At 70.4% G+C, this 110,769-nt stretch carries 117 protein-coding genes (2 of these 117 cut by a window edge); 89 read left to right on the top strand and 28 right to left on the bottom strand.

Translation table 11 applies throughout. The annotated features are described in order from the left end of the window. Positions 1–111, top strand: partial view of a 3-hexulose-6-phosphate synthase gene (hxlA, locus tag DEJ03_RS01690; RefSeq protein WP_071406215.1) — the end only. Its footprint begins 513 nt before the window's first position; only the last 111 of its 624 coding nucleotides appear in the window; its start codon lies off the left edge, out of view; it ends in the stop codon at positions 109–111. A gap of 123 nt (positions 112–234) precedes the next feature. Further along, a complete protein-coding gene (locus DEJ03_RS01685; RefSeq protein ID WP_110863264.1) occupies positions 235–957 on the top strand; it encodes an alpha/beta hydrolase in 723 nt (240 codons plus the stop codon). 71 nt (positions 958–1,028) lie between these two features. On the opposite strand, the gene DEJ03_RS01680 is transcribed toward DEJ03_RS01685, so the two are convergent. After that, entirely contained in the window at positions 1,029–2,384 is a 1,356-nt protein-coding gene (locus tag DEJ03_RS01680) for an APC family permease (protein ID WP_110863263.1), read from the bottom strand. Positions 2,385–2,585: 201 nt separating this feature from the next. Between DEJ03_RS01680 and DEJ03_RS01675 the strand changes: the two genes are divergently transcribed. The 3 genes from DEJ03_RS01675 (at position 2,586) to DEJ03_RS01665 (ending at position 6,907) form a co-directional block, all read left to right on the top strand. Continuing rightward, positions 2,586–3,353, top strand: a complete 768-nt coding sequence (locus DEJ03_RS01675) for an HAD family phosphatase (RefSeq protein ID WP_110863262.1) — start codon at positions 2,586–2,588, stop codon at positions 3,351–3,353. A gap of 73 nt (positions 3,354–3,426) precedes the next feature. Next, on the top strand, positions 3,427–5,937 hold the full coding sequence (locus DEJ03_RS01670; protein ID WP_071406211.1) for a glycoside hydrolase family 65 protein: 2,511 nt from the start codon (positions 3,427–3,429) through the stop codon (positions 5,935–5,937). 202 nt (positions 5,938–6,139) lie between these two features. Next, on the top strand, positions 6,140–6,907 hold the full coding sequence (locus DEJ03_RS01665; RefSeq protein ID WP_110863261.1) for an SDR family NAD(P)-dependent oxidoreductase: 768 nt from the start codon (positions 6,140–6,142) through the stop codon (positions 6,905–6,907). Between the two features lie 23 nt (positions 6,908–6,930). On the opposite strand, the gene DEJ03_RS01660 is transcribed toward DEJ03_RS01665, so the two are convergent. Genes DEJ03_RS01660 through DEJ03_RS01650 form a run of 3 tightly spaced genes read right to left on the bottom strand, consistent with a single transcriptional unit; the run spans position 6,931 to position 8,122 of the window. Then, the gene (locus tag DEJ03_RS01660; protein ID WP_110863260.1) at positions 6,931–7,317 is read right to left on the bottom strand and encodes a VOC family protein; all 387 of its coding nucleotides are present in this window, start codon (positions 7,315–7,317) and stop codon (positions 6,931–6,933) included. Next, the gene (locus tag DEJ03_RS01655; protein ID WP_110863303.1) at positions 7,314–7,829 is read right to left on the bottom strand and encodes a DUF1697 domain-containing protein; all 516 of its coding nucleotides are present in this window, start codon (positions 7,827–7,829) and stop codon (positions 7,314–7,316) included. Before DEJ03_RS01655 ends, DEJ03_RS01660 begins: the two co-directional genes overlap by 4 nt. A gap of 26 nt (positions 7,830–7,855) precedes the next feature. Next, positions 7,856–8,122 carry a hypothetical protein gene (locus tag DEJ03_RS01650; protein ID WP_035809269.1) on the bottom strand — a complete coding sequence of 89 codons (267 nt, stop codon included), beginning with the start codon at positions 8,120–8,122 and terminating at the stop codon, positions 7,856–7,858. A 100-nt stretch (positions 8,123–8,222) separates the two neighbouring features. On the opposite strand from DEJ03_RS01650, the gene DEJ03_RS01645 reads away from it, so the two are divergent. The 3 genes from DEJ03_RS01645 to DEJ03_RS01635 are packed head-to-tail and all read left to right on the top strand — an operon-like array spanning position 8,223 to position 9,528. Beyond that, complete coding sequence (locus DEJ03_RS01645; RefSeq protein WP_110863259.1) at positions 8,223–8,687, top strand: prevent-host-death protein; 465 nt, start codon at positions 8,223–8,225, stop codon at positions 8,685–8,687. 4 nt (positions 8,688–8,691) lie between these two features. Further along, positions 8,692–9,036 (top strand): hypothetical protein, encoded by a 345-nt coding sequence (locus DEJ03_RS01640; RefSeq protein WP_027466784.1) that lies wholly within the window; start codon positions 8,692–8,694, stop codon positions 9,034–9,036. 39 nt (positions 9,037–9,075) lie between these two features. Beyond that, complete coding sequence (locus tag DEJ03_RS01635; RefSeq protein WP_110863258.1) at positions 9,076–9,528, top strand: hypothetical protein; 453 nt, start codon at positions 9,076–9,078, stop codon at positions 9,526–9,528. Between the two features lie 156 nt (positions 9,529–9,684). Here DEJ03_RS01635 and DEJ03_RS01630 read toward each other — a convergent pair whose 3' ends face one another. Next, a complete protein-coding gene (locus DEJ03_RS01630; RefSeq protein WP_110863257.1) occupies positions 9,685–11,160 on the bottom strand; it encodes an NCS2 family permease in 1,476 nt (491 codons plus the stop codon). Between the two features lie 157 nt (positions 11,161–11,317). On the opposite strand from DEJ03_RS01630, the gene folE reads away from it, so the two are divergent. The 5 genes from folE (at position 11,318) to DEJ03_RS01605 (ending at position 15,340) form a co-directional block, all read left to right on the top strand. Then, on the top strand, positions 11,318–11,929 hold the full coding sequence (folE, locus tag DEJ03_RS01625; RefSeq protein WP_110863256.1) for a GTP cyclohydrolase I: 612 nt from the start codon (positions 11,318–11,320) through the stop codon (positions 11,927–11,929). Then, positions 11,926–12,876, top strand: a complete 951-nt coding sequence (gene folP, locus DEJ03_RS01620; protein WP_258370443.1) for a dihydropteroate synthase — start codon at positions 11,926–11,928, stop codon at positions 12,874–12,876. Before folE ends, folP begins: the two co-directional genes overlap by 4 nt. Further along, positions 12,873–13,622, top strand: coding sequence for a pyrimidine reductase family protein (locus DEJ03_RS01615; protein ID WP_258370442.1), 750 nt, complete (start codon positions 12,873–12,875; stop codon positions 13,620–13,622). The genes folP and DEJ03_RS01615 overlap by 4 nt, the downstream gene beginning before the upstream one ends. A gap of 78 nt (positions 13,623–13,700) precedes the next feature. Continuing rightward, positions 13,701–14,354 (top strand): HAD-IA family hydrolase, encoded by a 654-nt coding sequence (locus DEJ03_RS01610; RefSeq protein WP_110863254.1) that lies wholly within the window; start codon positions 13,701–13,703, stop codon positions 14,352–14,354. A gap of 443 nt (positions 14,355–14,797) precedes the next feature. Beyond that, positions 14,798–15,340 (top strand): type 1 glutamine amidotransferase domain-containing protein, encoded by a 543-nt coding sequence (locus DEJ03_RS01605; RefSeq protein ID WP_110863253.1) that lies wholly within the window; start codon positions 14,798–14,800, stop codon positions 15,338–15,340. 39 nt (positions 15,341–15,379) lie between these two features. Here DEJ03_RS01605 and DEJ03_RS01600 read toward each other — a convergent pair whose 3' ends face one another. Next, entirely contained in the window at positions 15,380–15,964 is a 585-nt protein-coding gene (locus tag DEJ03_RS01600) for a molybdenum cofactor biosysynthesis protein (RefSeq protein WP_258370441.1), read from the bottom strand. Between the two features lie 89 nt (positions 15,965–16,053). On the opposite strand from DEJ03_RS01600, the gene DEJ03_RS01595 reads away from it, so the two are divergent. From DEJ03_RS01595 to DEJ03_RS01580, 4 genes are read left to right on the top strand one after another with little or no spacing between them, the layout of a single operon-like run. Beyond that, entirely contained in the window at positions 16,054–17,646 is a 1,593-nt protein-coding gene (locus DEJ03_RS01595; protein WP_110863251.1) for an AlkA N-terminal domain-containing protein, read from the top strand. Continuing rightward, positions 17,643–18,155, top strand: a complete 513-nt coding sequence (locus DEJ03_RS01590) for a methylated-DNA--[protein]-cysteine S-methyltransferase (protein ID WP_071245560.1) — start codon at positions 17,643–17,645, stop codon at positions 18,153–18,155. Before DEJ03_RS01595 ends, DEJ03_RS01590 begins: the two co-directional genes overlap by 4 nt. A gap of 28 nt (positions 18,156–18,183) precedes the next feature. Then, complete coding sequence (locus tag DEJ03_RS01585) at positions 18,184–18,444, top strand: type II toxin-antitoxin system prevent-host-death family antitoxin (protein WP_071250100.1); 261 nt, start codon at positions 18,184–18,186, stop codon at positions 18,442–18,444. Further along, positions 18,441–18,701: a type II toxin-antitoxin system RelE/ParE family toxin gene (locus tag DEJ03_RS01580; RefSeq protein WP_071250103.1), complete on the top strand. Its 261-nt coding sequence runs from the start codon at positions 18,441–18,443 to the stop codon at positions 18,699–18,701. Before DEJ03_RS01585 ends, DEJ03_RS01580 begins: the two co-directional genes overlap by 4 nt. Before the next feature lie 4 nt (positions 18,702–18,705). Here the strand turns inward: DEJ03_RS01580 and DEJ03_RS01575 are convergent, their stop codons facing one another. Both DEJ03_RS01575 and DEJ03_RS01570 read right to left on the bottom strand, forming a co-directional pair. Continuing rightward, positions 18,706–19,299, bottom strand: a complete 594-nt coding sequence (locus DEJ03_RS01575) for a TetR/AcrR family transcriptional regulator (protein WP_110863250.1) — start codon at positions 19,297–19,299, stop codon at positions 18,706–18,708. 9 nt (positions 19,300–19,308) lie between these two features. Then, positions 19,309–19,875: a hypothetical protein gene (locus tag DEJ03_RS01570; protein ID WP_110863249.1), complete on the bottom strand. Its 567-nt coding sequence runs from the start codon at positions 19,873–19,875 to the stop codon at positions 19,309–19,311. 211 nt (positions 19,876–20,086) lie between these two features. Between DEJ03_RS01570 and DEJ03_RS01565 the strand changes: the two genes are divergently transcribed. The 3 genes from DEJ03_RS01565 (at position 20,087) to DEJ03_RS01555 (ending at position 23,501) form a co-directional block, all read left to right on the top strand. After that, complete coding sequence (locus DEJ03_RS01565; RefSeq protein ID WP_110863248.1) at positions 20,087–20,908, top strand: alpha/beta fold hydrolase; 822 nt, start codon at positions 20,087–20,089, stop codon at positions 20,906–20,908. An 18-nt stretch (positions 20,909–20,926) separates the two neighbouring features. Beyond that, the gene (locus DEJ03_RS01560) at positions 20,927–21,799 is read left to right on the top strand and encodes a hypothetical protein (protein WP_110859458.1); all 873 of its coding nucleotides are present in this window, start codon (positions 20,927–20,929) and stop codon (positions 21,797–21,799) included. Positions 21,800–22,025: 226 nt separating this feature from the next. Beyond that, the gene (locus DEJ03_RS01555) at positions 22,026–23,501 is read left to right on the top strand and encodes an APC family permease (RefSeq protein ID WP_110863247.1); all 1,476 of its coding nucleotides are present in this window, start codon (positions 22,026–22,028) and stop codon (positions 23,499–23,501) included. Positions 23,502–23,593: 92 nt separating this feature from the next. Here DEJ03_RS01555 and DEJ03_RS01550 read toward each other — a convergent pair whose 3' ends face one another. Then, positions 23,594–24,325 (bottom strand): LysE/ArgO family amino acid transporter, encoded by a 732-nt coding sequence (locus tag DEJ03_RS01550; protein ID WP_220034095.1) that lies wholly within the window; start codon positions 24,323–24,325, stop codon positions 23,594–23,596. Between the two features lie 69 nt (positions 24,326–24,394). Between DEJ03_RS01550 and DEJ03_RS01545 the strand changes: the two genes are divergently transcribed. Beyond that, positions 24,395–25,315 carry a LysR family transcriptional regulator ArgP gene (locus tag DEJ03_RS01545; protein WP_110863245.1) on the top strand — a complete coding sequence of 307 codons (921 nt, stop codon included), beginning with the start codon at positions 24,395–24,397 and terminating at the stop codon, positions 25,313–25,315. Here the strand turns inward: DEJ03_RS01545 and DEJ03_RS01540 are convergent. Both DEJ03_RS01540 and DEJ03_RS01535 read right to left on the bottom strand, forming a co-directional pair. Then, a complete protein-coding gene (locus tag DEJ03_RS01540; RefSeq protein WP_110863244.1) occupies positions 25,306–26,085 on the bottom strand; it encodes an Fpg/Nei family DNA glycosylase in 780 nt (259 codons plus the stop codon). The two genes, DEJ03_RS01545 and DEJ03_RS01540, sit on opposite strands and share 10 nt — an antisense overlap. A 92-nt stretch (positions 26,086–26,177) precedes the next feature. Then, on the bottom strand, positions 26,178–30,935 hold the full coding sequence (locus tag DEJ03_RS01535; RefSeq protein ID WP_110863243.1) for a DEAD/DEAH box helicase: 4,758 nt from the start codon (positions 30,933–30,935) through the stop codon (positions 26,178–26,180). A gap of 160 nt (positions 30,936–31,095) precedes the next feature. Between DEJ03_RS01535 and DEJ03_RS01530 the strand changes: the two genes are divergently transcribed. Next, positions 31,096–31,770, top strand: coding sequence for a PadR family transcriptional regulator (locus tag DEJ03_RS01530; RefSeq protein ID WP_110863242.1), 675 nt, complete (start codon positions 31,096–31,098; stop codon positions 31,768–31,770). A 139-nt stretch (positions 31,771–31,909) separates the two neighbouring features. On the opposite strand, the gene DEJ03_RS01525 is transcribed toward DEJ03_RS01530, so the two are convergent. Beyond that, positions 31,910–32,530, bottom strand: coding sequence for an alpha/beta hydrolase (locus DEJ03_RS01525; protein WP_110863241.1), 621 nt, complete (start codon positions 32,528–32,530; stop codon positions 31,910–31,912). A gap of 73 nt (positions 32,531–32,603) precedes the next feature. Here DEJ03_RS01525 and DEJ03_RS01520 point away from each other — a divergent pair, with 73 nt between their 5' ends. After that, positions 32,604–33,146: an NUDIX hydrolase family protein gene (locus DEJ03_RS01520; protein WP_071406188.1), complete on the top strand. Its 543-nt coding sequence runs from the start codon at positions 32,604–32,606 to the stop codon at positions 33,144–33,146. 88 nt (positions 33,147–33,234) lie between these two features. On the opposite strand, the gene DEJ03_RS01515 is transcribed toward DEJ03_RS01520, so the two are convergent. Together DEJ03_RS01515 and DEJ03_RS01510 are read right to left on the bottom strand one after the other, a co-directional pair. Continuing rightward, positions 33,235–33,438, bottom strand: a complete 204-nt coding sequence (locus tag DEJ03_RS01515) for a CsbD family protein (RefSeq protein WP_027466762.1) — start codon at positions 33,436–33,438, stop codon at positions 33,235–33,237. A gap of 237 nt (positions 33,439–33,675) precedes the next feature. After that, entirely contained in the window at positions 33,676–35,286 is a 1,611-nt protein-coding gene (locus tag DEJ03_RS01510; RefSeq protein WP_110863240.1) for a DEAD/DEAH box helicase, read from the bottom strand. A 294-nt stretch (positions 35,287–35,580) separates the two neighbouring features. Between DEJ03_RS01510 and DEJ03_RS01505 the strand changes: the two genes are divergently transcribed. Next, positions 35,581–36,408, top strand: a complete 828-nt coding sequence (locus DEJ03_RS01505; protein ID WP_258370447.1) for an endo alpha-1,4 polygalactosaminidase — start codon at positions 35,581–35,583, stop codon at positions 36,406–36,408. A gap of 172 nt (positions 36,409–36,580) precedes the next feature. Here the strand turns inward: DEJ03_RS01505 and DEJ03_RS01500 are convergent, their stop codons facing one another. From DEJ03_RS01500 to DEJ03_RS01485, 4 genes are all read right to left on the bottom strand, one after another. Further along, entirely contained in the window at positions 36,581–36,940 is a 360-nt protein-coding gene (locus DEJ03_RS01500; RefSeq protein ID WP_110863301.1) for a GntR family transcriptional regulator, read from the bottom strand. A 10-nt stretch (positions 36,941–36,950) separates the two neighbouring features. Further along, complete coding sequence (locus DEJ03_RS01495; protein WP_051597091.1) at positions 36,951–37,523, bottom strand: DUF1684 domain-containing protein; 573 nt, start codon at positions 37,521–37,523, stop codon at positions 36,951–36,953. Positions 37,524–37,655: 132 nt separating this feature from the next. Further along, positions 37,656–38,138: a hypothetical protein gene (locus tag DEJ03_RS01490; RefSeq protein ID WP_110863238.1), complete on the bottom strand. Its 483-nt coding sequence runs from the start codon at positions 38,136–38,138 to the stop codon at positions 37,656–37,658. Between the two features lie 71 nt (positions 38,139–38,209). Beyond that, complete coding sequence (locus tag DEJ03_RS01485) at positions 38,210–38,848, bottom strand: GNAT family N-acetyltransferase (protein WP_071406184.1); 639 nt, start codon at positions 38,846–38,848, stop codon at positions 38,210–38,212. Positions 38,849–38,939: 91 nt separating this feature from the next. Between DEJ03_RS01485 and DEJ03_RS01480 the strand changes: the two genes are divergently transcribed. Beyond that, positions 38,940–39,545 (top strand): hypothetical protein, encoded by a 606-nt coding sequence (locus tag DEJ03_RS01480; RefSeq protein WP_258370440.1) that lies wholly within the window; start codon positions 38,940–38,942, stop codon positions 39,543–39,545. A 42-nt stretch (positions 39,546–39,587) separates the two neighbouring features. Then, positions 39,588–39,890, top strand: a complete 303-nt coding sequence (locus tag DEJ03_RS01475; protein WP_027466755.1) for a DUF427 domain-containing protein — start codon at positions 39,588–39,590, stop codon at positions 39,888–39,890. Between the two features lie 30 nt (positions 39,891–39,920). Here DEJ03_RS01475 and DEJ03_RS01470 read toward each other — a convergent pair whose 3' ends face one another. The 6 genes from DEJ03_RS01470 to DEJ03_RS01445 all read right to left on the bottom strand — a co-directional run bounded on the left by DEJ03_RS01470 (position 39,921) and on the right by DEJ03_RS01445 (position 45,271). Next, positions 39,921–41,180 (bottom strand): Nramp family divalent metal transporter, encoded by a 1,260-nt coding sequence (locus DEJ03_RS01470; protein ID WP_110863237.1) that lies wholly within the window; start codon positions 41,178–41,180, stop codon positions 39,921–39,923. Between the two features lie 192 nt (positions 41,181–41,372). Continuing rightward, positions 41,373–42,068: a CGNR zinc finger domain-containing protein gene (locus DEJ03_RS01465; RefSeq protein WP_027466753.1), complete on the bottom strand. Its 696-nt coding sequence runs from the start codon at positions 42,066–42,068 to the stop codon at positions 41,373–41,375. A 47-nt stretch (positions 42,069–42,115) separates the two neighbouring features. Next, a complete protein-coding gene (locus DEJ03_RS01460; RefSeq protein WP_071406182.1) occupies positions 42,116–42,607 on the bottom strand; it encodes a SprT-like domain-containing protein in 492 nt (163 codons plus the stop codon). After that, a complete protein-coding gene (locus DEJ03_RS01455) occupies positions 42,604–43,434 on the bottom strand; it encodes a hypothetical protein (RefSeq protein WP_071406181.1) in 831 nt (276 codons plus the stop codon). Before DEJ03_RS01455 ends, DEJ03_RS01460 begins: the two co-directional genes overlap by 4 nt. Before the next feature lie 141 nt (positions 43,435–43,575). Further along, positions 43,576–44,322: a DUF4064 domain-containing protein gene (locus DEJ03_RS01450; protein WP_110863236.1), complete on the bottom strand. Its 747-nt coding sequence runs from the start codon at positions 44,320–44,322 to the stop codon at positions 43,576–43,578. Positions 44,323–44,428: 106 nt separating this feature from the next. Continuing rightward, the gene (locus DEJ03_RS01445) at positions 44,429–45,271 is read right to left on the bottom strand and encodes a spermidine synthase (protein ID WP_110863235.1); all 843 of its coding nucleotides are present in this window, start codon (positions 45,269–45,271) and stop codon (positions 44,429–44,431) included. 131 nt (positions 45,272–45,402) lie between these two features. Between DEJ03_RS01445 and DEJ03_RS01440 the strand changes: the two genes are divergently transcribed. The 6 genes from DEJ03_RS01440 (at position 45,403) to rpoC (ending at position 56,648) form a co-directional block, all read left to right on the top strand. Further along, positions 45,403–45,924, top strand: a complete 522-nt coding sequence (locus DEJ03_RS01440; RefSeq protein ID WP_110863234.1) for a hypothetical protein — start codon at positions 45,403–45,405, stop codon at positions 45,922–45,924. Beyond that, positions 45,921–47,135 carry a sensor histidine kinase gene (locus DEJ03_RS01435; RefSeq protein ID WP_110863233.1) on the top strand — a complete coding sequence of 405 codons (1,215 nt, stop codon included), beginning with the start codon at positions 45,921–45,923 and terminating at the stop codon, positions 47,133–47,135. The genes DEJ03_RS01440 and DEJ03_RS01435 overlap by 4 nt, the downstream gene beginning before the upstream one ends. Further along, a complete protein-coding gene (locus DEJ03_RS01430; protein ID WP_110863232.1) occupies positions 47,132–47,815 on the top strand; it encodes a response regulator transcription factor in 684 nt (227 codons plus the stop codon). The genes DEJ03_RS01435 and DEJ03_RS01430 overlap by 4 nt, the downstream gene beginning before the upstream one ends. A 330-nt stretch (positions 47,816–48,145) precedes the next feature. Beyond that, positions 48,146–48,781, top strand: coding sequence for a hypothetical protein (locus DEJ03_RS01425; protein ID WP_110863231.1), 636 nt, complete (start codon positions 48,146–48,148; stop codon positions 48,779–48,781). 452 nt (positions 48,782–49,233) lie between these two features. Then, complete coding sequence (gene rpoB, locus DEJ03_RS01420) at positions 49,234–52,722, top strand: DNA-directed RNA polymerase subunit beta (RefSeq protein WP_071406174.1); 3,489 nt, start codon at positions 49,234–49,236, stop codon at positions 52,720–52,722. Positions 52,723–52,766: 44 nt separating this feature from the next. Further along, positions 52,767–56,648: a DNA-directed RNA polymerase subunit beta' gene (rpoC, locus tag DEJ03_RS01415; RefSeq protein WP_110863230.1), complete on the top strand. Its 3,882-nt coding sequence runs from the start codon at positions 52,767–52,769 to the stop codon at positions 56,646–56,648. Between the two features lie 129 nt (positions 56,649–56,777). On the opposite strand, the gene DEJ03_RS01410 is transcribed toward rpoC, so the two are convergent. After that, a complete protein-coding gene (locus DEJ03_RS01410) occupies positions 56,778–57,173 on the bottom strand; it encodes a VOC family protein (RefSeq protein ID WP_071245506.1) in 396 nt (131 codons plus the stop codon). 85 nt (positions 57,174–57,258) lie between these two features. On the opposite strand from DEJ03_RS01410, the gene DEJ03_RS01405 reads away from it, so the two are divergent. The 44 genes from DEJ03_RS01405 (at position 57,259) to map (ending at position 93,272) form a co-directional block, all read left to right on the top strand. Further along, a complete protein-coding gene (locus DEJ03_RS01405; protein WP_146237627.1) occupies positions 57,259–58,287 on the top strand; it encodes a GNAT family N-acetyltransferase in 1,029 nt (342 codons plus the stop codon). Between the two features lie 178 nt (positions 58,288–58,465). After that, a complete protein-coding gene (locus DEJ03_RS01400) occupies positions 58,466–60,133 on the top strand; it encodes a GspE/PulE family protein (protein WP_110863227.1) in 1,668 nt (555 codons plus the stop codon). A gap of 20 nt (positions 60,134–60,153) precedes the next feature. Beyond that, positions 60,154–61,752, top strand: coding sequence for a type IV pilus twitching motility protein PilT (locus DEJ03_RS01395; RefSeq protein WP_309146865.1), 1,599 nt, complete (start codon positions 60,154–60,156; stop codon positions 61,750–61,752). Beyond that, on the top strand, positions 61,752–62,975 hold the full coding sequence (locus DEJ03_RS01390; protein WP_110863226.1) for a type II secretion system F family protein: 1,224 nt from the start codon (positions 61,752–61,754) through the stop codon (positions 62,973–62,975). The genes DEJ03_RS01395 and DEJ03_RS01390 overlap by 1 nt, the downstream gene beginning before the upstream one ends. A 183-nt stretch (positions 62,976–63,158) precedes the next feature. Continuing rightward, positions 63,159–63,581: a type II secretion system protein gene (locus tag DEJ03_RS18315; RefSeq protein ID WP_110863225.1), complete on the top strand. Its 423-nt coding sequence runs from the start codon at positions 63,159–63,161 to the stop codon at positions 63,579–63,581. Positions 63,582–63,657: 76 nt separating this feature from the next. Beyond that, a complete protein-coding gene (locus tag DEJ03_RS01380) occupies positions 63,658–65,109 on the top strand; it encodes a prepilin-type N-terminal cleavage/methylation domain-containing protein (protein WP_146237626.1) in 1,452 nt (483 codons plus the stop codon). Beyond that, entirely contained in the window at positions 65,109–65,813 is a 705-nt protein-coding gene (locus DEJ03_RS01375; protein ID WP_110863223.1) for a PilW family protein, read from the top strand. The genes DEJ03_RS01380 and DEJ03_RS01375 overlap by 1 nt, the downstream gene beginning before the upstream one ends. Beyond that, complete coding sequence (locus tag DEJ03_RS01370) at positions 65,810–67,705, top strand: hypothetical protein (RefSeq protein ID WP_110863222.1); 1,896 nt, start codon at positions 65,810–65,812, stop codon at positions 67,703–67,705. The genes DEJ03_RS01375 and DEJ03_RS01370 overlap by 4 nt, the downstream gene beginning before the upstream one ends. Continuing rightward, complete coding sequence (locus DEJ03_RS01365) at positions 67,702–68,544, top strand: A24 family peptidase (RefSeq protein WP_110863298.1); 843 nt, start codon at positions 67,702–67,704, stop codon at positions 68,542–68,544. Before DEJ03_RS01370 ends, DEJ03_RS01365 begins: the two co-directional genes overlap by 4 nt. Positions 68,545–68,579: 35 nt before the next feature. Then, complete coding sequence (gene pilM / locus DEJ03_RS01360; protein WP_110859490.1) at positions 68,580–69,632, top strand: type IV pilus assembly protein PilM; 1,053 nt, start codon at positions 68,580–68,582, stop codon at positions 69,630–69,632. Beyond that, positions 69,629–70,357 (top strand): hypothetical protein, encoded by a 729-nt coding sequence (locus DEJ03_RS01355; RefSeq protein WP_110863221.1) that lies wholly within the window; start codon positions 69,629–69,631, stop codon positions 70,355–70,357. The genes pilM and DEJ03_RS01355 overlap by 4 nt, the downstream gene beginning before the upstream one ends. After that, the gene (locus DEJ03_RS01350) at positions 70,354–71,031 is read left to right on the top strand and encodes a type 4a pilus biogenesis protein PilO (RefSeq protein WP_110863220.1); all 678 of its coding nucleotides are present in this window, start codon (positions 70,354–70,356) and stop codon (positions 71,029–71,031) included. Before DEJ03_RS01355 ends, DEJ03_RS01350 begins: the two co-directional genes overlap by 4 nt. Positions 71,032–71,255: 224 nt before the next feature. Beyond that, positions 71,256–71,774, top strand: a complete 519-nt coding sequence (locus DEJ03_RS01345) for a hypothetical protein (RefSeq protein WP_110863219.1) — start codon at positions 71,256–71,258, stop codon at positions 71,772–71,774. Between the two features lie 27 nt (positions 71,775–71,801). Beyond that, complete coding sequence (locus DEJ03_RS01340; protein WP_110863218.1) at positions 71,802–72,314, top strand: DUF6121 family protein; 513 nt, start codon at positions 71,802–71,804, stop codon at positions 72,312–72,314. A 37-nt stretch (positions 72,315–72,351) separates the two neighbouring features. Continuing rightward, positions 72,352–73,524, top strand: a complete 1,173-nt coding sequence (locus DEJ03_RS01335; protein WP_110863217.1) for a hypothetical protein — start codon at positions 72,352–72,354, stop codon at positions 73,522–73,524. A 228-nt stretch (positions 73,525–73,752) separates the two neighbouring features. After that, positions 73,753–74,121 carry a 30S ribosomal protein S12 gene (gene rpsL / locus DEJ03_RS01330; protein WP_017885540.1) on the top strand — a complete coding sequence of 123 codons (369 nt, stop codon included), beginning with the start codon at positions 73,753–73,755 and terminating at the stop codon, positions 74,119–74,121. A 5-nt stretch (positions 74,122–74,126) separates the two neighbouring features. Then, positions 74,127–74,597, top strand: coding sequence for a 30S ribosomal protein S7 (rpsG, locus tag DEJ03_RS01325; RefSeq protein ID WP_017885539.1), 471 nt, complete (start codon positions 74,127–74,129; stop codon positions 74,595–74,597). Positions 74,598–74,684: 87 nt separating this feature from the next. Continuing rightward, a complete protein-coding gene (gene fusA, locus DEJ03_RS01320; protein ID WP_027466735.1) occupies positions 74,685–76,802 on the top strand; it encodes an elongation factor G in 2,118 nt (705 codons plus the stop codon). A 147-nt stretch (positions 76,803–76,949) separates the two neighbouring features. Next, positions 76,950–78,137 (top strand): elongation factor Tu, encoded by a 1,188-nt coding sequence (gene tuf, locus DEJ03_RS01315; protein ID WP_027466734.1) that lies wholly within the window; start codon positions 76,950–76,952, stop codon positions 78,135–78,137. Positions 78,138–78,310: 173 nt separating this feature from the next. Then, the gene (locus DEJ03_RS01310) at positions 78,311–79,288 is read left to right on the top strand and encodes a DNA topoisomerase IB (protein WP_027466733.1); all 978 of its coding nucleotides are present in this window, start codon (positions 78,311–78,313) and stop codon (positions 79,286–79,288) included. 80 nt (positions 79,289–79,368) lie between these two features. After that, the gene (locus tag DEJ03_RS01305; protein ID WP_084741336.1) at positions 79,369–80,196 is read left to right on the top strand and encodes a DarT ssDNA thymidine ADP-ribosyltransferase family protein; all 828 of its coding nucleotides are present in this window, start codon (positions 79,369–79,371) and stop codon (positions 80,194–80,196) included. A 521-nt stretch (positions 80,197–80,717) separates the two neighbouring features. Next, positions 80,718–81,026: a 30S ribosomal protein S10 gene (rpsJ, locus tag DEJ03_RS01300; RefSeq protein WP_017885534.1), complete on the top strand. Its 309-nt coding sequence runs from the start codon at positions 80,718–80,720 to the stop codon at positions 81,024–81,026. A gap of 12 nt (positions 81,027–81,038) precedes the next feature. Then, on the top strand, positions 81,039–81,695 hold the full coding sequence (gene rplC, locus DEJ03_RS01295) for a 50S ribosomal protein L3 (protein ID WP_027466731.1): 657 nt from the start codon (positions 81,039–81,041) through the stop codon (positions 81,693–81,695). Between the two features lie 2 nt (positions 81,696–81,697). Next, positions 81,698–82,357: a 50S ribosomal protein L4 gene (gene rplD, locus DEJ03_RS01290; RefSeq protein ID WP_027466730.1), complete on the top strand. Its 660-nt coding sequence runs from the start codon at positions 81,698–81,700 to the stop codon at positions 82,355–82,357. Further along, a complete protein-coding gene (rplW, locus tag DEJ03_RS01285; RefSeq protein WP_027466729.1) occupies positions 82,354–82,653 on the top strand; it encodes a 50S ribosomal protein L23 in 300 nt (99 codons plus the stop codon). Before rplD ends, rplW begins: the two co-directional genes overlap by 4 nt. Before the next feature lie 18 nt (positions 82,654–82,671). After that, positions 82,672–83,511, top strand: a complete 840-nt coding sequence (rplB, locus tag DEJ03_RS01280) for a 50S ribosomal protein L2 (RefSeq protein WP_027466728.1) — start codon at positions 82,672–82,674, stop codon at positions 83,509–83,511. An 11-nt stretch (positions 83,512–83,522) separates the two neighbouring features. Next, positions 83,523–83,804: a 30S ribosomal protein S19 gene (gene rpsS / locus DEJ03_RS01275; protein WP_017885529.1), complete on the top strand. Its 282-nt coding sequence runs from the start codon at positions 83,523–83,525 to the stop codon at positions 83,802–83,804. A gap of 25 nt (positions 83,805–83,829) precedes the next feature. Then, positions 83,830–84,222 (top strand): 50S ribosomal protein L22, encoded by a 393-nt coding sequence (rplV, locus tag DEJ03_RS01270; protein WP_035809257.1) that lies wholly within the window; start codon positions 83,830–83,832, stop codon positions 84,220–84,222. Further along, positions 84,222–85,034 carry a 30S ribosomal protein S3 gene (gene rpsC, locus DEJ03_RS01265; protein ID WP_017885527.1) on the top strand — a complete coding sequence of 271 codons (813 nt, stop codon included), beginning with the start codon at positions 84,222–84,224 and terminating at the stop codon, positions 85,032–85,034. Before rplV ends, rpsC begins: the two co-directional genes overlap by 1 nt. A 2-nt stretch (positions 85,035–85,036) precedes the next feature. Beyond that, a complete protein-coding gene (gene rplP, locus DEJ03_RS01260) occupies positions 85,037–85,456 on the top strand; it encodes a 50S ribosomal protein L16 (protein WP_017885526.1) in 420 nt (139 codons plus the stop codon). Next, the gene (rpmC, locus tag DEJ03_RS01255; protein WP_017885525.1) at positions 85,456–85,776 is read left to right on the top strand and encodes a 50S ribosomal protein L29; all 321 of its coding nucleotides are present in this window, start codon (positions 85,456–85,458) and stop codon (positions 85,774–85,776) included. Before rplP ends, rpmC begins: the two co-directional genes overlap by 1 nt. Then, the gene (rpsQ, locus tag DEJ03_RS01250; protein WP_017885524.1) at positions 85,776–86,060 is read left to right on the top strand and encodes a 30S ribosomal protein S17; all 285 of its coding nucleotides are present in this window, start codon (positions 85,776–85,778) and stop codon (positions 86,058–86,060) included. Before rpmC ends, rpsQ begins: the two co-directional genes overlap by 1 nt. Before the next feature lie 31 nt (positions 86,061–86,091). After that, positions 86,092–86,460, top strand: a complete 369-nt coding sequence (rplN, locus tag DEJ03_RS01245; RefSeq protein WP_017885523.1) for a 50S ribosomal protein L14 — start codon at positions 86,092–86,094, stop codon at positions 86,458–86,460. Positions 86,461–86,463: 3 nt separating this feature from the next. Beyond that, a complete protein-coding gene (rplX, locus tag DEJ03_RS01240) occupies positions 86,464–86,823 on the top strand; it encodes a 50S ribosomal protein L24 (protein ID WP_017885522.1) in 360 nt (119 codons plus the stop codon). After that, positions 86,823–87,413, top strand: coding sequence for a 50S ribosomal protein L5 (gene rplE, locus DEJ03_RS01235; RefSeq protein ID WP_042537502.1), 591 nt, complete (start codon positions 86,823–86,825; stop codon positions 87,411–87,413). Before rplX ends, rplE begins: the two co-directional genes overlap by 1 nt. Before the next feature lie 153 nt (positions 87,414–87,566). Then, a complete protein-coding gene (rpsH, locus tag DEJ03_RS01230; RefSeq protein ID WP_017885519.1) occupies positions 87,567–87,965 on the top strand; it encodes a 30S ribosomal protein S8 in 399 nt (132 codons plus the stop codon). Positions 87,966–87,971: 6 nt separating this feature from the next. After that, positions 87,972–88,508, top strand: a complete 537-nt coding sequence (gene rplF / locus DEJ03_RS01225) for a 50S ribosomal protein L6 (protein ID WP_017885518.1) — start codon at positions 87,972–87,974, stop codon at positions 88,506–88,508. Positions 88,509–88,510: 2 nt separating this feature from the next. Further along, positions 88,511–88,885, top strand: a complete 375-nt coding sequence (gene rplR / locus DEJ03_RS01220) for a 50S ribosomal protein L18 (RefSeq protein ID WP_027466725.1) — start codon at positions 88,511–88,513, stop codon at positions 88,883–88,885. Then, positions 88,882–89,730, top strand: a complete 849-nt coding sequence (gene rpsE, locus DEJ03_RS01215; protein ID WP_071406161.1) for a 30S ribosomal protein S5 — start codon at positions 88,882–88,884, stop codon at positions 89,728–89,730. The genes rplR and rpsE overlap by 4 nt, the downstream gene beginning before the upstream one ends. Further along, entirely contained in the window at positions 89,730–89,915 is a 186-nt protein-coding gene (rpmD, locus tag DEJ03_RS01210) for a 50S ribosomal protein L30 (RefSeq protein WP_017885515.1), read from the top strand. The genes rpsE and rpmD overlap by 1 nt, the downstream gene beginning before the upstream one ends. Further along, positions 89,912–90,376 carry a 50S ribosomal protein L15 gene (gene rplO, locus DEJ03_RS01205; RefSeq protein WP_110863216.1) on the top strand — a complete coding sequence of 155 codons (465 nt, stop codon included), beginning with the start codon at positions 89,912–89,914 and terminating at the stop codon, positions 90,374–90,376. Before rpmD ends, rplO begins: the two co-directional genes overlap by 4 nt. A gap of 147 nt (positions 90,377–90,523) precedes the next feature. Further along, positions 90,524–91,846, top strand: a complete 1,323-nt coding sequence (gene secY, locus DEJ03_RS01200) for a preprotein translocase subunit SecY (RefSeq protein ID WP_027466722.1) — start codon at positions 90,524–90,526, stop codon at positions 91,844–91,846. Then, positions 91,843–92,433: an adenylate kinase gene (locus DEJ03_RS01195; protein WP_110863215.1), complete on the top strand. Its 591-nt coding sequence runs from the start codon at positions 91,843–91,845 to the stop codon at positions 92,431–92,433. Before secY ends, DEJ03_RS01195 begins: the two co-directional genes overlap by 4 nt. A gap of 59 nt (positions 92,434–92,492) precedes the next feature. Continuing rightward, positions 92,493–93,272: a type I methionyl aminopeptidase gene (gene map / locus DEJ03_RS01190; protein WP_375342288.1), complete on the top strand. Its 780-nt coding sequence runs from the start codon at positions 92,493–92,495 to the stop codon at positions 93,270–93,272. Positions 93,273–93,417: 145 nt separating this feature from the next. Here the strand turns inward: map and DEJ03_RS01185 are convergent, their stop codons facing one another. Further along, positions 93,418–94,713, bottom strand: a complete 1,296-nt coding sequence (locus tag DEJ03_RS01185; RefSeq protein ID WP_110863214.1) for an LCP family protein — start codon at positions 94,711–94,713, stop codon at positions 93,418–93,420. A 294-nt stretch (positions 94,714–95,007) separates the two neighbouring features. Here DEJ03_RS01185 and infA point away from each other — a divergent pair, with 294 nt between their 5' ends. From infA to DEJ03_RS01145, 8 genes are all read left to right on the top strand, one after another. Continuing rightward, positions 95,008–95,229, top strand: a complete 222-nt coding sequence (gene infA, locus DEJ03_RS01180; protein ID WP_017885509.1) for a translation initiation factor IF-1 — start codon at positions 95,008–95,010, stop codon at positions 95,227–95,229. A gap of 70 nt (positions 95,230–95,299) precedes the next feature. Further along, on the top strand, positions 95,300–95,416 hold the full coding sequence (gene rpmJ / locus DEJ03_RS01175) for a 50S ribosomal protein L36 (RefSeq protein WP_022903266.1): 117 nt from the start codon (positions 95,300–95,302) through the stop codon (positions 95,414–95,416). A gap of 186 nt (positions 95,417–95,602) precedes the next feature. Then, positions 95,603–95,977, top strand: coding sequence for a 30S ribosomal protein S13 (gene rpsM / locus DEJ03_RS01170; protein WP_017885508.1), 375 nt, complete (start codon positions 95,603–95,605; stop codon positions 95,975–95,977). A 9-nt stretch (positions 95,978–95,986) separates the two neighbouring features. After that, a complete protein-coding gene (rpsK, locus tag DEJ03_RS01165; RefSeq protein ID WP_017885507.1) occupies positions 95,987–96,385 on the top strand; it encodes a 30S ribosomal protein S11 in 399 nt (132 codons plus the stop codon). Between the two features lie 205 nt (positions 96,386–96,590). After that, the gene (locus tag DEJ03_RS01160; RefSeq protein WP_017885506.1) at positions 96,591–97,586 is read left to right on the top strand and encodes a DNA-directed RNA polymerase subunit alpha; all 996 of its coding nucleotides are present in this window, start codon (positions 96,591–96,593) and stop codon (positions 97,584–97,586) included. A 63-nt stretch (positions 97,587–97,649) separates the two neighbouring features. Continuing rightward, positions 97,650–98,228: a 50S ribosomal protein L17 gene (gene rplQ, locus DEJ03_RS01155; protein ID WP_071245471.1), complete on the top strand. Its 579-nt coding sequence runs from the start codon at positions 97,650–97,652 to the stop codon at positions 98,226–98,228. Positions 98,229–98,385: 157 nt separating this feature from the next. Further along, positions 98,386–99,504, top strand: a complete 1,119-nt coding sequence (locus DEJ03_RS01150) for an aromatic acid exporter family protein (RefSeq protein WP_110863213.1) — start codon at positions 98,386–98,388, stop codon at positions 99,502–99,504. Positions 99,505–99,543: 39 nt separating this feature from the next. Next, positions 99,544–102,750 (top strand): BTAD domain-containing putative transcriptional regulator, encoded by a 3,207-nt coding sequence (locus tag DEJ03_RS01145; protein WP_110863212.1) that lies wholly within the window; start codon positions 99,544–99,546, stop codon positions 102,748–102,750. Positions 102,751–102,759: 9 nt separating this feature from the next. Here DEJ03_RS01145 and DEJ03_RS01140 read toward each other — a convergent pair whose 3' ends face one another. After that, positions 102,760–103,593 carry an ABC transporter permease gene (locus DEJ03_RS01140; RefSeq protein WP_110863211.1) on the bottom strand — a complete coding sequence of 278 codons (834 nt, stop codon included), beginning with the start codon at positions 103,591–103,593 and terminating at the stop codon, positions 102,760–102,762. Then, positions 103,590–104,570: an ATP-binding cassette domain-containing protein gene (locus DEJ03_RS01135; protein ID WP_110863210.1), complete on the bottom strand. Its 981-nt coding sequence runs from the start codon at positions 104,568–104,570 to the stop codon at positions 103,590–103,592. The genes DEJ03_RS01140 and DEJ03_RS01135 overlap by 4 nt, the downstream gene beginning before the upstream one ends. A gap of 90 nt (positions 104,571–104,660) precedes the next feature. Between DEJ03_RS01135 and truA the strand changes: the two genes are divergently transcribed. From truA to rpsI, 5 genes are all read left to right on the top strand, one after another. Beyond that, positions 104,661–105,536, top strand: a complete 876-nt coding sequence (gene truA / locus DEJ03_RS01130) for a tRNA pseudouridine(38-40) synthase TruA (protein ID WP_110863209.1) — start codon at positions 104,661–104,663, stop codon at positions 105,534–105,536. Next, positions 105,533–106,276 (top strand): MBL fold metallo-hydrolase, encoded by a 744-nt coding sequence (locus DEJ03_RS01125; RefSeq protein WP_110863208.1) that lies wholly within the window; start codon positions 105,533–105,535, stop codon positions 106,274–106,276. Before truA ends, DEJ03_RS01125 begins: the two co-directional genes overlap by 4 nt. Before the next feature lie 125 nt (positions 106,277–106,401). Next, positions 106,402–109,521: an ExeM/NucH family extracellular endonuclease gene (locus tag DEJ03_RS01120; RefSeq protein WP_146237625.1), complete on the top strand. Its 3,120-nt coding sequence runs from the start codon at positions 106,402–106,404 to the stop codon at positions 109,519–109,521. 330 nt (positions 109,522–109,851) lie between these two features. Then, positions 109,852–110,298 carry a 50S ribosomal protein L13 gene (gene rplM, locus DEJ03_RS01115; protein WP_027466717.1) on the top strand — a complete coding sequence of 149 codons (447 nt, stop codon included), beginning with the start codon at positions 109,852–109,854 and terminating at the stop codon, positions 110,296–110,298. Positions 110,299–110,334: 36 nt separating this feature from the next. Next, positions 110,335–110,769: the 5' portion of a 30S ribosomal protein S9 gene (rpsI, locus tag DEJ03_RS01110; protein ID WP_017885499.1), read on the top strand. It continues 51 nt past the right edge of the window; only the first 435 of its 486 coding nucleotides appear in the window; the start codon lies at positions 110,335–110,337; the stop codon falls past the right edge of the window.

The following is a 110,769-nucleotide window of genomic DNA, read 5'->3' as shown; positions in this document are numbered from 1 at the left end:
GTCGCCTCGGTGCAGGAGGCCGGTGCCCGCATCGCCGTCGCCGGCAGCGCGATCTACAGCGCGTCGGACGTCGGCGCAGCAGCCGCCGAGATCCGCGCCGCCATCAAGTAGCGCGTCTCGGTCGCCCTTCCCGGGCGACATCGTGAGCAGGAATGGTCGGGTGTGCAGGTCGCACCCGACCATTCCTGCTCACGAAGCGAACGCCGCCGTCCGGATGCGCCGTACGGTGGCCACATGAACCGAGCGCTGCGCTGGACCACCTGGATCGTCGCCGTCGTCGTGCTGATCGCCGTGGTGTTCCTCGTCTGGGCGCACATCGTCATGCAGGGCACCCGCAGCGCCGCCCTGCAGGTCTGGCGCGACGACCGGATCGCGGTCCGGGACGCCGGCGACTCGGTGGTGATGACCCCGACCGGCCAGGCCGACGGGGTCGGGATCGTCTTCATCCCCGGTGCGAAGGTCGACCCGTACGCCTACATGGCCACGTTCCGGCAGGTGGTCGCCAACGGCACGACGGTGGTCATCACGAAGCCGACGCTGAACCTCGCGTTCTTCGACACCCGGCCGCTCACCACGTTCGAGGCCCACGCGCCCTCCGTCACCCGCTGGGCGGTCGGCGGGCACTCCCTCGGCGGGGTCCGCGCGTGCCAGCTCGCCCAGGACGCGGACGGCCTGCTGCTGCTCGGCAGCTACTGCGCGAACGACATCAGCCGCTCCTACATCGACGTGCTGAGCGTCTCCGGTTCGCGTGACGGTCTGTCGACCCCGGCCAAGGTCGACGCCGCGCGGGACAAGCTGCCGTCGACCGCCACCATGACCGAGATCCAGGGGTCGAACCACGCCGACTTCGGCGCCTACGGCGACCAGCCGGGCGACCGCACGGCGACCATCAGCCGTGCTGATGCCCGCCAGCAGATCTCGGACGCGGTCGAGGCCTGGGTGCGCGACCTGCGCTGATCACGCGGGCGGACCGGCGGACGCACCACGGGCCTCCAGACGGTCTGCCTGGAGGCCCGTGGTGCGCAGCGTCAGTGGATCCGGCCCGCCTCGTGGTCGCGTCCGGAACGGCGCCCGGTGAACCGGGCGACGAAGTACAGGACCACGCCGACGGCGAGCAGGATCGCGGCGTAGAGCCAGACCTGACCGCTCTGCTGCGTCAGCAGCAGGATGCACGACAGCACCCCGAGCACCGGGACGAACGTCCAGACCCGGAAGTGGTCGTGCTCGACGTGGTCGCGGCGGAGCACCAGGACGGCGACGTTCGTGCTGATGAACACGAAGAGGAGCAGGAGCACGACGGTCTCGGCCAGCACGCCCACGTCGCCCACCAGGGTCAGGAGCATCGCGACGACGGTGGTGGCGATGATCGCGGTCCACGGGGTCTTCCGGTTCGGCAGGACCTTCGCGAGCAGGGCGGGCAGGAGCCGCTGCTCGGCCATGCCGTAGGTCACGCGGCTCGACATGATCATCGTGAGCAGCGCGCCGTTCGCGACGGCGACCAGGGCGATGAGGCTGAAGACCCAGTCGGGGATCGGGACGCCGGTGGCGGAGACGACCGCGAGCAGCGGGCCGCTGGACTCGGACAGCTCCGACGCGGGCAGGGCGATCGCACTGGCGAGGGCGACGAGGACGTAGACGACGCCGGCCGTGGCGAGGGCGCCGAACAGGGCCTTCGGGTAGACGCGGCGGGGGTCGCGGACCTCCTCCGCGATGTTGGCGGACGTCTCGAAGCCGACGAACGAGTAGTAGGCGACGATCGCGGCGCTCAGGGTCGCGAGTGCCGGGTTCGCCTCGGACGGGAACGCACCGATCCGGGAGACGTCACCGCCGCCACCGCCGAGCATCACGGCCACGACGACGATCACGATGACGAGACCGGAGACCTCGATGATCGTCATCACGACGTTGCTCTTGAGCGAGTCGGAGATGCCGCGGGCGTTCAGGCAGGCGATCAGGGCGAGGAAGACGATCGCGGTGGGCACGGGCGGCAGGTCGACGAACGTGCCGAGGTAGTCGCCGGCGAAGGCGAGCGACAGGCCGGCGGCGCTCGTGACACCGGCGGCGAGCATGCTGAACCCGACCAGGAACGAGACGATCGGCGCCTTGTAGGCGCGTTCGGCGAAGACCGCGGCACCGCCGGCCTTCGGGTACTTCGTCACGAGTTCGGCGTAGGAGCCCGCCGTGAGCAGGGCCAGCAGGAGCGCGAGCACCAGCGGTGCCCAGAGCGCACCGCCGACGTCCTTCGCCAGCGTCCCCATCAGGGCGTAGATGCCGGCGCCGAGCACGTCGCCGAGGATGAAGAGGAACAGCAGCGGGCCGGTGATCGCCTGGCGGAGCTTCGACTGCGTGCCGTCGTGGGGTGCGGCCGTGGTGTCGCTGGTCATGGTGGTGCCTTTCGTCCGGGTCAGCGTGCCGGGGCGTGTCTCGGAGGCCTCACAGGTGCACCGTGGCGGGGGTCCTCCCTGCGCGGCGGAGCGGCCGGTGAACTCGCTCCACAGGGCGCGGCGCGTCGGAACGTCCGGACTGGAGCGGTCCTAGACTCGTCGGGAGCCACACGTCCACCACCAGTCCCCGGAGGACCGCAGATGACGACGCAGGACCAGCGCACGCCCGCGCGACTCAGTGACCAGCGCGCGCTCCTGTTCGACCTCGACGGCGTGCTCACCCCCACCGCCGACGTGCACATGCGCGCGTGGAGCCGACTCTTCACGCCGTACCTCGAAGCGCACGGGGTCGCGCCGTACACCGAGCAGGACTACTTCACCTACATCGACGGCAAGCCCCGCTACGACGGCGTGCGCTCGTTGCTCGAGTCGCGCGGCATCGACCTGCCGCAGGGCACCCCCGACGACGCGCCCGACACCGACACGGTGTGCGGGCTCGGCAACCGGAAGAACGCGGAGTTCACCGCCGAGCTCGACGAGCACGGCGTCGAGCCCTACCCGGGTTCGCTCCGGTTCCTGACCGCCGCGATCGCCGCCGGCCTGTCCGTCGCGGTCGTCTCGAGCTCGGCGAACGCCACCTCGGTGCTCAGGACGGCGGGCATCCTCGACCGGTTCCCGGTCGTCGTCGACGGGCTCGTCGCGCGCCAGGACGGCCTGACCGGCAAGCCGGCGCCCGACACCTACCTCGACGCGGCGACCCGGTTCGGGCTCACCGCCGCCGAGTGCGTCGTGGTCGAGGACGCCACGAGCGGGGTCGAAGCCGGCCGCAACGGGTCGTTCGGTCTCGTCGTCGGTGTCGACCGCGGCGCCGGGGCGGACGCCCTGCGCGAGCACGGTGCCGACGTCGTCGTGTCCGACCTCGACGAACTCATCGACCAGCTGCCCGCACCGGCCACCAGCACGACGTAGGCCACCCGGCCGGACGCTCCCTGGCTGCCGGCCGCACCGACGCACCCATCTCCCTCCCTTCCCACGGAGCAGCATGAACCCCATCACCTCGGACCCCCTCGACCGCGTCCGCTACCCGATCGACGAGTGGGCCCTCGTCGAGACCGAGTACACCCCCGACGAGCAGGGCGTCGCCGAGACGAACTTCGCCGTCGGCAACGGGTACCTCGGCCTGCGCGGGAACCTCGACGAAGGCCGTGGCGGCGTGCAGTACGGCACGTACATCAACGGGTTCCACGAGACCTGGCCGATCCGGCACGCGGAAGACGCCTTCGGGTTCGCGAAGACCGGGCAGACGATCATCAACGCGCCCGACGCCAAGGTCATCCGCCTGTACGTCGACGACGAGCCGCTCGTGCTGGCCGAGGCCGACATCCTCCGACACACCCGCCGGCTGGAGTTCCGCGGCGGGTACCTGTTCCGCGAGACCGAGTGGTCGACGCCGTCCGGCAAGCGGGTGCTCATCCGGGCACGTCGACTCGTGTCGTTCACCGACCGGCACCTCGCCGTCATCGACTACGAGGTCACCGTGCTCGACGCGGACGCCTCGATCCTGCTGTCGAGCCAGATCCTCAACCGCCAGGACGTGCAGGACGAGTACCACGCCGGCATGCGGGCCGCGGCGAACGCCTTCGACCCCCGCAAGGCCGAGTCGTTCACCGAGCGGGTGCTCGTGCCGAAGCTCAAGCGCAGCACCGGCGGCCGTTCGGTCCTCGGGTACCAGGCGTCCAGCTCCGGCATGACGATCTGCGTCGGCGTCGAGCACCACATCGAGACCGAGAACAGCTGGGACGAGTCGTCGTCGATCGAGGACGACCTGGCGAAGCACGTCTACCGGGTGCAGGCCCGCGCCGGGCAGCCCATCCGGCTCGTGAAGCACGTGGTCTACCACACCTCCCGCGGGGTGCCCGTGCGCGAGCTCGCCGACCGGTGCGACCGCACGCTCGACCGCGCGCACGCCGAGAACGTCGACGAGACCTTCGCGAAGCAGCGCGACTGGCTCGACGACTACTGGGCCCGCAGTGACGTCGAGATCGCCGGTCAGCCCGCGATCCAGCAGGCCGTCCGCTGGAACCTCTTCCAGCTCGCGCAGGCCACCGCCCGCACCGACGGCCACGGCATCGCCGCGAAGGGCGTCACCGGCTCCGGCTACGGCGGCCACTACTTCTGGGACATGGAGATCTACGTCCTGCCGTTCCTGTCGTACACGGCGCCGATCGTCGCCCGGAACGCCCTGCGCTTCCGCTACAACATGCTCGACGCGGCTCGGGCTCGGGCCCGCGAGCTGAACCAGCGCGGCGCCCTGTTCCCGTGGCGGACGATCAACGGTGAAGAGTCCAGTGCGTACTACGCCGCCGGCACCGCGCAGTACCACATCGACGCCGACATCTCGCATGCGCTCATGCAGTACGTGCGGGCCTCGGGCGACCGCGAGTTCCTGAAGCGCGGCGCCATCGACGTGCTCGTGGAGACCGCCCGGCTCTGGGCCGACCTCGGGTTCTGGCGGTCCAACGGCGACAAGAAGTTCCACATCGACGGCGTCACCGGGCCGGACGAGTACACGACGGTCGTCGACGACAACCTCTACACGAACGTCATGGCGCGGGCGAACCTGTGGTTCGCCGTCAACGCCTGCCGCGAGCTCGCCGCCGACGACGCCGAAGAGTACGACCGCATGGTGCGCCGGACCGGTCTGCAGCCGGACGAGCTCGTCGAGTGGGAGCACGCTGCGGAGTCGATGGAGATCCCCTTCGACCCGCACCGCGGCATCCACCCGCAGGACGCCCAGTTCCTCGACAAGGAACTCTGGGACCTCGAGAACACCCCCGAGTCCAAGCGTCCGCTGCTGCTCCACTACCACCCGCTGGTGATCTACCGGTTCCAGGTGCTGAAGCAGGCCGACGTCGTGCTCGCACTGTTCCTGCAGGGGCACGAGTTCACGGCGGCCGAGAAGCGTCGCGACTTCGACTACTACGACGCACTCACCACCGGTGACTCGACGCTGTCCGCGGTCGTGCAGTCGATCATGGCGGCTGAGGTCGGGTACCACGACCTCGCCGACCAGTACTTCCAGACCGCGCTCTACGTCGACCTGGCGGACCTGCACGGCAACACCTCGGACGGCGTGCACATCGCGTCGACCGGTGGCATCTGGGGCGCCCTCGTCAACGGCTTCGGTGGCATGCGCGACCACGGCGGGCGGATGAGCTTCAACCCGCGGCTGCCGAAGCACTGGGACCGTCTGTCCTACCGTCTGACGGTGCGCGGATCGCGGGTCCGGGTCGACCTCGAGCAGGAAGCCATGACGCTCACGGTCGAGACCGGTTCGGGCTTCACGGTGTGGGTGCACAACCAGCAGTGGGACATCGAGGCGGGGGAGCCCACCGTGGTGCCGCTGCCGCACCACGGGCCGCGCATGTCCGGGCACGCCCCGACCACGAGCGACATCCAGGGCACGCTGCGTGCGGACGGCTCGGTCATCACCGCGTCGATCCCGACGATCTCCCTGGAGCGCGACTTCGACCTCGACGACTCGACCGGCTGACGCCAGTTCCTGCGCTGCACTGCCCTGCGCCGCAGTCGCACGTCGCCCCGGTTCCGCCTCGCGGAGCCGGGGCGACCTGTGTTCCCGGGACGTTGCCGGCGCCTCCGAACGCGTCCAGTCGGCCCGGGGCACCGTGGTCTGCCGTGCCCCTCGGGTCGATGGCGTCTCCCCGGGCACGGTTCGTGCAACGAGAGGAGACATCATGGGCAACCGGTTCGAGGGCAAGGTCGCGATCGTCACGGGCGCAGGGTCCGGCATCGGTGAGGCGACGGTGCGGGCGTTCATCGACGAGGGTGCGTCGGTCGTGCTGACCGACAGCGTCGAGGAGAAGGTCCGCGCGGTGGGTGACTCCCTACCGACGCACCGGGTCGTCGCCCTGCACGCCGACGTGGCGAGCCCCGACGACTGGCAGACCGTCGTCGACGCGGCGATCGACCGGTTCGACCGGGTCGACGTCCTGGTGAACAACGCCGGCACCTTCAGCTCGGGCGACATCACCGACATCAGCACGGCCGAGTGGCGCCGGGTCATCGAGACCGACCTGTCCGGTGTGTTCTACGGCACCCGGGCGGCCCTGCCGTTCCTGCGCGAGACGAAGGGGTCGATCGTCAACACCTCGTCGGTCTCCGGTGAGGACGCCGACTGGCGGATGAGCCCCTACAACGCGGCGAAGGGTGGCGTGACGAACTTCACCAAGGCCGCTGCCCTCGACAACGGGCAGTTCGGCGTGCGCGTGAACGCCGTCGCTCCGGGACTCATCTGGACCGACCTGACCCAGGAGCAGGCGGAGGACGAGGCCCTGCAGTCGAAGTTCACCGAGCGCATCGCCCTCGGCCGCGGGGGTCGCTCTGCCGAGGTCGCCGAGGCGATCCTGTTCCTGGCCAGCGACGCGGCCTCGTTCATCACGGGTGCGGTCCTGCCGGTGGACGGCGGCACCATGGCGAGCAACGGGCAGCCGCCGCAGGCCTGAGCCACCCCGTCCCGGCGGCACCGTCAGCTGGCGACGAGCTCGACCTTGAACCGCTCGGCGTCCTCGAGGAAGGCCGCGTGGTGCTCCGGGCCACCGGCGAACGGGTGTCGGTCCTCGTACAGGCGTGCCCAGCCGTGACCGGGAGCATCGGCCCAGAGTCGCTCCACCGTCTCGGCAGTACCGGCGTGGAACGCCAGGTGGCTGAGCCCCGGTCGGCGGCGGTCGTGATCGCCGTCCAGCGGCGCCGATTCGAGGACGACGTACAACGGGCCGAGCCGCCAGCTCCGGCCGTGCTCCCAGCGCTGGAACGGCTCGTAGCCGAGTTCGCCGAGCAGCCAGCCCCAGGACCCGGCGGCGGTGTCGAGGTCGGCGGTGCGGAGCTCGACGTGGTGCAGCGTGCCGAGCGTCACAGGAGCTTCCGCAGGGTGTTCGTGTTGCGGGTCGTCGTCGTGCGCTTGAAGCGTGCGGCGCCGGCCCGCTTGGCGAACACGGTGTCGGTGCTCGACCCCTTCGGACACGACCAGTAGACGACCCCGTTCCCGCGGGCGACCTGCTCGACCGAGTCGTCGAGTTCGAGGTCCGTGACCAACGCGTCGAGCGCACCGTCGTCGGACCCGAACACGACGTAGTCGTGCCGTTCGTCGGCACGCGCGAAGGGGAACCCGTCGACCACGGCCGCGAGGGCGTCGTGCCGGACGAGCACGATCCAGGCGTCGTAGCCGAACCGGTCGCGCAGCCCCTGCTCGATCGACGTCTTGAGATGCTCGGCGGGCACGTCGGCGGAGAACACGACGTTGCCCGAGGCGAGCACGGTGCGGACGTCGTCGAACCCGAGCCCTCGGAAGAGCTCCGCGAGCTCAGCGCTCCGGATCGTGATGCCGTTCACGTTGACGCCGCGCAGCAGCGCCACCCACCTGTCCATGTCCGGACGGTAGCGGTCCGGGCCGCTCACGTCCACGTCCGGGCCACGCCCCAGCCGGCGCCCTGCGGCACGATGTCGACCACCAGGGCCTCGCCGTCGTCGTCGCTGGTCGCCTGGAACCGCCAGCCCACGGTGCGCTCGGGCGCATGGGTGATCGCGGTGGGCAGCTCGGCGCGCGTCACGGTCAGTCGGGTGGGGGTGTCGCTCACCCGCCAGCGCCGTCCAGCCCACACGAGCCGCGTCGGCGTGCCCTCGGCCCACCACACCGTGGCCGCCGTGTCGGTGATCATCATCGGGTCTCCTCGTTCGAACGTGTGTTCGAATGGTAGGCGGCAACCACTGACGGAGCAACCGGCCATTGCGTTCAGAACACGTTCTGAATAGGCTCGATCCATGACGCTCGTCGCTCCGCCCCGATCCCGACGGTCGGTGCAGTCCTCTGACCTCTCCCGCCACGCCAAGCAGGTGTTCGCTGCCGCCGAGGAAGCCCCGCTCGAGGTCACCCGTCGAGACGGGAAGCCCCTCGTCCTCACCACGAAGGAACGGTCCGACGACGACGACGCGGTCCTGGACATCGCGGCGCAGCTCATCGCCGCGGTGACGCTCAACGAGCAACTGCCACTCCACGATCGGCTGGCGATCCCGTACCCGTGGATCAAGCTCCTCAGCGCCGCAGACCAGCAGCGCTTCGCCCGGGAGATCGTCGAAGTCGCCCGTGGCTCGTTCTCGCTCCGGCAGCCGCGCAGACTCCTGCTCGAGATGCAGGCGTGGCGCAACAGTGCCGAGGCGATCGCCGCGGGCTGGGACACCGGAGAGCCGGAGATCCTCGCCGAGCCGATCCGCGTCGAGAAGCCCTGACGCGGTGGCGGGCCGGCGCGGCGGGGTCCCCCGGCCGATCCGTTCGACGGAGTACACGATCGTCTTCGGGACACGTGGCGCGGAACAGGGGTGGCGCGACGTGGTGGCGGTGCAGCGGAACGCAGTCGCTGCCGCGTGGGATCGGCTGACCACGGATCCGTTGACCGAGGACCTGTCCTGCCACGCCCTGCGCGGGGAACTCGGTGTGGTTCGACACTCTGGCCGGGAGTGGACGCGTCGTCAGTTCGAGCTGAAGCGCGGCGCCCGGATCTGGTTCACGGTCGACGTGGATGACCGGGTGGTGTGCATCACCGATGTGCACACCCACCACCCCAACCAGACGAAGTGACTGCGCTCGGCCTCGGCAGTCGTCGTGTAGACGGGACCCATGACGAACGACGAACAGGGCCCCGACGCGCAGCACCAGGTTCCCGAGGGGGTGTCCGAGGCCACGGTCGAGGCACTCGGCAGCCTGTCCGCCGCGGTCGAGGTCATCGAGCACGCCCGCGGCCTGCTCTACGGGTTCCACCGCCTGACCGGCACCGCTGACCTGAACCTCGGTGAGGCGGTCGAGCAGCTGCGGAAGGCCGGGCACACCGAACTCGCCGAGCGCATCGACACCGAACTCGTGGGCCGCAACGTCATCGCGGGCCGCTGGACGTTCCAGATCGTCGAGGACTACGACGACGGCTACTACGCCCTCGCCAAGGAGCTCGAGCGCACGGCGCGGGACGAGCTCGTGCAGGGCCGTCGCCACCTGTTCGAGGCGGGCATGAAGGAAGACCGTCGCACCCAGGACCAGCGCCACCACGAGGCCACGCCGAGCGACCTGCCGGACTGACCACGGGCCTCCAGGCCTGCGGAAGACGCCGGCGTCCTGCGGAAGACGCCCCGGAAACGTCGAGACGCCGCCGGATTCGGCGGCGTCTCGATGACACGACGGCGTCTTGTGCCAGGTCCAGCCAGACCCGGATCAGCAAGGCCCAGCCGCAAAGCCTCAGCCGACGCCGAGCAGCGCCTCCAGCGGCCCCCGCGCGAAGTACAGCAGGAAGCCCGCGGCGACGACGTAGAGCAGCCACGAGACCTCACGACCACGGCCGGACAGCAGCTTGATGAGCACCCAGCTGATGAAGCCGGCGCCGATGCCGTTCGCGATCGAGTAGGTCAGCGGCATGACGACGATCGTCAGGAACGCCGGCAGGGCCGAGCCGAAGTCCGACCACGAGATGTCCGCGACCTGCGCGACCATGAGCGCACCGACGACGACGAGCCCGGCGGCGGCGACCTCGAGCGGGACGACCTGGGTGAGCGGCGTGAGGAACATCGACGCCAGGAACAGCAGGCCGGTGACGACCGAGGCCATGCCCGTGCGGGCACCTTCGCCGATGCCGGAGGCCGAGTCGATGAAGACCGTGTTCGACGACACCGACGCGCCACCACCGGCGATCGCGCCGACGCCCTCGACGACGAGCGCCGACTTCAGGCGGGGGAACGTGCCGTCCGGCTTCGCGACACCGGCGGCCTTGGCCAGACCGGTCATGGTGCCCATGGCGTCGAAGAAGTTCGTGAAGACGAGGGTGAAGACGAGCATCGACGCGGCGAGCGGGCCGATGCGGGTGAAGGCACCGAAGACGTCGGCGTGGCCGACGAGCGACAGGTCCGGCACGGCGAACAGTGCGCTCGGCAGGCCGGGGGCGTTGAGGTTCCAACCGGTCTTCGATTCGACCGACGTCGGTACCTGGAAGATCGCCTGCAGGATGATCGCGATGATCGTGGTCGCGACGATGCCGATGAGCAGCGCACCCTTCACCCGGCGGGCCATGAGCGTGCCGATGATGATCAGGCCGATCAGGAACACGATGGTCGGCAGGGCGCCGACGGAGCCGTCCTCGCCGAGCTGCAGCGGCGGCGACGCGAGCCCGGAGGACCGCACGAAGCCGGAGTCGACGAGCCCGATGAACGCGATGAACAGGCCGATGCCGACCGTGATCGCGGCCTTGAGCTGTGCGGGGACGGCGGTGAAGATCATCGTCCGGATGCCGGTCAGCGCGAGGATCACGATGATCACACCGTTGATGACGACCAAGCCCATCGCCTCGGCCCAGGTGACCTGGTGCACGACGCTGACGGCGAGGAACGAGTTGATCCCGAGCCCCGCGGCGATGCCGAACGGCAGGTTCGCGATGATGCCCATCGCGATGGTCATGACGCCGGCGACGAGACCGGTCGCCGCTGCCACCTGAGCGTTCTCGAGCCATCCGCCGCTGACGTCCTTGGCGGCCTGGTCGGCGCTGAACCCGCCGAGGATGAGGGGGTTCAGGATGACGATGTACGCCATCGTCACGAACGAGACGAGGCCACCGCGGACCTCGCGGGGGATCGACGATCCGCGTTGCGTGATGGAGAAGAATCGATCGAGGCCGGTCGCGAAGCGGTTCCGGGGCGTGGTGTCGGTCTGCGGGGCGCTCACCACGAGAGTTTAAAGGACGCTGGGTTTCGGGCGTGTCACACCGGTCTCACAGGTTGTGACAGCCGGGAGGCCCGTTCCACGCGGATCGCGCACCTCGCGCTGGGCGTCTGCCCGCGTTCTCCGGCCAGGGCTGGTGTTGGATGAGCGGGTGACGTCACCCATGGACCGCGCCCGTGTGGAGGCCGCCGTCCGCGAGCTGCTGCTCGCCATCGGCGAGGATCCCGACCGGCCGGAACTCACCCGCACCCCCGCCCGGGTCGCCGACTCGTACGCCGAGTTCTTCTCCGGCATCGGCACCGACGCGGTCGCCATCGCCCGGGACGGCACCGTGCACGCCGAGGACGGCGAACGCGGTCGGCTCGTCATCGTCCGGGACGTGAAGTTCCGCTCCGTCTGCGAGCACCACCTGCTGCCGTTCCTCGGGGTCGCGCACCTGGCGTACGCGCCGGGCGACCGGCTCATCGGGCTCGGCACGCTGGCGCGGGTGCTCGACGCGGTGGCCTCCCGTCCGCAGCTGCAGGAGCGGCTCGGCGAACAGGTCGCCGCGACCATCGCCGAGGGGCTCGGTGCCGAGGGCGTCCTGGTGGTCCTCGACGCGCAGCACCAGTGCGTCACGACGCGTGGGGAGCGCCAGACCGGTTCGACGACCGTGACGGTGGCGGCGACCGGTTCGCTGGCCGACACCGCAGGACGGGCCGAGGCGATCGCGCTCATCGGCGCGGGGCGTGGGACCGAGGCCGGGCACGACGAGCGTGCCGGGGCGGACGCATGACGGGCCTCCTGGATGGCGCGGCCGGACCCGGCGTGGCCGGACCCGGCGCGGCCGGACCCGGCTGGGTCGTGCCGGACCTGCGCCACCCGGTCCGGACGTTCGGCCGCCGCACCATCGACTTCGACCACCGCATCGCCGTGATGGCGATCGTGAACCGCACCCCCGACTCGTTCCACGACCGCGGCGCCACCTTCGAGCTCGACCGGGCCGTCGCCGCCTCGGTCCGCGCAGCCGAACAGGGCGCCGACTGGGTCGACATCGGCGGCGTGAAGTTCGCCCCCGGTCCGGAACTGCCCGCCTCCGACGAGATCGACCGCGTCGTCCCCGTCGTCGAGCAGCTCGCCCAGCAGTCCGACGTCGTCATCAGCGTCGACACCTTCCGCCCGGAGGTCGCCGCGGCGGCGATCACAGCCGGGGTGACCGTCGTCAACGACACCACCGGCCTGTCCGACCCGCGGATGGCCGCCGTGGTCGCCGACTCCGAGGCCACCGTCGTCATCACGCACTCGCTCGCGGAACCCCGTCGTCCGCTGCCCGCACCCCCGCAGTACGGCGACATCGCGGGCGAGGTCGTCGCGTTCCTGCGCGAACGGGTCGACCGAGCGCTCGCCGCGGGCATCCCCGAGTCGCGGATCATCGTCGACCCGGGCCACGACCTGCACAAGAACACCGTGCACACCCTCGAGCTCACCCGTCGGCTGCCCGAGGTCGTCGCGCTCGGCTACCCGGTCCTCGCCGCGGTGTCGAACAAGGACTTCGTGGGGGAGTCGCTCGGCCGCCCCCGCGGGGAACGGCTCTCCGGATCGCTCGCCGTCGCGACCGTGAGCGCGATGCTCGGCGCCCGGATCGTCCGGATGCACGACGTCGCCGAGAGCGTCGACGCGATGCGCATGGTCGAGGCCACGCTCGGATGGCGCACCCCCGTGGAATCGAGGCACAACACGTGAACGTCCTGCCCCCGTCGATCGCGGACCTGTCCGACGACGACCTGCTCGACCTCTACACCGCCGACGCCGGGGCCCCCTGGCTCCGCGTGAACTTCGTCGCGACGCTCGACGGTTCGGCCTCGGCTGCCGGGGTGTCCGGGTCGCTCGGCGGTGACGACGACCTGCGCGTCTTCGACCTGCTCCGGCGGGTGGCCGACGTCGTGCTCGTCGCCGCCGGCACCGTCCGTGACGAGGGCTACGGGCCGATGGTCCTGCACGACGCCGACGTCGCCTGGCGGCGGGCGCACGGCAAGCCGGACCACCCCGTGTTCGCGATCGTCACCGGCTCGCTGTCGCTCGACCCGGGGTCTCGGGTGTTCACCGAGGCGCCGGTGCGCCCGATCGTCCTGACGTCGGAGACGGCGGCAGCGTCGGCGAAGGCGCAGGCGCTCGCCGAGGTCGCCGACGTCGTGCCCTGCAGCGCGGACCACGAGCCGGACTCGGTGGACGCCGGACGGATCCGTGGGCTGTTGGCCGACCGTGGCCTCGGGACGATCCACTGCGAGGGCGGGCCGTCGTTCCTCGGGGCGCTCATCGCCGCGGACGCCGTCGACGAGCTGACCCTGACGATCGACCCGTCGCTCGAGGGCGGGGCGGGGCCGCGCATCGCCCGTGGGTCCTCGCCGGAACTCCGGCGGATGCGACCGGCGCACGTGCTGCTCGGCGCCGGCGGCGTGCTGCTCACCCGGTACGTCCGGGCGCGCTGACACCGGTCGCGCGCGGACCGCGGGACCGCGGGACCGCGGACCGCGGACCGGTCGGGCCCGTGGGCTAGGGTCGGGCGCGTGATCGACATCGTGGCGTCCGGGGTCCTCTTCGACATGGACGGGACGCTCGTCGACTCGACCGCGGTGGTCGAGGCGACCTGGACCCGGTTCGGCCACGCGAACGGCATCGACCCCGACGAGATCCTCGCGTTCTCGCACGGACGGCAGGCGATCGACACCCTGCGGCGCTTCCTCCCCGATCTGCCCCTGGCCGAGCAACAGCGGATCGCGGCCGAGCTCGTCGCCGAGGAGACCGCGAGCACCGAGGGCATCCTCGAGATCCCCGGCGCCGTCGCCTTCGTGCAGCGGCTCGTCGAACTCGGCGTCCCGGTGGCCCTCGTGACGAGCGCCCCGCGTGACCTCGCCGCGGGCCGGATGGCCGCCGCAGGGTTCGCCGTGCCCGAGGCCTTCGTGCCCTCGGAGGACGTCGAGCACGGCAAGCCCCACCCCGACGGCTACCTGCGCGGAGCTGCCCTGCTCGGCGTCGACCCGACCGACTGCGTGGCGTTCGAGGACGCCCCGGCCGGGCTGGAGTCCGCCATCGCCTCCGGCGCCACCACGGTCGTCGTCGGTCCGCTCGAGCACCCGGTGACGGCCGGCCTGCACCGAGTGCACGGGTACGACGGCCTGACCGTCGAGCGTGACGGCGAGGGCTTCCGCATCCGCGGCTGAGCGCGGCGCCCGTCCTGCGCGGCTGGCGGTCTGCCGCCGGTCAGGACACCCCGCCCGGCCTGCGCCGAGTGGTCAGGAACCGTCGGCTGCGCCGCCGCCAGCCGACACTTCGCGACCGCCCGGCGGACGTGAGCGAGGTGTTGCGACCGGCCGAGTGGCGGCCTGGAGGCCCGTGGCGGGCCCGCACCGTGCCTCCAGGCCGACTGTGGGCGCGTCCACGGCGCCTCGCCGGCCGGTCAGGACACCCCGCCCGGCCTGCGCCGAGTGGTCAGGAACCGTCGGTTGCGCCGCCGCCAGCCGACACTTCGTGACCGCTCGGCGGACGTGAGCGGGGGGTTGCGACCGGCCGACCGGACCCCGAGCCGCCCCTGGAGGCCTGCCCAGCCGACCCCGACGACCCTCGGGTGTGCGGCCGGAACGACCGGGCCGCGGAAGGAGCGATCATGGCAACCCTCGACGGCAAGAAGGTCCTCGTCATCACGACGAACTACGGCGTGGAGCAGGACGAGATCGTCGTCCCCACCGAGCAGCTGCGTGAGCGCGGTGCCTCGGTGACCGTGGCGGCGAAGGAGACCGGCACGATCCAGACCCTGGTCGGCGACAAGGACCCCGGGCAGACGCTCGAGCCGGACACCACCATCGCCGGTGTCGACGCGAAGGACTTCGACGCCCTCGTGATCCCCGGCGGCACGATCAACGCCGACACGCTGCGGCAGGAGCCCCGCGCGGCGACGCTCGTGCAGGCCTTCGCCGAGGCGAGCAAGCCGGTCGCGGCGATCTGCCACGGCCCGTGGACCCTCGTCGAGGCGGGCGTGCTGTCCGGCAAGACCGTCACCTCGTTCCCGTCGCTGCAGACGGACCTGCGCAACGCCGGTGCCGAGTGGGTCGACCAGGAGGTCCAGGTCGACGGCGGCTTCATCACCTCCCGCACCCCGGACGACCTGCCGGCGTTCGTCGACGCGATCGAGAGCGCCCTCACCGCCTGAGCGCTGTGCCGCAGGGCGTCTCGCCGCCCGGCGACCGCATCAGCCGAGCGCCACGGGGTGGGCCGTGCGGAGCACCGCGGGTCCGAGGGTGAGCACGCCGTCGGATTCCGGATCGCACCGCACCCCGCCCCGACCCCTCATCGCCCGGAACGCCCCGGGGGCCACCTCGTGGTCCATCCAGGCGCAGGGGTTCGCCGGTCGGTAGCCACGGAAGCGCACGGGACCTTCGCTGCCGCCGGGAGTCACGCTCTCCAGCGAGAACGGCTCACCCCGCAGCGCCTCGACGTCGGCGCCCCGCAGGAACACGTTCCGCCGGGTCGCAGCGGGGTCGACGGTGGCGCCGATTGCCTGACCGACGGCTTCGAGCCCCTCCAGTCCGATCACCGTGACCGAGGCGTGCACGTGCGCCCGGGCCGCGAAGTACCGGTCACCGACGATGCCCAGCCCGGACCGGAGCTCGATCCGGCCGCGTGACTCGTCCGGATCGTCCGCGCCCACCGGCAGCGCGCCGTCGGCCGGGCGTCCCTCGTACCGGTGCCGCGGCGAGACGAGCAGCAGCGCGACCTCGACCTCGGTCCGGAACGGCAGGTCGTCGAGACCGGCCACGTCGTCTGCGGAAGTCACCCGGTCAACGCTAGCCGGGCCTCCCGGCCGTGCGCTGCTCCGTCCGATTCCCGCCAGTCGACGTCGGCGGCGCATGTCAGGCTGAGCCCATGACCAGCCCGGACACCGACGCGCAGCCCGACGCGCTGCACGCCGAACGGCACCGCGCCGTCGCCTCCCGCGACGCGCGCTTCGACGGCCAGTTCGTCACCGCCGTGCACTCCACCGGCATCTACTGCCGGCCCAGCTGCCCGGCCCGCACGCCGAGGGTCTCGGGTGTCACCTTCTATCGCACGAGCGCCGCAGCGCACCTGGCCGGCTTCCGCGCCTGCAAGCGCTGCCTGCCCGAGGCGACCCCCGGCAGCCCCGAGTGGGACCTGCGCGAAGACGTCGCCGGCCGGGCGATGCGGCTCGTCCTCGACGGTGTCGTCGAACGCGACGGCGTCCCCGGGCTCGCCGCGCGCGTGGGCTACTCGGAGCGGCAGCTGAACCGCATCATGACGGCCGAGCTGGGCGCCGGGCCGAAGGCGCTGAGCCGGGCGCACCGGGCGCAGACCGCGCGGACCCTGCTCACCTCGTCCGACCTGACCGTCGCCGACGTCGCGTTCGCCGCGGGGTTCGCCAGCGTCCGACAGTTCAACGACACCGTGCGCGAGGTCTTCGCCGTCACCCCGACCGAACTCCGCGCACGCCGGTCCGGGGGAGTCGACGGTGCCTCAGGCGGCGGTGACGGCGGACTCCACGTCCACTTGCCGGCCCGTGCCCCCTTCGACGCGCAGGGCCTGCTCGACTGGCACGCGCTGCACGCCCTGCCGGGCACGGAGCAGGTGGACACCGACCCCGTCGGTCGGGTCGCGTCGTACGGGCGGCTGGTCGACCTGCCTGGAGGCCCGGGCTGGTTCAGCGCGGCGGCCGCCGTCCCCGACGCGGCCGGGCGGGGCACCGGCATCGACCTGCGCGTGCGGGTGACCGACCTCTCCGACCTGCCGGCACTCGTGGCGCGTGTCCGCGCACTGTTCGACCTCGACGCCGACCCGGTCGCCGTCGATGCGGTCCTCGGAGCCGTGCCCGAGCTCGCCGGACCCGTCGCACGGGTGCCCGGTCTCCGACTCCCCGGCGCGGTGGACGCGCACGAGATCGTGTTCCGCACCCTGATCGGGCAGCAGGTCTCGGTGGCCGCGGCGCGCACCGCGCAGACCCGGCTCGTGGCCGCACTCGGAGCGACGGTGCCGGACGCCATCCGGGCCGCCGGGCTGCTGTTCCCGTCAGCGGCGGTGATCGCCGAACGCGGGCACGAGGTCCTGCGTGGCCCGGCCGCCCGCGTCGACACGATCCTGCGGGTGGCCGCCGCGCTCGCCGACGGGTCCCTGGTGGTGGACGGTGGGCAGTCCCTCGGCGACCTGCGCGACGGACTCCTCGCGGTGAAGGGCATCGGGCCGTGGACCGCCGACTACGTCGCGCTGCGGGTCCGGCACCACCCCGACATCTTCCTCCACAGCGACCTCGCCGTGCGGAACGGTGCACAGGAACTCGGGCTGCCCGGAACGGCGCGTGAGCTCTCCCTATGGTCGGAGCAGGTGGCCCCCTGGCGGAGCTACCTCACGATGCACTGCTGGCGACCGATCATCGACCGCGCGATGACCGCGACCGCCGGCGCCCGTGCAGCCCGTGCCCCCGAGGACCCCCGGAAGGACGACCGATGACCGACGCAACCATCCAGACCCTGGACACCCCCGACGGGCCGTTCACCGTGCTCGAGGACGCCGAGGGCAGGGTCCTCGCCTCCGGGTGGACCGACTCCGTCGAGCGGATCCTCGCCCGCCTGGCCGATCGCCACCGCCCCGACCGCGTGCTCGACGGCGTGGTCGCCTCGGCCGAGGCCGTGGACGCCTTCTACTCGGGCGAGGTCGAGCACGCCATGCAGGTACCGGTCCGGCAGTTCGGCACCGAGCTCTTCACCGAGGGGTGGCGCCAGCTCCGCCGGATCCCCGCCGGCGGCACTCTGACCTACACCGGGTTCGCGGCGGCGATGGGGCGGCCCGACGCGGTGCGGGCGGCGGCGAGCGTGTGCGCCCGGAACGCCCCGGCGCTCTTCGTCCCGTGCCACCGGGTGCTGCGCTCGGACGGCACGCTCGGGGGCTTCGCGTGGGGGCTCGACGTCAAGCGCTCCCTGCTCGAACGGGAGTCGGTCGGCACCACGGCACTCGTCTGACTTGTACAAAACGCTCTAGAATGTACAGGTGAGCGAAGTGTCGATCTCCGAAGCCCGTGGCCGTCTGGCGTCGATCATCGACGACGCCCGACACGAACCCGTCTACCTGACCCGGCGCAACAAGCGCGTCGCGGCCGTGGTCGACGCGGCCGTCCTCGACCGGTTGCTCGAGGCGGCGGAGGACCTGGACGACCTGAAGGCGGTGGAAGAGGCCCGACTCGAGAACGAGCGCATCGGCGGCGAGAACGTCAAGTGGGAGGACCTCAGGCGCGAACTCGGTCTGGGATGACCTACGACATCGAGTTCGAGCCGAGTGCGGGGCGTGCCATCCGCAAACTGCCGCCACATGCCCGACGACTCGTCGAAGGGGTTCTCGCGATCCTGGCTGACGAGCCACGTCCACCCGCGGCTCGTCGACTCGTCAACAGCCCGGAATGGCGTGTCCGGGTCGGTGACTACCGCGTGATCTACCTGATCGACGACGGGCGGCTCGTGGTCGTCGTCGTGCGCGCCGGGCACCGGCGCGAGGTCTACCGGGGTCGCTGAGGCGTCAGGCGATCGCGCCGCGCAGGCTGTCCACGTGCAGCTCGACGAGCGCCAGGACCCGCTCGGGCGCCCGCGCCGCGGGATCCCACGTGTGCTCGACCGCCAGCCCGTCGATCAGCGCGTGCAGCCGGTCGGCTTCGTCGGTCAGGTCGCGACCGTCGCCGAAGCCGCCGTCCTCGCGCAGGATCTCCAGCGCCCGGGTGCACACCCGGCGGACCCCGTCGTTCAGGCGTCGGGCACTCGCAGCCAGGTGGTCGTCGGTGCGCGCGAGCACGCCGAGCTGCACCTGCGCCAGGATCTCGGTCGTGCGCTCGGCATCGAGCGGCAGCACCTGGGCGAGGACGTCCAGTGCGAGCGCACGACCCGTCGAACGCAGAGCGGCGAGCCGAGCGGTGACCCGTTCCTCGATGATCGTCAGGCAGTGCTCGCGCAGGGCGTCCTGCGTGGGGAACACGCGGCGGAGTGATGCCGGAGCGATGCCGGCCTCGTCCGCGACGTTCCGCACCGACAGTGCGCTCAGGCCGTCCCGCTCCAGGATCCGCAGGCAGGCCGCGGCCACCAGGGATCCCCGTTCCTCGAGGTCGACACGGCGGGGCACCGGGTCAGCCTACGGCTGGCTCGATGCTCCGGCCGGGTCCGCGGCTGCGGTGGTGACTCGGCGCGGCCAGATCGTGTAACTGATCGCCCACAGCAGTTCGATGCCCAGGACCACCCCGAGCAGTGCGACCGTGCCCTGCAGCTCGTCCGTGCGCTCCGGGTCGCCGACGACGAGGACGAGCGCACCGATGATCCCGCCGGCGATCAGCACGGCGAGCCCGGTCCGCAGCACGTCGCCCCAGCACCGGGCCGTGTACCGCCGTCCACTCAGGCGTTCCGGTGCGGGACCCCCGGCGAACCGGTGCGTGAACCGGACGTCCGCCCACGCGATCATCCGGTGCCCGTACGCGACCGAGAAGCCGATGTATATCGCCGCGAGTCCGTGGTGCCACGACGCGGTTCCGCCACCGAGCAGGTCGACCGCGACGACCGCGAGCAGCACGAGGTCGATCACGGGTGCCGCGACGAGCATCGCCGCACCCGTGCGCGGCCGTCGCAGCAGGTACCGGGTGGTCAGGCCGCCGAGGATCGCGACCCAGAAGGCGATCTCGCAGGCGACGATGGCGATGAGTGTCATGGTTCCCCGTGGCGGTGGCGGTGTTCGTTTGAGTACAGGTGTACTCAAACAGCATGGCACGGCGACCCCCACGGTGTCGAGCGACCGGGTTCTGCCCCTGGAAGCGGGGGGAGACACGGACTCCCACGCCTGCGACACTCGGAGGACCGGTAATCCGCACGGTCCCCTCCGAGGCCCGACGCATCGCCGTCGACAGCTCGCAAAGGACCCCATGCTCCCTCCAGTCGACCGAACGGTCGTCTCCTCCGACGGCACCACCATCGCCGTCTCCGAGGCAGGGGACGGGCCGGCGGTCGTCGTCGTGGGCGGTGCCTTCGACCACCGGGGGACCCCGTACCTCGACCGTGTGGTCGCCGAGCTCGGCTCGACCCACCGCGTGGTGACCTACGACCGCCGTGGCCGTGGTGCCAGCGGTGACTCCGCGACGTGGGCGATCGAGCGCGAGGTCGACGACCTGCGCGCCGTCGTCGAGAGCATCGGCGCACCGACCACCGCCGTCGGCATCTGCGTCGGCGCCGGCGTCGTCCTGCACGGGCTCGCCACCGGACTGCCCGTCGACGGTGCCGTCCTGTGGGAACCGCCGTACCGCGCCTCGGTCGACCCGCACGCCGACGACGTCGTGTTCGCCGACCTGCTCGACGAACACGTCGGTGCCGGCCGCCGGGCCCAGGCCGTCCGCGGGTTCCTCACCCAGGTGCTCGGGGTCCCGATGGGCCAGGTCACGGCCCTGCGGCTCAAGGGGTCGCTCTGGCGCTCCCTGGTGGTCGACGCCCACGTGCTGAGCCGCGAGGTCCGGGTGCTCAACGGCCTCGCCGTGCCGGAGCGGGTCGCCGCCGCGGTCGGCGTACCGGTGCTCGTCGGCGCCGGTGGCGACGGACTCGAGTGGATGCGACGAGCCGCCCGCGCCCTCGTCGACGCGGTGCCCGGTTCCGAGTACGCCGAGGTGCCCGGGCAGGGACACGTCCCCGCCCCGGCGGCCCTCGGAGCCCTGATCGACCGCGTCCGGAGCCGGATCGTCTCGCCCAGCAGCTGACTGCGAGAGGATGGGCGGGTGAACGCACCCCGCCTCGGTCTCCTGCTCGACGTCGACGGGCCCATCGCCAGCCCGGTCTCCCGCACCATCGCGATCCCGAGCATCGTCGCGGACCTCGTCGCGCTCGCCGCCGAGGGCATCCCGATCGTCTTCAACACCGGCCGCAGCGACGCCTTCATCCGCTCCGAGGTCGTCGGTCCGCTGCTCGCCGGGGGCCTCGCCGAGGGTGGCCGCGTCCACGCCGTCTGCGAGAAGGGTGCCGTGTGGTGCTCGATCGGTCCGCAGTACGACGGCGGCATGGGCGAGCTGACGGTCGCCGAGGACCTCGCGCTGCCGCGGGACTACGCCGACGAGATGCGCGAGCTGGTCCGCGACGAGTACGCCGACCTGGTGTTCTTCGACGAGACGAAGCGCGCCATGGTGTCGATCGAGCAGCGCGTCGAGGTGCCGAACGCCACCTACCTGGCCCGCCAGCCGGAGTTCGACGCGAAGGCCATGGCCGCACTCGAGCGTCGCGGGCTCGGTGTCCGCCGACTCGACGACGTCCGGCCCGATGCCGACGGCGCCGTGCAGTGGCGCATCGACCCGACGATCATCTCGACCGACGTCGAGTCCGACCGCAGCGGCAAGGACCTGGGTGCCGAACGCTCGCTCGAGCTCCTCGGGCAGGACGGCGAGCTCCCGGTCACCTGGCGCACCGTGGGGGACTCCCGCAGCGACTACGCCATGGCGGACTGGCTGCACGCCCACGGCCACGAGGTCGCGCACGTCGACGTCCGTCCCGCCGACGGGGTGCCGGCCACGCCGTACCCGGTGCTCACCGCGCCCGACGGCGTGATCCACGACGAGGCCGGAGCCCGGTTCCTGGCGGACTGGCGCGCCGGCCGCTGACGCGAGCACACCCGCATCCCGCTGACGCGGCCACAACCGCGCCCCGCTGACGCAACCGCAGCCCTGGACGCACCCGTCGGCCGGCCGAGCGCTGCGCGCCGGACCGCCACCGCGCCTCCCGGCCGTCACCGGACCGGCCCACCGTCCGGCCGGACGCTTTGCGTGACACAGTGGTACACCAGTACCCTTCCGAGGTCCGCCGCCAGCCGATGACGGGATCCACCCCATGGCAACGAAGCTCCGCATCAAGTCGATCGAGGCCTCCCTGGCCGACTCCGAGGAGCAGGGCAGGTCCCTGAAACGCTCCCTGAAGACGTTCGACATCGCCGCGATGGGGATCGCGGTCGCCGTCGGCGCCGGCATCTTCTCGGTCGGCGCGAACGCCGCCGCGAACTTCGCCGGGCCCGGCGTCATCATCTCCTTCCTGCTCGCCGCCGTCACCTGCGGCCTGGCGATCATGTGCTACGCCGAGTTCGCGTCGACGATCCCCGTCGCCGGCTCCGCGTACACGTTCACCTACGCCACGATGGGTGAGCTGCTCGCCTGGATCGTGGGCTGGGACCTCATCCTCGAGACCCTCACGGCCAGCGCCGTGATCGCGAAGTACTGGGGCATCTACCTCAGCGAAGCGTTCAAGGTGTTCGGCGTCGACCTGCCCAGCACGATCCAGCTCGGTCCGATCCCGTTCACCTGGGGGCCGGTGCTCATCGTCGGGATCTTCACGGTGCTCCTCGCCTTCGGCACCCGCCTGTCGTCGCGGGTGTCGGCGGTCATCACGGTCATCAAGGTCGCGATCGTCGTGTTCGTCATCGTCGCCGGTGCGTTCTTCGTCAAGGCCGCGAACTTCACCCCGTTCATCCCGCCGGCCGAGCCCGCCAAGGGTGCCGAGGGCAGCGTCTGGACGCAGTCCCTCGTGTCGTGGTTCACCGGTGCGGAGCCCGCCCAGTACGGCGTCTTCGGCCTGCTCGCCGCGGCGTCCCTGGTGTTCTTCGCCTTCATCGGGTTCGACGTCGTCGCCACCAGTGCCGAGGAGACCGAGAACCCGCAGAAGACGCTGCCCCGCGGCATCTTCATCGGCCTCGGCATCGTGACCCTGCTCTACGTCGGCGTCAGCATCGTCATCACCGGCATGGTCTCGTACCAGCGCCTGGCCGAGGAGGACACACCGTCCCTGGCGTCGGCGTTCAACATCGTCGGGCTGCCGTGGGCCGCCGGCATCATCGCAATCGGCTCCCTGATCGGGCTGACCACCGTCGTCATGGTGCTGCTGCTCGGGCTGTCCCGCATCGTCTTCTCGATGAGCCGCGACGGCCTGCTGCCCCGCTGGTTCTCGAAGACCAACCCGAAGACGCAGACCCCGGTGCGCGTGCAGGTCGTCGCCGGTGTCGTCGTGGCGCTGCTGGCAGGGTTCACGGCGGTCGACAAGCTCGAGGGCATGATCAACATCGGCACGCTGTCCGCGTTCGTCCTGGTGTCGATCGGCATCGTCGTGCTGCGTCGTTCGCGCCCCGACGCCCCGCGGGCCTTCCGGGTGCCGTGGTCGCCCGTGCTGCCGATCATCTCGGCGGTGCTGTGCTTCTGGCTGATGCTGAACCTCGAGGTCGAGACCTGGCTCCGGTTCGTCGTCTGGCTGGCCATCGGCTTCGTCATCTACTTCGGCTACAGCCGTCGGCACAGCCGCGTCGGCCAGCGCATGCAGTAGGGCGGTTCCGCCTCGCCGGAACCAGGTTCCGGACACAGCACCACGCGGTCGCGTGGTGCTGTGTCCGTTTCGCGGTGCGCCACGCGCCGCCGCTACGCGCCGACGAGCAGCAGCACGCCGAACGCGAGCATCACGACGGCGACCAGGCCGTCGAACACCCGCCAGGTCAGCGGCTTCTCGAACAGCGGTCGCAGCAGGCGGCCGCCGAACCCGAGCGCACCGAACCACAGGCAGCTCGCTGCGACGGCACCGATCGTCCAGAGCCACCGGTCGTCCGCACCCTGCTGGTTCGCCACCGACCCGAGGAACACCAGCGTGTCCAGGTAGACGTGCGGGTTCGCCCACGTGAAGACGAGCATGGTCAGCACGGCCGTCCGCATGGTCACCACCTGGCCGGGAGGCGCGGTGCGCGTCCGCCCCGCCGCCACCGTCGTTCCGGTGGTCGCGTCCACCCCCGCGCCCGCGTCCGTGCTGGCGCCCACCACACCGTCGTCGGCCGCCTCGTCGGCGACCCGCATCGCGTCCCCTGAGGGCCGCAGCGCACGCCGCGCCGCGAGCACCCCGTACGTGAGCAGGAACGCGGCACCGATGAACCGGATCACCAGGAGCGCCACGGGGAACCGCTCGACCACGGCGCCGATCCCGAGCACCCCGGCGACGATGAGCAGCGCATCCGAGACCGCGCACACCACGACCGCCGCGGCCACCACCCGGAGTCCTGCGCTGACCGCGAGCCGGAGCAGGTACGTGTTCTGCACACCGATCGCGACGATCAGTGCGAGGCCGGTGCCGAGGCCGGAGAGCAGGGGCAGGAGCGAGGTCACGATCCGACGCTAGGGCCGGGTGCCGGTGTAGTACAGCTCACGTTCCTGCAGCCCCGTAAGCTCAGCTGCATGACCCGGTTCCAGCGCGAGCACCTCGAGACGCTGCTCGCCGCCGTCGACCACGGCACGCTCGACGCGGCGGCCCGTGCGCTGGCGATCACCCCGTCGGCGGTCTCGCAGCGGATCAAGTCCATGGAGCAGCAGGTCGGCCGGGTCCTGCTCCAGCGCACCACCCCGGTGCGCCCGACCGCGGACGGCGCAGTCGTGCTCCGGCACGCACGGCAGGTCCGGCTGCTCGACGAGGAGACCTCCCGAGCGCTCGGCGGTGGATCGTCGGTGGTGCCGTCGATCCCGCTGGCCGTGAACGCCGACTCGCTCGGCACGTGGTTCCTCGACGCCCTCGCCCTCGTGCGGGCCGACACCGAGGTGGTCTTCGACCTGCACCGCGAGGACCAGGACCGCACCGCCGAACTGCTCCGCGCCGGCACGGTGATGGGCGCCGTGACGGCCGAGGCGGATCCGGTGCAGGGCTGCTCGTCGGTGCCGCTCGGGATCGACCGATACCGGGCGGTGGCGTCCCCGGCGTTCGTCGCCCGCTACCTCGGCGACACCGGCACCGAGCGGCGGATGCTCCGGCGGCTCGACGAGGTCCCGCTCGTCGACTACGACCGCGACGACGACCTGCAGCAGGGGTACCTGCGACAGGTCCTCGGCCACGCTCCGGGCGGCCCGCGCCACTTCGTCCCGACCTCCGCCGACTTCGCCCGTGCGGTCACGCTCGGGTTCGGGTGGGGACTGCTGCCCGAGGCGCAGTGCCTCGAGGCGATCGACAGCGGTGTCCTGGTCGAGCTGGCCCCGGGTCGGCACGCCGACGTGGCGCTGTGGTGGCAGCGCTGGAACCTGGCGTCACCCCTGCTCGAACGGGTCACCGACGCCGTCCGTGCGACCGCGTCGTCGCGACTGCACCCCGCACGACAGCGTCAAGACTGACAGCGCGGACACCAGTACGTGTCGCGCAGGGTGAGTTCCGAGTCGCCGAGTTCGCCGTGCCGGATCGGGGTCCCGCACCGCAGACACGGCTTGCCGGCACGGCCGTAGACCCAGAACCGTCGCCCGGGGCGGTCGACGCCGGTCGTGACGCGGGCGCTGCGGTCGCGGTTCGCCAGGATCAGCCGGCTCGCGAGCGTGATCGTCCGCGCCGGGTCCGGCACCTGGCCGACCGGACGCGTCGGCAGCACGCCGCGCAGGAAGCAGAGTTCGTTCCGGTACACGTTGCCGAGCCCGGCGAGCACCCGCTGGTCGAGCAGTGCCAGCCCGACCGGGCGCTCGGGGTCCTCGGTCAGGTTGGCGAACGCCAGGTCGGCGTCCCAGTCGGGGCCGAGCAGGTCCGGCCCCAGGTGTCCGACGACCTCGGACTCCTGGTCGCGCGGCACGACCTCGAGCACCCCGAGGGCGAAGCCGACGGTGGAGACCCCCTCGGCGTCCAGGATCACCCGGGCCTGGTGCGCAGGTCGACGCCAGCGGTCACCGGGCGCGTAGACGTCCCACCGGCCCTCCATCTTCAGGTGCGAGTGCACGGTCAGGTCGCCGATGCGGTGCAGCAGGTGCTTGCCGCGGGGGACGACCTCGTCGACGGTGCGGCCGACCAGGTCGAGCGTCGCGAACGCGGGGACGCGGAAGTCGCTCTTCGTCAGCACCTTGCCCGCCAGTGCGGTGTGCAGGCGGCGGGCAGCCCGGTAGACGGTGTCGCCTTCAGGCACGGGTCACCTCCGACGGGTGCGCGCGCGCAGTCCCGATGGCACGGGTCACCTCCGGCACGTGGTCGCTGCACTGCCGGGAGGCGCGGCTCGCCTCACACACGGAGCCGCAGCCCCTGCGGGGTCGCCGTGAACCCCGCGGCCCGGAGCGCGCCGCCGAGCGGCGTCTCGAGCACGAAGTCCCCGTCGACCCGCTCGACCGAGAGCTTCCGCAGCCCGGTCCGGACGATGCCGGCGATCGAGGCGGCCGCGGCAGCGAGGTCGGCGGCGTCGTCGGTGAAGGTCAGCACCGACTTGCCACCGCGCTCCACGTACACGGTGAGCTTGCCGTCGACGGTCGTGACGAGGGCACCCGCCTTGCGCCCGGGCCGGTGGCCCCGAGCGGTCTTCGCGCCGCTGCCGACCGCGGTCTCAGGCGGGGCGGCTCCGCCGTCGTCGGCCACGAGACCGGGGTCGGCGTCGCCCGTCGGCCACGGCAGCGAGGCCCCGAACGGGTTCGCCGGGTCGGTCGCGGCGAGTGTGAGCGCCTCGCGCTTCCGGTCCGGGTCGTCCCGCTCGTCGTCGCCGAGTTCGCGGGCGTAGGTGCGCAGCCGGTCGACGGTCGGGCCGGTGGCGAACTGCGCCGCGCCGAGCCCCTCGACGAAGTACCCGCGACGAGCCCGGCCGGACTCCTCGAACCGCGAGAGCACCCGGTACACCCCGGCGAATCCGCCGCGGACACCTTCGACCTGCACGGCACCGCGGGTGACGACGCCGTAGCGTTCGAGCAGCTGTTCGGCGGTCGCGGCGGCCCGCACGGTCGAGTCGGACTCGGCCAGCGGCAGGAGCGACCAACGACCCCCGACGGACGGCGGCCCGGACTGCGTCGGCATCGTCGGACGCCGACGGCCGCGGTAGGCCCGAGCCCGCGGAGCACTCGAGCTCTTCGCCTTGCCGCCGAGCATCGAGCGCAGCGGGGCGAACGTGTCGTTCGTGATCTGCCCGGCCCACACCAGGTCCCACAGTGCGGTGGTGAGCGCCTGGTCGTCGCTGCTGCCCACGGCCTGCCCCAGCTGCCGGAAGAAGTACGCGCCGCCGCCGGCCAGGGCGCCGAGCACGTCCCGCTGCAGCTCCGTCGTCTCGTCCCCGGAGGGCTCGGCGAGCGTCGTCGCCGCGGTGTCGGCCAGGTGCAGGCGCACCCAGCCGTCGTTGCCGGGCAGGGTGCCCCCGCCGGACCACAGGACCTCGCCGGTGGCGGTGAGTTCGTCGAGCATGCTCGTCGAGTAGTCCGTGACGCGCGACGGCAGCACGAGGGTCTCCCAGGCGCTGGCGGGCAGGGCGACCCCGGCGAGCTGGTCGATCACCTGCAGGACGCCGTCGACGCCACGGAGCCCGCCGCGGGTCCCGGGGGTCTGCACGTGCTGCCAGGCGGGCAGGAACCGGGCGAGGGTGTCCGGCGAGACCGGTTCGACCTCGTGCCGCAGGGCTGCCAGGGACTTCGTGCGGATCCGTCGCAGGACCTCGGCGTCGCACCACTCGGCACCCTGGCGGTCTGGGCGGAACTCGCCCTCCACCACCCGGCGGTCGGCGACGAGCCGGCGCAGGGTGTCCTGCACGACGGCGATGCCCAGCCCGAGGCGACCCGCGGCCTCCTGCGCGGAGAACGGCCCGTGCGACCGGGCGTAGCGGCCGATCAGGTCACCGAGGGGGTCGGCCACGGGTTCGACGAACGCCGTGGGCACACCGATCGGCAGCGGGACCCCGAGGGCGTCGCGCAGGCGGGCGGCGTCCTCGATCACGGCCCAGCGCGTCGCGCCGGCGTGCGAGAACGAGAGCACCCGGCGGTCCCGCTCCAGCACCTGGAGCGTGCTCCGCAGTTCGGCGGTGGCCGCTGGACGGTCGGCGGTGTCGGCGAGCCAGCTCCGGTCGACCGCTTCGTCGAGGTCGAGCGCGCCGACGAGCCGCAGCACGTCCACGAGTCCTTCGGCGTCACGGGCACGGCGGTCCGGCGACAGCCGCTGCAGGTCGCGCTCCACCGAGGTGATGACCGCCGGGTCGAGCAGCTCGCGCAGCTCCGCGCGGCCGAGCAGCTCGCCGAGCAGGGTCGAGTCGAGCGACAGGGCCGCTGCCCGGCGTTCTGCGAGCGGGGTGTCGCCCTCGTACATGAAGGCCGCGACGTACCCGAACAGGATCGACCGGGCGAACGGCGACGGCTGTTCGGTCTCCGTCTCGACCAGGCGGATCCGACGTCCGGCGATGTCGTCGGCGATCCCGAGCAGTGCGGGCACGTCGTAGACGTCCTGCAGCACCTCGCGCACGGTCTCGAGCACGATCGGGAACGTCGGGTACTTCTGCGCGACCTCGAGCAGTTGCGAGGCCCGCTGCCGCTGCTGCCAGAGCGGCGACCGCTGCCCGGGGTTCCGACGGGGCAGCAGCAGGGCGCGCGCCGCACACTCACGGAACCGCGCGGCGAACAGCGCCGAGCCGCCGACCTCGTCGGTGACCAGGGCCTCGAGGTCGTCGCGCTCGAACACGAACAGGTCGGCACCCGGCGGCTCGGCGTCGGTCTCCGGGATGCGGACGACGATGCCGTCGTCGGCCGCCATCGCGTCACCGTCGATGCCGTGCCGCTCGCGCAGCCGTGCGGCGACGGCCAGGGCCCACGGCGCGTGCACCTGCATGCCGTAGGGCGAGTGCAGGATGAGCCGCCAGTCCCCGAGCTCGTCGCGGAACCGCTCGATGACGAGCGTGGTGTCGTTCGGCACGTGACCGGTGGCCGCGCGCTGGTCGCGCAGGAAGGTCAGCAGGTTGGTGATCGCGCGCTCGTCCAGTCCACCGGCGGCGACGCGGGCGCGGGCGTCGTCGTCCGAGGCGCCCTCGACCTCGCGGACGAACGCACCGGTCGCACGGCCGAGCTCGGCGGGCCGGCCGATGCCGTCGCCCTTCCAGAACGGCACGCGTCCGGGCTGCCCGAACGCCGGGCTCACGACGACGCGGTCGTGGGTGATCTCCTCGATCCGCCAGCTCGTCGCACCGAGGGCGAAGACGTCGCCCACGCGCGACTCGTAGACCATCTCCTCGTCGAGCTCGCCGACGCGGGACGCCTTCTCGCCGACCATGAAGACGCCGAACATGCCGCGGTCGGGGATCGTCCCGCCGCTCGTCACCGCGAGTCGCTGCGCACCGGGGCGCCCGGTCAGGGTGCCGTGCACGCGGTCCCAGACCAGCCGTGGCCGGAGTTCGGCGAACTCGTCGCTCGGGTACCGGCCCGTGACCAGGTCGAGGGTCGCCTCGAACGCCGACCGGGGCAGGCCGCTGAACGGGGCGCTCCGCCGCACGAGCTCGAACCAGTGCTCGACGTCGAGGGTGTCGATCGCCCCGGCCGCCACGGTGTGCTGCGCCAGGACGTCGAGCGGGTTCGCCGGCACCGAGATCGACTCGATCTGGCCCGTGACCATCCGCTCGACCGTGACCGCGCTGTTGACCAGGTCGGCCCGGTGCTTCGGGAACAGCACGCCTCGGGAGATCTCGCCCACCTGGTGTCCGGCACGACCGACGCGCTGCAGGCCGCTCGCGACCGAGGGCGGCGCCTCGACCTGGACGACCAGGTCGACCTCGCCCATGTCGATGCCGAGCTCGAGTGAACTCGTCGCGACGACGCACCGCAGCCGACCGGACTTCAGGTCGTCCTCGATGATCGCGCGCTGGTCCTTCGACACCGAGCCGTGGTGCGCGCGGGCGAGCACCGGGACCGAGGCGTCCGAGCCCCCTCCACCCGTCTGCCCGGACCCGCCGATCAGCTGCGCCGGCGGGCGCTTGGCCCCCTGGGGTGCGACGGCGTGCGCCGAGGTGCGGGCCGGTGACTGCGGGCGGTCCCGCGCCACCGGGAGGCCGTCGTCGTCCGGGGACGCCCCCGCCGGCACCAGCACGCCGTCACCGGCGGCGGCGAGCACGCGTTCCTCGTGGATCTCGTTGAGCCGCGCCGTGAGCCGTTCGGCCAGCCGTCGCGAGTTCGCGAACACGATGGTCGAGCGGTGTTCCTCGATCAGGTCGACGACACGTTCTTCGACGTGCGGCCAGATCGACCCGTTCGTCGGCGACTCGGACGCGTCCGCACCGACCGGCGGCGCCCCGAGCTCGGTCATGTCGTCGACGGGCACGACGACCCGCAGGTCGAAGGTCTTCTGCGCGGGCGGCGCGATGATCGTCACCGGGGCGCGGCCGCCGAGGAACCGCGCGACCTCTTCCGGCGGGCGGACGGTCGCGGACAACCCGATGCGCTGCACGGGCTTGTCGAGCAGGTCGTCGAGGCGCTCGAGGGACACGGCCAGGTGTGCGCCGCGCTTGGTCGAGGCGACCGCGTGGACCTCGTCCACGATGACGGTGTCGACGTTCACCAGGGTCTCGCGCGCCTGCGAGGTGAGCATCAGGTAGAGCGACTCGGGCGTGGTGATGAGGATGTCCGGCGGCTGGCGCAGGAGCTTCTGGCGGTCGGACGACGGGGTGTCACCGCTGCGCACCCCGACCGTGACGTCCGGCGGCTCGGTGCCGAGGCGCCGAGCGGTCTGGGTGATGCCGACGAGCGGGCTCCGGAGGTTGCGCTCGACGTCGACGCCGAGGGCCTTGAGCGGCGAGACGTAGAGCACCCGCGTGCGCTGCTTCGCCGGTGGGCGGTCCGTCGCGCTGATGAGCCGGTCGATCGACCACAGGAACGACGCCAGGGTCTTGCCGGAGCCGGTCGGGGCGATCACGAGTGCGTGCTGCCCGGTCGAGATCGCATCCCACGCCCCGGCCTGCGCGGGCGTCGGTGCGTCGAAGGCGCCGCGGAACCACTCGGTGGTCGCGGGGGAGAAGCGCTCGAAGACGTCCGTCATGGTCCGTCCCATCCTGCCCGCCACCACCGACAGCAGGCCGAGCGCACGTTCCCCTTGACAGAGCGATAGTTACCGATCTATCGTAAACACATCGCGATACGACGAAGACGATCAGGTCAGACCGATCGCGAGCCGACTCAGCACGACGAAAGGACTCCTCATGCGCCCCTCGTATGACGACAACAGCAACACGTCCCCCCGCGACCAGCGCGGGTTCGGCCCGCGCGGCCCCCGCTTCGGCGGCGCGCGGCAGCACCACGGCGCCGGCTTCCCCGGCCGTGACCGCGGTGGCCACGACCACGGCGGCCGCGGCTTCGGTGGCCGCGGGTTCGGCCCTGGCTTCGGCCCGGGCATGGGCTTCGGCCCCGGTTTCGGCGGGCCCGGCTTCGGCCGCGAACGCCGTCGCCGCGGTGACGTCCGCCTCGCGATCCTCGGTCTGCTGGCCGAGGGCCCGCAGAACGGGTACGCCGTGATCAAGACCATCGCCGAGCGCACCGGCGGCGCCTGGAAGCCGAGCCCCGGCTCGGTCTACCCGACGCTCCAGCAGCTCGTCGACGAAGACCTCGTGGTCTCGTCGGGCGACGGCCGCAAGACGCTCTTCGAGCTCACCGACGCCGGCAAGGCCGAGACCGAGGCCAAGGCCGACGAGATCGCTGCTGCACTCGACGGGGCACCGGGCATCCCGGACGCCCAGCGCGAGTTCTTCGAGGCGCTCCGGAAGACCATGGGCGTCCTGCAGATGTACCGCAGCACCGCGACCGAGGAACAGGCCAAGGCCGCCACGGCCAAGGTGGACCAGCTCCGCAAGGACCTGCTCCAGATCCTCGCCGACTGACGGACGTCACCCATGACGGACAGGAGGCCCGGTGCCAGCTGGCACCGGGCCTCCTGTCCGTCCGCACATCGTGAGCAGCTGTGGTCGGGTCCGCACGTCGGACCCGACCGTTCGTGCTCACGAAGCGCGCTCCGCAGCGCTACCCCGCGCCGACGAAGGCGGCCACGTCCGCCAGCTCCGCCGTCGACACGGCGTGCGGCAGGCCCGCGTAGGTGCGGTCGGTCACGTCGGTGTGCGCTGCGGCCCACACCTGCGTCCGGGCGGTGGCCTCGGGCGGGATCACCGGGTCGAGGTCACCGTGCCCGAGGAACACCCGAGGTCGCACGGCCGACACGGCCTCGTCGCGGGAGTCCGTGACGCCCGGCACGACGAAGCCCGACAGCGACACCGCGAACGCGAACGCCGCGGGCCGGGCGCGCAGGAGCTGGAGCGCCATCGAGCCGCCCTGCGAGAACCCGAGCAGCCCGATCCGCGGGTGATCGGCGGCGACGGAGTCGATCCAGTCGAGCACCTCGGCGGTCGCGGCGTCCACCGCCTCGGGCGCTGGGGAGCCGGGCGTGCCGAGCGGGTACCAGCTGAAGCCGGGCCCCCACGGCATCGGTGCCCGGAGCGACGCGACCGTCCACGCGGGCGGCAGCGCGGGGGCGAGGCCGAGCAGGTCGTGCTCGTTCGACCCGACCCCGTGCATCGCCACGAGCAGGGGTGTGCCCCGCCGGTCGGAGGTACTCCGGGTCCACTGCACCAGGTCCGCATCGATCATGTGGACAACGCTAACCATCCCCAACTCCCGCGCCTTCCGCCGAACTCGCCGCCGTCCCTGGTAGACACGGTGCATGTCCTCGCTGCGCACCCCCGATCCCGACTCCGGCTGGCTGTCCGACGAGGAGCTCGCGAACGTCCGCCGTCGTCTGCCGATCTGCTACGTCGAGGCGGTCCCTGTCCGCACCGACGGCCTCGGCGTCGTGACCGAGGTCGGCGTGCTGCTGCGGGTCTCCCCGAGCGGTTCGATCGCCCGCACCCTGGTGTCCGGCCGTGTGATGTTCGGCGAGTCGATCCGCACCGCGCTGTTCCGTCACCTCGAGAAGGACCTCGGGCCGATGGCGTTCCCGCAGCTGCCCTCGAGCCCGACGCCGTTCACCGTGGCCGAGTACTTCCCGCTGCCCGGCGCCTCGGTGTACACCGACGAGCGGCAGCACGCGATCTCGCTGGCGTACGTCGTCCCCGTCACGGGGACGTGCGAGCCCCGGCAGGACGCCCTCGAGCTCACGTGGATGACCCCGATGGAAGCCGCGTCCGACGCCGTCGCCGACGAGATGGAAGGCGGCCGTGGCGCACTGCTGCGGGCTGGTCTGGCATCGGTCGGCGCCCTCCACTAGTCCGACCGGGGCGTCCGCGCCCGGCGCACGACGAAGCCCCCGGATCCGATGGGATCCGGGGGCTTCGCAGCGCGGTTGCGAACCGGCTTCAGTGCTTGTCGTCCTTGAAGCTGTCGGCGACGCCGTGCGCGGCGTCCTTGACGTCGGTGACGCCCTGCTTCGCCGAGGCCTTGCCCTGGTCGGTCTGGCCTTCGGCCTTCAAGCGGTCGTTACCGGTCGCGTTGCCGGCGGCTTCCTTGACCTTGCCTGCCGCCTTCTCAGCGGCGTTCTTGATGTCATCGATGCCAGCCATAGGCACTCCTTCCAGAAGCGGACGTGTTCCCCGTCAGCCGCTTGCGCGGCATCCGGTGAAGCAGACCGTACGCCCGGTGGAGTACCCCACCCCCAGCCCCCGCCAAGGTTCGCCAGCACACTCACGCAAAACACCGGTGTTCACGGATCACACCCCGGGATGCGGGGGTTCGAAACGTGAACACCGGTGTCGTGCGGGCATCGACGCGCTCAGGCCGAGCGGGTCAGAGCGCGCAGGTCAGTGGCGGTCGGCAGCGCCGGCCGGACGGGAGGCGCGGCGCGAGCCACCACGACGGTTGCCGCCCGACTCGTTGCCGGACCGACCCGCGGCGTAGCCGCCCTCGGACGACCAGACGGCCGACGAGCCGCCGCGCACGACGTCGCTGCTGCCTGAGCGACGGTTGCCGCCGCTGCGGCGACCACCGGTCGAACCGGCGGCCGCGGCACCGGAGCGCCCGGCGCCCTCGGTCCGTGCGCCACGGGCCGGACGGCCCTGACGGCCCCCGGCCGAAGCGGCGGACTCGCCAGCCGAGCCGGAACGCGCGGGCTGCGCCGCGCCTCCTGACCGACCGCCGCGACCACGGCGACGACCGCCGCCGTCACCGGCGGACTCGGCCGAGCGCTGCTTGGGCTGACGCTGCTGGGTGGGCTGCTCCTCGGCCACGTGGCGGATCGGAGCGACCTCGCCGACGAGCGCGGTGACGGCCGGCGAGGTCGCCGAGACGTGCTGCGGGGTGACCTTGATCGCGGCTGCACGCATCATCTGCGCGACGTCGCGACGCTCGGCGGGCATGGTCACCGTGACGACGTCACCGGACGAACCGGCACGCGCCGTGCGGCCCGAGCGGTGCAGGTACGCCTTGTGCTCGGTGGGCGGGTCGACGTGCACGACGAGCTCGACGTTGTCGACGTGCACACCGCGGGCGGCGACGTCGGTGGCGACGAGCACGAGGGCCTCACCGGAGGAGAACTTCGCGAGGTTGCGCTCACGGGCGCCCTGCGACAGGTTGCCCTGCAGGTCGACGGCCGGGATCCCCTGGCTGCTGAGCTGCTTGGCGAGGCGCTTGGCGTGGTGCTTCGTGCGCATGAAGAGGATGCGGCGACCGTTGCCCGAGGCGAGGGCGCTCACGAGGTGCTTCTTCGCGTCGGCGTCGGCGACCTCGAACAGGTGGTGGGTCATCGCCTCGACGGGGCTGTTGGCCTCGTCGACGGAGTGCATCACCGGGTTGTGCAGGAACTTCTTGACGAGCTTGTCCACGCCGTTGTCGAGCGTGGCGGAGAACAGCAGTCGCTGCCCGTTCTCCGGCGTCGCCTGCATGATCTTGGTCACGCCGGGCAGGAAGCCCATGTCGGCCATGTGGTCGGCCTCGTCGAGGACGGTGACCTCGATGTCGCCCAGGTTCACGTGACCCTGCTGCATGAGGTCGGCGAGGCGACCCGGGCAGGCGACCACGACGTCGACGCCGCCGCGCAGGGCGTCGACCTGACGACCCTGACCGACGCCACCGAAGATGGTCGTGGTGTTGAGGCCCATGGCCTTGGCCAGCGGGGCGAGGGCGACGTCGATCTGCGTCGCGAGCTCACGCGTCGGTGCGAGCACCAGGGCGCGGGGGCGGCCGGCGCGGCGCTTGCGGCCGCTGGCGGCGAGGCGGGCGACGAGCGGGATCGCGAAGGCGATGGTCTTGCCGGAGCCGGTGCGGCCGCGGCCGAGGACGTCCTTGCCCTGCAGGGAGTCCGGGAGGGTGTCCGCCTGGATGGGGAACGCCATGTCCTTGCCCTGGTCGGCGAGGACGGAGACCATCGGCGCGGGGACGCCGAGGTCGGAGAAACGGATGTCTTCGGTGGTCATGGTGACCTTTCGAGCCGGAGCAGTCCGGCTGTGGGCGCGCTCTGAGGCAGCGCGCGGGCGGGATGCGCGCCAACGGATGTGGCTGGCGCAGTCGCCGCAGCAGAGAAGCCTGGGCACCTTCGTGAGGTGCTCGATCATCGACCAGAGTCCGGAGACAGGTGGTCGGGAGTTCGGGGCGTCCGTACGACGCACGAGGCGATCGGCGCCTCGAGTACGACCAGCATAGCGTGCACATCCCCGGAACAGCGAGGGCGGGGTCGTTCGCCGTGCGCGTGCGAGGATTCCGGGGTGCGCATGCGATCCGTCCTGTTGACCACCGCGATGGCCGTGGTGGCCGTCCTCGGCACGGCCGGCTGCGCCGAGGCCGCCACGACCAGCGCGGCCGCGAGCTACCGCAACCTGCCGACCTCGGGTCGGGTGGACTACCAGCTCGGCGGCGGGTACACCCCGCCCTCCGGCGTGACGATCGTCGAGCGCGACAGCACCGACCGCCCGGCGAAGGGCAAGTACAACATCTGCTACGTCAACGGGTTCCAGACGCAGCCCGAGGCCGCCCGCACGTGGAAGAAGTCGTACCCGTCGGCGATCCTCCGCGACCGCGCAGGCAAGCCGGTCTCGGACCCGGGGTGGCCGGACGAGATGCTCCTCGACACCCGGACCGCGGCCAAGCGTGCCCTGATCACGAAGGTGCTCGCGAAGACCGTCGCCCGCTGCGGTGAACGCGGGTTCGACGCGGTGGAGTTCGACAACCTCGACTCGTGGACCCGGAGCGGCAAGCGGCTCACCCGTGCCGGCAACCTGGCGCTCGCGAAGTCGCTCGTCGCCAAGGGGCACCGGCACGGCCTGGCCGTCGGGCAGAAGAACACGCCGCAGCTCGGGGCGTCCGGCCGGAAGCAGACCGGGTTCGACTTCGTCGTCGCCGAGGAGTGCGTGCAGTACCGGGAGTGCGCCGCGTACACGAAGGCCTACGGCGGGCGGGTCATCGACGTGGAGTACTCGGACACCCTCGAGCGCTCGTGGGGTTCGGTGTGCGGGCTGAAGAGCCGTCCGGCCATGACGATCCTGCGCGACCGCGACCTGGTGACCCCGAAGGACGACGCGTACGTGTACGAGCACTGCTGAGCGTTCGGGACGTTCCTTCCCAGAACGTTTGCGATGCCTGGTCGAATCGGGCGTACCGGGTCAGAACTTCCGACCGGGTACGCCCGGAACGACCGGGTACGCCCGGAACGACCGGGTACGCCCGGAAGCGCCAGCCCCGCCAGCCCCGCCAGCCCCGCCAGCCCCGCGCCCGCTACGCCGTCCAGGCCTCCCGCAACGCGGTGGCGGCCTGGTCGGCCGACAGCCCCGCCGAGCGTGCTGCGGCGGCCAGGGCGCGAGCGGCCTCGGCCACGGCGTCCGGTACCTCCGCCGGTCGCACCACCCGGGTACCGGCGCCCCGTGCGGTGTGCACGAGCCCGGCCTCCTCGAGTAGCTGGTAGGCCTTCGCGACGGTGCCCGCGGCGAGCCCGAGCTCGTCCGCCAGCCCACGGACGCTCGGCAGCCGTTCGCCGTCCACCAGGTACCCGGCGGTGATCTGCGCGGCGATCTGCGATCGGACCTGCTCGAACGGCGGCACGCGGCCACCGACGTCGAGGGCGACGAGTCCTGTCATGCGTTCCACCCTAGAAGTCGTACTGCTCGCCGACGGGGATCGGGACCGGCACGGTGTTGCCCGGGGGCGCGAGCGGGCACGCCCACGCCGGGTCGTACGCGCACGACGGGTTGTAGGCGAAGTTGAAGTCGAGCACGAGCGACCCGAGGTCGTCGCCGCCCAGGTCCGAGCCCTTGATGGTGTCGAGCAGGTAGCGCCCGCCACCGTAGGTGCCGCGGGCCTTGCCGGCGCTGGCGTCCTTGACCGGGACGAACACCCCGCCCGCGTAGCCGCCGTGCTTCCAGACGTCGAGGGTGCCGACACCGGGGACCCGCACGAGTCCGAGCCGGTCGAAGTGGACGACGCCGTCGGTGCCGGTCTCGAAGTCGAACTCGGCGGGCTCCGTGGCCTCGATCCGCACCTGGAACCGCCACGCCGGGTCGTAGTCCGGCACCGGCAGGGACTCGAAGTCGCGGGCGTCCTCGTCGAGCAGCGGCGAGGCGGGGTGCTCCGCGAACATCGCGTCACGGGTCTCGCGCCAGAGTGCGTGCGCCGTCTGGGGGTCCGGGGTGGCGCGGACGCGGCGGTACAGGTCGAACGTCATCCGCCGCCAATCCGTCGTCGCCAGCGTGCTGCGCACGCGGTCGTCGGTCGTCGGCTCCTGGGGGCGCGTCTGGCTCACGTGGTCGAGGCTACGCCCGCTCCGCGGTGGACGGGAGGCCCGACCCGCGTCACGTCACTCGCCGTCGGTCCGCCAGGTGGGCGCGAGGGCGCGCATCCGGAACGCCCGCCACTGCCAGATGACCCACATGCCGGGCCACAGGGCGAGCCCGAGGACGGCCGGTCGCATCCGGTAGGTCAGGCGGTCGAGCAGCAGGGTCCGGCCACCCGGTGCGGGGACGACGGCCATCCGGTGCGACATCGTCATCCGCCCGAACAACCCGGACGTGCCGCCGCCGTTGTCGCGCTGCACGGGGACTCCCCGGACCTCGTACAGGTCGAGGTCGACGTGCGTGTCGCCGCTCGGCACCAGTCCGAAGGCGTCCGCGGTGATCGGGTGCGGGTGCCCCGGCTCCCAGCGCTCCGGGAACCCCTGGGGATCACGCGAGCGGTACGCCAGGAACGGTTTCGTCACCGCCACCATCACGGACGGTGACAGCAGAGCATCGCGCACGGCCTCGACCGGCGCGTCGAGGACGATCCGGAGGCCGACGTGCATGGCGGTGACGCTACGCCCGCGGGCTGGACGGCGCGCCGTGGCACGCTGGACGACGACGCAGGCGAGACGCCTCAGGCGTGCCGGGCCGACCGGCGGCGGGACCCCTCGGCGCGGTCGTGCCGCCGGAGCCGCTCGGCCAGCGAGAGCCGCACGGCCGGCCACTCCGACGCGATCACCGAGAACACCACGGTGTCGCGCAGCGTGCCGTCACGGCCGATCGCATGGTTCCGGAGCACGCCGTCCTGCTTGGCGCCGAGGCCCGCGATGGCCGCCCGGGACTGCAGGTTGTGCCAGTGGGTGCGGAACTCGACCGCGATGCACTGCCAGGCCTCGAACGCGTGCGACAGCATGAGCAGCTTCGACTCGGTGTTGATCCCCGAGCGCTGCGCGGACCGGGCCAGGAACGTGCTGCCGATCTCGACGTGGCGGTTGCCCGGGTCGATGTTCATGAAGGTCGTCGCCCCCACCACCCGGCCGGTCGGGCGGTCCCGCACGGCGAAGGGCACCATGCGTCCGGCCTCGTGCTCGGCGAGCCGCCGGTCGATCTCGGCCTCGACCTGTGCCGGGGCGGGCACTGAGGTGTACCAGGTGCGCCACAGATCGCCGTCCGCGACCGCCGCCCGCAGGTCTTCCGCGTGCTCCTGCCCGAGGGGCTCGAGCGTCACACGGTCGCCGGTCAGGGTGGGTACGGGGGCGATCTCCATGACCATGCATCCTAGGGTTGGCGACCCTGGTGGAACCCGGTCGGACGGCGACCCTGTGGAGAAGGACAGCATCGCCCGGGCGGCTATCGTGACGGACGTGGCAGAACGCACCCAGGAGAAGTACCAGGTCCGGTTCGCGTGGGGTCCCGGAGGTGCGGCACGGATCGCCCACGGCACCCACCTGCTCGTCTGGGTCGACGCCCTGCCGCCGACCCCCGACGCCGCAGCACAGCGGCGCGCGCTGCGGAACGTGACCGCCCAGCTGCCGCAGGGGCCGGAGGTCGTGCTCGGCCACCTCGGCAACGCGGTGGCGGTCGCGGAACGCGTGACGGGCCTCCAGGCCGCACGCGGTGACCGGTGCGTCGTCGCGATCGTGGCCGCCGGGCTGCACCACACCGCAGCCCTCGACGACGCGGCCGAGGCGGCGGGGGAGTCCGTCGACGTCGCCGACGCACCCGACTTCGCCGTCGAGGACCTGCTCGCCGCCGGAGCCGTCGTCGACGCGCTCACCGAGGTCGGCATCGACCACACCTCACCCGAGGCCGCTGCGGCCTGCGCGGCGTACACGGGGCTGCGCCGTGCCGTGCGGCACCTGGTCAGCGCGTCCGAGGGAGCCGCCGTCCTGAGCCGCGACGACGTGCACGCGGCGCTCGCCGCGGGGCCGGACCTGCCCGTCCTGCGGGAATCGGGGGAGCGCGCGTAGCGTTCGCCCCGTCACGGAACCAGCGAGCGAAGGAGCAACGCCATGAAGGCAGTCGTCGGCGACACGGTGATCGCGGAGGCCCCCGAAGAGGACCTCATCAAGATCGAGGGCAACTGGTACTTCCCGCCGTCGAGCGTGAAGACCGAGCTCTTCACCGAGAGCCCCACCCAGTACCACTGCCCGTGGAAGGGCGACACCCAGTACTTCACGGTGAACGTCGACGGACAGGCGCTGCAGGACCGCGCGTGGTCGTACCCGACGCCGATCCCGTCGTCGTTCGACCGCGTCGGCAAGGACTACTCGGGCTACGTCGCGTTCTGGAAGGACGTCCAGGTCGTCGAGTGACGACCGCCCGTCACCCTGACCGGCTGCGACTCAGCCGGTCAGGGTGAGCACGACCAGCGCGACGTTGAGCGCCACGATGACCGCCGCGATCACCCACGCCACCACGCGGGTGGTCGCGGCGTTCACGTCGGTCCCCATCACGCTCCGTCGCGAGGTGTAGACCACCAGGGGCACGATCGCGAAGGCGATCCCGAAGCTCAGCACCACCTGGCTGACCACGAGCAGCATCGTCGCGTCGATGTTCACCGCGAGCAGCACGATGGCCGGCACCAGGGTGATCGCGCGCCGGGCCACGAGCGGGATCCGCACGTGCAGCAGGCCCTGCATGATCTCCGCGCCGGCCATGCAGCCCACCGAGGTCGAGGCCAGGCCGGACGCGAGCAGGCCCACGGCGAAGAGCACCCCGACGACCGGGCCGACGTTCTCGGCGATGGCGCGCTGCGCCCCGGGGATGGAGTCGGTGCCCTCGACGCCCGGCAGGGTGGCCGCGGCGAGGACGAGCATCGCGATGTTCACCCCGCCCGCGACGATCAGCGCGAGGCCGACGTCCCACCGGGTCGCGACGAGCACCCGGCGACGCTCCGGCCCGGCGGGGACGTCCCCGTGGCGGTCCCGGGCGAGCGCGGAGTGCAGGTACACCGCGTGCGGCATCACGGTCGCGCCGAGCATCGAGGCCGCCAGCAGCACCGACCCGGAGCCCTCGAACCGCGGCACGAGCCCGGCGACCAGGTCGGCCGGGGACACCCGGGCGAACAGCAGCCCGGCACAGAAGCCCACCGTCAGGATCGCGAGCATCGCCGTCACCACGGTCTCGAACAGTCGCGTGCCCCGGCGGCTGTGCAGGGTCAGCAGGAGCATCGAGACGAGCCCGGTGATGATCCCGCCGACCACGAGCGGCAGGCCGAAGAGCAGGTAGAGCGCCAGCGCGCCGCCGATGACCTCGGCGATGTCGGTCGCGGCGGCGACGATCTCGGCCTGACCCCAGAACAGCAGGCGCGGGGTGCGCCGCATCCGCAGGCCGAGGTGCTCTGGCAACGACTTGCCCGTCACCACCCCGAGCTTGGCGGACAGGTACTGCACCACCACGGCGCTGGCGTTCGCGGCCACGAGCACCCAGAGCAGCAGATACCCGTACTCGGCGCCGGCCGTCAGGTTGGCGGCGACGTTGCCCGGGTCGACGTACGCGATGGCCGCGACGAAGGCCGGTCCGAGCAGGGTGAGCCCGGCTGCGCGGCGACGCGGGGCACCGGATGGGTGCTCGTCGAGCCGGGGGCTGGCAGTGTCGGTCATGCACCGATCCTGCCAGAGAATTCGGCATCCCGAATCTTTTTCTTCGACGGGTCGTGGTGCTCGCCGGTCGCCGCTCGCGGATGCGTGTGTCGGGTGGTCGCGATCGGTCGGCTGGGATACCGCCAGCCGACGGTTGGTGACCGCTCGGCGGAGGTGCGCGGGGTGTCGTGACCGCTCGTGCTCAGCTCGTCGTCACTCTGCGGCGCGGCGGGCGCGGTGCGCCCGGACCTTCGCCCGGTTGCCGCACCGCTGCATCGAGCACCAGCGACGGGTCCCACCGCGTGACGAGTCGTAGAACACCAGGCCGCAGTCCTCGGCCGAGCAGCGGCTCAGCCGCGTCGGCCGGCCGTCGGCCTCGACGTCGTCGAAGCCGACCTCGGTGAAGAGCGCGACGGCGTCGCGCGCGACGCTCGACAGGGCCTGCGCCAGGCGGACCCGGTTCGCTCCGGCACGGCGTCGGCCACCCGGGAGGCTCGGGGGCACGTCCGGCAGGGCGGCGAACAGGTTGACGGTGTCGATGTCGTCGGGCGCGGGGCGCGTGCGGCCGGCCCCGGCACGCAGGCCCGCCGCCACGGCGGTGCGTTCCGCGGCGGTGCTCGCCGGCGCGGGGGCGGCGGCCACGGCGAGCCGGGCGATCGCGGCACGCAGGGCCCGGGCGTCCTGCAGCTCGCGGGCGCTGGCACCGACGTCGATCGGCTCGGTGTGCTCGCTGAGCCACTCGTCCAGGTCGGCCGGGCTCGCGAGCAGCTCCCCGAGCTGCGACCGCGGTCGGCGTCCGGTGGGGTCGTCGGCGAAGCCACCCGTGTGCGCGAAGTCGAGCGCGATCCGTCCGGCGTCGAAGAACCAGGAGGAACCGGCGTCCGTGCGGATGTGCTGCCCCGTGTGCATCCGCCCAGGCTAACGGGTTACCGGCGCGCCTCCGTGCGTCGGGACCCTCATGCGGTAGTCGACGCCATCGTGGCCGCGTCGTCGTCCGCGGTCCGGCGCCGCCAGGTGATGACGTTCCGGGCATCGAACCGCCGGGAACAACGGGCACAGGCCAGGGGACGGGTGGGCGTGCGGTACCGGAAGTGCTCGTGCCCCGCGGGGCAGGTGCCGATCCAGGGGGCGAGTTCGCTTGCGATCGGCCCGTCGTGCAGCCGGGAGCCGGTGTACCCGATCGCCGCGGCCGTGCGCTTCCACTTCGGTCCGTGTGCCGCCCGGGCGCCGGCGAGTGCGTGCGCGACCTCGTGCAGCAGGACCTGCTCGACGTCGTCGTCGGAGAACCGGGCGGCCAGGTGACGGCTCACCGTGATCCGCTTCCGCGCGAAGTCGCACTGCCCGGCGCGGGTCTTGGCGTGGTCGAAGCCGAACGCCCACGTGCCGGCACCGAGGTGTTCGGCGATGAGCGCTTCGGCACGGAGCCGGACGGTCTCGAGCGCGGTCACTGCTCGGCGCGCGGGTCGGCCTGGCCCTTCTTCGCTGCCCGGGCCGCGATCCGGCCCCAGATGTCGTCGGCCTCGGTCCGTGCGGCGTCGGGCGCACCGAGCACGCGGCGGCGGATCGGCGGGACCTGCTTCACCGGCTCGGCGACGCGGGTGGTGGGTTCCTCGTCCTCGGCACGGCGGGCGGCGACCTCGCGGGCGGTCCGTGGCTTGTCGGACGGTTCCGCCGGGTTGGTGATCGAGGCCCGCATGGCGGCTTCGACCGCGGTGCGCAACGCGTCGGTGCGCTCGGACGGCGCGCCGGCCTGTCGGAAGGCCTGGTACGCCCGGGAGAGTGCGGCGCGGGCCTCGTCGAAGCGGTCGTTCTCGAACAGCGACCAGCCCTCGATCTCGGCTGCGGCGCCCTCGAGTTCGGGCCACTCCTCGGTGGCGGCGGTGTCGCGGGCCATGGCGGCCTCGGTGGCGGCGCGGTCGTGCCGCCCGAGGTCGTGCAGGACGTGCGCACGACGGATCCGAGCGGCGACCTTGTCCTGGCGCTCCCCGGTGAACATCGCGAGGCGGAACACCTCTTCCGCGATGACGAGCGACTCGTCCAGACGACCGAGCAGGCGGAGGAGCTCGGCCCGTTCGGCGAGGGCGTCGGTGCTGCGGCTCTGGCCGAGGTCACGGAGCCGCTGGTGCACGGCGTCGACGTCGACCGCGGGTCGCAGGCTGATGGGCGCGAAGGTGCTGCCCGGGCTGACTCCGGCCGTCACGGGAGCCGCGTGGCGCGGTTCGCGGGAACGGTCGGACAGGTCGGGCTGCTGGCGGTCGTCGGGCGGGAGGGACATCGGTTCGAGGGTAGCCGCGGTCTCCCGGGAGCGGTCGGTGCGACGCGCTCAGGTTGCGCGGGTGCGGCCGTCCGCGCGTGCCGCCCGGGACGACGAACGGCCCGCCGTGCCGGAGCACGACGGGCCGTTCCGAGTGGTCGATCAGGAGTTGGCGGCCACCGCGGCGGCAGCGGCCACGCCGACGTAGGTGACCAGCGTCGCGATCGTGGCCACGACGGCCAGGATGATCGCGAAGATGCCCCAGCCGCGACCACGCTTGGTCACGGCGGCGATGATGCCCTGCACGAGCGCCCAGAGCCCGAGGATCGCGGCGACGCCGGCGATCACCGCACCGACACCGATCTGCGAGATCACGGCCGGGTCGTTCATGAGCTGACGCTGCAGCTCCTGCTGGTCCGGGGTCGCACCGCTGCTCGGCACGAGGTTGTTGATCGCGTCGCTGTTGGCGAGCGCCGACCCCATCACGTACCCGCCGATGACGCCGATGACGAGCGCGGCGAGTCCGAGGAAGAACGCCACGACACCGAGGGTCTTCTTCTTGGGCTTCGGCTCGTCGTGGCTCTGCCAGGCCGGGGCACCGGAGTGCGCGGGCGCGGCGGCGTACGGCTGCTGGTCGTGGTGCTGGTCGTGGCGCTGCTGGTCGTTCCAGCTCGGCGTGCTCGACGGCTGGCCGTACTGCTGCTGGCCCTGCCCTGGCTGCTGCCCGTACTGCTGCTGCTGGCCCTGCCCGTACTGCTCGCCGTACTGCGGGGTCGAGGTCGGCGCCGGGTCCACCCGCTCGCCGTACCGCGGGGCCTCGGCGTCGGGCTGCTGCTGCGGGGCGTCGCCCCAGCGCGGCGCCTGGCCGTCGCCCGTCCGGTCCTGGTCGTTCCGGTCGTCGTTCGTCATCAGGGTTCCCATCGCTCGGTCGCGCACCTGCGCGGTCGTTCAGACCATCCTGACAGCCGGACCCGCCGAGTGCCCGAAGTCCGTCCCCGGCGGTGCCGCGCGGGCATCAGCCCCCGAACACGCTCCGGTTCGGCTCCGGCGACGCGACCGCCGTCTGGTCGGTGACGATCGGCGCCCCGGCGATGAACGCCTTGAGCTCCGCACCGTGCACGACCTTCGCCGGCATCGGGTCGGACGAGTACCGCCTCGGCATGTCCGCCACCGGCAGGTCGGTCGGCGACCCGAGCAGCACGATGTTCCCGAACCGCCGGCCCTTGAGCATGCCGGTGTCCGCGACCGCGGCGACCGACGGCAGCACCGACTGCAGCGTCGACGCCTGCCCGCGGGCGAACGCCAACCCGGCGCCGTCGGCCACGTTCACCGCGACGATGCCCGTCGGCGACAGGAACGCTGCGACCTCGCGGTAGAACTCGACGCTCGTCACGTGGGCGGGGATCTGCGAACCGCCGAAGACGTCCACCACCGCCAGGTCCACGGTGCCGCGGAGTCCGGCGGGCAGCTTGCCGAGGACCTCCCGCGCGTCGCCGTACCGCACCCGGATCGAGGCACCGCGGGGGAACGGCAGGGCCTCGCGTACGTGCTCGACCAGGTCGCGCTCGAGCTCGATCACCTGCTGCCGCGAACCCGGACGGGTCACCGCGACGTAGCGGGGCAGGGTGAGGGCGCCGGCGCCCAGGTGCAGTGCCGTGATCGGGCCGTCCGGCAGCAGGTCGATCGCGTGCCCGATCCGCCGGATGTACTCGAACGCCAGGTGGGTCGGGTCCTCGAGGTCCACGTGTGACTGCGGGGTGCCGTCCACCACCAGGGTGAAGGACCCCGGTCGGTGCCGGTCCGGCTCCACCACCGAGTACCCCGCACCGATCCGGAACCCGTCGAACGCATCAGCCATGCCGTCAATGGAACACCACCGCGATCACCACCCGCGTCCCCACCCCTGGTTGGTGTGCCTGCGGAGCGCCCGGAACGAGGCTGATCACACCGGTCGGGAACGCCCCGCCGGACCACCTCGAAAGGCACACCATGTCGGTCCAGCTCCTCGCGAACGTGCTCATCGGCCTCGCCCTCGTCGCCTTCCTGGCGTACCGGCAGGCGACCTGGCGGTCCCTCGACCCGGCGCGCATCTGGCGGGGACCGCTCGTGATGGCGATCGTCGGCGTGGTCGTCCTCGCACAGACCACGGCGACCGTCACCACCACCGACGTCGTGTTCCTCGGCCTCGAGGCCCTGCTCACCGTCGGCGTCGGCCTCGCGATGGGGGCCATGACGCGGTTCCGCACGGTCACGACGCCGGACGCCAAGGGCCGCACGCTGCAGTCCCGCACCGGGTGGCTCGGCGCCGCGCTCTGGATCGTCCTGATCGCCGCCCGCGTCGGGCTCGACGTCCTCGGCGGCCACCTCGGTGCGCACCTGCTCACGTCGACCGGCACGATCCTGCTCGTGCTCGCCCTGAACCGTGCCGCCCGTGCCCTGGTCGTCGACCAGCGCATCCCCCGCGGCGGCGACCGGTCGGCGGCCGCCCGCCGCGGCATGATGGTGCGGTGAGCCTGCCGACCGACCCGGACCGGACCGACCCCGCCGGGGTCCGGTCCGCCTCGGTGCTCTCCTGGGGACTCAACGCCGTCGGGATCGCCGTGGTCGCCTTCTGGTTCGTGCGGAACGGCCTCCTGCTCCACCACCCCGCGTGGGTCTGGGCCGTCGGGGCCGTGGCGCTCGCCGCCTGGGCCGTCCGCGAAGGGGCACGCACGCCCCGCGTCCTCGTCGCCGCAGCCGGCGTGATGATCGCCGCCGGATCGCTCGCCGTGGTGCCGACCGACTCGCTGCTGGTGGTCCCGGTGATCGTCGGGCTCGTCATCCTCGGCGCGGACCTGCGTCTGCCGGTCTGGACGGCCGCGGTCGCCGCGCTCGCCGCCGTCGTGGTGGTGGCCGTCACCGCGACGCTCGCGCAGACGTCGGTGCAGTTCGTCCTCGGCGTGAGCGGCGGGCTGCTGCTCGGCGTGCTCGTCGGCTTCAGTCGTCGGCAGGTCCGGATCACGACGGCGCAGGCCCGCGAGACCGAGCGGCAGCAGCAGCGCGCACGGCTCCTCGCCGACCGGTCGCGGGCGTCCCGGGACATCCACGACGTCCTCGCCCACTCGCTCGGCGGCCTGGTCCTGCAGCTCGACGCGGTCGAGGCCCTGCTCGAGGCCGGCCGCGTCGACGAGGCCACCCGCCGAGCCGGCGACGCTCGCGCGCTGGCCGCGGACGGCCTGGCCGAGGCACGGCGTGCGGTGCACGCGCTCCGCGACGAACCGCAGCCCGGCCAGCCGGAGCCGACCCGTGCCTCCAGTCCGTCCGCCGACCACGCGTCGGGCCTGACGGCCCTGCTCGACGCGCACCGCTCGTTCGGCGGCGAGGCCGTCGTGCAGGGAGACGCGACCCTCGCGGTCCTCGACGACGCCCACCGTGCCGCCGTGGTCCAGGTCGTCCGGGAGGCCCTCAGCAACGCCCGCAGGCACGCTCCCGGCCGCCCCGTGTCCCTGTCCGTGATCCGGGACGGCGACGCCGTGGACGTCGTCGTGGCCAACCCGCTGCCGAGCGGCGGGCAGGGGGTGCTCGGGATGCGCGAGCGGTTCGCGGAACTCGGCAGCGAGGCCACGGTGGAGGCCGAGCGTTCCGACGACGAGTTCGTCGTCGCCATGCACCTGCCTGTCGACGGCACGCGCGACGCGGACACTGCGGACGCTGCGGTCGCCGCGGAGGACGACCGCTCGTGACCATCCGGGTGCTCGTGGTCGACGACCAGGCCATCGTCCGCGACGGCCTGGTGACGGTGCTGTCGCTCGTGCCCGACCTGCAGGTCGTCGGGCAGGCGGCGGACGGCGCCGAGGCGATCGCCGCCGTCGACCGGCACGTGCCCGACGTCGTCCTGATGGACCTGCGGATGCCGGGGGTCGACGGGCCGACCGCCACCGCGCGGATCGTCGCCGAGCACCCCGGGGTCGCGGTCCTGGTGCTGACGACCTACGCCGACGACGACTCCATCACCACCGCGCTGCGGGCGGGAGCCCGCGGCTACCTGACGAAGGACGCCGGACGGGCGGAGATCGCGACCGCGGTGCGGGCGGTGGCCGCCGGGCAGTCGACCTTCGACGCGACCGTGGGGGCGCGGCTGGTGGCGCGCCTCGCCGGCGGTGCTGGTGCCGGTGCCGGTGTCGCTGCTGGTCCCGCGGCGCCTGCCTCACCCGATCCCGGTCCGTCGCTCGGTGCTCGGTTCCCGGACCTCACCCCGCGCGAAGTGGACGTCCTCGAGCGGATCGCGGACGGCCGGACGAACCCGCAGATCGCCGCCGAGCTGTTCCTGACGGTGCCCACCGTGAAGTCGTACGTGAACCAGGTCTTCGCGAAGCTCGGGGTCCGGACCCGCGCCGAGGCCGTCGCCCGCGTCCTGCGCTGACCGTCCGCACCCCGTCGTCGCTGGGCGACGCACTGCGGACACGTGAATGCGTACACATGGACGACCAGCGGACGCCAAGACTCGTTGCGTACCGTTGACGTCTGTCGTCACGACGCCAGAGCGTCGATGCGTGTGTGCCCCCACACTCCACGCGTCCGCCCGGACACCGTGACCACGACGTGCCCGTGAGCGCCCCCACCGCTCGAGCGTGCGCGCCGTCGGCGTGCTGCTGCGCGCCACCCCTCCGGCCACCCGCGCGCGCTGGCCGTCGAACGCACCGCACCCGATGACGAGTGCACCACTGCTGATCCGCCGCAGGAGACCTCCGTCATGACCGCCGACACCATGAGCGTGCCCACCGCACGCCTCACCACCCCGGACACGCGCCGGTCCGGGACCCGACCCACCCGGGTGATCCGGGCCTCCCGGCCGTCCCGCGCCGCCCATCCGTCCCGCGCCTCGCTGCCGTTCCACGCCGACCGCGAGACGGCACCCACCTGGATGCGGGCCGTCGGTACGGCGCTGCTCCTCGGTGGCGCCGGCCTGTCCGCCGCCGTGCTCGGCTGGCCCGGGGACGCGCCGGAGGTCGCCCTGCTGGTGCCGGCCCTGCTCGCCGTCGCCCTCGGGTCGCTGCTCCTGCTCGCCCGGGCCGGGTTCACCGTCACCGAGCGGCACGTGACCCTGCACTTCCGTCCGCTCCCGCCGCGGCGCATCCCGCGCCGGCGGATCACCGACGTCCGCCTGGTCGAGGCGGACGCGGCCACCTACGGCGGTGTCGGCCTGCGGATCCGTCGCGGCGTGCGTGCGCTCATCCTGACGCCGGGGCTCGGGATCGAGCTCACGGACGACCGGGGCCGGGTCACGTTCGTCCGCACGCGTCGACCGGAGGACGCGTTCCGTGCGCTGGCCGGACTGCCGGGCGGGCCGGGAGGCGCGGATGGCGTCGAGCGCGAGCGCCTGGGCTGAGCAGGGACCCGGCTGAGCAGGGGCCCTGCTGAGCACGTACCTCGGCTGAGCGGGACCCGGCTGAGCGCGGGAATGGAAGCGGCGTGTGGCGGCTTATACACGCCACTGCCGAATCCGGTCAAGCCGGGACTGGACAGCGCGCCACGGAGCGAACTATGATGACAGTTCGCGCTCCCTGGCATCCGTGTCGTCATATTGCGGTCGACGCAGAGTCTTCAGAACCACCGAGTTCTGAGATGTACAGACTCATCTCGCCCTGGTGCAGCCGGACCCGTATATGGCGGCGGGTACCGCTCACGGAGATCATCCCACACGTGCACCGACGTTCCGCGTCAGGCACGCGTCGGCGTGGTCGCAGGGCTTGCATCTCAGGGTTCGCCGAGCGATCAATCCACTCACCTACACACTGCTCGTCAGTGTCGGCCCGACGGGGCCTACCGGAGGTCACACCCTTGGCTGCTGCGCCCAACGCATCCACCAACCCCAAGAACGGTCGCAACCACTCGCGACTCTCGTTCGCCAAGATCACGGACACCCTCACGGTTCCTGATCTGCTCGCACTCCAGACGGAGAGCTTCGACTGGCTCGTCGGCAACGACGTCTGGAAGGCCCGCCTCGCCGAAGGGCAGGAGCAGGGTCGCACCGACCTCGCGCTGCACTCGGGGCTCGAGGAGATCTTCGAGGAGATCTCCCCGATCGAGGACCTCGGCGAGACCATGCAGCTCTCGTTCACCGCGCCGGAGCTCGAAGACCCGAAGTACTCGATCGACGACTGCAAGGAGCGCGGCAAGACCTACGCCGCTCCGCTGTACGTCAACGCCGAGTTCATGAACCACATGACGGGTGAGATCAAGACGCAGACGGTCTTCATGGGCGACTTCCCGCTCATGACCGAGCGCGGAACGTTCATCATCAACGGCACCGAGCGCGTCGTCGTGTCGCAGCTCGTCCGTTCGCCCGGCGTGTACTTCGAGCGCCAGCAGGAGAAGACCTCCGACAAGGACATCTACTCGGCGCGGATCATCCCGTCGCGTGGTGCCTGGCTCGAGTTCGAGATCGACAAGCGCGACCAGGTGGGCGTGCGCATCGACCGCAAGCGCAAGCAGTCCGTGACCGTCTTCCTCAAGGCCCTCGGCCTGACGAGCGAAGAGATCATGGACGAGTTCCAGGGCTTCGCGTCGATCGAGTCGACCCTCGAGAAGGACGCCGTCCTCACGAAGGAAGAGGCGCTCAAGGACATCTACCGCAAGCTCCGTCCCGGCGAGCAGGTCGCTGCCGAGGCCGCGCGTGCGCTCCTCGACAACTTCTACTTCAACCCGAAGCGCTACGACCTGGCGAAGGTCGGCCGCTACAAGGTCAACCGCAAGCTCGGCATGGACGCCCCGCTGTCCGACTCGGTGCTCACCGTCAAGGACATCGTCGCGACGATCAAGTACCTGGTGTCGCTGCACGCTGAGCGCACCACGATCGACGGCGTCCGTGACGGCGAGCCGGTGCAGCTGCGCCTCGACGTGGACGACATCGACCACTTCGGCAACCGTCGCATCCGCGCCGTCGGCGAGCTCATCCAGAACCAGGTCCGCACGGGTCTGTCCCGCATGGAGCGCGTCGTCCGCGAGCGCATGACCACGCAGGACATCGAGGCGATCACGCCCCAGACGCTCATCAACGTGCGTCCGGTCGTCGCCGCGATCAAGGAGTTCTTCGGAACGTCCCAGCTGTCGCAGTTCATGGACCAGAACAACCCGCTCGCGGGCCTGACGCACAAGCGTCGTCTCTCGGCCCTCGGCCCGGGTGGTCTGTCCCGTGAGCGTGCCGGCGTCGAGGTCCGTGACGTCCACCCGTCGCACTACGGCCGCATGTGCCCGATCGAGACCCCGGAAGGCCCGAACATCGGCCTGATCGGTTCGCTCGCGTCCTTCGGTCGGATCAACTCCTTCGGCTTCATCGAGACCCCGTACCGTCGCGTCGTCAACGGCGAGGTCACGAAGACCATCGACTACCTCACCGCTTCGGAAGAGGACGACTTCGTCGTCGCGCAGGCCAACGCCCCGCTGACGAACGACTTCCACTTCGCCGACGACAAGGTGCTCGTCCGCAAGAAGGGTGGCGAGGTCGAACTCGTCGCCAAGGACGAGGTCGACTACATGGACGTCTCCCCGCGCCAGATGGTGTCGGTCGCGACGTCGCTCATCCCGTTCCTCGAGCACGACGACGCGAACCGCGCCCTGATGGGTGCGAACATGCAGCGCCAGGCCGTCCCGCTGCTCCGCTCCGAGTCGCCGCTCGTCGGCACCGGTATGGAGGGCTACACGGCCATCGACGCCGGCGACGTCGTCACCGCCGACAAGGCCGGTGTCGTCTCCGAGGTCTCGGCCGACGCCGTCACCCTGCAGCTCGACGAGGGCGGCACGCAGACCTACTACCTGCGCAAGTTCGACCGCTCCAACCAGGGCACGAGCTACAACCACCGCGTCATCGTCTCCGCAGGCGAGCGCGTGGAGCAGGGCGAGGTCATCGCCGACGGTCCCGCGACGGAGAACGGCGAGCTCGCGCTCGGCAAGAACCTCCTCGTCGCGTTCATGCCGTGGGAGGGCTACAACTACGAGGACGCGATGATCCTGTCGCAGAACCTCATCAAGGACGACACGCTCTCCTCGATCCACATCGAGGAGTACGAGGTCGACGCCCGCGACACCAAGCTCGGCAAGGAGGAGATCACCCGTGACCTCCCCAACGTCAGCCCGGACCTGCTGGCCGACCTCGACGAGCGCGGCATCATCCGCATCGGTGCCGAGGTCCGCCCCGGCGACATCCTCGTCGGCAAGGTCACGCCGAAGGGCGAGACCGAGCTGAGCGCCGAGGAGCGTCTGCTCCGTGCCATCTTCAACGAGAAGTCGCGCGAAGTCCGCGACACCTCGCTCAAGGTGCCCCACGGTGAAGAGGGCACGATCATCGGCGTCAAGGTGTTCGACTCGCAGGACGGTGACGACGAACTCGGCTCTGGTGTCAACCAGCGCGTGGTCGTCTACATCGCCCAGAAGCGCAAGATCACCGCGGGTGACAAGCTCGCCGGTCGTCACGGCAACAAGGGCGTCATCTCGACCATCCTCCCGGTCGAGGACATGCCGTTCCTCGCCGACGGCACCCCCGTCGACATCGTCCTTAACCCGCTCGGCGTCCCCGGCCGCATGAACTTCGGCCAGGTGCTCGAGATCCACCTCGGGTGGCTCGCCAAGCAGGGCTGGAACGTCGAGGGCATCCAGGACTGGGCCGAGAACCTGCCGGAGGCAGCGCACAGCGCCGAGCCCGGCACCAAGGTCGCAACCCCGGTGTTCGACGGTGCGTACGAGCGCGAGATCGAGGGCCTCCTCGACTCGACCCTCCCGAACCGCGACGGCGAGCGCCTGATCGGCTCGTCCGGCAAGGCGCAGCTCTTCGACGGCCGCTCCGGCGAGCCGTTCCCGGAGCCCGTCTCGGTCGGCTACATGTACATCCTCAAGCTGCACCACCTGGTCGACGACAAGATCCACGCGCGTTCGACCGGTCCGTACTCGATGATCACGCAGCAGCCGCTGGGTGGTAAGGCGCAGTTCGGTGGACAGCGATTCGGTGAGATGGAGGTGTGGGCGCTCGAAGCGTACGGCGCCGCCTACGCCCTCCAGGAGCTCCTGACGATCAAGTCCGACGACATCCTCGGCCGCGTGAAGGTCTACGAGGCGATCGTCAAGGGCGAGAACATCCAGGAACCCGGCATCCCCGAGTCCTTCAAGGTCCTCATGAAGGAGATGCAGTCGCTCTGCCTGAACGTCGAGGTCCTCTCGGCCGACGGCCAGGCGGTCAGCCTGCGCGACAACGATGACGAGGTCTTCCGCGCTGCGGAGGAGCTGGGCATCAACATCTCCTCGCGGTTCGAGTCGTCCTCCGTCGACGACATCTGATCCCGCCCGTACATCGAAGCCTGAATCAGCAAGAGAGAAGAACATTGCTCGAAGCAACTTCCTTTGACGCCATTCGGATCGGCCTCGCGACCGCCGAGGACATCCGTCAGTGGTCGTACGGCGAGGTCAAGAAGCCGGAGACCATCAACTACCGCACCCTGAAGCCCGAGAAGGACGGTCTGTTCGGCGAGCAGATCTTCGGTCCTTCCCGCGACTGGGAGTGCGCCTGTGGCAAGTACAAGCGTGTCCGGTTCAAGGGCATCGTCTGCGAGCGCTGCGGCGTCGAGGTCACCAAGTCCTCGGTCCGTCGTGAGCGCATGGGCCACATCGAGCTCGCTGCCCCCGTCACGCACATCTGGTACTTCAAGGGCGTCCCGTCGCGCCTCGGGTACCTCCTCGACATGGCGCCGAAGGACCTCGAGAAGGTCATCTACTTCGCGGCGTACATGATCATCGACATCGATGAAGAGGGCCGTCACGCGGACATGCCGGGTCTCGAGAACGAGATGCGTCTCGAGATCAAGACCCTCGAGGGCCAGCGCGACTCGATCATCGCTGACCGCCTCAAGAAGCTCGAGGACGACCTCGCAGCCCTTGAGGAAGAGGGTGCGAAGGCCGACGTCAAGCGCCGCACCAAGGACACCGCCGAGAAGGAGATGTCCCAGGTCCGCAAGTCGTTCGACGAGGACATCACCCGTCTCGAGCGTGTGTGGGAGGACTTCCGCAACCTCAAGGTGGGCGACCTCAAGCCCGAGGACGCCGTCTTCCACGAGCTCCAGGACCGGTTCGGGATCTACTTCGACGCCTACATGGGCGCCGAGGCGATCAAGCTCCGGCTCGAGGCGTTCGACCTGGCCGCCGAGGCCGAGGCACTGCGTCTGCAGATCGCCGAGGGCAAGGGCCAGAAGAAGATCCGCGCGATCAAGCGTCTGCGCGTCGTCAGCTCCTTCCTCGCCACCGGCAACTCGCCGGCCGCGATGGTGCTCGGCGTCGTGCCGGTCATCCCGCCGGAGCTGCGCCCGATGGTGCAGCTCGACGGTGGCCGTTTCGCCACGTCGGACCTCAACGACCTCTACCGTCGTGTGATCAACCGCAACAACCGTCTCCGCCGCCTGCTCGACCTCGGTGCCCCCGAGATCATCGTGAACAACGAGAAGCGCATGCTGCAGGAAGCCGTTGACGCGCTGTTCGACAACGGTCGTCGTGGACGTCCGGTCACGGGTACCGGCAACCGCGCCCTGAAGTCCCTGAGCGACATGCTCAAGGGCAAGCAGGGTCGTTTCCGCCAGAACCTGCTCGGCAAGCGCGTCGACTACTCGGGCCGTTCGGTCATCATCGTCGGCCCGCAGCTGAAGCTGCACCAGTGCGGTCTGCCCAAGCAGATGGCGCTCGAGCTCTTCAAGCCGTTCGTGATCAAGCGCCTCATCGACCTGTCGCACGCGCAGAACATCAAGTCGGCCAAGCGCATGGTCGAGCGTTCGCGTCCGCAGGTGTGGGACGTGCTCGAGGAGATCATCCGCGAGCGCCCCGTGCTGCTGAACCGTGCGCCGACGCTGCACCGTCTGGGCATCCAGGCGTTCGAGCCGCAGCTCGTCGAGGGCAAGGCCATCCAGCTCCACCCGCTCGTGTGTGCTGCGTTCAACGCGGACTTCGACGGTGACCAGATGGCCGTGCACCTGCCGCTGTCCGTCGAGGCCCAGGCCGAGGCCCGCATCCTGATGCTCGCCTCGAACAACATCCTGAAGCCGTCCGACGGCCGTCCGGTGACCCTGCCCGCACAGGACATGATCATCGGTCTGCACCACCTGACGACCGTCCGCGAGGGCGCCGTCGGTGAGGGCCGTGCGTTCTCCTCGGTCGCCGAGGCGATCCTGGCCAACGACCAGCACACGCTGCACCTCAACGCGATGGCGAAGATCCGCATGACGGGTGTCCACTTCGCCGAGGGTGAAGCTCCCGAGGGCTACGAGCAGGGCGACACCGTGCTGCTCGAGACGACCCTGGGCCGTGCGCTCTTCAACGAGACCCTCCCGGCGAACTACCCGTTCGTCCAGAAGGTCACCGACAAGGGTGTGCTCTCCGCGATCGTCAACGACCTCGCCGAGCGCTACTCCAAGACCGAGACGGCCGCTGCGCTGGACCGGATCAAGGACGCCGGCTTCTACTGGGGCACCCGCTCCGGTGTGACCGTCGCCCTGTCGGACGTCGTGACGCCTCCTCGCAAGAAGGAGATCATCGCGGGCTACGAGATCCAGGCCGCCAAGGTGCAGGGCGAGTTCGACAAGGGTCTGATCACCGACTCCGAGCGTCGCGCCGACCTGATCAAGATCTGGACCGAGGCCACGAACGAGATCGCGCAGGAGATGCGCGACAACTTCCCGGTCGACAACACCATCAACCGCATGGTGTCGTCCGGTGCTCGTGGTAACTGGCTCCAGGTCCGAAACATCGCCGGTATGCGTGGTCTGGTGAACAACCCGAAGGGCGAGATCATCGCCCGCCCGATCATCAACTCGTACCGCGAGGGCCTGACCGTGGCGGAGTACTTCATCGCCACCCACGGTGCTCGTAAGGGTCTTGCCGACACCGCGCTCCGTACCGCGGACTCCGGGTACCTCACCCGTCGTCTCGTGGACGTCTCGCAGGACGTCATCATCCGCGAGGACGACTGCGGCACGACGCGTGGCCTCGAGCTGCCGATCGCGACCGTGGACGCCGACGGCAAGCTCGTCCGCGACCCGCGCGTCGAGAACACCGTGTACTCCCGCACCCTGGCCACCGAGGCCGTGGACGCACAGGGCACGGTCGTGGCAGAGGCTCGCGAGGACGTCGGTGACGTGCTCCTCGAGAAGCTGCTGGCAGCCGGTGTCGAGAGCATCAAGGTGCGCTCGGTCCTGACCTGCGAGTCGGCCGTCGGTGTCTGCGCGAAGTGCTACGGCCGTTCGCTCGCCACCGGCAACCTGGTCGACATCGGTGAGGCAGTCGGCATCATCGCCGCGCAGTCCATCGGTGAGCCCGGTACCCAGCTGACGATGCGTACCTTCCACACGGGTGGTTCGGCCTCGGCCGACGACATCACCCAGGGTCTGCCGCGTGTCACGGAGCTCTTCGAGGCGCGTACCCCCAAGGGCGCGTCCCCGATCGCCGAGGCCCCCGGCCGCGTCGTGGTCGAGGACACGGACAAGGGTCGTCGGATCATCCTCACGCCGGACAACGGCGACGAGCCGTTCATCTACCCGGTGCTCAAGCGTGCGACGCTCCTCATCGAGGACAACCAGCACGTCGAGCTCGGCGAGCAGTTCATCGCCGGCACCGTCGATCCGAAGGAAGTCCTCCGGGTCAAGGGTGTCCGAGAGGTCCAGAAGCACCTGGTCAACGGTGTGCAGGACGTCTACGGCTCGCAGGGTGTGCCGATCCACGACAAGCACATCGAGGTCATCGTCCGCCAGATGCTCCGCAAGGTCACCGTCGTCGACCACGGCGACACCGACCTGCTGCCGGGTGAGCTCGTCGACCGGTCGCGCTACAACGCGCTGAACCGTGCGGCGCTGCAGGAGGGTCGCAAGACCGCCTCGGCTCGCCAGGAGGTCATGGGCATCACGAAGGCGTCCCTCGCGACCGAGTCGTGGCTGTCCGCCGCTTCCTTCCAGGAGACCACCCGCGTGCTCACGCAGGCGGCCATGGAGGGCAAGCAGGACCACCTCGTCGGCCTCAAGGAGAACGTCATCATCGGTAAGCTCATCCCCGCCGGGACGGGCCTCAGCCGGTACCGTGACGTGGACGTGAACGCGACCGAAGAGGCGAAGGCGGAGCGGTACCCCAACCGCATCTTCGCTGACGACTCGTCGTTCTCGGACGCCGACCTGAGCTTCGTCGACTTCGACAGCTTCTCGTCGGACGACTTCACGCCGGGCACGTACAACTGAGCCTGATGTGATCTCACGAAGGCCCCGTCTCCGCAAGGAGGCGGGGCCTTCGTCGTGTCGTCACCACGTGACGGCCTGGAGGCGCGGTGCGGGGCCGCCACGGGCCTCCCGTCCGCCGTGGGGTCGCGGCTAGAGCGCGCGGCCCGCGCCGTTGTCGCGGCCGGAACCGCGTCCGGTCTCGTCGACCAGCGAGAACAGGCTCAGCACGTTGCCGTCGGGGTCGCGGACGTCGAACCAGTCGACCGCCCCGTCGACGCACTCGACGGGGCCGATGTCGATGCCGAGCGCGCCGATGCGTGCGTGCTGAGCAGCGACGTCGTCGACGCCGAAGCGGACGCTGACCGGGTTCTCCTCGGCCTGTTCGTCGACGTAGAGCTGGATCCAGATGCCGCCGACCTCGTACTCGGCGACGCCGTCCTCCGGCTCGAGGTCCGGCTCGGTGCGCTCGAAGACCGCGCCGTACCAGAGGCAGGACGCCTCGATGTCGCTGACGGGCAACCCCACGGTCACGCTCGTGATGTCCATGACTCATCATGTGCCCGGGTGGGGGTGCGCGTCGAGGGGGATTCCGCGGTGCCGCGCTGTCCGGCCCGCATGGCAGGGTGGGGTGATGGCAACCCTGCGCGAACGGATCCCCGCCCCGTCCCAGCTCGAGCTGCCGTCACCCGTGAGCGGCATCGTCTTCCGTCCGGGGTCGCGCGACGACCTGGTGGGCATGCACGCGGTCGCAGTCGCTGCCGCTGCACTCGACGATCCTCGTGCCCGTCCCTCCACAGCGGACCTCGACCGCTCGTTGTCCACCGAAGGGCTCATCGTCGATCTGGACACGGTCGTCGGCGTCGATGCTGATGGACGTGTGCAGGCCTACGGCATCGTCATCGACGTCCCTTCGCGGGTCACCGCGGCACGGGCGGTGCTCAGCGGTGCCGTCCACCCCCGGTACCGGAGCAGTGGTGTCGGGCGCCGGCTCCTGGCGTGGCAGGTCGGTCGAGCGCGGCAACGGCTCGCGGCGCTCGACATCGACCTTCCCGCGACCCTCGACATCGGTGGCCGCTCCGGTGCTCCCGTCCTCGCCCTCGCCGAGCGGCTCGGGTTCCGGCCGGTCCGGCACTGGGTCGAGATGGAGCTCGTCTTCGCCGACCATGCCGTCGACGGCCCCCCGATGCCCGTGTTCCCCGATGGTCTGGTCCTCCGTCCAGCGGCCCCGGACGACATCGAGCCGATGCGAGCCGCCAAGAACGACGCCTTCCGCGACCACTGGGGCTCGCAGCCGATGGTCGCGTCCGACTGGCGGGGCTTCCTCACCGCACCGAAGAGTCGGCTCGACCTGTCCCGACTCGTGGTCGATCCCCTGGGCAACGTGCTCGCGTTCGCCGTCGTCGAGGTCGATCCGGACGGGTTCGCCGCACGCGGACGGGCGTTCGGCTCCGTGCACTGGGTGGGGGTCACCCGTTCCGCGCGTGGTCGCGGGTTGGCGCCGCTCGTGCTCGGCGCCGCACTCGCGGCGATGCGAGCGGACGGGCTGTCGGCTGCGGTGCTGGACGTCGACACCGAGAACCCGAGCGGCGCGGCCCGGATCTACGAGCGGCTCGGATTCGTCCGGGGCGAGGTCCACGTCACGGCCGCGGTGTCCCTCTGACCGGGGCCGAACGGGTCGTGGACCCCAGTTCTGGGTGCAGCCAGACCCCCTCCGCCCCCTCTTTCTGGGACTGCGGTCGGCGAGGGCGCCAGAAGTAGCGTGGTCGGGCGCCACATCCCTGGTGGTGCATCACCCGACGACGTCTCGCCGTGCGCGAGTCCAAGGAGGCACGGGACTCATGGCGACCCTGTCCGAGATCCTCATCCTGAACGGCGCGCTTCCGATCGAGCACCTCGATGCGATGACGGGCGACGAGGACCTCGACGAGCGCGCGATCCGGGGCCTGGTCGACCAGGGCGTCGTGAGCGAGGCCCAGTTCATCACGGCGCGGGCCGCGTCGAACAACTCGCGCACCGTGCCGCTCAGCGACTACCCGGTCGACGGCACCGCCGTGTCGATCCTGCCGGCCGCACTCTGCCGTCGCCACGGCGTGCTCGGTGTCGGGTTCGAGGGCGACCTCCTCATCCTCGCGATGGTGAACCCCACGAACGTGCTCGCGATCGACGACGCCCGCACCGCCTCGGGCCGCACGATCAAGCCGCTGCAGGTCGAGGAGCGTGACCTGGTCGCAGCGCTCGACCGCTACCTGCGCGCCGACGACGAACTGAACGACCTCACGTCGTCGCTGGAAGAAGAAGCGTCGGCCACCTCGAACACGCAGGTCGACATCGCCGACGGCGCCCTCGACGACGTCCCGATCGTCCGCTTCGTGAACCTGCTCGTGTCGCAGGCCATCCAGGACCACGCATCCGACATCCACATCGAGCCGGGCGAGCACGAGGTCCGGATCCGGTACCGCATCGACGGCGTGCTGCACGAGATGGCGCCGGCGCCGAAGAACATCCAGAACGGTGTGATCAGCCGTCTGAAGATCATGAGCGACATCGACATCGCCGAACGTCGCAAGCCGCAGGACGGCCGCATGTCGGTGCGGCACGGCGGCCGGCAGATCGACCTCCGCGTCGCGACGCTGCCCACCGTGTGGGGCGAGAAGGTCGTCATGCGGATCCTCGACAACACGAACACCTCGCTGACCCTCAAGGACCTCAACCTCCTCGAGCAGAACTTCCAGGCGTACCAGCGGTCCTACTCGAAGCCGTACGGCATGATCCTGGTCACCGGTCCTACCGGTTCGGGCAAGTCGACGACGCTGTACACGACCCTCAACGCCGTGGCGAAGCCCGAGATCAACGTCATCACGGTGGAGGACCCGGTCGAGTACCGGATGGCCGGCATCAACCAGGTGCAGGTCAACCCGAAGGCCGGCCTGACGTTCGCGTCCGCGCTCCGCTCGATCCTCCGGTCCGACCCCGACGTCGTGCTGCTCGGCGAGATCCGCGACCACGAGACCGCCCAGATCGCGATCGAGGCGTCGCTCACCGGGCACCTCGTGCTCTCGACCCTGCACACCAACGACGCGCCGTCGGCCGTGACCCGCCTGACCGAGATGGACATCGAGCCGTTCCTGGTCGGATCCGCCCTCGACTCCGTCGTCGCCCAGCGACTCGCACGCCGGCTGTGCGACCGGTGCAAGGCGCCAGCCGTGTACGAGATCGAGCAGCTCCAGGCGCTCGGGTTCCTGGCCCCCGGCGACGAGATGCCCGCGTTCTTCGCCCCGGTCGGCTGCGCGGTGTGCTCCAACACCGGGTACCGCGGGCGCATCGCGCTGCACGAGGTCATGACCGTGACCGAGGAGATCGAGCGGCTCACCGTCGGTCGCGCCTCGAGCGCGGAGATCAGTCGCGTCGCCCAGCAGCAGGGCATGCTCACGCTCCGCCAGGACGGCTTCGAGAAGGTCAAGCTCGGCATGACGAGCGTCGACGAGATCCTGCGCGTCGTCGCGTGACCGGGGAACAGGACGAGCAGATGACCGACTCCGTGTACGACATCACCACGCCCGGCGACGAGCCCGTCGCCGGATGGCACCCCGGCACCCCCGGCGCCGAGGTCGGCTCCCGCCGTGCCGCGCGTCTGGCCGCGGCCGCTGCCGCCCCGCCCGAGCAGGTCTACGACCTGACGGACGACTCGGCGCTGTGGCCCGCGCCCACCGGCACGCCCGTGGCCAGCCCGGTCACCGGGCCCGTGGGTGGTCCGGTCGCCGCGCCCGTGGCGCAGTCCGCCACCGCTCCGGCGACGCCGCCCGCCGCGGTGCCGTCGTCGACCGCCACCTACGGGTACGCCGAGCCGACGACCCAGCAGCTGCCGGCCATGGCGTACAGCGGCACCCACCACGCCGCACCGGCGGCACCGGCTCCGGTTCCCGCCCCAGCCGCTGCGTCGGCTGGTGACATCGATTTCGCCCGGCACGCGCGTGAGGTCGCCGACCCCGACCTCATCACCGCACTGGCGCAGGTCGTCTACCAGGGGGCCTCCGACCTGCACGTCACGGCCGACGCCCCGCCCACCGTCCGCGTCGACGGCTCGCTCCGGCCGGCCGTGCCCGGAGGCGCGTGGTCGCGTGGCAAGGTCATCGCGGCACTCAAGACGCTGCTGTCCGTCGAACAGGCCGGGCAGTTCGACCACGACCAGGAGCTCGACTTCGCGTACTCGCTGTCGCCGGAGTACCGCTTCCGTGTGAACTACTACCAGCAGCGCGGCAACTGGGGCGCGGCGTTCCGCATCATCCCCACCAGGATCAAGACGCTCAAGCAGCTCGGCATCCCCGCGCACGTCGGCGACTTCGCCGGCCTGCCCCGTGGCCTGGTCCTCGTCACCGGTCCGACCGGTTCGGGCAAGTCGACCACGCTCGCCGCGCTCATCGACCTGGTCAACGAGAGCCGTGCCGACCACATCGTCACGGTCGAGGACCCGATCGAGTTCATGCACGACCACAAGCGGTCGATCATCAACCAGCGCGAGGTCGGCGCCGACACCCGCTCCTTCGCCTCCGCGCTCAAGCACGTGCTGCGGCAGGACCCCGACGTCATCCTGATCGGTGAGCTCCGCGACCTCGAGACCATCTCCGTCGCGCTCACCGCCGCCGAGACCGGCCACCTGGTGTTCGCCACCCTGCACACGCAGAGCGCACCCGGCACGATCGACCGCGTCATCGACGTCTTCCCGCCGCACCAGCAGGGGCAGATCCGGACCCAGCTCGCCGCCACCCTGCAGGGCGTCGTCTGCCAGACCCTCGTCCCGAAGGCCAACGGCGTCGGCCGGGTCGTCGCCACCGAGATCATGACGATCACCCCGGCCATCGGCAACCTCATCCGCGAGGGCAAGACGTACCAGATCACCTCCGCCATGCAGGCCGGCCGTGACCTCGGCATGCACACCATGGACCAGGACCTCGCCGAACTGGTCAACGTCGGCACCATCTCGCGCAAGGCCGCGATGGAGAAGGTGCACGACGAAGAGGGCTTCGACCGGCTCGTCCAGCGCGTCGAGTCCCCGTCCGACTCCTCGGCCGCCGCGATCGCCGCCAGCGGCATCGACTTCGGCGACAAGTTCTCCGGAGGCTACTGATGTCACTCGCGTTCGACTACCGCGGGCGTGACGGCGCCGGCAAGCTCGTGAAGGGCCGCCTCGATGCCGCGTCCGAAGGGGCCGTCGTCCAGCGTCTCCGGGGGATGGGCGTCTCCCCGATCGCGATCACCGAGGCGAAGGCCGGCACCGGGCTGCAGACCGAGATCAAGATCCCCGGGTTCGAGAAGGGCGTCGGGCTCAAGGACCTCGCGATCATGTCGCGGCAGGCCTCGACGATGCTTACCTCGGGGCTCTCGCTCCTGCGGGCCCTCACGATCCTGTCCGACCAGACCGAGAACAAGAAGCTCAAGGACATCCTCGGCAAGGTCCGCGACGACGTGGAGCGCGGCGTCTCGTTCTCCGACGCCGTCGCGAAGTACCCGGTCGACTTCCCGCCGATCATGATCAACATGATCCGTGCGGGGGAGACCGGCGGGTTCCTCGACCAGGCCATGGACTCCATCGCGACGAACTTCGAGAAGGAGCACAAGCTCCGCTCGACGATCAAGTCGGCGATGACCTACCCGGTGGTCGTGCTGTGCATGTCACTCGCCGCCGTCGTGATCATGCTCATCTTCATCGTCCCGATCTTCCAGGACATGTTCTCGTCGCTCGGCGGTCAGCTGCCGTTGCCGACGCAGGTCCTGGTGACCCTGTCGCACGCGATGCGCTGGCTCGCACCGGTCCTCGCTGTCGCCGTGATCGTCGGCTGGCTGTGGTTCCGGGCGAACAAGAACACGGATCGCTTCCGGAGCTTCCGCGACCCGATCATGCTCCGCCTGCCGGTGTTCGGTGGACTGACCCGCAAGATCGTCATCGCGCGGTTCGCGCGGAACTTCTCGAACATGATCGGCGCTGGCGTCCCCATCCTGCAGGCCTTGTCCATCGTCGGCCAGGTATCGAACAACTTCGTGGTCCAGAAAGCACTCGAGCGCGTTGCGGAAGACGTCCGAAAAGGCGAATCAATTGCCGCGCCGTTGGCCCGGGAAAGCATTTTCCCGGCAATGGTCTCGCAAATGGTCGCCGTCGGCGAGGACGCCGGTTCGCTGGAGATCATGCTCGAGAAGATCGCGGTCTTCTACGACTCCGAAGTCGAGTCGACGACCGAGTCGCTGACTGCCCTGATCGAGCCGCTCCTCATTGCGTTTCTGGGCGTCGTCGTGGGTGGCATGATCATCGCGCTCTACCTGCCGATCTTCCAGATCACGTCGTTGGTGAAGTAAGGGCCGCCCCTCGTGCGGGGGTGGAACGCGAGGGGACGCCCCCGTTACTGGGGGCAATTCGGAGGGCTCGGACCCCCCGTTCTCGGGATTCCGCCTCGAATCTCCGCTGAATACTCTTGTCAGCGGCGGCGGAGCACTCCCCGGCACATTCTCCCATCGCATTCCCCCAAGAACGGAACCACCATGTACTTCGCTCTCATGGGCAAGCTCGACGCTCGCCGCAAGGGTCTCCTCGAGGACAAGGAGAAGGGCTTCACGCTCATCGAGCTCCTCGTCGTCGTCATCATCATCGGCATCCTCGCCGCCATCGCCATCCCGGTGTACCTGAACGTGCAGAACAACGCGAAGGACGCCTCGGTCAAGTCGGACCTCGCGAACGCGAAGACCGCGGTCATCGCCTACCAGACGGACAACAACGGCAAGCTGCCCGCCGCTGCTGACTTCACGCAAGCGACGCTCGGACAGTACGGCTACACCAGCAGCCAGGACAACGCACTGAGCTACAAGGCGACCTCCACGACGGCGTTCTGCATCCAGGGCACCGGCGCCACGAAGACCGACTTCAAGATCACCGACACCCTGGCTGCCGCCAAGGGCACCTGCTGATCCTGATCTGTTCCTGAGGGCGGCCCGTCGGACGACGGGCCGCCCTTCTGCTCCGACACTCCAGGAGGAGGTGACCATGTTCCAGCGACTGCACGACCGGCTGTACCGGCACGACGCCGAAGCCGGCTTCTCCATCATCGAGGTCATGGTCGCCATGATGGTGTTCGCGGTCATGTCGATCGGGATCGCCTACGGCATCGCGAACAGCCTCCAGCTCACGCAGACCAATCGCGGTCGCGAGACCGCGGTCGCCCTCGCCTCGCAGGACATCGACACCCTCCGCCAGACCGCGGCCGCCTCCACCGGGGGGATCTTCCGCGTCCTCAGCAAGGCCGGTCCGGACAACACGAAGACCATCGGAGGCGTCGAGTACGCCATCGACCGGAAGGTCAGCTGGGTGCAGAGCGACGGCGCGACCGGCGCGTGCGGGACGTCGAACGGCAAGCTCGCCTACAAGAGCGTCGTCGAGACCGTGACCTGGCCGAACCCGCGGGGCGGTTCCAGCACCACATCGGTCTCGTCAGCGATCGCGCCGAGCGACGCGGTCACCGATCCCGGGTACGGCACCGTGATCATCTCGGTCACCACCGCTTCGGGAGCGCCCTACGAGGGTGTCGGGATCACGATCACCCCCGTCGGCGGCGGTGGCGGTGCAGCGCTGACGGCGGCGGTCCTCCCGACCGACGCACAGGGCTGCTCGTACGCGGTGAACGTGTCGCAGGGCGACTACGCGGTCTCTGCGAGCGTCACCGGCGGCATCGACACGAACCAGCAGCAGCCGTCCGTGCAGTCGCCGATCTCGGTGACCGCCGGCGCGAGCTCGCCGGTCCCGTTCGTGTACGACCAGTCGAGCCAGCTGACCCTGCAGTACGCAGCCGGCTCCAAGGCCATGATCCCGACCAACATGCCCACGACGCTGTCGAGCACTGCCGGTGGTCTGGACGTCGTCAAGCCGTGGGACCTGGCCAGCACCTCGCTCAACGTCACCTCGAGTTCACAGCCGTCGTTGCCGGTGTTCCCGTTCGCCTCGGGCTACACGGTCTACGCCGGCCCGTACTCCAACAGCACCGGGAGTGCGACGAGCTGCCTCAGTCCCAACCCCTCGTCCTGGTCGACACCGAACGCCGCCAACGCGATCGGTGTGAGCCCGCCGTCGGTCGCCACTGCTCCCGGGAAGCCGTCGTCGGCCTCCGTGATGATGGGCGTCGCGACCGTGACCGGCGTGAAGGACCGGTACATCACTGCCGTCTCGTCGGCGAACCCGGCCGCCGGCGACCCCGGCTGCGCCGCCGGCATGACGATGAGGTTCCCGGTCTCGACCGGGGACACCGCGACCATCGCCCTGCCCTTCGGCACGTGGACGCTCTACTCCGGGACGACGTTCGGGTCGACGACGAAGAACGAGATCGCGTCGAAGGCCTCGAACGTGAAGCCCGTGACCAACGGCATGGTGAACCAGAAGACCGCGCTGGTGCTCATCAACTACGACAACACCCTGACCCTCGACCCTCGCGGGCAGACGTCGTGATGCGGGCCGTCCGACGCCTCCACCGCGAGCAGGCGGGGATCTCGCTGTCCGAACTGCTCGTCGCGGTCAGCGTGTCGATGATCATCCTCGTCGCGGTGGGCGGGTTCTTCACGGCCACCCTGCGCGCGGGGGTGACGAACACGTCCTCCGACCAGAACGCTCGGACGGCATCGATCGCGATGAACTCCATCACGCGCTACGTGCACGCCGCGAGTCTGTTGCCGAAGTCGGACGGCACCTACGCCGCTGCGGTCACCCGGGCGGCCCCGACGCAGGTGGTGTTCTTCGCGTACATCAACCTCGACGGCAACAGCACCGACAAGCCCGTGCAGATCCGCTACTCACTGAACGACGCGAAACGCCTCGTCGTGGACCAGTGGGACGGCACGGCGACGAACGGCTTCTACTCCTTCCCGGCGACGACCCAGACCCCGGCGCGGAGCCTGGTGGTGGGTGGTCCGATCGCCTCGCCGACGAGCGACGGTGTCGCGCTGTTCTCGTACCTCGGAGCCGACGGCAAGACACTCGCGACCCAGCCGGACGGAACACTGGCGACCGCGCAGTTGGGCAACGTGCGAGCCGTCCGCGTGAACCTGGAACTCGGCTCCACCACAGCCGGTGCGAGCGGCAACACCCACGTGCAGAACACCCTGTACCTCTTCAACGTCGTCTACGGCACCAGCATCGGAGCGGGTTCATCATGATCCGTCGCATCAGCGCGGTCCTCGCGCGGGCCCAGCGCGACGAGCGCGGCATGGTCCTCGGCAACGTGCTCATCTTCGGCACCGTCATGATGCTGCTCGTCGCGACGATGATCGCCGTCTCCACCTCGGGCGCGGTCAAGGCCGCGTCGGACCGCAACTTCCAGAACGCGATGGCGGCCGCGTACGCGGGGCTTGCCGACTACCAGTCGAAGCTCTCGAACGACAACGGCTACGCGCTCTACGGCAACGCGAACGCCCAGTTCAGCAAGTCGAGTGGGTCGACCTTCGTCAACGCCGACAAGAACATCGCCTTCACCAACTCCGGTTCGGACTGGGCTCCGGTCGTCGGCTCGAGCGACCAGTGGTTCCGCTACGAGGTCGACAACTCCGACTACTCCGGCAAGGGTGTCCTGCGGGTCCGTGTCACCGGGAAGGCCGGGGGAAGCGTCCGGTCGCTCGTGGCCAACCTCAAGGGCGACGGCTTCATCAACTACCTCTACTTCACCAACTACGAGTCCTCGAACCCCGCGCTCACCGGGACCGGTTGCACAACCGCCTACCAGTGGCAATCGGTCGCGGGGAAGTGCACGGCGGTGCAGTTCGCCGGCACCGACACCCTGAACGGGCCGATCCGGACCAACGACGTGTTCACCTCGGCGTGCTCGACGGTGTTCAACGGGTCGGTCGAGCAGCACGACACGACGGTGCGCCCGTCGAGCGGCACCTGCGCGGGGACGTTCAACGGCGGTGCAGCAACCGCGGTGCCGTACCTCGGTCTGCCCGCGCTGAACACGAACATGTCGCAGGAGACGCGGACCGACCTCCCCACGACGGTTCCGCGGCCCGGCTGCATGTACACCGGACCGACCCGCGTGAAGTTCCTCGGGAACGGCAAGATGACCGTGTGGTCGCCGTGGTCCCGGGCCACGCAGATCAAGGTCAACAGCTCGAGCGGGGCGGTACTCGCCGCGGACGACGCAGCGAAGGCCGCAGCGCTGTGCGGGGCGGTCTCGGATCTGCAGAGTTCCGCCGGTGCCACCATCCCGACCCTCCCCTCGAACCTGATGTACGTGCAGGACATCCCGTCCGCTTCGAACAACGTGAACGCGTGGGGTGCGGCCTTCCCGTCGAAGTACACGAACACGTACTGCACCACCACGGTCACCGTGCGGTCGAACGGTTCGGCGACGAACACGAGCAACCAGCCGTTCAACAACGGACAGGGGTTCCCGGCCGCAGGTGAGTGGATCAACGGGGGATCGTCGGGTTCCTCGTACCAGACGGGTTCGGCGTCCGACACGTACAGCTGCACGGCGGGCGACGTCTTCGTCAGCGGGGCGTTCAGCGGGGCGATGACGATCGCGGCATCCGGGACCGTGTGGGTCACCGACGACATCACCTACGTCAGCGCCACGAACGACGTGCTCGGGCTCGTCGGCCAGAACGCCGTCGAGATCTCCAACCCCGCCCGCTGCACCTCGTACCCGACGACCTACCAGTGGGGTGTCGGGTACGTGGCGGACACCTCGCGCTGCAACAGCTCGGGCGTGGGTCTGCTGAACCGGTCAGCGGGCGAATCGATCACCGTGTCGGCGGCGATCGCGAGCAACGCGGGGACGTTCTGGAACCAGAACTACGACATCGGCTCGAAGCTCGGCACCCTCAAGGTCATCGGTTCGATCGCGCAGAACTGGCGAGGGGCGGTCGCGACGACCGGCAACACCGGGTTCTCGAAGAACTACGTCTACGACCAGCGCCTGCTGACGACGGCACCCCCGAAGTTCCTGCAGCCGGTGTCGACCTCGTACGGGGTCACGACGCAGGTCGAGGTCCAGGCCGCGTACACCGCCGGCGGCTCGTGCGCGACCACGACCGGTGGTGCGTGCCGATGACCGGTCTCCAGGCGCTCGGGCCCGCACTCCCCGGACTTTCCGCCGTGTTCGGACTGCTCATCGGCTCGTTCCTCAACGTCGTGGTGCACCGCGTGCCGGCGGGCCAGTCCGTGGTCTCGCCACCGAGCGCTTGTCCGGCGTGCCGGCACACGATCCGACGCCGCGACAACGTTCCGGTGCTCTCCTGGCTCGTCCTGCGCGGACGGTGCCGTGACTGTTCCGCGCCGATCTCCGCGCGGTACCCCGCCGTCGAACTCGCCACCGCGGTCCTGTTCGGGCTCACCGCCTTCGTGGTCGTGGGCCGCTCTCCTGCGGGGACGGCACAGGACACCGTGGCGCAGGTCGTGATCCTCGTCGCGTTGTTGTACCTGATGGCGATCAGCGTCGCACTCACCCTGATCGACATCGCCACCCACACGCTCCCGAACGCGATCGTCTACCCGTCCGGGATCGTCCTCACGGTGCTCCTCGTCGTCGCGAGTGCTGCCGACGGCGACTGGTCCGCTCTCGGTCGTGCGGCGATCGGTGCCCTCGGTTCCGGTGCCCTCTACCTCGGTCTCGCGCTGGCGGTCCCCGGCGGCATGGGCCTCGGCGACGTCAAACTGGCCGTGGTCCTCGGCCTCGTCCTCGCGTACCTCGGATGGGGACCCCTCGCAGTGGGTGCTTTCGGTGCGTTCCTGGTGGGCGGTACCGTCGCGATCGCGCTCCTCCTCGCCGGCCGTGCACGTTGGCGCGGCGGGCTGCCGTTCGGGCCGTCGATGCTGGTGGGGGCATGGCTCGGGATCGTCTTCGGGGACCTCCTCTGGACCGGGTACCTCCAGGTCCTCGGGGTCGCCTGAGCGACCACCACTCCACCTCCAACGAAAGCAGCATCATGGGCAAGAGCATCGTGGGCCTCGACATCGCGGGGTCGTCGATCCGCGCGGTCGAGGTCGTCGACGCCGACAAGGCACGACCGACGGTGGTGCGCTTCGCGGAGGTCCCCACTCCGCAGGACGCGGTGAGCCGTGGCGAGGTCCTCGAACCGAACACCGTCGCGGCCACCCTCCGCGAGCTGTGGTCGACGGGGCGGTTCCGCTCGAAGAACGTCGTTCTGGGGATGGGGAACCAACGGGTGCTCTCCCGAGACCTCACGGTGCCCCTCGCCCCGATGGCACAGATCCGCGAGAGCCTCCCGTTCCAGGTGCAGGAGATGCTCCCGGTGCCGGTCGGCGACGCGATTCTCGACTTCTACCCCGTGTCCGAGGGGGAGAGCGAGAACGGCCCCGTCGTCCACGGGCTCCTGATCGCAGCCATCAAGGACGCCGTGCTGGCGAACGTCAAGGCGGTGCAGCTCGCCGGACTCAACCCGATCGGGGTCGACATGATCCCGTTCGCGCTCACCCGTGTCCTGCTCGGGCGCCAGGGTGTCCCGGGAACCGCGGCGGTGGTGCAGCTCGGCGCGGACACCACCAGCGTGGTCATCGCGACCGACGGGATCCCGCAGTTCGTCCGGATCATCCCGATGGGGGGCAACGACATCTCCCGCGCGCTGGTCGGGACCCTCGACATCACCTTCGACGAGGCCGAGGCCGTGAAGCGCCACCTCGGGCTCGGCGGATCGGCACGGACTCCGGACGACGCCCGTGCCGTCGCGGTGATCACGGCCTCGGTCCACGAACTCACGACGAGCTTGCGGAACACGATCAACTACTTCGTCAACACCCGGCCGTCGGAACCCGTGACCCGGGTGGTGCTGACCGGTGGCGGGACCCGGCTGCAGGGCATGCGGGAGGCGCTGGCGGAGCAGACGCGCCTACCCGTCACGATGGGCGCCGCGTTCGACGGCGTCGGACTCGCACGGTCGATCCCGGCCGGCGACGTCGCCGACCACGTCGATGCGATCACGGTCGCCTTCGGGTTGGCAGTAGGGAGCAGAGCAGCATGACCGTCACAGAAGCGCGACCCGTCGACGCGGTCGGTGCGGCACGGCCGGAGCGTCCCCGACGGAGCGCTCGCGGCACGCAGGTCTCGATCGCCGGTCGTGAACCCCGCGTCGACCTCCTGCCCTCCGAGGTCCACGTCGACCGTCGTGAGCGGGGCGTCGCGCGTCGTGCGTGGCTCGGTGTCCTCATCACGGCGGCCGCCGCGGCACTCGGCGTCGGCGCAGCGGCGGTCCACCAGCTGGACACCGCATCGTCACTGACCGCGGCGCAAGCCGAGACGGCGTCGTTGCTGCAGCAGCAGCAACGTTTCTCCGACGTCCGGCAGGTCGAACAGGACAGTCAGCTCCTGGAGGCGGCACGAACCGTCGGGGGGTCGACGGAGATCGACTGGAACGGCACGCTGTCCCAGCTCAAGAACGTGCTGCCGGCCGGCGTCGCCATCACCTCGATGACCATCGACTCCGCTGACGTCACCACGGCGTTCGCACAGTCGGCGGTCCCGCTCGAGAAGGCCCGTGTCGCATCGATGCAGCTGACCGTGTCGAGTCCGACCATCCCCTCGGTACCCGACTGGACGGCTCGTCTGTCGCAGCTCAAGGGCTACGCCGACTCGACCATCACGTCGGTCGCGTTGCAGGAGGACTCCGGCGGGTACACCGCGACGGTCCAGGTCCACCTCGGGGAACGGGCGTTCGACGGCAAGTACACCCAGGAGCAGTCGAAGTGAACCGCAACCGCCTCTCGTTCGTCGTCGCGCTCGTCGCGATCGGGGCCGTGCTCGCCGGGGCGTGGTTCCTCGGGGTGCAGCCGCAGCTCGCCCAGGCTGCGGACAACTCCTCGCAGCAGACGGACATCGACGCCACGAACGCCCGGAACCAGGCCGAGCTCGATCGGCTCCAGGAAGCGAGTGATGCACTCGCCGAGACGAAGACGAAACTGGACGCGCTCCGCGTCTCGGTGCCGTCGACGCCGTCGACGGAGGCTCTCCTCCGAGAACTGAACGGTGCAGCGACCACCGCTGGCGTCACGGTGACCTCGATCACCGTCGGAGACGCGAAGGCCTACGAGCCGGCGGCCGGACAAGCCTCCGACGAGCCGGCGGCTCCGGCGAGTGCCACGCCGAGCGCCGAGCCGACCCCGACGGCGCCGACTGCCCGGACCGACGCTGCGATCAACGGATCGAACTTCGTCGTCATCCCGGTGACCGTGGCGGTGCAGGGCTCCTACGACCAGGCGCTCGCCTTCACGAAGGCGGTGCAGTCCGGGCAGCGGTTGCTCCTGGTGACCGGCATCGCCTCGACGAGTTCCGACTCGGGAGCGAGCCCGATGGACGCGCAGGCATGGTCGCTCTCCGGATCGGTGTACGTCCTCGCCGAGTCGGCCACCGCGGCGAAGGGCTGAACGACCCACGGACCGGGGTCGGCCACGCCACGCCGACCCCACTTCCGCGACACCCGTCGTTGTGATTACGATGCACCGGACGCCGTGATCGCGGCTGTTCATCCCCGCTCGAACGGTCGGCTCGAATCGGCCGTTCCTCGTCGTGCCCGGAGTCGCGCGTGTTGGTCGGAATCGTGGAATTCCTCGGTTGGTTCGGTGCCGTAACCGTTCTAGCAGGTTACATCTTGTTCTCCACCGGCAAGATCCCGAACGGTCCGCTCTACCAGCTGCTCAACTTGGTCGGCGGCCTCGCGGTGGCGATCAACGTCGCCGCACACCACGCCGTCCCCTCGACGATCGTCAACGGGATCTGGGCGATCGTCGCCGTCGTGGTCCTGGTGAAGATGGGCCGAGCGCGTCGCGCGGCGAAGCGCGACGGATCCGTGTCCACCGAGCCGCCGGTCCTGCACGCTGAACCGGCCGCGACCACCGGGGTCCTGCCGGTCATCGGCCCGGCGCTGCGTGGCCACGAGCCGGAGGAAACCGCCGAGGCGGACGCCGCCACGGGCCTCCAGTCCGACGACGCGACGGACGCGACGGACGAGAAGACGGCGGATGCTGCGCCCGCCCCCATGACGGAGACCGTCCCGATCATCACGGCGACGATCGCGCTCGCCCTGGTCGCCGCAGCGCAGGAGCAGTCCGACCGGGCGGACCGTCGCGAGCACGCGGGCGACACGGGCCACGCCGAACCCGATCGCTGACCAGCCGGTCGGCGATACGATCGGCCCATGTCCCGGTGGTTGATCGCGACGATGACGTCCGTCCTCTTCATCGCGCTCGTGATCGCCGTCACGGGCTTCGAAGCCCTGCTCGCCGACGTCGAGGTCATCTCGCAGCCCGACGCCACCCCGTACCTCGGGCCCGCGATGGTGGTCGGCGCCGCGGTGGTGGTCTTCCTCGCGACCGTGGCGGGTGCCCGGGACGGCAACCCCGGCGTGACGGCCCTGGTGGCCGCGGCGACGGTCTACCTGGTCATGCTCGGCGTCGGGGCCGTGGGCTACGCGCTCGTCCGCTCGGACGCGACGGAGCTCCTCGTCTTCCCCGCGGGGTACGCCCTCGGGCCGTTCGTGGTCGGGTCGGTCGTGGTGGCGCTCCTGTCGGTGCTGGGCGGGATCACGATGGCTCGACACCAGGCGCGGACCGCCGGCGGCTCAAGCGCTGCCGCGACGCGTCCGGACGGGGCTGACGCGCGCTCCGGGCACGACCGCACGAACGCGGGCGAGGAACCCGCCGGACGGTAGTGTTCGCAGGGCACGACGCACACGCAACGGGGGAACGATGAGCGACCAGCACGCGCAGGATCCGGACCAGCACGGCGGCTGGGGCGCCGTCCCGCCGGTGGACTCGATCCGTGGCGCCGAAGGAACATCCGCCGCAGGAGCCCCCGGATTCGCCGGGATGCCCGCACCGGTGCCGCAGCGTCCTCGCCGGAAGCTCCGTCGCGGCCAGCTCATCGGCATCATCTCGGGCGGCACAGCGGTCGTCCTGCTGCTCGTCGCCGGTGTCGTCGGCTACTCGGTCGGTTCCTCCTCGCACTCGGCGGACCGCCCGGTGCGGGCGTTCCTCGACGACCTGACGGCCGGACGCGTGGCCGATGCCCTCGACGACGCGGGCATCGAACGCGAGAAGACCGACGTGCTGCTCGGTGAAGCCGCCTACGCGAAGGCATCGGACAAGGTCACCGGCTACCGCGTCGCCGCGACGCGGACGGACGGCGACACCGCGACGGTCCGCGCGTACCTGCGCCAGGGCGGGCAGGACGTCGCTGCGACCTTCACGCTGGACAAGACCGGGACGGACTGGGGTGTGTTCCCCATCTGGGAGCTGCAGGCCCCCGAGCTCGGGTCGGTCGCCGTCGCCGTGCGGGGGCCGTCCGGTGCGGCGGTCACCGTCGCCGGCCGGAACGTGAAGACCGCGAAGGACGGCACGGTGAGCCTCCGTGCACTGCCCGGCACGTACGACGTCGCCTTCGACGGTGGCAAGTGGACCACGGCGCGTGGGGGATCGGCGAGCGTCAGCGGGTTCGGTCGGTCGACCTCGACCCCGGTGCAGATGACCACTACCCTGACCACCGCCGGGCAGCAGGCCGCCAAGCGGGCTGTGGACGACTGGGTGGACGGCTGCATCGCCTCCACCGACGCCGCCCCCGCCGGGTGCAGTTTCTACGCGTACGGGCAGAACCCCGCGTACACGTACTCGAACCAGAAGTGGACGCTCGAGACGCGGCCGACGGTCCGGGTCGGCAGCTGGACGACGAACGGCTGGTTGATCACGACGACGGCGCCCGGCCGGGCGAAGTACACGGCCGACATCTCGGGTGCTGCCGGCACCGGGACGGCCTCCGCGGGGCCGCTCAACGTGAACGCGAGCGGGTACGTCACGGGCTTCTCGAGCGACGGCGCCACGTTCCGCTCGGCGGTGGGCAACGGGTCGTCCGACACCGGCTCATGACGGTGTCGGTTCCCGGAGTGACCCGGATTGATTTCGTCCCGTTACGCGGGTAGTCTCTACCGGGTGTGCGCCCTCGGGCGCGCCCGAAAAGTCCGGCGAGCGGGATCGCCCAGCCGGACCACTCCGTCCCCCACTCGAACACCCGCCGTCCGGCGGTGCTCAGCGTGGGACGAGGAAGCCGGCGGAACGCGCCGGCCAGAGAGCACGAGCGAAGAACCAGGAGAACAGTTGCCTACTATTCAGCAGCTGGTTCGCAAGGGTCGTACGCCGAAGGTCACCAAGACCAAGGCGCCCGCCCTGAAGGCGAACCCCCAGCAGCGTGGTGTGTGCACCCGCGTCTACACCACCACCCCCAAGAAGCCGAACTCGGCACTGCGCAAGGTCGCTCGTGTCAAGCTCTCGAACGGCACCGAGGTCACGGCCTACATCCCCGGTGAGGGCCACAACCTCCAGGAGCACTCGATGGTGCTCGTCCGCGGCGGTCGTGTGAAGGACCTCCCGGGTGTGCGGTACAAGATCATCCGTGGCGCCCTGGACACCCAGGCAGTCAAGAACCGTAAGCAGGCTCGTAGCCGCTACGGCGCGAAGAAGGGTTGAGTTAGATGCCTCGTAAGGGTCCCGCCCCCAAGCGTCCCGTCGTCGCCGACCCGGTCTACGGTGCGCCGATCGTCAGCCAGCTCGTCAACAAGATCCTGCTCGACGGCAAGAAGGGCCTCGCCGAGCGCATCGTCTACGGTGCACTCGAGGGCGTTTCCGCCAAGAACCAGCAGGACGCCGTCGTGACGCTGAAGAAGGCGCTCGACAACGTCCGTCCGACTCTCGAGGTCCGTAGCCGCCGCGTCGGTGGCTCGACCTACCAGGTCCCGGTCGAGGTCAAGCCGCACCGCGCGAACACCCTCGCGCTCCGTTGGCTCACCTCGTACGCCAAGGCCCGTCGCGAGAAGACGATGACCGAGCGTCTCATGAACGAGATCCTCGACGCGTCGAACGGTCTCGGTGCCGCGGTCAAGCGCCGCGAGGACACGCACAAGATGGCCGAGTCGAACAAGGCCTTCGCCCACTACCGCTGGTAGTCCCGGCACCGTCCGGGCGCCGGTGGTCAAGAACCCCGGCGCCCGGACGGCCGCCAACCTCTCCTACAACTCTTCCGGAGGAACCCTGTGGCACAGGACGTGCTCACCGACCTGAACAAGGTCCGCAACATCGGCATCATGGCGCACATCGATGCCGGCAAGACCACGACGACCGAGCGCATCCTGTTCTACACGGGCATCACGCACAAGATCGGTGAGGTCCACGACGGCGCTGCCACGATGGACTGGATGGCGCAGGAGCAGGAGCGCGGCATCACGATCACGTCGGCCGCGACGACCTGCTTCTGGGACAACAACCAGATCAACATCATCGACACCCCCGGTCACGTGGACTTCACGGTCGAGGTGGAGCGTTCGCTCCGCGTCCTCGACGGTGCGGTCGCCGTCTTCGACGGCAAGGAGGGCGTCGAGCCCCAGTCCGAGACCGTCTGGCGTCAGGCCGACAAGTACGACGTCCCGCGCATCTGCTTCGTCAACAAGATGGACAAGCTGGGCGCCGACTTCTACTACACCGTCGACACCATCGTGAACCGCCTCGGCGCGGAGCCCCTCGTGCTCCAGCTGCCGATCGGCTCCGAGAGCTCGTTCGAAGGCGTCGTCGACCTCGTCCAGATGCGTGCACTCACCTGGCGCGGCGACGCCAAGGGTGACGTCGCGATGGGCGCGAAGTACGAGATCGAAGAGATCCCGGCCGACCTGCAGGACCGCGCCGCCGAGTACCGCGAGAAGCTCATCGAGCGCGTGGCCGAGGCGGACGACGTCCTCATGGAGCGCTACCTCGAGGGCGACACCGACTTCTCGGTCGCCGAGATCAAGGCAGCCATCCGTGCCCTCACGGTGAGCAGCACGCTCTACCCGGTCCTCTGCGGTTCCGCGTTCAAGAACCGTGGTGTCCAGCCGATGCTCGACGCCGTCATCGACTACCTCCCGTCCCCGCTCGACGTGCCGCCGATGATCGGCCACGACGTCAAGGACGAGGAGAAGGAGATCATCCGCAAGCCCGACGCGTCGGAGCCGTTCTCGGCCCTCGCGTTCAAGGTCGCGGTGCACCCGTTCTTCGGTCGTCTGACCTACGTGCGCGTCTACTCCGGCTCGATCGAGTCCGGTGCCCAGGTCATCAACTCGACCAAGGGCAAGAAGGAGCGCATCGGCAAGATCTTCCAGATGCACTCCAACAAGGAGAACCCGGTCGCCAACGTGACCGCTGGCCACATCTACGCGGTCATCGGCCTCAAGGACACCACCACCGGTGACACCCTGTGCGACCCGACCAACCAGGTCGTCCTCGAGTCGATGACGTTCCCGGAGCCGGTCATCGAGGTCGCCATCGAGCCGAACACGAAGGCCGACCAGGAGAAGCTCTCCACGGCCATCCAGAAGCTCGCCGAAGAGGACCCGACGTTCCGCGTCGAGCTCAACGCCGAGACCGGTCAGACGACGATCAAGGGCATGGGCGAGCTCCACCTCGACATCCTCGTCGACCGCATGAAGCGTGAGTTCCACGTCGAGGCGAGCGTCGGCAAGCCCCAGGTGGCTTACCGCGAGACGCTCACCAAGATCGTCGAGCGCTACGACTACACCCACAAGAAGCAGACCGGTGGTTCCGGCCAGTTCGCGAAGGTGCAGATCGCGCTCGAGCCGATGGAGGTCACGAGCGAGAAGGTCTACGAGTTCGTCAACGCGACCTCCGGTGGCCGTGTCCCGCGCGAGTACATCCCGTCGGTCGACGCCGGTATCCAGGACGCCATGCAGGTCGGCATCCTCGCGGGCTACCCGACGGTCGGCGTGAAGGCCATCCTCAAGGACGGCGCGGCGCACGACGTCGACTCGTCCGAGATGGCGTTCAAGATCGCCGGCTCGATCGCCTACAAGGAAGCGGCTCGCAAGGCCGGTCCGGCGATCCTCGAGCCGATCATGGCCGTCGAGGTCCGTACTCCTGAGGAGTACATGGGCGACGTCATCGGTGACCTGAACTCCCGTCGTGGCCAGATCGCCTCGATGGAGGACGCCTCGGGCGTCAAGGTGGTCCGCGCGAGCGTGCCGCTGTCCGAGATGTTCGGCTACGTCGGCGACCTGCGGTCGAAGACCTCTGGTCGTGCGGTCTACTCGATGACCTTCGAGACCTACAGCCAGGTCCCGGCCAAGGTCGCCGAGGAGATCATCGCGAAGAACGCGGGGGAGTAGCGCTCAGCGCTTCTCCACAGGCGGGGGCGCCCGGCGACGGGCCCCTCGCCACCAAGTAAAGTACAGACACACACCGCGCACCAACGGTCCCGAGCCCATCCAGGGCCGGCCGGGGGTGACGCTTCCGAGTCCTGAGGAGGACCCACAGTGGCCAAGGCCAAGTTCGAGCGCACCAAGCCGCACGTCAACATCGGAACCATCGGTCACGTCGACCACGGCAAGACCACGCTCACGGCGGCGATCACCAAGGTTCTGCACGACCAGTACCCGGACCTCAACGAGGCCCGCGACTTCGCGCAGATCGACAACGCTCCCGAGGAGCGCCAGCGCGGCATCACGATCAACATCTCGCACGTCGAGTACCAGACCGAGAAGCGTCACTACGCGCACGTCGACGCCCCCGGTCACGCCGACTACGTGAAGAACATGATCACGGGTGCGGCACAGATGGACGGCGCGATCCTCGTGGTCGCCGCCACCGACGGCCCGATGCCCCAGACGCGTGAGCACGTCCTGCTCGCCCGCCAGGTCGGCGTCCCCTACATCGTCGTCGCACTGAACAAGTCCGACATGGTGGACGACGAGGAGATCCTGGAGCTCGTCGAGCTCGAGGTCCGCGAGCTCCTCGGCTCGCAGCAGTTCGACGAGGACGCCCCCGTCGTGCAGGTCTCGGCGCTCAAGGCGCTCGAGGGCGACGAGAAGTGGGTCAAGTCGGTCCAGGACCTCATGGCCCAGGTCGACGAGCACGTGCCGGACCCGGTGCGCGCCACCGACCAGCCGTTCCTGATGCCGATCGAGGACGTCTTCACGATCACCGGTCGTGGCACGGTCGTCACCGGTCGCGTCGAGCGTGGCACGCTCAACCTGAACGCCGAGGTCGAGATCGTCGGCATCCGCGCGACGCAGAAGACCACCGTCACGGGCATCGAGATGTTCCGCAAGCTGCTCGACCAGGCGGTCGCCGGTGACAACACCGGTCTGCTCATCCGTGGCCTCAAGCGCGAGGACGTGGAGCGCGGCCAGGTCGTCGTGAAGCCGGGTTCGGTCACGCCGCACACCGAGTTCCAGGCGAACGCGTACATTCTGACCAAGGACGAGGGTGGGCGTCACAACCCGTTCTACGCGAACTACCGCCCGCAGTTCTACTTCCGCACCACGGACGTCACCGGCGTCATCACGCTGCCCGAGGGCACCGAGATGGTCATGCCCGGTGACACCGTCGCCATGACGGTCGAGCTGATCCAGCCGATCGCCATGGAAGAGGGCCTCCGTTTCGCCATCCGTGAGGGTGGTCGTACGGTCGGTGCCGGTACGGTCGAGAAGATCATCAAGTAGCTCCGGTTCCTTGCGACAGCGGGGTCGGGCCTTCGGGCCCGGCCCCGCTTCGCCGTACGGCGCCACTGGCGGGCCGTACAGGGCGCCGGACAGGAGGCCCGGGGCGGGGCCCGCCACGGGCCTCCTGTCCGCCCCGTGACCCGTCACAGGCGTCACGGAGTTGGCTCGATCGCGTGACCCGTCTCCGCAGATCCGCGACCTCCGGTCGCGGCTACCACCGCGTCCGTTCCGGACGCGGTTTCTCGTTCCGCGATCCCGACGGCAACACCGTGACGGACCCGGACGAACGCCGTCGGCTCGAGGAGTTCGTGATCCCGCCGGCGTGGGACGACGTCTGGATCTCCCCGTACGAGAACGGCCACATCCTGGCGACGGGCACGGACGGTGCGGGGCGCCGCCAGTACATGTACCACCCGTCCTGGCGTGAACGGATGGACCGGATCAAGTACGACCGTGCGCTGGCACTGGCCGAGTCGTTGCCGGTCGCCCGCCGCGGTGTCACGCAGGACCTCCGTCGCCCCGAGCCGGACCGCCGCCGTGCGCTGGCCGCAGCGTTCCGCATGCTCGATCAGGGGTCCCTCCGGGTCGGGTCCGAGCGGTACGCCACCGAGCATGGCAGTCGGGGGCTGTCCACGCTGCTGTGCGCGCACGCCCACGTGTCGGGCGACGACATCGAGCTCGACTTCCCCGGCAAGAGCGGGCAGGAGTGGTCGTCGTCGATCCACGACCACGACCTCGCGCGGGTCATCGCCGGCATGAAGCGTCGCGGGCCCAACGCGCGGTTGCTCTCGTTCCGCGAGCGTCGCGGTGCGGAGTGGGAGCCGCTCTCCGCCGAGGACATCAACGCCTACGTGAAGGAACGTGCGGGCGACGAGTTCACCGCGAAGGACTTCCGGACCCTGCACGGCACGGTCGCGGCCGCGGTCGACCTGGCGAAGACCGGACCGCAGTCGTCCCAGGCCAAGCGGAAGAAGGCCGTCTCGCACGCCGTGAAGGCCGCCAGCGACGAGCTCGGCAACACCCCGACGGTGTGCCGACAGAGCTACATCGACCCCCGGTTGCTCGACGCGTACGACCACGGGGAGACCATCGATCCGAACCGCCTGGCGTCCGCCGAGGCCGAGGTCCGGGCGCTGCTCTACCGACAATGACCCGGGGGCCGTCCGGATGACGTAGCGTTGGTCGACGTGCCGGACCACCCCCACACGGCACGGAAGGACCCACAACAGTCGTGACCGACGAGTGCATCCACGGATTCCCCACCGAGCTCTGCGACATCTGCGCACCCCGGCAGCGCGAGGCGTCGGAAATCCCAGCCACCCCGGCACCCCGCCGGACCCGCATCACCACCAACCTGCGCGTCGACCCGCCGGCCTCCGGGCCCGGGACGTCGCTCCGGTCGCCGACGTCGCTCCGTTCGTCGTCCGCCGACCTGCCCGAAGCACGTGAGTTCGCAGCGCTCCGCGCCCACCACGTCACCCACATCGACAACCTCGACGGCATCGTCGGCGCCGGCGCGATCCTGGCGTCCGACCAGGCCGAGCCGGTCGTGGACGTCAGTTCCGCCGACACCCGCGCCGCCCGCGCCGAGGCCGAGGCGCCCGACGGCTCCTCGATCGCCGGCCACGTGCCGTTCACGCTGTCGCCCGACGCCACCCGCTGGGACGAGCTCCGTACGGGCGCCGAGGGCGAGCGCTGGTCGGACGCCGCCCGCCGCACCCGGGCGATCGACTACGTCGTGCTCGTCGTGCCGGTCTCCGCGTTCGGTGCCTCGGTGATCGTCGCCGACCAGGACGCCGACGCCGACGACGTCCGGTTCGCCGTCGGTCCCGACGCCGGCACGAACCTGATCCGTCGCACCGACTTCACGGACCCGGAGATGCACGGCCTCGAGCTGCTCGCCGGTCCGAGTGTGCCGTTCACGTCGGTCGCGGTCATCGGCGTGCCGAACGACAAGGCCCGGCAGACCGTCCGCGCCGTGCTCGCCGACCACGGTGGACACGCTCCGCGAGTGGCCGTCTTCCCGCCGTGGTTCGTGCCCCCGGTGACCGCCGAGTGACGGTCTCCTGACCCGTGTCGACGCACCCTCCGGACCCCGTCCGGAGGGTGCGTCGCGTTGCGGGGCCGAGCCGGGCCTCCAGGCCGTCCGATCCGCGTGGATCCGGGCAAGCGAGCCCGCGGGACACGCCCGGTAATTCGCGACACGCCCGGGTTGCACGTGGGCCGGGGCTATGCGAGACTTGTCCGGTTCCGAATTCCCCGTGGGTGTACGCCCACAGGATCACTGCTCTGGCAGTGCACAACCCCCTTGTTCAGCAGGGCTGGGTTGGGCCGCAGGCAGCAGAACACGACTCCCCGAAGGGTGACGGACGCGGTGTACCACTGCTGCGCCCGGAGCACGAGGCAGTCGATTGCCCACGCTGGACGGCCACGGTCGCCCGCGAGGTTGACAGGTGAACAGCGGTCATCCCCAGTGGATGCGGCCGGTTGGTTCAGGAAAACAGCACGGTCCGCAGGAATGCGGAACCGAGCGGCGTCAGGCGGCCAGAGGGTGCGCGGCGCAGAGAGGACAAGAGACACATGGCGGGACAGAAGATCCGCATCCGGCTCAAGTCGTATGACCACGAGGTCATCGACACGTCGGCCCGGAAGATCGTCGACACGGTGACCCGTGCCGGTGCAACCGTGGTCGGCCCGGTGCCGCTCCCCACCGAGAAGAACGTGATCGCAGTGATCCGTTCCCCTCACAAGTACAAGGACTCGCGCGAGCACTTCGAGAAGCGCACGCACAAGCGGGTCATCGACATCGTCGACCCGACGCCGAAGGCCGTGGACTCGCTCATGCGACTCGACCTGCCGGCAGACGTCAACATCGAGATCAAGCTGTAAGGGGGCTGACCAATGGCGAACTCAACCAAGACCGTCAAGGGCCTCCTCGGCAAGAAGCTCGGGATGACCCAGGTGTGGGACGAGAACAACAAGTTCATCCCCGTCACCGTCATCGAGGTCGGCCCGAACGTGGTCACCCAGATCCGCAACGCTGAGCGCGACGGCTACGAGGCGATCCAGATCGCCGCCGGTGCCATCGACCCGCGCAAGGTCAACAAGCCGGCCGCTGGCCACTTCGAGGCCGCTGGCGTGACCCCGCGTCGCACCCTCACCGAGATCCGTACCAACGACTCCGCTGAGTACACGCTCGGCCAGGAGCTCACCGTGGACGGCACGTTCACGGCGGGCCAGAAGGTCGACGTCGTCGGTACCTCCAAGGGCAAGGGCTTCGCCGGTGTCATGAAGCGCCACGGCTTCCACGGCGTCGGCGCCTCGCACGGTGCGCACCGCAACCACCGCAAGCCCGGCTCGATCGGTGCTTCCTCGACCCCGTCGCGCGTCTTCAAGGGCATGCGCATGGCTGGTCGTATGGGTGGCGACCGCGTGACCGTCCTCAACCTCACGGTGCACGCCGTCGACGCCGAGAAGGGTCTGCTGCTCGTCAAGGGCGCCGTCCCCGGTGCTCGTGGCCGCTCCGTCTTCGTCCGCACCGCCGTGAAGGGTAAGTGATCATGGCCACCACGACCGCAACCACGATCGACGTCCTCGACGCATCGGGTGCCAAGTCCGGCACCGTCGAGCTCCCCGCAGCTCTCTTCGACGTCGAGACCAACGTCCCGCTGATCCACCAGGTCGTCACCGCGCAGCTCGCAGCCGCGCGTCAGGGCACCCACAAGACCAAGAACCGTGGCGAAGTCCGCGGTGCCGGTCGCAAGCCGTTCAAGCAGAAGGGCACCGGCCGCGCCCGTCAGGGTTCCGTCCGTGCTCCGGAGCACACCGGCGGTGGCGTCGTCCACGGACCGACCCCGCGCGACTACTCGCAGCGCACCCCGAAGAAGATGATCGCCGCTGCTCTGCTCGGCTCGCTCTCGGACCGCGCCCGCGGTGGCCGCATCTCCGCTGTGGAGGGCTTCGTCGCGGCTGAACTGCCGTCGACCAAGACCGCCCGCACGCTCCTCGAGAAGGTCGCGCCCGTCAAGAACGTGCTCGTCGTGCTCGAGACGGACGACGAGCTGACGCTCAAGTCGATCCGCAACCTGTCGAACGTCCACGCGCTCTCGTACGGCCAGCTCAACGCCTACGACGTGCTGCGTTCGGACGCCGTCGTCTTCAGCAAGAGCGCCCTCGACGCCTTCATCGCGTCGAAGACCGCGAAGGAGATCACCGCATGAGCGGCTTCAACAAGGACCCGCGCGACGTCATCATCTCGCCGGTCGTCTCGGAGAAGAGCTACGCGCTCATCGACCAGGGCAAGTACACGTTCATCGTGGACCCCCGCTCGAACAAGACCGAGATCAAGCTCGCCATCGAGAAGATCTTCGACGTCAAGGTCGCGAGCATCAACACGCTGAACCGCCCGGGCAAGACCCGTCGCACCAAGTTCGGTCTCGGCAAGCGCAAGGACACCAAGCGCGCCATCGTGACGCTCAAGTCCGGTTCGATCGACATCTTCACGGCTGTCGGCTGAGGACCAGAGGGATAAATCATGGCTATTCGTAACTACAAGCCGACGACCCCCGGTCGTCGCGGCTCGTCGGTCGCCGACTTCGCTGAGATCACCCGTTCGACTCCGGAGAAGTCACTGCTTCGTCCGCTGCCGAAGACCGGTGGTCGCAACAGCTCCGGCCGTATCACCACGCGTCACATCGGTGGTGGCCACAAGCGCCAGTACCGCGTGATCGACTTCCGTCGCTCCGACAAGGACGGCGTCGACGCCAAGGTCGCGCACATCGAGTACGACCCCAACCGCACTGCGCGCATCGCGCTCCTGCACTACGTGGACGGCACGAAGCGGTACATCATCGCGCCGAACAAGCTGAAGCAGGGCGACGTCATCGAGCAGGGCCCCGGCGCCGACATCAAGCCCGGCAACAACCTGCCGCTGCGCAACATCCCCGTGGGTACCGTCGTGCACGCCATCGAGCTCCGCCCCGGTGGCGGCGCCAAGATGGCTCGCTCCGCCGGCGCCTCGGTGCGTCTCGTCGCCAAGGACGGCCCCTACGCGCAGCTCCGTCTGCCGTCGGGCGAGGTCCGCAACGTCGACGCACGCTGCCGCGCCACCATCGGCGAGGTCGGCAACGCCGAGCAGTCGAACATCAACTGGGGCAAGGCCGGCCGCATGCGCTGGAAGGGCGTCCGCCCGACCGTCCGTGGTGTCGCCATGAACCCGGTCGACCACCCGCACGGTGGTGGTGAGGGCAAGACGTCCGGTGGTCGTCACCCGGTCAGCCCCTGGGGTCAGTCCGAGGGCCGTACGCGCAAGCCGAACAAGCCGAGCGACAAGCTCATCGTCCGTCGCCGTAACGCCGGCAAGAAGCGCAAGTAGGAGTTCAGAAGATGCCACGCAGTCTGAAGAAGGGCCCCTTCGTCGACGAGCACCTGCTCCGCAAGGTCGTCACGCAGAACGAGGCCAACACCAAGAACGTGATCCGTACGTGGTCGCGTCGGTCGATGATCGTCCCGAACATGCTCGGGCACACGATCGCCGTCCACGACGGCCGCAAGCACATCCCGGTGTTCGTCACCGAGTCGATGGTCGGTCACAAGCTCGGCGAGTTCGCGCCGACCCGCACCTTCCGTGGTCACGTGAAGGACGACAAGAAGGGCCGTCGCCGCTGAGGCGGCGACGCAGAGGAGGAACGAAATGGTGGAGTCGATCGCACGCGTGCGACACATCCGCGTCACGCCTCAGAAGGCCCGTCGCGTCATCGAGCTGATCCGCGGCAAGCAGGCCCACGAGGCCCTCGCCATCCTGAAGTTCGCCCCCCAGGGCGCTTCGGAGCCCGTGTACAAGCTGGTCGCCTCGGCGATCGCGAACGCACGGGTCAAGGCTGACTCGACGAACAGCTTCCTCGACGAGCGCGACCTCTACGTGAGCCGCGTCTTCGTCGACGAGGGCACGACCCTGAAGCGGTTCCAGCCGCGCGCCCAGGGCCGCGCCTTCCGCATCAACAAGCGCACCAGCCACATCACGGTCGTCCTCGCGACGCCCGACGAGGCCGAGGTTGCCGCGACGAGCAAGAAGGCGAGCAAGTAATGGGCCAGAAGGTCAACCCGTACGGCTTCCGTCTCGGGATCACGACGGACCACGTCTCGCACTGGTTCACCGACAGCAAGAAGGCCGGTCAGCGCTACGCCGACTACGTGGCCGAGGACATCAAGGTGCGCGAGTACCTGAAGAAGACCCTCGACCGCGCCGGCGTCGCACGCATCGAGCTCGAGCGCACCCGTGACCGTGTCCGCGTGGACATCCACACGGCTCGTCCGGGCATCGTCATCGGCCGCCGCGGCGCCGAGGCGGAGCGCGTTCGCGGTGAGCTCGAGAAGCTCACCAAGAAGCAGATCCAGCTGAACATCCTCGAGGTCAAGAACCCCGAGACCGAGGCCCAGCTCGTCGCGCAGGGCATCGCCGAGCAGCTCTCCGCTCGTGTCGCGTTCCGTCGCGCCATGCGCAAGGGCCTGCAGGGTGCACAGCGCGCCGGCGCCAAGGGTGTCCGCATCCAGGTGTCGGGTCGTCTCGGCGGCGCCGAGATGTCGCGTTCGGAGTTCTACCGCGAGGGCCGTGTGCCGCTGCACACGCTCCGCGCGAACATCGACTACGGCTTCTACGAGGCCCGGACCACGTTCGGCCGCATCGGCGTGAAGGTCTGGATCTACAAGGGCGACATCACGAACAAGGAGCTCGCTCGCGAGCAGGCGAACCAGCGTTCGTCGCGCCCGGAGCGTCGTGGCGGCCCGCGCGGTGAGCGTGGCGACCGTGGCGGCGACCGTCGTGGCGGCGACCGCGGTGACCGTCGTCCGCAGCAGGCCCCGCAGGACGCGCCGGCCGGCGCAGGAGTTGAGGCGTAACCATGCTTATTCCCCGTCGAGTCAAGCACCGCAAGCAGCACCACCCGAAGCGTTCGGGTCAGGCCACCGGTGGTACCAAGGTCAGCTTCGGCGACTACGGCATCCAGGCCCTCACCCCGGCGTACGTGACCAACCGTCAGATCGAGTCCGCTCGTATCGCCATGACGCGTCACATCAAGCGTGGTGGCAAGGTCTGGATCAACATCTACCCGGACCGTCCGCTGACCAAGAAGCCCGCCGAGACCCGCATGGGTTCCGGTAAGGGTTCGCCCGAGTGGTGGGTCGCGAACGTGAAGCCGGGCCGGGTGCTCTTCGAGCTCTCCGGCGTCAGCGAGGAGATCGCCCGTGAGGCGTTGACTCGTGCAATCCACAAGCTGCCCCTCAAGGCACGCATCATCAAGCGCGAGGAGGGCGACGCATAATGGCGATCGGTTCCAAGGAGCTCCGTCCGACGGAGCTCGACACGTTCGAGAACGAGCGTCTCGCTGACGAGCTGAAGAAGGCCAAGGAGGAACTCTTCAACCTCCGCTTCCAGTCGGCCACCGGCCAGCTGGAGAGCCACGGTCGTCTCCGTGCCGTCAAGCGCGACATCGCCCGCATCTACACCGTCCTCCGCGAGCGCGAGCTCGGCATCCGTGCCACTCCCGCGCCCGTCGAGACCGCCCCCAAGGCCAAGAAGACGACGAAGAAGGCTGACAAGCCGGCCGAGTCGACCGAGGCCGAGACCGCCGAGGAGAAGTAATGGCGAACGAAGAGAAGAACTCCGCCGCCCTCACTCGCGGCTACCGCAAGACGCGTCGCGGCTACGTGACGAGCGACAAGATGGACAAGACCATCGTGGTCGAGGTCGAGGACCGCGTGAAGCACGCGCTCTACGGCAAGATCATCCGTCGCACGTCCAAGGTGAAGGCCCACGACGAGCTCGGCACCGCTGGTGTCGGCGACCTCGTCGTGATCAGCGAGACCCGTCCCCTCAGCGCGTCCAAGCGCTGGCGCCTGGTCGAGATCCTCGAGAAGGCCAAGTAGGCCTCGGCCTGCTTCGGAATAGGAGACAGCAGTGATTCAGCAGGAATCCCGCCTGAAGGTCGCCGACAACACGGGTGCCAAGGAGATCTTGACCATCCGCGTGCTCGGTGGCTCGGGTCGTCGCTACGCCGGTCTCGGTGACGTCATCGTCGCCACGGTGAAGGACGCCATCCCCGGCGGCAACGTGAAGAAGGGTGACGTCGTCAAGGCAGTCATCGTTCGCACCAAGAAGGAGACCCGTCGTCAGGACGGCTCCTACATCAAGTTCGACGAGAACGCGGCAGTGATCCTCAAGGCCGACGGCGACCCGCGCGGTACGCGCATCTTCGGTCCGGTCGGTCGCGAGCTCCGTGACAAGAAGTTCATGAAGATCATCTCGCTCGCGCCGGAGGTGCTGTAAGCCATGGCGAACATCAAGAAGGGTGACCTCGTCCAGGTCATCACGGGCGCGACGCAGGAGCGTGGCGGCGACCGTGGCAAGCAGGGCAAGGTCATCGAGGTCCTCAAGGACAAGAACCGCGTCGTCGTCGAGGGCGTGAACTTCGTCACGAAGCACGTCCGCGTCGGTCAGACGCAGCGTGGTTCGAAGACCGGTGGCATCGAGCAGCACGAAGCCTCGATCCACGTCTCGAACGTCGCACTCGTCGACCCGAAGACGAAGAAGCCGACGCGTGTCGGCTTCCGCACCGAAGAGGTGGAGAAGGACGGCGTCAAGAAGACCGTCCGTGTCCGCTACGCGAAGAAGTCTGGTGAGAAGCTCTGATGACTGACACGACTGCTGCGCCCGCTGGCAAGATCCAGCCGCGCCTCAAGCAGAAGTACCTGGCCGAGATCAAGACGGCCCTCACCGAGCAGTTCGGTTACGCGAACGTCAACCAGGTCCCCGGCCTGGTCAAGGTCGTCGTGAACACCGGTGTCGGCGAGGCCGCTCGTGACTCCAAGATCATCGAGGGGGCCATCAAGGACCTCACGGCGATCACGGGTCAGAAGCCCCAGGTCAACATCGCCCGCAAGTCCATCGCACAGTTCAAGCTGCGCGAGGGTCAGGCCATCGGCGCGCACGTCACCCTCCGTGGTGACCGCGCGTGGGAGTTCCTGGACCGCCTGGTGACGCTCGCACTGCCCCGCATCCGCGACTTCCGCGGTCTCAGCGACAAGCAGTTCGACGGCAACGGCAACTACACGTTCGGTCTCACGGAGCAGTCCGTGTTCCACGAGATCGACCAGGACCGCATCGACCGTGTCCGCGGCTTCGACATCACTGTCGTCACCACCGCGAAGACGGACGACGAGGGACGCGCGCTGCTCCGCCAGCTCGGCTTCCCGTTCCGCTCCAACGAGCAGACGGTCTAAACTACTTCGGGCGGTGCGGGCCGGAGGATTCACGTCCTCCGGCCCGCACGCACGAACACACCGATCTCGGGGAACCGCCCCGGGATCACTCGATCGCTCAGGTCGGCATTCGTGGAACGGGTGTCGAAACCAGGCGAGAAATGGACGAACATCATGACGATGACCGATCCGGTCGCAGACATGCTGACCAGATTGCGGAACGCGAACTCCGCGCACCACGACGCAGTCGCGCTCCCGAGCTCCAAGCTCAAGAAGAACATCGCCGACATCCTCAAGCGTGAGGGCTACATCAGCGAGTGGAAGGTGGAGGACGCCCGGGTCGGGCAGACCCTCACCATCGACCTGAAGTACGGCCCCGAGCGCGAGCGTTCGATCGCCGGCATCAAGCGCGTCTCGAAGCCGGGCCTCCGGGTCTACGCGAAGTCGACGGAGATCCCCCAGGTCCTCGGTGGCCTCGGCGTGGCGATCCTCTCGACCTCCTCCGGCCTCCTGACCGACCGCGAAGCCGAGCAGAAGGGCGTGGGTGGGGAAGTCCTCGCCTACGTGTGGTGATCGACAATGTCACGAATCGGACGTCTCCCCATCGACATCCCCGCCGGCGTCACCGTCTCCGTTGACGGTCAGAACGTGGCGGTCAAGGGCCCGAAGGGCGAGCTCGCGCTCGTCATCGCGGAGCCCATCCAGGCCAAGGTCGAGGAGAACCAGGTCCTCGTCACCCGTCCGGACGACGAGCGCGAGTCGCGTTCGCTCCACGGACTGACCCGGACCCTCATCGCCAACAACATCATCGGCGTGACCCAGGGCTACACCAAGGGCCTCGAGGTCGTCGGTACGGGTTACCGTGTCGCGGCCAAGGGCTCGAACCTCGAGTTTGCCCTCGGGTACTCCCACTCGATCACGGTCGAGCCGCCGGCGGGCATCAGCTTCGCGGTGGAGGGCAACAACAAGGTCACCGTCGCCGGTATCGACAAGCAGGCTGTCGGCGAGGTCGCCGCGAACATCCGGAAGCTCCGGAAGCCCGAGCCCTACAAGGGCAAGGGTGTCCGTTACGCCGGCGAGAACGTGCGCCGCAAGGCCGGAAAGTCAGGTAAGTGATCATGGGACTCCTCAAGACACGAGGCAAGAGCAAGGCGGCCGCCAAGGCGCGTCGTCACAACCGTCTCCGCAAGAAGATCACCGGCACCGAGGCTCGTCCCCGTCTCGCCGTCACCCGCTCGTCGCGTCACGTGTTCGTGCAGGTCATCGACGACTCGAAGGGTCACACCCTCGCAAGCGCCTCGACGATGGAGGCAGACCTCCGCTCGTTCGACGGCGACAAGACCGCCAAGGCCCGTCGCGTCGGTGAGCTCCTCGCCGAGCGCGCGAAGTCGGCTGGCGTCGAGGCCGTGGTCTTCGACCGCGGTGGCAGCAAGTACGCCGGTCGCGTCGCCGCGATCGCCGATGGTGCCCGTGAAGGAGGGCTGAACCTGTGAGCGACAACGCGAACACCAACGAAGACGCCAAGACCGAGGCCGTCGAGGCCACGGAGACCGAGGCTGTCGAGACCACGGAGACCACCGAGGCGAGCACGGAGGCCACGGCCACCGACGCAACCGCCGAGGCGACCACCGAGGGCGCCAAGACCGGCAAGGAGGCGGAGGCACCTGCCGTCGCCGAGCGTCCGGTCGAGACCGCCGCGGGCTCCGCGTCGAACAACCGCGACTCCGCTGACAACCGTGGCCGTCGTGGTGGCGGTCGTGACCGTCAGCAGGGCCGCGACCGCAACAACCGCGGTGGCGACAGCCAGTTCCTCGAGCGCGTGGTGACCATCAACCGCGTCTCGAAGGTCGTCAAGGGTGGTCGTCGCTTCAGCTTCACGGCGCTCGTCGTCGTCGGTGACGGCAACGGCCTCGTGGGCGTCGGCTACGGCAAGGCCAAGGAGGTCCCCACGGCGATCTCCAAGGGTGTCGAAGAGGCGAAGAAGAACTTCTTCCGCGTCCCCCGCGTCGGCAACACGATCCCGCACCCGGTGCAGGGTGAAGCCGCCGCTGGCGTCGTCCTCCTGCGTCCGGCCGGCCCCGGTACCGGTGTCATCGCCGGTGGTCCGGTCCGCGCCGTGCTCGAGTGCGCCGGCATCCACGACGTCCTGAGCAAGTCGCTCGGCTCGTCGAACACCATCAACATCGTGCACGCGACCGTCGAGGCCCTGAAGCAGCTCGAGGAGCCCCGCGCCGTCGCGAGCCGTCGTGGCCTCGACGTCGAGCGGGTCGTCCCGGCCCGTCTGCTCCAGGCCGAGGCCGCAGCCCTGCGTGCCGCGACCGAGAAGGCAGGTGCGTGATGGCGATGCTGAAGATCACGCAGATCAAGTCCGTTATCAGCGAGAAGCAGTACCAGCGCGACACCCTGCGCAGCCTGGGCCTCAAGCGCATCGGCCGTTCGGTCGAGCGTGAGGACAACTCCCAGAACCGCGGGTACATCGCGACGGTGGCGCACCTCGTGAAGGTCGAGGAGGTCGACGCATGAGCGACGAGAAGAACGAGCGCGTGCAGGTGCTGAAGCTGCACCACCTCCGTCCCGCAGAGGGCGCCAAGAAGGACCGCACCCGTGTGGGTCGCGGTGAGGGCTCGAAGGGCAAGACCGCTGGGCGTGGTACCAAGGGCACGAAGGCCCGCTACCAGGTCCGGGTCGGCTTCGAGGGTGGGCAGATGCCGCTGCACATGCGCACCCCGAAGCTCCGCGGGTTCAAGAACCCGTTCCGGGTCGAGTACCAGGTCGTGAACCTGGACAAGATCTCGGAGCTCTACCCCGATGGTGGCGACGTCACCGTTGCGGGCCTGGTCGCCAAGGGCGCCGTCCGCAAGAACGAGAAGGTCAAGGTTCTCGGTCAGGGTGACGTCACCGTGAAGATCACGGTCACGGTCGACAAGGTCTCGGCGTCCGCCGCCGAGAAGATCGTGGCTGCTGGCGGCACCGTCTCCCAGTAACCCCCGTCGGCGGCCCGTGCGTTTGCGCACGGGCCGCCGTTACGGTTTCCTTGACAGTGGCCGGCATCCGTCGGCCAGGTCGGCCCTGCCGACCGAAACCGGTCCGGCCGCGATCGACGGCCCCGGTCCCACAAGTTCGGAGTCATCGTGTTCAGAGCGGTCGCGCGCATCATGCGCACCCCTGATCTTCGCAAGAAGATCGGCTTCACCCTCGCGATCATCGCGCTGTTCCGTCTCGGGTCGTACATCCCGGCACCGTTCGTCGACTACGCCGCCGTGCAGAGCTGTCTCGCCAGCGCGTCGTCCTCCGGCGGTCTCTACGACCTCATCAACCTCTTCTCCGGCGGCGCGCTGCTGAAGCTCTCGGTCTTCGCGCTCGGCATCATGCCGTACATCACGTCGTCGATCATCGTGCAGCTCCTGCGTGTGGTCATCCCGCACTTCGACACCCTCTACAAGGAGGGCCAGTCCGGCCAGGCGAAGCTGACGCAGTACACGCGCTACCTCACGATCGCGCTCGGTGTCCTGCAGTCCACGACGCTGATCACGGTCGCCCGCTCCGGCGCCCTGTTCGGCACCAACGCCTCCGCGTCCTGCACGTCGATCATCTCGAACGACAGCTGGTACGCCATCATGCTGATGGTCGTCACGCTGACCGCCGGTACCGGCCTCATCATGTGGATGGGCGAGCTCGTCACCGAGCGCGGCATCGGCAACGGCATGTCGCTCCTGATCTTCACGTCGATCGCGGCGCAGTTCCCGTCGGCGCTCTGGGCGATCGAGCAGTCGCAGTCGTTCGAGCTCTTCCTGTTCGTGATCCTGGTCGGACTCGTGATCATGATGGCCGTCGTGTTCGTCGAGCAGTCACAGCGGCGGATCCCCGTGCAGTACGCCAAGCGCATGGTCGGGCGGCGGACGTACGGCGGCAACAACACCTACATCCCGATCAAGGTGAACATGGCCGGCGTCGTGCCCGTCATCTTCGCCTCGTCGCTGCTGTACCTGCCGGCCCTGATCGCGCAGTTCAACCAGCCCTCGGACGGCTCCGAGCCGGCCGCGTGGGTGACCTGGATCCAGAACAACCTGACCTCGGGTGACAACTGGTTCTACATGGTCCTGTACTTCCTGCTCATCGTCGGGTTCACGTACTTCTACGTGGCGATCACCTTCAACCCCGAAGAGGTCGCCGACAACATGAAGAAGTACGGCGGGTTCATCCCCGGCATCCGTGCCGGTCGTCCGACCGCCGAGTACCTCGACTACGTCCTCACCCGGGTGACGCTGCCCGGTTCGCTCTACCTCGGTCTCATCGCGCTCATCCCGCTGGCAGCACTGGCGCTGTTCGGCGCGAACCAGAACTTCCCGTTCGGTGGCGCGAGCATCCTCATCATCGTGGGTGTCGGTCTCGAGACCGTGAAGCAGATCGACTCGCAGCTGCAGCAGCGTCACTACGAAGGGCTTCTCCGTTGAGCGCACGTCTCATCATCGTCGGACCTCCCGGAGCCGGGAAGGGCACCCAGGCCGGCCGGATCGCCGACTCCTTCGGGATCCCCGCGATCTCGACCGGGGACATCTTCCGCAAGAACGTGGCAGAGGGCACGCCCCTCGGTGTGCAGGCGAAGGCGATCATGGACGCCGGCGACTACGTGCCGGACTCCCTGACGAACGAGCTCGTGAAGTCACGCCTGCAGGAGCCCGATGCCGAGCACGGCTTCCTGCTGGACGGCTACCCGCGCACGGTCGGTCAGGTCGAGTACCTCGACGCACTGCTCGCCGAGCAGGGCACCGGGATCGACGCCGTCGTGCAGCTCGTCGCCGACCAGGACGAGCTCGTCGGTCGCCTGCTCAAGCGGGCCGAGGACCAGGGCCGCAGCGACGACAACGAGGAGACGATCCGTCGTCGCCAGCAGGTCTACGCCGAGCAGACGGCGCCCATCGTGGCGGCGTACGGCGAGCGTGGCCTCGTGGTCGACGTCGACGGCCTCGGTGCCATCGACGAGGTCGGCGACCGCATCCAGACGGCACTGGCGGGCCGCGGGCTCTCCGCGACCGTCTGACCAGCGTGGTGCGGTTCAAGAAGCCCTCGATCTACAAGACCCCGGACGAGCTCCGGGCGATGGTCCGGCCGGGCCTGCTGACCGCCGAGGCGCTCGACGCCGTCCGTGCAGCGATCCGTCCGGGGACCACCACCGGTGAACTCGATGCGATCGCCGAGCGCACCATCCGTGACGGCGGGGGGGTCCCGAACTTCCAGCTCGTGCCCGGCTACCGCCACACGCTGTGCGTGTCGGTGAACGACGAGATCGTGCACGGGATCCCCGGTGAGCGCGTGCTCGCGCCCGGCGACATCGTGTCGGTGGACGCCGGCGCCGAGGTTGACGGCTGGAACGGCGACAGCGCGTTCACGACCGTCGTGCCCGGTGGCGACGCAGCGGTCACCGCAGCCCGCCAGACGCTCTGTGACACGACCGAGCGGTCGCTCTGGCACGGCATCGCCGCGCTCGCTCACGCGAAGAACCTGCACGAGGTCGGCTCGGCCGTGGAGGACGCGATCGACGAGACCGGTGCGTGGGGCATCGTCGAGGACTACACCGGCCACGGCATCGGTCGGTCGATGCACGAGGAACCGCCGGTCTTCAACTACCGCGTCCGCGGTGCCGGACCTGCTGTCAAGCCGGGGCTGGTGGTCGCCATCGAGCCGATGGTCACGGCCGGCGCGATCGACAGCTCGACGGACGACGACGAGTGGACGGTCCGGACGCTCGACGGCTCGGACGCCGCGCACTGGGAGCACAGCGTCGCGGTGCACGCGGCCGGCATCTGGGTGCTCACGGCCGCCGACGGCGGCGCTCGGGGCCTGGCCCCGCTGGGTGTGACGCCCGTCCCGATCCCGTAGGACGGGCCTCCAGTCCGCGCGCGGTGCCCACGCTGGGTGTCTCCGCTCGATGCGACGGCCGGGAGGCCCGGCTGGCGTCCGCCGCGTCGACGACGTCGCGTGGACCCACCCGACCACCGCCGGGCGCACGCGCCGTGGCGTCGCGTCAGTTGCCGACGGAGCAGGTCTCCTCGGAGGCGCTCTGCCCGGTGATCGACGAGGGCAGCGGCGTCGCCGACGCGGTCGGCGTCCGCGTGGCGGTCGCGCTCGACGTCGCCGACGGTGTGCCGGCGGACGACGAGGTCCCGGACGAACCCGAGGTGCCGGACGACCCCGAGGAGCCGGACGACCCGGTGCCGCTCGACGTCCCGCCGCTCGACGGCGACTCCTCGGACGCGCGACCGGTGCTCGAGTCGCTCAGCGAGGACCGGACGTCGTTCTGCAGCGCCACGTTCAGGGTGTGGGCCGTCTCCTGGTCGACGATCACGCGGGCGCTGTCGGCGGGGTCGTCGGCCACCGGGTACTGCACGAAGAGCATGTTGGCGGTGCTCATCCCACGCAGGGCGGCCGCGAGCTTGACGAGGGTGCCGGTCTGGGCGAGGCCGTCGGACAGCGTCATGTTGGACAGGGCGGCGCCGGCCAGCTTGTAGAGCGTGATCGGGTTCGAGAGCGTGCCGTCCGAGGTGACCTTGCGGAGGAGCGCCGACAGGAACACCTGCTGCGAGCTGATGCGGGCGAGGTCGCTGCCGTCGCCGACCCCGTGGCGGGTGCGCAGGAAGGCGAGGGCGTCCGAGCCCTCGAGGGAGTGCGAGCCCGTCGTGAGGTGCAGGCCGGTGAACGTGTCGTCGATCGGCTCGGCGACGCAGACGTCCACGCCGCCGAGGGCGTTCGACATCTCGATCACGCCGTCGAAGGTGATGAGCCCGGCGTAGGGGATGCTCAGGCCGGTCAGGTTCTCGACCGTGTCCACGACGCAGGAGACACCGCCGTTGCCGAGCGCGGTGTTGAACATCGCCGAGGTGGACGCCGGGTAGGTCGTGCCGGTCGCGGGGTTCGTGCAGGCCGGGATGGGGACCATCAGGTCACGGGGGAAGCTGACCGCGGTGAGCTGCTGGTGGTCCGCCGAGATGTGGATGAGCATCGTGACGTCGTTGCGGGCGCCCTCGACGTCCTCGTCGGAGTCGAACTGGCCGACCCGGGTGTCGCTCCCGATGAGCAGGATGTTCGCTCCGCCCTTGATCGCCGAGATGTCGGCGGTCTTCGCGGTGCTCTGGTCGTCGGTGCTCAGCGCGACGGTCTGCGGCGCGGTGGCGAGCTGTGCCCCGGCGATCGCGGCGACGCTCGTACCGCTGACGAGCAGGACGGCGACGGCGGACGCGACGACGGTGACGAGCGTGCCCCAACCCCGGCGACGGGCCTGCTTGCCGTGGCTGGCGAAGGGGCGTCGGGTGGCGTCGGGCACGTGTTCTCCGTTCGGTGGTCCGGCGCGATCTGCTGGTGCGACGGACGTGGCTGCGGAGCAAAACTACGGTTCGCGCGCATGTGTGCGCCCGGAGCGCGCCGTCAAACCACTGTGCAACGCTCAGGCACGGCCCCGGAAGCCCCAGACGTGGGGTGTTCCGCGTCCCCACTTGGCAATTGCGGGTTTACCACATAAGATCGATCTTTGGTGTGTCATGCCCTCTCGGGTGTGGCGACCGACCCGCAGACCGGTTCGGGGATCACACCTGTTCCACAACCAAGCGACAGTGAGGCTATGGCCAAGAAAGACGGCGTCATCGAGATCGAAGGCTCGGTGCTCGAAGCTCTGCCCAACGCGATGTTCCGCGTTGAGCTGACGAACGGACACAAGGTCCTCGCGCACATCTCCGGGAAGATGCGCCAGCACTACATCCGCATCCTCCCCGAGGACCGCGTGATCGTGGAGCTGAGCCCGTACGACCTGACCCGCGGCCGGATCGTCTACCGCTACAAGTGATCCGCGAGCTGGAAAGGAACGGCACGGCAATCCTGCCGAGCACGAAGCCAGCGAGCACGAGGAAAGAACCATGAAGGTCAACCCCAGCGTCAAGCCCATCTGCGAACACTGCCGTGTGATTCGCCGCAAGGGCCGCGTCATGGTGATCTGCAAGAGCAACCCGCGTCACAAGCAGCGCCAGGGCTAGTCCCGGGCGCGTGACCGGCGCCGACGGTGTCCATCGGACACCAGGCTGCTCGAGCACGACCCACAACTGAAGATCGACAACGCAGTACCAGAACCCGGTCGCACGACGACCGGGGGACACCTCGGGGCGGAGGCCCGAGCACCGGTACTGCGCCACACCTCCATCGACAACAGGAGCAGCCATCACATGGCACGTCTAGCAGGCGTCGACATCCCGCGCGAGAAGCGCGTGGAGATCGCACTCACGTACATCTACGGCGTCGGCCGTACCCGCGCCGTCCAGGCACTGACGGAGACCGGTATCTCCGGTGACATCCGCGTCAAGGACCTGACCGACGACCAGCTCGTCGCCCTCCGTGACTTCATCGAGGGCAACTTCAAGGTCGAGGGTGACCTCCGCCGTGAGGTCGCCGCCGACATCCGCCGCAAGGTCGAGATCGGCAGCTACGAGGGTCTTCGCCACCGTCGTGGTCTCCCGGTGCGCGGTCAGCGCACCAAGACCAACGCTCGTACCCGCAAGGGACCGAAGCGCACCGTGGCAGGCAAGAAGAAGGCTCGATAGGAGACCCCGATGGCTACCCCCAAGACTGCCGCGCGCAAGCCGCGCCGCAAGGAGAAGAAGAACGTCGCTGTGGGCCAGGCCCACATCAAGAGCACGTTCAACAACACGATCGTCAGCATCACCGACCCGTCGGGTGCCGTCCTCAGCTGGGCGTCCTCGGGTGCCGTGGGCTTCAAGGGTTCGCGCAAGTCGACGCCGTTCGCGGCGCAGCTCGCCGCCGAGTCCGCTGCGCGTCAGGCGCAGGAGCACGGCGTGAAGAAGGTCGACGTCTTCGTGAAGGGCCCGGGTTCGGGTCGCGAGACCGCGATCCGCTCCCTCCAGGCCGCTGGCCTCGAGGTCGGCTCGATCAACGACGTCACGCCGCAGGCGCACAACGGGTGCCGCCCGCCCAAGCGCCGTCGCGTCTGACGCGAGGAGCAACCGGCCGCGCCCTGCTCGTCCCCTGACCGGATCCGTTCCGGCGAGGGCGGGCAGGGCCCGCGGCCATTCCTGGTCGTTCGATCGCGCACGTGTGTGCGCGTGATCACAACTCAACAGACCCGTCGGGGCCCATGCGGCCCCGTCGTACCGCCAAGTGTCATATAGCGGACACTTCGCCGAAAGGAATCCCACAGTGCTCATTGCACAGCGCCCCACCCTGACCGAGGAGCCGATCTCCGAGCACCGCTCGCGCTTCGTCATCGAGCCGCTCGAGCCGGGCTTCGGTTACACCCTCGGCAACTCGCTGCGCCGCACGCTCCTCTCCTCGATCCCCGGCGCGGCTGTCACCAGCATCCGCATCGACGGCGTCCTCCACGAGTTCAGCACCGTTCCCGGTGTCAAGGAAGACGTCACCGAGATCATCCTCAACATCAAGAGCCTGGTCGTCTCCAGCGAGCACGACGAGCCCATCACGGCGTACCTGCGCAAGCAGGGTGCCGGTCAGGTCACCGCGGCGGACATCTCCGCTCCGGCCGGCGTCGAGATCCACAACCCGGAACTCGTCATCGCGACTCTGAACGACACCGCGCGCTTCGAGCTCGAGCTCACGATCGAGCGTGGCCGTGGCTACGTCTCGGCGACGCAGAACCGTTCCGAGTTCAGCGAAGCCGGTCAGATCCCGATCGACTCGATCTACTCGCCCGTCCTCAAGGTCACCTACCGCGTCGAGGCGACGCGTGCCGGTGAGCGCACGGACTTCGACCGCCTGGTCGTCGACGTCGAAGCGAAGCCGGCCATCACGCCGCGCGACGCCATCGCGTCGGCCGGTCGCACGCTGGTCGAGCTGTTCGGGCTCGCTCGCGAGCTCAACACGGCGGCAGAGGGCATCGAGATCGGCCCCGCGCCGGTCGACGCCGTGCTCTCGAACGAACTGCAGACCCCGATCGAGGACCTCGACCTGTCGGTCCGCAGCTACAACTGCCTGAAGCGGGAGGGCATCAACACGGTGTCCGAGCTCGTCGCCCTGTCGGAGACGCAGCTCATGAACATCCGCAACTTCGGTCAGAAGTCGGTGGACGAGGTCAAGGACAAGCTCACCGAGCTCGGCCTGTCCCTCAAGGACACCGTCCCCGGATTCGACGGCGCCCACTTCTACAGCGGGTACGACGAGGACGAGTCCAACAACTGACCTCGCGCTCACGCGCAAGCGCGCTGACACCGCGCGCACCACTTTCACCACTGGAGAACTGACATGCCGAAGCCCACCAAGGGCCCCCGCCTCGGTGGCGGTCCCGCCCACGAGCGCCTGCTCCTGAGCAACCTCGCCAACGCCCTCTTCACGCACGGTCGCATCACGACCACCGAGACGAAGGCCAAGCGCCTCCGCCCGGTCGCCGAGCGTCTCATCACGTTCGCGAAGCGCGGCGACCTGCACGCGCGTCGTCGTGTGATCAGCATCCTGCGCGACAAGTCCGTCGTGCACACGCTGTTCACCGAGATCGCTCCCCAGGTCGAGGACCGCCAGGGCGGTTACACCCGCATCACGAAGCTCGGCTTCCGCAAGGGCGACAACGCCCCGCTGGCGTCGATCGAGCTCGTCCTCGAGCCCGTCTCGAGCACGCCCGCTCCGGTCAAGCGCAACTCGGCTCCGGCCGCTGCTGCCGCCCCGGTCGACGAGCCCGCCGCCGACGAGACCACCGAGGAGGCCCCGGTCGAAGAGACCGAGACCACCGAGGAGTCCGCCCCGGTCGAGACCGAGTCCGAGACCGAGGCTGCTGCCGAGGTCGAGGCCGACGCCGCCGAGAAGTCGGACGACGCCGACACCAAGTAGTCTGGTGCCCTCCGGGGCGCTGCACCACCACGAGGAAGCCCCCGCGACCCAGGTCGCGGGGGCTTCCTCGTGTCCGAAGCTGGTCACGGGTCCGGACACCACGGCACGCACGACGCGCCCCGTAGGGTGGCCGACCGGTACGACAGGGAAGGAAGTCATGGCGTTCCAGCACGTTGCGGGTCTGGGGACGAGGGTCTGGCGGTGGAGCCGGACCTCGGGCACGCAGCCGCGCCTGCTGCACGCCGGCAAGGCCGCCGCCGCCGCGGTGATCGCCTGGTTCGTGGCGCAGCACATCCCGGGCGTCGCAGCCGAGTACCCGTACTACGCACCACTCGGCGCCGTCGTCGCGATGCAGACCACGGTGTTCGCGGGCATCCGGAGCGGTGTGCAGACCCTGGTCGGGATCGCCCTCGGCATCCTCATCGCCGCGTTCACGATGTGGGTCGGCGACCCCGGCTTCCTCGCGATCGCGCTCGCGGTCGGCGTCGGCGTACTCGTCGGCGGGTTCCGCGTGCTGGGCGAGGGCAGCTCCTGGGTGTCCACCGCGGCGCTCTTCGTGCTGCTCGTCGGCGGCGCGCACGCCGAGGGCTACTCGCTCGGGTACCTCGTGCAGATGGCGGTGGGCGTCGTGGTCGGTCTGCTCGTGAACTTCCTGGTGTTCCCGCCGCTGCACTTCTGGGACGCCGAACACCGCATCGACGCGGTGAACGGTGTGCTGGCGGACCACCTCGACGGGCTGGCAGCCGTGCTCGAGGAGGGCAAGCGCGACGAGAAGGCGTGGGACCACCAGCAGGACCGCCTGGACCGCGCGATCGCGGACGTGCGGTCGCGGGTGGCGATCGCGCACGAGAGCCGCCGGCTCAACCCCCGTGGTGCACTGCGCGGGTCGCGAGCGCGGCTCCAGAAGGACGGTGGACGCTTCCGGGCCCTGGAACGCGTCGCCTGGTACACGACCGACCTCACCGAGCTCGTGGCGCGCTCCGGTCCGGTCTCCGAGGGCGTCGGGCGTCCGGACCCCGCGTTCGCCACCCCCATCGCCGATGCGCTGCGGAAGATCGCCAGCACGATCCGTGGCGACTCCCCGGAGGACGAGGCCGAAGAGGCCATCGCTCGACTCGAGACCGCGCTCGACGCTTCGCGTGAGAACCCCTCCCACGTCGCGGTCACCTCGGCCGCGCTCGTGGCCCTGCGCGGGATCGTCGAGTCCGAGCGACGCGCCACAGACGACCTGGACACCCGGACCGGCCCGTCCGCCTTCGGTCGACCACGCGGCTGACCGCCCGTTCCGTCCGGAGCCGTCCGTAGACTCGCCACCGTGTCTGACCGTCCCCGCATCGCCGTCCTCGGACCGGTCTCGGTGGACGGTGTCGACGGCACACCGAACGCGGTGCCGGGAGCGCTCGCACGGGCGTTCTTGACCGCGCTCGTGCTGGCGCGCGGCAACGCCCTGACGACCGAGTCCCTGATCGACGCCCTCTGGCCCGACGAGCGCCCACGGGGTGCTCGTGCGGCACTGCAGACGCTCGTGTCGCGGTTGCGCCGGAGTGTGGTGGACGGACTCGTCGTGTCGACGAGCACCGGGTACGCGCTCGGCTGCGGCCCCGGCGACGTCGACCTGTCCCGCGCCGAACGAGCTCTCGGCAGCAGCGACCGTGCGGAACTCGCCGCGGCACTCGAACTCTGGCGTGGCGACCCCGGTGCCGACGTCGTGGGCGACGTGGGCGAGGCGCTCGCCGTCCGCGCCGCCGCGGTCCGCCGGGGTCTGGCCCGCGCTCTCGGGACCGCGCTGCTCGCCGAGGGCCGCGCGGGCGAGGCCGCCGAGGTCTGGGCCGCTGAGGCGCGGGCGAACCCGTTCGACGAGGTCGCCACCGCGGGGTCGATGCGAGCCCTCGCGGCCGCGGACCGCATCGCCGAGGCGCTCACCGTGTTCGCGGCGCACCGCGACCGCCTGGCCGATGAACTCGGCGCCGACCCCTCGGCCGACCTCGTCCGCCTGAACGCCGAGCTGCTGCGCCGGTCCGGACCCGCAAGCGGCACCGCTCGACGCGTCGGCCTGCGTGCGGCGCCGAACGCGCTGATCGGGCGGCAGGAGGACCTCGCCGTCGTCTCGGACCTGTTGTCGGCGAACCGGCTCGTCACGATCCTCGGTGCGGGCGGGCTCGGCAAGACCCGCCTCGCACAGGCGGTCGCATCCGGCCTGCCGCCCACCTGCGGTGTCGTGGTGTTCGAGCTCGCACCGCTCGGCGCACCGGAGGACGTCGTCCCCGCCCTCGCCGCACTGCTCGGGATCGCGGAGTTCCGGTCGGCGCGGTCGCTTCGGGACGCCGTCGCCGCCGACCTCGGTGCCCGAGTCGTCCGTGCACTCGCCGACGGTCCCACCGTGCTCGTCCTCGACAACTGCGAGCACCTGGTCGCGGAGGTCGCCGCGTTCGCCGCGGACCTGCTCGCGACCGTTCCCGACCTGCGGATCCTGACGACCTCGCGGGCGCCGCTCGCGATCGCCGGTGAGGTCATCGCGCCCCTGGCACCCCTGCCGGTCGAGGAGGACGGCGCGGCGGTCCGCCTGTTCACCGACCGGGCCCGGGCAGCCCGACCCGGCGCCGTGCTGCCCGTTGATGCCGTCCGTCGGATCTGCGGCCGGCTGGACGGCTCCCCCCTGGCGATCGAGCTCGCAGCCGCACGCATCCGCGGCATGAGCACGGACGAGATCGAACGTCGGCTGGACGACCGCTTCGCGCTGCTGCGGGGCGGTGACCGCAGCGCCCCCGAGCGGCACCGCACCCTGCTCGCCGTCGTCGAGTGGAGCTGGCGGCTCCTCGACGACGGTGCGCAGGACCTGCTCACCCGGCTCGCGCTGTTCCCCGACGGCCTGGCCGTGGACGCCGTCGAGGCCGTCGCGGTCCCGGAGCGCCGTGCGGACGCGCTCGACGACCTCGCCGAACTCGTCGAGCAGTCCCTCGTGCAGCTCGTCGAGCACGAGGGTGACCCCGTCCGCTACCGCCTGCTCGAGACCGTCCGTGAGTTCGGCGGGGCGCGGCTCCGGGATGCCGGCGCCACGGAGGACGTCCGGGCGGCGATGATCCGATGGGGCCGTGGCTTCACCGCTGCGCGCAACCTGCTGACCATCACGGGGGAGCCACAGCTCGAGTCCTTCCGGCAGATCGGGCGCGAGGCGGACAACCTCATCACGCTGCTGCGCTGGAGCCTGGCCGCCGGGGACCCGTCGGCCGTGGCGCACCTGTTCGCGGCGCTCGCCGGCTACTGGTCGCTCCGCGGGGCGCACGGCGAGGTCGTCGCGGTCGGTCCGGAGGTCGTGGCACTGCTCCGCCGGACCGCCCCCACGTCGGCGGACCGTACCGCCGTCGTGGTGGGACTCGTCGTCGCCGGAGCCTCGGCCGCGTTCGACGACCGACGGACCGCGGCGCTCGCGGTGTCGACGCTCCGCCGGGTGCTCGCCGGCGGCAGCACCGGCTTCGCGGTCCTCGACGCACAGTCCGCGCTGGTGCTGACCCTCGGGCGTCCCGACGACGGCACCGCGCTGCTGGCCCGGTACCGCGACGACCCGGATGCCGGGGTGGCGTGCCTGGCGAACATGCTCAGTGCGCCGTTGGCCGAGAACGACGGCGACACCGTCGTCGCCCTGCGGTACGCCCGTCGCGCCGAGGCGCTCGCGCGGACGAGCGACGACGCCTGGACCACCGGGTCGATCGCCGTCACCGTCACCCAGCTGCTCGCGCAGACCGGGCGGCACCGTGAGGCACTGGCGGCCGCCGAGGCCGCGCGGGCGCAGCTCGAGCGGTTCGGTGCCGACGACGACCTGTACGAGATCGGCTGGACGGTCGGCCTCTGCGCCGCGACGACCGGTGACGTGGTGCGCGCGCGGAGCATCGCGGACGACCTGCGGCACCGGCCGGTCGAGGGTCGTGGCGGGTTCGACGGCGACCGGATGCAGATCGGGGTCCTCGCGACGGCGATCGCCGCCGAGTGCGCACGGTACGAGGGCGACCTCGACGCGGCCGCGACGGCGTACGCCGCCGCCTGGGAGTCCATCGTCCCGATCCGGAAGCAGACGCCGCACTGGAGCCTCATCGCGGGCGTCGCGCGGATCGCAGCCGCGGACGAGGCGGCGGTGAGCCGGACCGACGGGACCGCACCGAGCCTCCCGGCAGATGGCGTGGCGGTGGCGAGGCGCCTGCGGGTCGGCGCGCTCGTGATGCTGCGCCTGCACCCGTGGTGGCTCGACCTGCCGGTGGTCGGGACCACCCTGCTCGGGCTGGCGCTCGCCGCCGCCCGGAGCGGTCAGCCGGATCGGGCCGTCCAGGCGTGGGGCCTCACTGCACGGCTCGGGGCACGGCAGGACTTCGGCGTGCTCGCCCACGCCCGGATGCGCCCGCTGCTCGCGGCCGTGCTCGGCGACGCGGCGATGACGGACGCCGAGACGGCCTCGGCCGGATGGGACCGGGCCGAGGCCGTCGCACGGGCGCGGACGCTGCTCGAGCAGCTGCGGTTCAGCGACCGCTGACGGTGCGGCTCACGCCTTCCGCATGTAGGCGCGGACGGTCAGGGGCGCGAACACCGCGACGATCACCGCGGCACCGAGCAGGCTGATCCACAGGTCCACACCCACCGTGCCCTGGTTGACCAGGTCGCGGACGGCGGTGATCAGGTGCGAGATCGGGTTGACCTCGGAGAACCAGCGGAGCCAGTCCGGCAGGGTGTCGGCCGGCACGAACGCGTTCGACAGGAACGTCAGCGGGAACAGCACCATGTTCGAGATCCCGGAGACGCTCGACGCCGTCCGGGCGACCACGCCGAAGTACGCGAAGATCCAGCTGATCGCCCACGCGACCACGATCACGAGCAGCCCGGCGAGGACCACTGCGCCGATGCCGCCGGCAGGTCGGAGTCCCATCACGATGCCGACCGTGAAGGTGATGGCGGTCGCGATCGCGTACCGCACCGTGTCCGCCAGCAGTGCGCCGGCGAGTGGGGCGATCCGTGCGATCGGCAGGGACTTGAAGCGGTCGAACACGCCCTTGTCCATGTCCTCGCGGAGCTGCACGCCCGTGACGATCGACGACGTGATGTTCGTCTGCACGAGGATGCCCGGGATGATGATCGGCAGGTAGCTCGCCACGTCGCCCGCGATCGCCCCACCGAAGATGTACGTGAACATCACGGTGAAGATGATCGGCATCAGGGTGACGTCGAACAGCTGCTCGGGGGTGCGCCGGACCTTGATCAGGCCGCGGTACGCCATCGTGAAGGACTGCCGGACGGTGGCGCCGAGGCCGGTCGAGCCGATGCCCGGACGCGGGGTGACGCGTGGCGCCGCGGACCCCGTGGTGGCGGTGGTGGTGGTCATGCGTTGCTCCCTTCGAGGGCGGGCTTGCCGGTGATGGTGAGGAAGACCTCGTCGAGCGTGGGCTTCTGGACGCTGATCTCGGCGAGCGAGACCCCGGCTTCGCGGAACGCGACGAGCAGGTCGGTGACCCGGTCGGGATCCGCCATCGGCGCGGTCAGGCGCGACCCCTCCGGGCTGGCCACGGGCGGGGCGCCGAGCACCCGGGCGACGAGGTCCGCCGCCGTCGCGAGCCGTTCGGTGCCGTCGCCGCCGTCGGAGTCGGCCAGCCGGAGCTGGAGCGACGCCGAGCCGATGCTCGCCTTCAGCTCGTCGCCGGTGCCCTCGGCCACCACGCGGCCGTGGTCGATCACGGCGATGCGGTCGGCGAGCTGGTCGGCCTCGTCGAGGTACTGCGTCGTGAGGAGCACGGTCGAGCCGGTCGCGACGAGTTCGCGGATGGTGTCCCACATCTGCGCACGGGTGCGGGGGTCGAGACCCGTGGTCGGCTCGTCGAGGAAGATCAGCGGCGGCTGCGCGATGAGGCTCGCCGCCAGGTCCAGCCGGCGGCGCATGCCGCCGGAGAAGCCCTTGAGCGGACGGGAGGCGGCCTCGGTCAGGCCGAAGCGCTCGAGGAGCTCCGTCGACTTCCGCTTCGACTCCGCGCGGGACAGGCCGAGCAGGCGGGCGAAGACCACGAGGTTCTCGGTCGCGCTGAGCGTCTCGTCGACGCTCGCGTACTGGCCCGTCACACCGATCAGGGTGCGGACGGTCTGCGCCTCGCGCCGGACGTCGTGCCCGAAGATCCGGGCCTCGCCGCCGTCGGCCCTGAGCAGGGTGGCGAGCATGGAGATGGTGGTGGTCTTGCCGGCGCCGTTCGGACCGAGAACGCCGTAGACCGTGCCGGCCTCCACACGGAGGTCGACGCCGTCCACGGCCCGGTTCGTGCCGAACGTCTTCACGAGGCCGGTGGCCTCCACCGCGAGGGGTGTCGTGGTCATCGCGGGTTCCTTTCGTCGATGTCGGGAACGATGCTGCCGCCGAGCGCTCACGCGGCGCTGACGCGGCGCTGACATCGCTACCGTGGTCGTGTGAGTGAGACGGTGCGGCTGCGACTGGACATCGCCTACGACGGGGCGGCGTTCTCCGGGTGGGCCCGGCAGCCCGGGCTGCGGACCGTGCAGGGCGCGCTCGAGACCGCGCTCGCCACCGTGTTCACGCGCTGGGGCGAGCCACCGCTGCTGACCGTCGCCGGACGCACCGACGCCGGGGTGCACGCCACCGGGCAGGTCGCGCACCTGGACCTGTCGGCAGAACAGTGGGCAGCGCTCACCGCCAAGCGCGGGACGGGCCGGTCACCGCTCGACGGGTTGCTCAAGCGGGTCAACGGCATCGCGGCACCCGAGGGAGACGTGGTCGTGACCGGTGCCTCGGTGGCACCCGCGGGGTTCGACGCCCGGTTCTCCCCGCTCTGGCGCCGGTACGAGTACCGGATCGCGGACGCCGACGCCCCGCGCGATCCACGTCGGCGCGGGCACACGGTCTGGCACGCGGCGCGGCTCGATCCGGCAGCGATGGAGCGCGGTGCGCTGACGCTGCTCGGGCTGCACGACTTCGCGACGTTCTGCAAGCCGCGCGAGGGGGCGACGACCATCCGGACGTTGCGGCAGTTCCGCTGGGACCGCGAGCCGGACGGCGTGCTGGTGGCGCGCCTCCAGGCCGATGCCTTCTGCCACTCGATGGTGCGGGCCATGGTCGGCGCGACCATCGCCGTCGGCGAGGGCCGCTTCGGCCCGGACCGCCTCGAGGAACTGCGCGTCGCCGAGGAACGCACGAGCGCCTTCAAGACGGCGCCGGCGAAGGGACTGACCCTGACCGAGGTGGGCTACCCGGCGGACGCGGAGCTCGCGGAGCGGGCGGAGCAGACCCGGGCCCGACGGTCGGTGGACGGTACCGTCGAGGGATGAGCCCGCGCGAACCCCGTTCCGTCGTGTCCGTCGCCCCCGGAGTCGTCTTCGTCCAGGGCCCCGTGTCCAACTGGGTGGTGCTGGCCGAGGAGGACGGCGTCGCGCTGATCGACGCCGGCTACCCGGCCGACACCGACCTCGTGCTCGACACCGTGCGCGCCGCCGGGCACGACCCGGCCGACCTCCGTCGCGTCTACGTGACGCACGGACACGTCGACCACGTCGGCGGCATCCCCGGGATCCTCGAGCGCTACCCCGACGTCGAGGTGCTCGCGCACGCCGACGAACTCGCCAACGTGCGCGGACCGGAGCGGCAGCAGGTCACCCCGGCGGAGATCGGCGGCCGGCTCGCCAGCCCCCGCGTGCTCGCCTGGCTGGCGCGGGCGATCCGATCCGACGCCCTCCGACCGACCACCGTGCCGTCCGCTCGCGCGTTCACCGGTGCGGACTTCGCGGGTCGGGCGATCGCGCCCTTCCCGGCCGTCGGCCACACCGACGGCTCGACGGCCTACCTGCTGCCCGCGGCGGACGCGATCGTCACGGGCGACGCGGTCGTCAGTCGGCACGACACCCAGCCCGGGTCGTGGGCCCCGCGGCCGCGGATGATCACGCCGTTCTTCACCGCCGACCAGGACCGCGCGCTCGAGTCGGCACGGGCGCTGCCGTTCCCGGCGCTCGTGCTGCCGGGACACGGACCGGCCGTCCGACGCGTGGGCGGGACGTGGCTGCCGATCGGCTGATGCCGCGCGATCGGCTGGGCCGCCGAACGCGATCGGCTGGTGCCGCGCGATCGGCTGATGTTGCCGAACGCAATCATTTACCTCGACGCAACCTGAACGACCCCGCAGGTCGGTAGCGTGCGGGCATGGCCAACACCCTCGGGCGCACTCTGCTGTGCGCCACGGCGGCTGCGACGCTCCTCGCGGCCCCACTCGTCACCGTCACCGCAGCGACCGCGAACCCCGAGGGGACCGACCTCGTCATCGAGGAGGCCTACCTGAAGGCGGGGAGCAAGGGCGCGTTCTACAACGAGAAGTTCGTCGAGATCGGCAACCCGACCGACGTCGCCGTGTCGCTCGACGGGTGGTCGCTCCAGTACCGTTCCGCCACGGGCACCGGCACGTTCTCGGCCAGTGCGCTCCAGGGCACCGTGCCGGCCAAGGGCACCTTCCTGGTGTCGATGGCGGGCAACGGCGGGGCCACCGCGGCTGGCGAGGACCTGCCCGCCGCCGACGACACCGCGACGCTCAACCCGTCGGGCACCACGGGCACGCTCGTGCTGTCCGACGCCACGGCACCCCTGGCGCTCGCCGCCGGACCCGTCGCCACCGGCACCGACGGCGTGGTCGACCTGCTCGGCTACGGCGCCTCGAACACGTTCGAGTCGGCCGTGCGCACCGTGACCGGGGACAACTCCGTCCCGAACGGCCTGGTCCGCCAGGGCACCACGGACACCGACGTCAACGGTGCGGACTTCTCCGTGACGACGACGCTCACCCCACGGAACGCCGCGGGCGAGACGACGGCACCGACCGAGCCCACGGAACCGACCGACCCGGGTGACGGCGGGACCCCCGCGCCCGGCACGCCCGCCGAGACGGTGACCATCGCCCAGCTGCAGGGCACCACGGACACCTCGCCGTACGCCGGCAAGAACGTCACGACCGACGGCGTCGTCACCGCGGTGTACGGCACCGGCGGCTTCAACGGCTACACGATCCAGACCCCCGGCACCGGCGGCGCCATCGACCTCGGCGCCCACACCGCGTCCGACGCGGTGTTCGTCTTCTCGTCCGCCACCGCCGGCCTGGTGCACGAGGGCGACCACGTGCGGGTCACCGGTGCCGTGTCCGAGTACTTCGGCCTGACCGAACTCACGGTGTCCGGGGCCTCGTCGCTGCAGCAGCTCGACGACACCGTCGCGGCACCGCAGCCCGCCGCGGTCGCGTTCCCGTCGTCCGACGCCCAGCGCGAGTCGCTCGAGAGCATGCTCGTCGCTCCCCAGGGCGCGTACACCGTCGCCGACAACTACACGACGAACCAGTACGGCGAGGTCGTGCTCGCCAGCGGCACGACGCGCCTGATCCAGCCGACGGAGGTCGGCCGACCGGGCAGCGCCGAGGCGAAGGCCGTCGAGGCCGACAACGCCGCGCGCAAGGTCACGCTCGACGACGGTGCGAGCACCAACTTCCTGACCCAGGCGAACCAGGGCATCCCGGTGTCGTGGCTCACCCAGGGCCCGGTCACCGTCGGGGCCGCCGCCACCTTCACCGAGCCGGTCGTCCTCGACTACCGCAACAACGGGTGGAAGTTCCAGCCGACCGCGCCGATCACGGGTGCGACCCCGGCCGCCGACCTGCCGGCGTCGTTCTCGAAGGTGCGCCAGCCGGCACCGCAGGACGTCGGTGGCGACCTGAAGCTCGCCGGCTTCAACGTGCTCAACTACTTCCCGACCACGGGCGACGAGCTCACCGGCTGCAAGTACTACACGGACCGTGCCGGTGACCCCGTCACGGTGAACTCGGGCTGCGACGCCCGCGGTGCCGCCGAGCAGGAGGACTTCCTGCGCCAGCAGGTCAAGATCGTGAAGGCCATCAACGGCCTGGACGCCGACGTCGTCTCGCTCGAGGAGATCGAGAACTCCGTCCGCTTCGGTCAGGACCGCGACGCCGCCGTGGCCACCCTGGTCGACGCGCTCAACGCCGCCACCGGCCAGGACACCTGGGCCTCCGCGAAGTCCCCGGCCGTCGTGCCCGCGAGCGAGGACGTCATCCGGCTCGCCCTCATCTACAAGAAGGACCGCGTCGAGCCCGTCGGCGAGTCGACGATCCTGCTCGACGACGCGTTCACGAACGCCCGCCAGCCCGTCGCGGACGCGTTCCGCCCGGTCGGCGGCACCGCGGACGACGACTTCCTAGTGATCGCGAACCACTTCAAGTCCAAGGGCTCCGGCACCGGCGAGAACGCTGACCAGGGCGACGGGCAGGGTGCGTCGAACGCCGACCGCGTCGAGCAGGCGAAGGCCCTCGTGACGTTCTCCACCGACATGCAGGAGCAGTACGGCACCGACAAGGTGTTCATGCTCGGCGACTTCAACGCCTACAGCAAGGAGGACCCGGTGGTGGTCCTCGACGAGGCCGGCTACACCGACCTCGGCCCGGCGCTCGACAGCACCGAGTACTCGTACGTGTTCTCCGGCCTGAGCGGCTCGCTCGACCACGTGTTCGCGTCGAAGGCCGCGCTCGAGACGGTCACGGGCGTGGACATCTGGGACATCAACTCGGTCGAGTCGGTGGGCCTGGAGTACAGCCGATACAACTACAACGCGACGAACCTGTACACCGACGACGTGTACCGGGCGAGCGACCACGACCCGATCCTGGTCGGGTTCGACCTGGACGCCGCGGGCACCGACCCGGGGACGGACCCGACGCCGGTGCCGACGCCGACGCCGACCCCGGTGCCGACGCCGACGCCGACGCCGACGCCGACCCCGACCACGGTGCCGAACCCGACCCCGACTCCGGTGCCGCCGGTCGACGGGATCACCCCGCCGGTTGCTCCGGTGGCGCCGTCGGGGTCGTTGTTGACGGAGGCGAACCGTGGTGGGGTGTCGGCTCCGGCGTCGGCTGGTGCGGGGGAGACGATCACGGTGACGGTCGGTACTGCGTCGGCTGGTGACGTCGTGAACGTGTGGTTGTTCTCGGAGCCGACGCTGATCGGCACGGCTGTGGTCGCGTCCGACGGCACGGTGCGGGTGACGATCCCGGTGGACACGGTGGCTGGTGCGCATCGTCTGGCGGTGACGGCTGCGGACGGGAGCCTGATCGGGTGGACCCCGATCACGATCACCGTGGACGGGCAGCTCGCGTTCACGGGTGCTGTGGGGCTCGGTGCCGGTGCGTTGGTGGCGTTCCTGCTGCTCGCGGCGGGTGCGGGTGTGCTGGTCGTGCGCCGCCGCAGGACCGCGGCCGCCGCGGAGTAGTCCCCACGCCCCACGGGCGCACTTGGTGAGCAGGAATGGTCGGGTTCGCACAGCGGACCCGATTATTCCTGCGCACCGGGTGCGGTGGGCGCGACCGCGCGACGGACGGGAGGCGCGGTGCGGGCCCGCCCCGCGCCTCCAGGCCGGCAGCCGGCCGCGTTTGACCGACGTACCCCGCGTCGGCTAGGCTCTCACCTTGGTCTGTGCGCCCCGCGCGCGGACAGTCAGATGAGCCCTCCAACCGAGGTGTTCCCCGTGCTTCTGCCCGTGGAACTCCCGACCGGAGTGGGATTCACGGACTCCTCACCTCGACACGAAAGCAGCACTCCTGTGACTCGCACGTTCTCACCGAAGCCGGCAGACGTCCAGCACGACTGGATCGTCATCGACGCCACCGACGTCGTCCTCGGCCGTCTCGCCACCCACGCCGCGGCGCTCCTGCGCGGCAAGCACAAGGCCACCTTCGCCCAGCACATGGACATGGGTGACTTCGTCATCATCGTGAACGCCGACAAGGTCGCCCTGACCGGTTCGAAGCTCGCGAAGAAGGTCTACTACCGTCACTCGGGGTACCCGGGCGGCCTGACGGCGACCTCCTACCCGGAGATGCTCGAGAAGCACCCCACCCGCGCCGTCGAGAAGGCGATCCGCGGCATGCTGCCGAAGAACACCCTCGGCCGCGAGCAGCTCAAGAAGCTGAAGGTCTACGCCGGCGCGGAGCACCCGCACGCCGCGCAGCAGCCCAAGCCGTACATCTTCGACCAGGTCGCACAGTAGTTCCGGCCACGACGACTTCAAGGACACAGAAAACTCATGGCTCAGATCGCTGATTCCCTCGACCAGACCCCGGAGAGCTTCACCACGGAGAGCGCACCCGCCGCTGCCGAGGCCGCTCCCCGTCAGATCCTCAACGTCTCCGGCGGTGCCGTCGGGCGCCGCAAGGAGGCCATCGCGCGCGTCCGGCTCGTCCCGGGCTCCGGCACGTTCGTCGTGAACGGCCGCACGCTCGAGGACTACTTCCCGAACAAGCTGCACCAGCAGCTCATCAACGACCCCTTCAAGGTGCTCGAGCTCCTCGGCTCGTACGACGTCGTCGCCCGCATCACCGGTGGTGGCCCCTCGGGTCAGGCCGGTGCGCTCCGCCTCGCCATCGCCCGCACGCTGAACGAGATCGACCGCGAGAACAACCGCGCGGCCCTCAAGAAGGCCGGCTTCCTCACCCGTGACGCCCGCGTCATCGAGCGCAAG

Origin of the sequence: Curtobacterium sp. MCLR17_043, from assembly GCF_003224215.1 — a bacterium.
Taxonomy (GTDB): domain Bacteria; phylum Actinomycetota; class Actinomycetes; order Actinomycetales; family Microbacteriaceae; genus Curtobacterium; species Curtobacterium flaccumfaciens.
The sequence above is the reverse complement of the archived record's forward strand: the minus strand, read 5'-3'. Positions and strand labels throughout refer to the sequence as shown.

What these genes read in the sequence shown, in the direction of transcription:
- DEJ03_RS01685 (WP_110863264.1), top strand. Translation starts at nt 235, where the DNA reads ATGAACCGAGCGCTGCGCTGGACCACCTGGATCGTCGCCGTCGTCGTG.
- DEJ03_RS01680 (WP_110863263.1), bottom strand. Translation starts at nt 2,384, where the DNA reads ATGACCAGCGACACCACGGCCGCACCCCACGACGGCACGCAGTCGAAG.
- DEJ03_RS01675 (WP_110863262.1), top strand. Translation starts at nt 2,586, where the DNA reads ATGACGACGCAGGACCAGCGCACGCCCGCGCGACTCAGTGACCAGCGC.
- DEJ03_RS01670 (WP_071406211.1), top strand. Translation starts at nt 3,427, where the DNA reads ATGAACCCCATCACCTCGGACCCCCTCGACCGCGTCCGCTACCCGATC.
- DEJ03_RS01665 (WP_110863261.1), top strand. Translation starts at nt 6,140, where the DNA reads ATGGGCAACCGGTTCGAGGGCAAGGTCGCGATCGTCACGGGCGCAGGG.
- DEJ03_RS01655 (WP_110863303.1), bottom strand. Translation starts at nt 7,829, where the DNA reads ATGGACAGGTGGGTGGCGCTGCTGCGCGGCGTCAACGTGAACGGCATC.
- DEJ03_RS01650 (WP_035809269.1), bottom strand. Translation starts at nt 8,122, where the DNA reads ATGATGATCACCGACACGGCGGCCACGGTGTGGTGGGCCGAGGGCACG.
- DEJ03_RS01645 (WP_110863259.1), top strand. Translation starts at nt 8,223, where the DNA reads ATGACGCTCGTCGCTCCGCCCCGATCCCGACGGTCGGTGCAGTCCTCT.
- DEJ03_RS01635 (WP_110863258.1), top strand. Translation starts at nt 9,076, where the DNA reads ATGACGAACGACGAACAGGGCCCCGACGCGCAGCACCAGGTTCCCGAG.
- folE (WP_110863256.1), top strand. Translation starts at nt 11,318, where the DNA reads ATGGACCGCGCCCGTGTGGAGGCCGCCGTCCGCGAGCTGCTGCTCGCC.
- folP (WP_258370443.1), top strand. Translation starts at nt 11,926, where the DNA reads ATGACGGGCCTCCTGGATGGCGCGGCCGGACCCGGCGTGGCCGGACCC.
- DEJ03_RS01605 (WP_110863253.1), top strand. Translation starts at nt 14,798, where the DNA reads ATGGCAACCCTCGACGGCAAGAAGGTCCTCGTCATCACGACGAACTAC.
- DEJ03_RS01595 (WP_110863251.1), top strand. Translation starts at nt 16,054, where the DNA reads ATGACCAGCCCGGACACCGACGCGCAGCCCGACGCGCTGCACGCCGAA.
- DEJ03_RS01590 (WP_071245560.1), top strand. Translation starts at nt 17,643, where the DNA reads ATGACCGACGCAACCATCCAGACCCTGGACACCCCCGACGGGCCGTTC.
- DEJ03_RS01580 (WP_071250103.1), top strand. Translation starts at nt 18,441, where the DNA reads ATGACCTACGACATCGAGTTCGAGCCGAGTGCGGGGCGTGCCATCCGC.
- DEJ03_RS01570 (WP_110863249.1), bottom strand. Translation starts at nt 19,875, where the DNA reads ATGACACTCATCGCCATCGTCGCCTGCGAGATCGCCTTCTGGGTCGCG.
- DEJ03_RS01565 (WP_110863248.1), top strand. Translation starts at nt 20,087, where the DNA reads ATGCTCCCTCCAGTCGACCGAACGGTCGTCTCCTCCGACGGCACCACC.
- DEJ03_RS01555 (WP_110863247.1), top strand. Translation starts at nt 22,026, where the DNA reads ATGGCAACGAAGCTCCGCATCAAGTCGATCGAGGCCTCCCTGGCCGAC.
- DEJ03_RS01545 (WP_110863245.1), top strand. Translation starts at nt 24,395, where the DNA reads ATGACCCGGTTCCAGCGCGAGCACCTCGAGACGCTGCTCGCCGCCGTC.
- DEJ03_RS01535 (WP_110863243.1), bottom strand. Translation starts at nt 30,935, where the DNA reads ATGACGGACGTCTTCGAGCGCTTCTCCCCCGCGACCACCGAGTGGTTC.
- DEJ03_RS01530 (WP_110863242.1), top strand. Translation starts at nt 31,096, where the DNA reads ATGCGCCCCTCGTATGACGACAACAGCAACACGTCCCCCCGCGACCAG.
- DEJ03_RS01525 (WP_110863241.1), bottom strand. Translation starts at nt 32,530, where the DNA reads ATGATCGATGCGGACCTGGTGCAGTGGACCCGGAGTACCTCCGACCGG.
- DEJ03_RS01520 (WP_071406188.1), top strand. Translation starts at nt 32,604, where the DNA reads ATGTCCTCGCTGCGCACCCCCGATCCCGACTCCGGCTGGCTGTCCGAC.
- DEJ03_RS01515 (WP_027466762.1), bottom strand. Translation starts at nt 33,438, where the DNA reads ATGGCTGGCATCGATGACATCAAGAACGCCGCTGAGAAGGCGGCAGGC.
- DEJ03_RS01510 (WP_110863240.1), bottom strand. Translation starts at nt 35,286, where the DNA reads ATGACCACCGAAGACATCCGTTTCTCCGACCTCGGCGTCCCCGCGCCG.
- DEJ03_RS01505 (WP_258370447.1), top strand. Translation starts at nt 35,581, where the DNA reads ATGCGATCCGTCCTGTTGACCACCGCGATGGCCGTGGTGGCCGTCCTC.
- DEJ03_RS01500 (WP_110863301.1), bottom strand. Translation starts at nt 36,940, where the DNA reads ATGACAGGACTCGTCGCCCTCGACGTCGGTGGCCGCGTGCCGCCGTTC.
- DEJ03_RS01495 (WP_051597091.1), bottom strand. Translation starts at nt 37,523, where the DNA reads ATGACGTTCGACCTGTACCGCCGCGTCCGCGCCACCCCGGACCCCCAG.
- DEJ03_RS01490 (WP_110863238.1), bottom strand. Translation starts at nt 38,138, where the DNA reads ATGCACGTCGGCCTCCGGATCGTCCTCGACGCGCCGGTCGAGGCCGTG.
- DEJ03_RS01485 (WP_071406184.1), bottom strand. Translation starts at nt 38,848, where the DNA reads ATGGTCATGGAGATCGCCCCCGTACCCACCCTGACCGGCGACCGTGTG.
- DEJ03_RS01475 (WP_027466755.1), top strand. Translation starts at nt 39,588, where the DNA reads ATGAAGGCAGTCGTCGGCGACACGGTGATCGCGGAGGCCCCCGAAGAG.
- DEJ03_RS01470 (WP_110863237.1), bottom strand. Translation starts at nt 41,180, where the DNA reads ATGACCGACACTGCCAGCCCCCGGCTCGACGAGCACCCATCCGGTGCC.
- DEJ03_RS01465 (WP_027466753.1), bottom strand. Translation starts at nt 42,068, where the DNA reads ATGCACACGGGGCAGCACATCCGCACGGACGCCGGTTCCTCCTGGTTC.
- DEJ03_RS01455 (WP_071406181.1), bottom strand. Translation starts at nt 43,434, where the DNA reads ATGTCCCTCCCGCCCGACGACCGCCAGCAGCCCGACCTGTCCGACCGT.
- DEJ03_RS01450 (WP_110863236.1), bottom strand. Translation starts at nt 44,322, where the DNA reads ATGACGAACGACGACCGGAACGACCAGGACCGGACGGGCGACGGCCAG.
- DEJ03_RS01445 (WP_110863235.1), bottom strand. Translation starts at nt 45,271, where the DNA reads ATGGCTGATGCGTTCGACGGGTTCCGGATCGGTGCGGGGTACTCGGTG.
- DEJ03_RS01440 (WP_110863234.1), top strand. Translation starts at nt 45,403, where the DNA reads ATGTCGGTCCAGCTCCTCGCGAACGTGCTCATCGGCCTCGCCCTCGTC.
- DEJ03_RS01425 (WP_110863231.1), top strand. Translation starts at nt 48,146, where the DNA reads ATGACCGCCGACACCATGAGCGTGCCCACCGCACGCCTCACCACCCCG.
- DEJ03_RS01410 (WP_071245506.1), bottom strand. Translation starts at nt 57,173, where the DNA reads ATGGACATCACGAGCGTGACCGTGGGGTTGCCCGTCAGCGACATCGAG.
- DEJ03_RS01405 (WP_146237627.1), top strand. Translation starts at nt 57,259, where the DNA reads ATGGCAACCCTGCGCGAACGGATCCCCGCCCCGTCCCAGCTCGAGCTG.
- DEJ03_RS01400 (WP_110863227.1), top strand. Translation starts at nt 58,466, where the DNA reads ATGGCGACCCTGTCCGAGATCCTCATCCTGAACGGCGCGCTTCCGATC.
- DEJ03_RS01395 (WP_309146865.1), top strand. Translation starts at nt 60,154, where the DNA reads ATGACCGACTCCGTGTACGACATCACCACGCCCGGCGACGAGCCCGTC.
- DEJ03_RS01390 (WP_110863226.1), top strand. Translation starts at nt 61,752, where the DNA reads ATGTCACTCGCGTTCGACTACCGCGGGCGTGACGGCGCCGGCAAGCTC.
- DEJ03_RS18315 (WP_110863225.1), top strand. Translation starts at nt 63,159, where the DNA reads ATGTACTTCGCTCTCATGGGCAAGCTCGACGCTCGCCGCAAGGGTCTC.
- DEJ03_RS01380 (WP_146237626.1), top strand. Translation starts at nt 63,658, where the DNA reads ATGTTCCAGCGACTGCACGACCGGCTGTACCGGCACGACGCCGAAGCC.
- DEJ03_RS01375 (WP_110863223.1), top strand. Translation starts at nt 65,109, where the DNA reads ATGCGGGCCGTCCGACGCCTCCACCGCGAGCAGGCGGGGATCTCGCTG.
- DEJ03_RS01370 (WP_110863222.1), top strand. Translation starts at nt 65,810, where the DNA reads ATGATCCGTCGCATCAGCGCGGTCCTCGCGCGGGCCCAGCGCGACGAG.
- DEJ03_RS01365 (WP_110863298.1), top strand. Translation starts at nt 67,702, where the DNA reads ATGACCGGTCTCCAGGCGCTCGGGCCCGCACTCCCCGGACTTTCCGCC.
- pilM (WP_110859490.1), top strand. Translation starts at nt 68,580, where the DNA reads ATGGGCAAGAGCATCGTGGGCCTCGACATCGCGGGGTCGTCGATCCGC.
- DEJ03_RS01355 (WP_110863221.1), top strand. Translation starts at nt 69,629, where the DNA reads ATGACCGTCACAGAAGCGCGACCCGTCGACGCGGTCGGTGCGGCACGG.
- DEJ03_RS01340 (WP_110863218.1), top strand. Translation starts at nt 71,802, where the DNA reads ATGTCCCGGTGGTTGATCGCGACGATGACGTCCGTCCTCTTCATCGCG.
- DEJ03_RS01335 (WP_110863217.1), top strand. Translation starts at nt 72,352, where the DNA reads ATGAGCGACCAGCACGCGCAGGATCCGGACCAGCACGGCGGCTGGGGC.
- rpsG (WP_017885539.1), top strand. Translation starts at nt 74,127, where the DNA reads ATGCCTCGTAAGGGTCCCGCCCCCAAGCGTCCCGTCGTCGCCGACCCG.
- rpsJ (WP_017885534.1), top strand. Translation starts at nt 80,718, where the DNA reads ATGGCGGGACAGAAGATCCGCATCCGGCTCAAGTCGTATGACCACGAG.
- rplC (WP_027466731.1), top strand. Translation starts at nt 81,039, where the DNA reads ATGGCGAACTCAACCAAGACCGTCAAGGGCCTCCTCGGCAAGAAGCTC.
- rplD (WP_027466730.1), top strand. Translation starts at nt 81,698, where the DNA reads ATGGCCACCACGACCGCAACCACGATCGACGTCCTCGACGCATCGGGT.
- rplW (WP_027466729.1), top strand. Translation starts at nt 82,354, where the DNA reads ATGAGCGGCTTCAACAAGGACCCGCGCGACGTCATCATCTCGCCGGTC.
- rplB (WP_027466728.1), top strand. Translation starts at nt 82,672, where the DNA reads ATGGCTATTCGTAACTACAAGCCGACGACCCCCGGTCGTCGCGGCTCG.
- rpsS (WP_017885529.1), top strand. Translation starts at nt 83,523, where the DNA reads ATGCCACGCAGTCTGAAGAAGGGCCCCTTCGTCGACGAGCACCTGCTC.
- rplV (WP_035809257.1), top strand. Translation starts at nt 83,830, where the DNA reads ATGGTGGAGTCGATCGCACGCGTGCGACACATCCGCGTCACGCCTCAG.
- rpsC (WP_017885527.1), top strand. Translation starts at nt 84,222, where the DNA reads ATGGGCCAGAAGGTCAACCCGTACGGCTTCCGTCTCGGGATCACGACG.
- rplP (WP_017885526.1), top strand. Translation starts at nt 85,037, where the DNA reads ATGCTTATTCCCCGTCGAGTCAAGCACCGCAAGCAGCACCACCCGAAG.
- rpmC (WP_017885525.1), top strand. Translation starts at nt 85,456, where the DNA reads ATGGCGATCGGTTCCAAGGAGCTCCGTCCGACGGAGCTCGACACGTTC.
- rpsQ (WP_017885524.1), top strand. Translation starts at nt 85,776, where the DNA reads ATGGCGAACGAAGAGAAGAACTCCGCCGCCCTCACTCGCGGCTACCGC.
- rplX (WP_017885522.1), top strand. Translation starts at nt 86,464, where the DNA reads ATGGCGAACATCAAGAAGGGTGACCTCGTCCAGGTCATCACGGGCGCG.
- rplE (WP_042537502.1), top strand. Translation starts at nt 86,823, where the DNA reads ATGACTGACACGACTGCTGCGCCCGCTGGCAAGATCCAGCCGCGCCTC.
- rpsH (WP_017885519.1), top strand. Translation starts at nt 87,567, where the DNA reads ATGACGATGACCGATCCGGTCGCAGACATGCTGACCAGATTGCGGAAC.
- rplF (WP_017885518.1), top strand. Translation starts at nt 87,972, where the DNA reads ATGTCACGAATCGGACGTCTCCCCATCGACATCCCCGCCGGCGTCACC.
- rplR (WP_027466725.1), top strand. Translation starts at nt 88,511, where the DNA reads ATGGGACTCCTCAAGACACGAGGCAAGAGCAAGGCGGCCGCCAAGGCG.
- rpmD (WP_017885515.1), top strand. Translation starts at nt 89,730, where the DNA reads ATGGCGATGCTGAAGATCACGCAGATCAAGTCCGTTATCAGCGAGAAG.
- rplO (WP_110863216.1), top strand. Translation starts at nt 89,912, where the DNA reads ATGAGCGACGAGAAGAACGAGCGCGTGCAGGTGCTGAAGCTGCACCAC.
- map (WP_375342288.1), top strand. Translation starts at nt 92,493, where the DNA reads ATGGTCCGGCCGGGCCTGCTGACCGCCGAGGCGCTCGACGCCGTCCGT.
- infA (WP_017885509.1), top strand. Translation starts at nt 95,008, where the DNA reads ATGGCCAAGAAAGACGGCGTCATCGAGATCGAAGGCTCGGTGCTCGAA.
- rpmJ (WP_022903266.1), top strand. Translation starts at nt 95,300, where the DNA reads ATGAAGGTCAACCCCAGCGTCAAGCCCATCTGCGAACACTGCCGTGTG.
- rpsM (WP_017885508.1), top strand. Translation starts at nt 95,603, where the DNA reads ATGGCACGTCTAGCAGGCGTCGACATCCCGCGCGAGAAGCGCGTGGAG.
- rpsK (WP_017885507.1), top strand. Translation starts at nt 95,987, where the DNA reads ATGGCTACCCCCAAGACTGCCGCGCGCAAGCCGCGCCGCAAGGAGAAG.
- rplQ (WP_071245471.1), top strand. Translation starts at nt 97,650, where the DNA reads ATGCCGAAGCCCACCAAGGGCCCCCGCCTCGGTGGCGGTCCCGCCCAC.
- DEJ03_RS01150 (WP_110863213.1), top strand. Translation starts at nt 98,386, where the DNA reads ATGGCGTTCCAGCACGTTGCGGGTCTGGGGACGAGGGTCTGGCGGTGG.
- DEJ03_RS01140 (WP_110863211.1), bottom strand. Translation starts at nt 103,593, where the DNA reads ATGACCACCACCACCGCCACCACGGGGTCCGCGGCGCCACGCGTCACC.
- DEJ03_RS01135 (WP_110863210.1), bottom strand. Translation starts at nt 104,570, where the DNA reads ATGACCACGACACCCCTCGCGGTGGAGGCCACCGGCCTCGTGAAGACG.
- DEJ03_RS01125 (WP_110863208.1), top strand. Translation starts at nt 105,533, where the DNA reads ATGAGCCCGCGCGAACCCCGTTCCGTCGTGTCCGTCGCCCCCGGAGTC.
- DEJ03_RS01120 (WP_146237625.1), top strand. Translation starts at nt 106,402, where the DNA reads ATGGCCAACACCCTCGGGCGCACTCTGCTGTGCGCCACGGCGGCTGCG.